Source organism: Streptomyces sp. NPDC051976, assembly GCF_040680795.1.
Lineage (GTDB): Bacteria > Actinomycetota > Actinomycetes > Streptomycetales > Streptomycetaceae > Actinacidiphila.
The window spans coordinates 114,499-229,841 of sequence record NZ_JBFAXL010000009.1 but is presented as its reverse complement, the minus strand read 5'-3'; the positions used below and the strand labels follow the sequence as shown (position 1 = coordinate 229,841).

Genomic DNA, 115,343 nt, shown 5'->3' with positions numbered 1-115,343 from the left:
AGGTGGTGCGCAGCAGTTCGGTGTACTGCACGACCGATACCAGCGACGAGGTCTTCAGCATGTTGATGAACTCGTTGCCGGTCGGCGGGATGATCACCCGCATGGCCTGCGGGAGCACGATCCGGCGCATCGTACGGGAGCTGGTCATACCCAGCGCGTGCGCCGCCTCGGTCTGGCCCTCGTCCACCGACTGGATGCCCGCGCGCACGATCTCCGCCATGTAGGCGCCCTCGTTGAGGCCGAGGCCCAGCAGGGCGACCACGAACGGGGTCATGACGTCGACGGTGTTGTTCTTGTAGATCGGCCCCAGGTTGATGATCGGGAAGATCAGCGAGAGGTTGAACCACATGAGGAGCTGCACGTACACCGGAGTGCCGCGGAAGAACCAGATGTAGAGCCAGGCGACGCCGCCCGTGACCGGGTTCTTCGACAGCCGCATCACCGCGAACAGCACACCGAGCACCAGGCCGAGGGCCATGGAGGTGATGCTGATCACGACGGTGTGGACCAGGCCGGTCTTCAGGACCGTGGGGTCGAAGAGCTTATCGCCCACGGTCTTCCAGATGATGTCGCCCTGGGAGAACGCGTAGCCGAGCCAGGCCAGCAGGACCACGACCACCACGGCGCTGACCCAGCGGCCGTAGTGGCGTACCGGGATGGCGCGAATGGCCTCGTACGGGGCCGGGGCCGCCGGGCCTGCGCCCGGGGCGGCCTTGGCTATCTCGTCAGTCACGGTGACTGCCCTTCCGTGCCGCAGTGTTCCGCACGGTCAGGCCCCGCCGTTGACGGCGGCCGAGGAGATGGCGCCGGTGGTCGCGTTCCACTTCTCCAGCACCTTGCCGTAGGTGCCGTCGGCGATGATCGCGTCCATGGCGGCCTTGAGGGCGTCACGCAGCTGGACGTTGCTCTTGTCGACCGCGATGCCGAACGGGCCGGAGTCGGCGGGGGAGCCCGCGACCTCGAAGTCGTTGCCGTTGCCGGACTTCTGGGCGATGTACGCGGCCACGGGGGTGTCATTGAGGTCGGCGACCGCGCCGCCGGCCTTGACGCGGGTCTGCGCCTCGGCGTCGGTGTCGAAGGCCTGGATGTTCAGGCCCTTGCTGCCGCACGCCGTCTTCTGCTTCTTGAAGGCGTCGTCGTAGATGGTGCCGCGCTGGACCGCCACGGTCTGACCGCACACGTCGGCGAGCGACTTGATGCCCTTGGGGTTGCCCTTCTTCACCAGAAGGGACGAACCGGAGGTGTAGTAGTCGACGAAGTCGACGCCCTTGCCGATCTTCTTGCCCTTGTCGTCAAGACCCTGCTGGCGGGCCTTGGTGTCGCTCATAGCGGACATCGCGATGTCCTCGCGACCGGTGTAGAGAGAGGTGATCAGACCGTCGAAGTTGCCGTTGGTGAACTGGAACTTCACGCCGAGCTGCTTGGACAGCGCGTCCGCGATGTCCGGGTCGATACCGACGATCTTGCCGTTCTCGGTCTGCTCCATCGGCGCGTAGGAGGCGTCGGTGCCGACCTTGATCGTCCCGGCGTCCTGGTACTTCTTGGGCAGCTTGCCGAAGAGCGGGGCGCCCGACTTGTTGGGCGCGGACGAGCCACCTGCGGTGTTGCCCGAGTTGTCGTCCTTCTTCGTCTGGTCGCCGCACCCGGTGAGCACCAGGGCGCCGGCGACCGCTACTGCGGCGACCGCGGTCAGACGGGTTATCGCGGCCGAAGGCCGGGTCGAGCGTGCGGTCATCGCTGTGTCCTCCTGCGAGGTGAGGGTCTTCGTGCAGTGGACATGGCACACGCCTTCGCGTACCGCCACCGTGTGTGATCTGTGCATCTTGCCATCCGGACAGCCCCAGTCAGGGGTCCGGTTGTGTCAAAATCGGATAACGGGCGATCCCCGGGCTCTCATCGGGCCGGTACACCAAGGCCGGACCACGATGGGGCCATGCCGATCAATTTGCACTCGTCAGCGGAAACAGTCTTCCGGTAGAACGGGTCCTTACCCCTCATCCGGGGCCCATGGCGTGCGTGCGGCACGTCTGGCGTCGGTCGCCACCATGCTCACTCGTATCCGGTGGCACTTTCGCCGAGCCCACCTCCTCCCACGCCCGGGCGGAGTACTCTCACTCACCATTCCGACAAAGGGGTCAAAAAGTGGCAGCGGAGATCGTTAATTCCCGGACCGACACGGACAGCGCCGACGGCGCCTTCCCGATCGATCCGGTCTTCGCCCTGCACCGCGGCGGCAAGATGGAGGTCACCTCCACCGTGCCGGTGCGCGACGCCGACGATCTGTCGCTCGCGTACACGCCCGGTGTCGCGGAGGTCTGCACGGCCATCGCGGAATCGCCCGAGCTGGTCCACGACTACACCTGGAAGTCCCAGGTCGTCGCGGTGGTCACCGACGGCACCGCGGTGCTGGGGCTCGGTGACATCGGTCCCGAGGCGTCACTGCCCGTGATGGAGGGGAAGGCGATCCTCTTCAAGCAGTTCGGCGGGGTCGACGCCGTGCCGATCGCACTCGCCTGCACCGACGTCGACGAGATCGTGGAGACCGTGGTCCGGCTCGCGCCGTCGTTCGGCGGCGTCAACCTGGAGGACATCTCCGCCCCCCGCTGCTTCGAGATCGAGCGCAAGCTCCAGGAGCGGCTGGACATCCCGGTCTTCCACGACGACCAGCACGGCACCGCGGTCGTCACCCTCGCCGCGCTGCGCAACGCCGCCAAGCTCACCGGGCGCAGCCTCGGCGAACTGCGCGCGGTGATCTCCGGCGCCGGGGCCGCCGGGGTCGCCATCGCCAAGATCCTCATCGAGGCGGGCATCGGCGACGTGGCGGTCACCGACCGCAAGGGCGTCGTGCACGGCAGCCGCGACGACCTCAACTCCGTCAAGCGCGAGCTGGCCTCGTATACGAACAAGGCCGGGCTGACCGGTTCGCTGGAGTCCGCCCTCGACGGCGCCGACGTCTTCATCGGCGTCTCCGGCGGTACGGTCGCGGAGTCCGCGGTGGCCACCATGGCCAAGGGCGCGCTGATCTTCGCGATGGCCAACCCGACCCCCGAGATCCACCCGGACGTCGCCCACAAGTACGCCGCGGTGGTGGCCACCGGGCGCAGCGACTTCCCCAACCAGATCAACAACGTCCTCGCGTTCCCCGGGATCTTCGCCGGCGCCCTCCAGGTCCGGGCCTCCCGGATCACCGAGGGCATGAAGATCGCCGCCGCGGAGGCGCTGGCCGCGGTGGTCGCCGACGAGCTGAGCGCCGACCGGGTCATCCCGTCGCCCTTCGACTCCCGGGTCGCCCCCGCGGTCACCGCCGCCGTCGCCGCGGCGGCGCGCGCCGAGGGCGTCGCCCGCCGCTGAGGCTCCCGCCCGCGGCGGACGGCGTGCGCGGTGTGTGTCACACCCGCGCGCTGTTCCGCCGCGTGCGGCACGGCCCCTAGGGTCGGCGTATGTATGCCGCATACGCAGCCAGCATCGATCCCGAAGCACCGCTCACCGGCCTCGAACTGGGGGAGCGCCCCGAGCCGCCCCGGCGGGAGGGGTGGACGACCGTCACCGTCAAGGCGGCCTCGCTCAACCACCACGACCTGTGGTCGCTGCGCGGGGTGGGCCTGGGCAAGGAGAAGCTGCCGATGATCCTCGGCTGTGACGCCGCCGGGATCGACGAGGACGGCAACGAGGTCGTCCTGCACTCCGTGATCGGTCAGAGCGGCCACGGCGTGGGCCCCGACGAGCGCCGCTCGATCCTCACCGAGCACTACCAGGGCACCTTCGCCGAGCGGGTGACCGTACCGACGTGGAACGTGCTGCCCAAGCCGAAGGAGCTGTCCTTCGAGGAGGCGGCCTGCCTGCCGACGGCCTGGCTGACCGCGTACCGCATGCTCTTCACCAACGCCGGGGTGCGCCCCGGGGACTCCGTCCTCGTCCAGGGCGCCGGCGGCGGCGTGGCCACCGCCGCGATCGTGCTGGCCCGCGCGGCGGGACTGCGGGTCTACGCCACCAGCCGTGACGAGGCCAAGCGGCAGCGGGCTCTGGAGGTCGGCGCGCACGCGGTGTTCGCGTCCGGCGAGCGGCTGCCCGAGCGGGTGGACGCGGTGATCGAGACGGTCGGCGCGGCGACCTGGTCGCACTCGGTGAAGTCGCTGCGGCCGGGCGGCACCCTGGTCATCTCGGGTGCCACCAGCGGCCAGAACCCGCCCGCCGCGGAGCTCAACCGGATCTTCTTCCTCGAACTGCGGGTCGTCGGCTCCACCATGGGCGACAAGGACGAGCTGCGGGACCTGCTCTCCTTCTGCGCCCTCACCGGTGTCCGCCCGGTCATCGACTCGGTCCTCCCGCTGGACCGCGCCCCCGAGGCGTTCGCCCGCCTCGCCTCGGGAGACCTCTTCGGCAAGCTCGTCCTCACCGTCTGAGGAACGGCCCGCCGGGGCGGTCCTAACCCGGGCGGTGGTGGAGGACCGCGGTGATGTGGGCCGCCGCCGCTGAGAGGTGGCGGCGGACCTCGCGGAGCTGGGCGTCGTCGACGCCGAGGTCACGGGCGGCGTCGCGGACGTCGTCGCGGAAGCGGTCGAGGAGGCGCTCCAGGTCGCGGGCGGGGTCGGCGGAGGGCGGCGCGGCGGTGTCGTCGCGGGTCCACTCCGGTGCGGGCGGCGGGGGCGTCTCCTTGCGCGCGCCGCCGCCGAACTGGCCCAGCTCGCGGGTGAGTTCGGCCAGCCCCTCGCGCAGCCCGGCCTGCCAGTCGCCGCCCCTGGCGTGCGACTGCACCTGCTCCTGCACCTGGCGGGCGATCCGCTCCATCTCGTCGCGCGCCGCGGTGGCCTGCCGCCGCGCGTCGCGGGCCTCCTCCTTGGCGCGCCTGCTCTCCTCCTTGGCCCGCTGCGCCTGCTCCTTCCACTCCTGCCGGGGCGAGGACGACGTCCGCGCCTCCTGCGCGGCGGCCGCCACCTCGCGGCGCAGGTCGCCCGCGGCGCCGCGGACGTCCTCGCGGATCTCGGCGGCCAGGGTGGAGACGGACTCGCGGATCTCGGCCTCCAGGCCGGCGATCTCGTCGGCGCGGTCGGCGAGTTCGCCGCGGCCGGCGTCGGTGAGGGAGTACACCTTGCGGCCCCCCTCGGTGGAGTGGGTGACCAGCCCCTCCTTCTCCAGCTTGGCCAGCCGCGGGTACACCGTGCCGGCGGAGGGCGCGTACAGCCCCTGGAAGCGCTCCTCCAGCAGCCGGATCACCTCGTAGCCGTGCCGCGGCGACTCGTCGAGCAGCTTGAGCAGATACAGCCGGAGCCGGCCGTGGGCGAAGACGGGCGCCATGTCAGATGTCCTTCCGGAACGAGGGCGCGTCCTCCAGCGGTGGCCTGCGCAGTACGGCGATCGCGCCGGAGACGGTGGTGGCCTTCAGGCGGGCGCCGCCGGTGCCGATCCGGCCGGTGATCCGCTTGGCCCCCCACTGGCCGGTGACGGTCAGCTCGTCGAAGGCACACGAGACCCGGCCGCTGGTGGTGTTGGCGTCGACCTCCGCGTCGCCCGGTTCGGGGATGCGGATGGCGATCTCGCCGGAGACGGTGGTGAGCTTGACGTCGGCGCCCGCGGACGGGTCGAGGTCCAGCACCATGTTGCCGCTGACCGAGTCGGCCTTCACCCGGGGGCCGCTGCCCTCGACGACGGTGAGGTCGCCGGAGACGGTGTTGACCCGCAGTTCGCCGGAGACCGACTGGGCCTCGACGTTGCCGCCGACGGTGTTGGCCTTCACCGGGCCGGTCAGTCCCACCAGCGTGGTGTCACCGGTGACGCCCTGGACGACGGTCTCCCCGGAGATGCCGGAGATCACCGCTCCGGCGCCGACCACGCCCACCTCGACCTTGGTGTGCGCCGGCACCGCGAGCGAGACCACCGCGTGCCGCTGCCAGCCCTTGCGGTCGTACCACTTGAGGAAGCCCTTCCAGGACATGTCCTCGTAGGTGACGGTGAGGGTGGAGCCGCGCTGGTAGATCTGCAGCGGTGGACCGTCGATCTCGGTGACCTCCACCCTGGCCGGACCCTCCTCGACCCCGACGACGTTCACCGCGCCGTTGACGATCCGTACGCTCAGGGTGTCCACCCGCTCGTCGAAGACGAACTTCTCCGGCTGTGTCACGGTCCGGTCCGACGTGCCGCTCATCGTGCCCCTCCTCCGGGTGCGCCGTAGACGCAACATATCGCGTCTTCCGAGAAACACGATATATCGCGTGGCGTGGAAGTCAAGCGGTATCGCGACCGGTCTTACGCGTTCTCACGCGATACACGTCACGCGTACCGCCCGGCTCACTCGTCGCTCACTCCTCGTCGTCGTCCTCGTCGTCGAGCCGGGCCAGCCAGGTGGCAAGACGCTCCACGGGGATCTCGAACTCGGGGTTGAGATCGACGAACTCCCGCAGCCGGTCGGAGAGCCAGTCGAAGCTGACCTCCTCCTCGCCGCGCCGGCTTGCCAGCTCCTCGATACCGCGGTCGGTGAAGTACAAGATCTGCTCCGGAACAGGGATGGGACGGGTGGGCGGAGGGGAAGAACGGGAGGGACGAGACGGGACGTATACCGCAAGGATAGGCAGTGGGTCCGAGGGGCCCGGCGGAGGACCTGACTGCCGGGCCCGCCTGGGCTAGCCTTCGGAGAAGATCAGGTCTTTGGGGGGTGGCATGGGGGCGGAGAGCGCTGCCGCCGGAGTGTCGGGCGGCTTAGGGAGTACGCCGTGAGCCCGCACGGCGGCGGGGGCGCGGATGACGACCCCGTCGACCCCGCCGAGACCCTGGTCCCCCTCGTGCGCGAGGCCACCGTACGCATCCACGGCAGCGAGCCCGGGTATCCCCTGCGTGGCAGTGGATTCTTCGTCGCCCCGAACTGGGTGCTCACCTGCGCCCACGTGGCGCTGGCCGGACAGGAGGGGGCCGTGGGGGAGGCGGCGCGGAAGGTGACGGTCGGCCACGGCGACCGGATGCTGACCGGCGTCGTCGAATGGGCCGAGCCCGCCGTGAGCCCCGGCCCCGGCCACCGCTGGCCCGCGCCCGACCTCGCGCTGATCCGGCTGCTCGACCACGCCGACCACCCCTGCGTCTGGCTCACCGAACGCACCGCCAAGGGCTACACCACCAACCAGGTCGCGTTCTTCGGCTATGTGCCGACCGACGGCGCCACCGGCGACTTCGCCGCGTCGGAGGAGGACAAGTACCAGGAGTACAACGGCCGTTGCACCATCAGCGGCCAGCTCGGCAACGGCGGCATCCTCAAGCTCGGCAACGAGGACGAGATGCCGCACGGCATCTCCGGCGGCCCGGTCGTCGACCTGGTGCGCGGCGAGGTGATAGGGGTGCTCAAGGCCCGGCGCACCGCACGCGACGGCGGACTCGCCGTCGGCATCCAGCAGTTGCGGCGGCTGCCGGTCGCCGCCGCGCCGGAGGACGACCTCTACCACCGGGTGATGAGCGCGCACGACCTGCACCACGCCGACCGCTACGCCAACACCCGCGGCCAGCAGGTCACCTGGACCGACGCGCACAGCGAGATCGGCGCCGTCGCGGGCCGCGCCCTGACCGCGGGGCAGCGCACCGCGCTGCTCGGCAGGCTCGCCCTGCTGCCGCCGCCCGCCAGTGCCAGGAACCTCCAGGACACCGTGGCCGGGGTGCGCGGCAGCCTGCCGCAGGGCCTGCCGCTCGCCCCCCGCGCCTGGCGCGACGGCCTCGGCCTGCTCTACGACCTGCGGCGCGGCAGCACCGAACTGGAGGCCGTGCTGCGCTACGCGGTGCACGCCGCCACCGCGGACCGGCTGCGCGCCGCCGACGACGGGGCCGAGCGCGCGCTGTGGCACTGGGCGCAGGAGGCGGCGGCCGACGCCGAAGGGCTCACCCGGCTGTTCCGCTCCACCCTGGTCACCGAGCGCAAGGCCCGGCTGCGGGCCCGCTCCACCCTGGCCGTCGTGGACCCGGCGCCGCCCGCGCCGGGCGCCGGACGCCCGCTGCACCCCGAGGCGCTGCTGGAGATCATCCCGCGCGGCTGGGAGCCGGGCCGCTTCGACTGGCGGGTCAGCGTGCTGCCGGTGAGCGGCGAGGCGGAGTGCATCGAGGAGGACTTCCACGGCACCGCCTTCCACCAGCTGCCCGACCGGCTGCGGGAGCCGCTGGACGAGGCGTTCCGCCGCTGCGACGAGCCGGGCAACGACGCGCTGCTCCAACTGGCCGTCCCCGGCTACCTGGTGGCCTTCGCCGCGGACACCTGGCCGATAGGGCCCGGCGGGGCGCCGCTGGGCGCGGTCCGGCCGGTCGTCGTGCGGCGCACCGACACGCCGCCGTGGGACGACCCGGTCCTGGCGGCCGAGCGGGTCGACCGCTGGCACACCCTGCACGACCGGCAGCTGGGCCCGGCGCCCCTCGACTGCGACGAGGGCGCCGCGAACGCGCTGCCCGGCGAGGACGTACTGCGCGGCCACCCCCGCGACACCCTGCCGGTGCTCTGCCGCTCGGGTGCCACCGGGCCCGACGCGCTGCACCGCCTCGTGCGCGGCGGCCACCCGGTCGCGCTGTGGCGCCGCGAGCCGGTGGAACCCGACGCGGTCTGCGACGACTTCCACCGCGGCATCGCCCGTACGGTACGCGTCGCGCGCTTCGCCGGACGGCTGCCCGGCGCGCTGGTGAGTCTGCGTGCGGCCGTGGCGGACGGGGTACCGGAGGCGTACTGGTCGCGGGGACTGGCACTGCTCTACGACGACCCGACCCGACCCCTACCCGGAACCGACGAGCTGCTGGAGACTCCATGAGGGACGAGGTATCGAGGTGAGTGACGTGACCGAAGCCAGTCCGGCCGGTGAGTGGCTCATCTACCGCGGCACCGGGGAACCGCACACCGGGATCGACGGACTGCCCGAACCGCCGCCCTGGCGGGACTTCGACGGCGGCCCGCTGGTCGCGCCCGGGCCGGACGCCGACAGCTCGTCCGCCCGCAGGCTCGGCGCGTACCGGCACATGGCCGAGATGCACCGTCCCAGCCCCGAGGAGCTGGAGATGGTCAACGCGGCGCTGTACCTGCGCCGCCCGCTGCTGGTCACCGGCAGCCCCGGCACCGGCAAGAGCACGCTGGCGCACGCGGTGGCGTTCGAGCTGGGCCTGGGCCGGGTGCTGCACTGGCCCATCGTCAGCCGCAGCGTGCTGCAGGACGGCCTCTACCGGTACGACGCCATCGCCCGCCTCCAGGACACCCAGATCGCGGCGAACTCCGGCACCGCCCCGCCCGGCGGCATCGGCAGCTACATCCGGCTCGGCCCGCTGGGCACCGCGCTGCTGCCCACCGCCAAGCCGCGCGTGCTGCTCATCGACGAGCTGGACAAGAGCGACATCGACCTGCCCAACGACCTGCTCAACGTGATGGAGGAGGGCGAGTTCGGGATACCGGAGCTGGAGCGGCTGGCCGAACGCGAGCCACAGGTCGACGTGTTGACCGACGACGGTGCCAAGGTCACGCTGCGCGAGGGCCGGATCCGCTGCCGCGCCTTCCCGTTCGTGATCCTCACCAGCAACGGCGAGCGGGACTTCCCGGCGCCGCTGCTGCGCCGCTGTATCCACCTGGAGCTGGGCAACCCCGATCACAAGCGGCTGTCCACGGTGGTCCGCGCACACCTCGGCGACGAGGCGGCCACCGTCGGCGACGACCTGGTCACGCGCTTCCTGGAGCGCTCGCGCAGCGAACTGCTCGCCACCGACCAGCTGCTGAACGCCATCTACCTCACCCACCATGCCGCCCCGCCCACCCGCACCCGGCTGGCCGACATGCTCATCCAGCGGCTCGACCGGCCCAGGTGAGGCGGCCATGGCCGATCCGAACCCCGACCCACGGCGTGCCATGTCGGCCCCACCGCCTGCCGAGGAGCGCGACCCGCTGGCCGAGGTCGTCGCCGCGCTGAGCCGTGCCGGTCTCGACCCGGGAGCGACCGAACTCGCCGACGCGCTGTGGCTGGCGCGGTGGTCGCGGCCCAGCGGCGCCCTGCCCGGCGCGGCGTCCGAACCCGGCCGCCCCGGCACCGACGGCACCGGCGGTTCCCCCTTCGGCCGCGGCGACGGGCAGCCCGGCGACCGCACACCCGCGCACGGCACCGTCCTGCCGCCCCTCCCGCCCGCCCCGGCCGACGACCGCCTCGTCACGCTCTACCCCGGCGCCGGCGCGCCCGGCCGGACCCGTACCGGCGCCGGCGCCGCCGCGCTCACCGTCGCCGTGCCCGAGGCGCCCGCGCTGCCGCGGCTGCTCGAACTCCAGTCGGCGCTGCGGCCGTTACAGCGCTACCACAGCCCCGCCCGCCCGCTGCGCGAGGTGCTCGACGAGTCGGCGACCGCCGAGCGCAGCGCCAGCGCCGCGGGACTCCTGCTACCGGTCTTCCGGCCGGTGCTGCGCGGCGACGCCTCCATGCAGCTCCTGATGGACGCGTCGTCGTCGATGTACGTCTGGGAGCGGATGCTCCGCGAGCTGGGCCAGGTCTTCGAACGGCTCGGCGCCTTCCACGAGGTGCAGGTCCGCTATCTGCACGCCACGCCCTACGGCGACCCGGCGGTCAGCGGCCGCTTCGACCCGGAGGCCGCCGCGCTGCGCTCCGCCGAGCAGCTGAGCGACCCCACCGGCCGACGGGTCACGCTGCTGGTGAGCGACTGCGCCGGGCCGCTGTGGCGGTCGGGCCACGCGCACCGGCTGCTGCACCGGCTCGCCCGGCACGGCCCCGTCGCCGTACTCCAGCCGCTCCCGGCCCGGTTGTGGGCCCGCACCATGCTGCCGGTCTCCTACGGGGTGCTGCACCGTACCGAGGGGACGGCGCTCTCCTCGCCGCCGCGCTTCTCCAACGGCCCCAGTGCTTACGGCGGTTCGGCCGTCCCGGGCAACGCGGGACCTGACGGGGACGCGCTGCCGGTGCCCGTACTGCCGCCCACCGCCGAGGCGTTGGGCGCCTGGGCGCGGCTGCTGGCCGGGATGGGCGCGGGCGAGGTGCCCGCCGCCGTGGGCTGGGTGCGCGCGGACCAGCCCGCCACCCATGTGCCCGCCCGCCGCGCCACGATGGCGCCCGCCGCGCTGGTCGGCAGGTTCCGCTCCGCCGCCTCGCCCGCCGCCGCCCAGCTCGCCGTCTACCTGGCCGCCGCCCCGCTGTTCCTGCCCGTCATGCAGCTCGTCCAGCGCACCATGCTGCCCGACTCCGGCCCCGCCGAACTCGCCGAGGTGCTGCTCAGCGGACTGCTCACCCGCGCCCCCGGCGAGGACGCGCGCGACCACCGCTGGTACGAGTTCGCCGACGGGGTACGGGAGGTGCTGCTCGGCCCGCTCGGCAGGGACGAGGCGCTGCTGGTGCTCAAGCACTGCTCCGAGTATGTGGAGCAGCGCTTCGGCAAGAGCGGCCCCAACTTCCCCGCGCTGGCCATCACCCAGCTCACCGAGGGCCCCACCGACCTGGTCGCCGACGCCGCCGTGGCCTCCGCGGCGCGGGCCGTGGCCCAGGAGGCGGTGCGCGCTGGGGAGGACGCGGTCGCCGCCGAGTCGCCGCAGCCGTTCGCCGAGGTCGCCGCCCGGGTGCTGGAGCGCTTCATGCCGCTGCCGGAGAACGGCGCCCCGGCGCACGGCCCGGTAGGCCTGCCGTCCACCGCGGTGCAGCGGGCCCGCGCCCTCGTCGCGCGCTTCACCGAGGAGGGGATGGTGCAGAACCTCCTGGACGCCGTGCAGTTGCTGCGCCGCGCGGCGTCCGAGGAGCGGGTCCGCGGCTCCGACCCCGATCTGTGGAGCGAGCTGGCGCAGAACCTGATCACGCTGTGGCGGCTGCGCGGCGGCGCCGCCCTGCTGCGCGAGGCGCAGGAGGCGGCCGAGACCGCCGCCGCGCACCCCGGGTCCGTACCGGCGCGCGCGGTGCGCGCCCGGGTGTTCCAGGCCGCCGCCGACGAACGCGCCGCGCTCGGCGACAACCGGGGCGCCCTGGAGCTGCTGCGGCGCGCCGACCGGGAGTTCAGCGCCGTCTGCGCGGCCCCGGGGCTCGACCCCGAGGAGGTGCTCGGCGTCACCCTGGAACGCGTCCAGGTGCTGGAGGACCAGTGGCAGCTCAGCGGCGACGCCGGGCTGCTGCAGGAGACCGTCGGCATGCTGGAGGCGTTCTCCGACGCGTGGCCGCTGGCCGACGCGCGCCCCAGCGGGCTGCCGCTGGCCCACGGCCGGGCGCTGCTGCGGCTGGCCGGGGCGGCCAGGGAGCGCGAACGCGAACAGGTCTACGCCCAGCAGGCCGCCCGCTCCTTCGCCTCGGGCCTGGACTCCCTGGAGCGCGAGGAGGCCGCGCCGGAGTCGCGGATCGCCGCGCTGCTGTCGCTGGTCGACGCCCATCTGCTGGCGGGCGGACGGCTGGCGCAGGCGCAGCGGCTGGTCGACCGCGCGCTCGGCGAGACCCGCGACCGGCTGCTGCGCGCGGCCATACTGATCCGCGCCGGACGGATAAGGGTCGCCCGGCACACCGCGGGCGGCCCGGCGGGCGAACTGGAGGCGGCGGCCGGGCGGTTCGCCGAGGCGTGCCGCCTCACCCCGCGGGACCGGCCCGAGTACAGCGACCTGGTCGCCGAGTGGGGCGCGGCGCTGCTGGGCCGGGCCGCCCTGCCCGGCGGTGAACCCTTCGTCAACCGCGCGGTCCTGGTGCTGCGCGACTGCCGGATGGAGACCCCGGAGAGCGACCCGCGGCTGCCCGAGCGGCTGCTGATGCTCGGCCGGGCGCTGGTGCTGCGCTACAAGGCGGAACAGGACCTGGTGGACCTGCGGGAGGCCGAGCACGTCCTGGGCCTGGCCGTGCAGCCCGCCGTGGAACCCGCCCAAATCGCCCGGATCTGGTACGAGTTGGGGGAGTCGCACCGGCTCGGCTATCTGCACGCGCGGCGCATCGAGCGCCTCGACCAGGCCGCGGACGCCTACCGCCGCGCCGCCGAGGCGGCAGGCAACGCCCGCGCGCGGTCCGCCGATCCGGAGCCGATGGTGCGGCTGTCGGCACTGGCGCACCACTGGCGCGGCGTGGTCTTCGAGTCCGCCCGCCGCCCGAGGGCCGCCGCCGACGCCTACCGCGCGGCCCTCGCCGAGTGGCGGCTGCTGCCCGACGGCGGCGCCGACGAGGCCCGGCAGACCGGCGAACGGCTGGCGGCACTCACCCGGGCGGGCTGACGCGGCCCGCCCGGTACGGCACGACCCCGGACGACGACCCGCACCACGACAGGAGGTTCGCGATGGAGACGGAACCGCACGACGGAACGACGGACGCGCCCGCGGCAGACGCGCCGGAGACCGACGCGCCCGCACTCGACCTGCTCGGCATGGATCTGGAGACGCTGCGCACCGTCGAGCACCCGGTGCTGGCCGCGCTGGTCGGCGATCTGCGCGAGCGGATCGCGGCGCCCGGCGGCGAGGCGCTGTGGGGGTTCGACAACTCGATGTGAGGGCCGGGGGACACCCCGCGGACAGGCATGGCGCGCCGCACGTCGCGGTCGGCCACCTTTAGGCCGCCCCCACGTGGGGATACGGCCAAATCCCTGCCCAGGCGTTTGCTCTGGGTGGCCGAGCGGGAACAACCGCTGAGGCCGGTGGGGCGACCCGGTACTGGGGGAGGACGTGTGGTGCAGCAGCCGACCGGGGGCGGCCCGCGGACGGCCGACAGGGCCGTACCGTCACCACCCCCAGGGCCGTTCCCCCTGCGGCAGTTCATCGTCAAGACGCACAGCCGGTGCAATCTCGCGTGCGACTACTGCTATCTCTACGCGGGGCCCGACCACGGCTGGCGCGGCCGCCCCCGCACCCCCGGGCCCGCCGTCACCCGCAGGACCGCCGAGCGGATCGCCGAACACGCCGCCGCCCACGGTCTGTCCGACATCGCGGTGGTGCTGCACGGCGGCGAGCCGCTGCTCGCGGGCGCCGACCGGCTGGCCGCCGACATCGATCTGATCCGGGCGCTGGTCCCGAACGGCTGCCGGGTGCACGCCAGTGTGCAGACCAACGGCACCCTGCTCACCCGCGACCGGATACGCCGGCTGCACGCGGCCGGGATCCGGATCGGGGTCAGCCTCGACGGCGGCCTGCCCGCCCACAACACCGCCCGCGTCGACCACGCGGGCCGCCCGGCGTGGCCCGCCGCCGCGGCCGGGCTGCGGCTGCTCGCCGACACCGCGCCCGAGGCGTACGCGGGAGTGCTGTGCGTCGTCGACGTGCGGCAGGACCCGGCAGCGGTGTACGGGTCACTGCTGGACCTGCGGCCGCCCGCGATCGACCTGCTGCTGCCGCACGGCAACTGGACGGCGCCGCCGCCGGGACTGCCCGCGCCCGCCGACGACCCGGCGCCGTACGGCCGTTGGCTCACCACGGTCTTCGACCTGTGGTGGCACGCGGACCGCCGCCGTACCCGGATCCGGCTGTTCGAGGAGTGCGTGGCGCTGCTGCTGGGCGTGCCCGCCGCCACCGAACGCCTCGGGCTGCAGCCCTTCACCGCCGTCGTGGTGGAGACCGACGGCACCATCGAGCAGGTCGACTCGCTCAAGTCCGCGTACGAAGGCGCCGCCGCCACCGGCATGGACGTCTTCCGCAACAGCTTCGACGACGCCCTCGCCCACCCCGGCGTCGCCGCCCGCCAGTCGGGCCTGGCCGCGCTCTCCGCCACCTGCCGTGCCTGCGAACTGGTCACGGTCTGCGGCGGCGGCCACTACGCCCACCGCTACCGCGCCCCCACCGGCTTCGGCCACCCGTCCGTCTACTGCGCCGACCTGGCGCACCTCGTCCGCCACACCGCCGCCCGCCTGACGGAGGCCGCGGCCTCCGGCCACGCTCGCACCACCTTCCGGGAGACCCTCCGGTGAACGTGCCCCGCCCCGTCGCCCCGCAGCCGCGTCCCGCCGCCTCGGTGGACGGTCGTGCGAGAGCGACGGAAGGGCCCGTGCCGGACGACCTGCTCCGGGAGATGGGACGGACGGGCAGCGGGCCGCGCGTGCTGGAGATGCTTGTCGCCGATCAGCGGCGGCGCCGGCTGCTCGTACTGCGCGCGCTGCTCGACGCGGTCAGAGCGGCGCCGGCCGGCACGCTGCCCGCGGGAACGGCGGAGGGGGTACTACGGGACTGGAAGCTGCTGGAAGAGGCCGAGCAGGCCGACCCCGCCGCCGCGCGCCGCATAGTGCACTACGCGCACACCGGCCCGTGGGCCGAACGCTGCCTGCGTGCGCTCACCGTGACCGGACAGGCGCACCGTGCGGCGGCCGGGCTGCCGTACCTGGCCGCCCTCGGCGCGGCGGCCGCCGCGCGCGCGGGGCTGCGGTTCAGCACCGATGTGCCGGTCCGGAACGGTGAGTTGACGCTGCCCACACTCGGCCACTACCGGCCGCCGGCCGGAATGGGCTACCCGGGCACCGTCTCGCGGGTCCAGGTGAAAGGCGACGGCAATCTGCTGTGGCTGCACCTGGACGGACGGGCCGTCGACCACGCCCGTGACCATGCGAGCCGCCGCCCGGACGTACCGCACGCCGTCGAGGTCCGCCGCGGCCCCGACGGGGTATGGCGGTCCGCGGCGCCTGGCTGGCGGCCGCTGCAGGCGCTACGGACCGAGGACGGACAGACGGTGCTGATCGACGACGCCGACCCGTACCGTGACGAGGAGCGCCATTCCAACCCGTACGGGCTTGTCGCCGCGGACACTGTGGACGCCGTCGCGCGCACCCAGTGGCACACCGCCTGGCGGGACGCGCAGCCCTGGCTGCGGCTCGGCGACGGCACCCGCGCCCAAGAGGCGGCCGCGCTGCTCGACTGCTTCGTGCCGCTGGCGGGTTTGCCGACGGCACACTGCAGCGCCACCCGGCGCGAGGCGTTCGGCGCACTGCTCAGCACCACACCGCACAGCGGCCTCGAACTCGCGGGGACCGTGGTCCACGAACTCCAGCACACCAAACTGCTCGCGCTGTCCGAGGCCACCGTGCTGCACACCGCCGACAACACCCCGGCCTACTGGGCACCCTGGCGCCCCGACCCGCGCCCCTTCGACGGCCTCTTCCAGGGCGCCTACGCCCATCTGGCCCTCGCCGACTTCTATCTGAAGGTGGCGCTCACCGACACCGTCCCCGCCCGGCGCGACACCGCCTGGGCCGACCACTGCCGCTGCCGCCAGCAGGTGGAGGCCGCGCTTCCGGCGCTGCTCGGCTCCAACCGTCTGACCCCCCAGGGGCGCACCCTGGTCAAGGAGATGGCGGCCCATCACACTCGGCTGAAGGAGAACTCACCGCCGGACGGCCATCTGGCCCGCGCCGCGGCCTACGTGGAGACCTCACGGGTCATCTGGCGGCGCCAACGCGCCTGAGGCGGCGGCGACCCGCACGAGAGATCATGACGGTACGTCAACGGGGGAGCAACCAGTGTAGTTTCTGGCCCAGGCCACCATCCTGTCGGTCCGTCAGGACACTACGCGCGCACAACGAGGGAGACGGTCGCATGGCCGGAGGGCGGAACACCGCGTCAGCAGCGGAGCGGGAACCCGTGACCATCAGCTACGCGGGCTACAACAGGGCCTGGGCCTCATGGATCGCCAGCCGCCTGGAGAGACACGGTCACCGGGTCGTGCTCCAGCGCTGGGACATCTACCCGGGTGCCACCGTCGAGCAGGGTCTGCGCGATCTCCTCCTCGGCGAGGGCCGCGTCCTGATCGTGCTGAGCGAGTGGTACTTCCGGCTCGGCCCGCGCAGCCACGACGAGTGGAACGCGGCGCTGCGCACCGTCGTACCCCCCAACAGCGACCGGTTCGCCGCCGTCTCCGTCACCCCCGCCGCCCTGCCCAGCGCCGTCACCGCGCTCGGCGCCGCCGACCTGTGGGGACTGGGCGCCGCAGAGGCCGAGCGCCGGCTACTGGCCCGGCTCGGCACCCAGCCCGCCCGCGGCTCCTCCGGCGACACCCTCGGCGGCTCGGGCGCGCCCCGCTTCCCGCTGGAGCAGCCCGAGGTCTGGGGCGGTGTCCCGCGCCGCAACACCCGCTTCACCGGCCGCGAGTCGCTGCTGGCCGAACTCCAGGAACAGCTCCAGCAGGCCGAGCCCGGCGCCGCCGTCGCCACCCTCTACGGCCTGTCCGGCGTCGGCAAGACCCATATCGCCACCGAGTACGTCTACCGCTTCGGACCCGAGTACGACGTGGTGTGGTGGGTACGGGCCAGCGAGCGCGGCACCCTGCGCGAGAAGCTGGCGGGCCTGGCCCCGGCACTCGGCCTGGTCACCGGCCGCGAGTACGGCGAGCGGCTGCGGGCGGTCCGCGGCGCGCTGCGGCGCGGTGATCCGTACCACCGCTGGCTGGTGGTGCTGGACGGCGCCGACCAGCCGGAGGAGATCCACGACCTGGTGCCCGACGGGCCCGGCCATGTCCTCATCACCTCGCAGAACCGCGGCTGGGGCGAGCACAACAGCGCCCTGATCGAGGTGCCCGTCTACGACCGCGAGGAGAGCGTGGCCTTCGTCCGCCGCCGCGCGCCCCGGCTCGACGACGCCGACGCCGACAAGCTGGCCGACGCCCTGGGCGACCTCGCGCTGGCCCTCGACCAGAACGCGGGCGCGCTCAACGACTCCACGATGACCGTCGACGACTACATCGAACTGCTGCGCCACGGCGCCGATGTGGAACCCGGCCTCAAGGTCGCCGCCGACTTCCAGATGACGTACTACACCGCCTTCTCGATACTGCTGAACCGGCTCCGCGAGGACAAGCCGGAGGCGGTCGACCTGCTGCGGCTGTGCGTGTTCTTCGCACCGGGACCGATCCCGGTCCGGCTGCTGCGCGACCTGCCGCTGCGGGACCTGCCCGAGCAGCTCACCGGGCTGATGGACGACCCGCTGCTGTGGAACGCGGCGATCAGCAAGCTGACGCAGTGGTCCGTCATCCAGTCCGACCCGCAGGAGACCGCCGCCGAGGAGTCCGTCGGCTCCACCGAGGTCGTCCAGATGCACCGGCTGGTCTACCAGGCCGTACGCGCCGACATGCCCGGGGACGAGCAGAGCACCTACTCCCGGGTGGTCCGCAAGATCCTGGCGGCGGCCGACCCGGCCCGGCCCACCGACACCCGGCTGTGGCCGCGCTACGCCGAGATCGTGCCGCACCTGGCCGCGTCCGGCGCGCTGGAGAGCACCAACCCCGAGATCCAGGTGATGGTGCTCAACTGCCTGCGCTATCTGTACCTCAGCGGTGAGTACCGGGTCGGCCTGCGGGTCGCGGAGCTGGCCGCGGCGAAGTGGCCGGACGTGCTGGAGCCCGGCCACCCCCGGCTGTGGGACCTCACCCACCACCGGGCCAACCTGCTGCGCGCCACCGGCGAGTACACCGCCACCGAGCGGATCGACCGCGAGGCCTTCGAACAGCTGCGCGCCGAACGCGGCGACGAGGACCTGAACGTCCTGCGGGCGGCCGGGAACCTCGCCGCCGACCTGCGCGCCCTCGGCAGGTACCAGGAGGCCCTGGAACTGGCCGAGTTCGTCCGCGACGGATACCGCGAGCTGGTCGGCGAGCAGGACTCCCGCACCCTGAGCGCGCAGAAGAACATCGCCGTCACCTACCGGCTCGTCGGCCGCTACGAGGACGCGCTGCGGCTCGACCGCTACACCATGGAGGCCCGCAGGGAACTGCTGCGCGACCGCCACAACTGGACGCTCTCCTCGGAGAACTCCTACGCCCACGACCTGCGGCTGCTCGGCCGCTACGACCAGGCCGTCTCCGTACAGGAGCGCAACTGCGAGGTGCAGCGGCTGGTGCTGGGCGCCGACAACCCGCAGACGCTCAGGGCCGAGCACAACCTGGCGCAGTGCTACTACCGTGGCGGCGACCGCCCCCGGGCGGCCAACCTGCTGGCCAGGCTGCTGGAGCGGTGCGAGCGGGTGCTCGGCGACAGCGAGCCGCTGACCGTACGGGTCTCGCTCACCTACTCCGCCTTCGAGCGGCAGCACGGCGACCTCGACCGGGCCCGCGAACTCGGCGAACGCGCGCTGAGCCACTACCGGGAGCAGTTCGGCGATCATCACCCGTACACCGCGGGCGCGCTGGGAAACCACGGGCTGGTGCTGCGGGCGGCGGGGGAGCGGCAGCAGTCCCAGGTGGCGATCGAGGAGTCGCTGATCGCCATGGAACGCGCGGTCGGCGCCGACCACCCCTGGACGCTGGGCTGCGCGCTCAACGCCACCGGCGCGCGCAACTTCGCGGGCGACCCGGAGAGCGCTGCCGAACTGAGCCGGGCCACCGGCGAGCGCGCGGCCCGCACCCTGGGCGCCCAGCACCCGCTGACGCTCTCCTGCCGGATCGCGCTCGCCACCGACCTGCGCAATCTGCGCAAGCGGCAGGAGGCCGACAAAATCGAGGAGGAGGCGCTCGCCGCGCTGTCGGCAACCCTCGGCCCGCAGCACCCGCACACCGTGGCGGCCCGCGCCCGTACCCGCCCCTACTGGGACTTCGAGCCGTTCAGCACCTGACGGCCCGCCGCGCGGCCGGACTGCCGGAATGACGGCGTCCGGCCGCGCCGTACCGGCACAATCCGGATCACGCACGGCTCGTGAGCAGGGGAGGGCACGGACAGATGACCATAGTGAGCGGTCCCGGTGGGGGCCTCGACGGGGCGGCGCCGATCTACGTCCAGATCGATGCGCCGGCTCCCGGCGGTCTCGGCACCGGGACTAGCGGTGGCGTCGCCGGCGTGTACGACGGGATCGACACCCGGGCCAATCCGGCCACCCGCGTCATCGAGATCGCCCGGGACGTCTACGCCGATGGACTCGACCTGGCCCGGCGCTGCGCCGAGCAGGCCGCGACCCGGTTCGACACCCTCGCCGACGGAGCCAGGCCCGACGAGATCGAGGTCCAGCTCGCCATCAAGATGGACGCATCCCTTGGCGCGGTGCTCGTGCAGACCGGCGCCGAGGCGCAGTTACAGGTGACCTTCCGCTGGACGCCCGGGGTCAGGGCGTGACGGACACCTCCGGCATCACCGTTCTGCCGTACAGCCGGGTGGTCGGCCAGGACGACGTCAAGCTCGCACTCGAACTCAACTACGTCGCACCCGACATCGGTGGTGTCCTCATCACCGGGCAGCCGGGCACCGCCAAGTCCACCGTGGTGCGCGCCTTCTCACTGATGATCAGGGATCGGCTGCCGGTCACGCTCCCCATCGACGCCACCGACGACCGGGTACTCGGCGGCTGGGACCTGGACGCGCTGATGCGCGGTCTGACCGAGGAGAAGCCGGGCCTGCTGGAAGCGGCCCATGACGACGGCCTCCTCTACATCGACGAGGTGAACCTGCTCAGCGACCACGTGGTCAACATCATTCTCGACGTGGCGTCCACCGGGCAGTTGTCCGTCCAGCGCGAGGGTATCGACAAGAAGAAGCGGCTGCGGTTCGCGCTTGTCGGCACGATGAACCCGGAGGAGGGCGGCCTGCGGCCCCAACTCCTCGACCGTTTCGGGCTGATAGCCGTCGCAGGGCCGCTGAGCGCGAACGACCGGCTCGCGATGCTCAGGGCGGTGCTCCGGTTCGACGAGGAGGGCTACGCTCAGGAGAGCGGGGCGGCACCTGACGCGGACGGCTGGATCGCCGAGGGCCAGGCCCTCGACCGCGCCTCGCGCGAGCGGCTGGAGCATGCCCGGGAGAGGCTGTTCGAAGTCGAGGTGCCAGAGGATGTGATGGCCCGCTGCATCCGGATCGCCGCCGAGCTGAAGGCGGTGGGCCACCGCGGCGACGTCGTCCTGGCCCGTGCCGCCCGCGCGATGGCCGCGCTGAGGGGCGCGGCCCGGGTGGAGCCGACGCACGTGCGGGAGATCGCCGCGATGGCCCTGCAGCACCGAAGGCCCGAGTCCGCGTTCGGGAGCTCCGCCGAATGGAGCGAGTCGGACCTGGCCGTTCTGGACGACGCCCTCTCATGACCGGCACGGACGAGGGAGGAGACCTCCACCGGCTGTTGCGTGCCTTCGCCTGCGTGGCGGCAGAGCCGCGGCTCGGGGCGGTGCTGCTCTTCGACGCCCCGCAGACGGCCGTCGGGCCGGTGGCCGACCTCTTCGCGCGGATCAGCGCGGACCCGGGCCGGGACGACCCGGGCGAGGACGGTCCGGAGAGCGTCCAGCTCGGCGCTGCCACAAGGGACGACGACATCTGGTCGCGCATCCAGCTGCAGGCGGCGGACGGCGCGATCAGTGTCCAGTCCCGGCCGGGCCCGCTGGTGGAGAGCGACCCGGCCACGCCGGCGCGCACCGTCGTCGTACCCGACCTGGCCCGGCTCGGCCTCCCCGGGCTGCGGGCCGCCGTGCAACTCGTGGGCGCAGACGTCGTGTCGGTGGAGAGGCACGGCGTGAGTGAGCGGTGGCGTCCCCGGGCCCGCTGGCTGGCCTTCTGCCGCGGAGACGAAGTGGGGCAGCTCTCCCCGCACCTCCTCGACCGGTTCGCGGTGCGGCTCAATGTGGCGGGCCTGCGGCTGCCGCCCGCGACGGAGACCGCCAGACTCGTGTCGGCAGTACGCGCCGAGGTGCGTGGTGTCCGCGCACTGCCGCCGCTCACGGACGAGGCACTCGACGAGGTTCTCGTGGTGGCGGATGGACTCGCGGCGCCGTACGCCGCCCCCGCCGAGCCCGGTCCCGGCAGCGCCGGTCAGCGCCGGGGGATCGCCCTGGCAAGGCTGGCCCGTGCGCTCGCCGCGCTGGGCGGCGCTGCCGCCACGGCGCCGACCCATGTGGAGGAGGCCGCCCGGCTCATCGGGCTGCGCGCCGCGGAACCCGGCCCAGCACCGGAGCCCACCGCGCCATGGACCGGGGATGCGGCGCACGGAGCGGACGATGCGCCTGCGCCGGTCACTCGTGCTGTCACGGACGGTCCGCGAGACCGGTCGGTGGCCGAGGACGGTCTCGGCACCGCGCGGCTGCCTGCCCCCGATCCCGCCGAGGTGCTCGACGCCTTCGCCGCGCAGAGCCCCGAGGGTTCCCGATCGCCGTACCCGGAGGACCAGGCAGAGCCGCTGCGGGAGTTCGCCTCACTGCGCCGCGCCGGCCGACAGGGCGCCCGGTCGCAGGCGGAACGCGGCCCGGTGATCGGGGTGCGGCGCGCCACCGACCTGCGGGACCTGGCACTGGTGCCCACCCTGGTGGAGGCCGCCAAGAACCGGCGGCTGCCCGGCCGCCGCCCGTCGGCCGACCGTCGGCACCCGCACGCGCTGGTCGTCACCGCCGCCGACCTGCGCAGCCACGCACGGGCGGCCGAGCCCGAGCGGATGCTCTTCCTGCTCATCGACCACACCTGCCCGCGGGGCGCCGACCGGCAGGACGCGCTCGCCCCCTACCTCCAGTGGGCGTACGCGGCGCGTGCTGCCGCCGCGGTCATCGAGGTCGGCCGCCGCGATGCGCCGAGCGAGCTGCGAGCGGAGACCTTCCAGGCCCGCAACGTGCTCGACCCGAGGATCATCGCCGCGCTGCAACGCCGCCCCGGCCGCAGCACCCCGCTGGCCCACGGTCTCCTGCTGGCCGGCCAGTTGGTACGGCGGGCCTTCCAGCAGCAGACCGCGCTGACCGAGGCGTGGCTGGTCGTCCTCACCGACGGTCGCGGCAACGTGCCGCTGCGGGCCAGCCTCACCGGGCGGTTCACCGGACCCGTAGGCCGCCGCGGAGTGGACGACGCGCTGGCGGCCGCCGCCCAGATGGGAGCGATGGGCAGGACCCGGCTGCATACCGTCGTCATCGACCCCGGCATCGGCGCGGGCGCCCGGCCGTACGGTGACCTGCCGTTCGCGCTGGCCGACGCGCTCGGTGGCATCGTGGCGGCCGGACCCGCGGTGGAGGACGCCGTCCATGGGTGAGGGCGGAGCGTCGGGGACCGCGCGCTGGCTGACCGGCGCGAGGCAAGGACCGGGCGCGGCGGCGCACACGCCCCGGCCGGTACCGCTGGCCGCGCCCCGGCAGGCCGTCGCGCCCGAGGCGGCGACGCCGAGCGCCGAAACCACCTTGGGAGCCCTCCCCGCCGACCCGGAGGAGCGGCTGCCTCCGGGCCTGGCCAAACTCCTGGTGCAGCGGGTGCGGGACGGCGAGGGGAATCAGGCGTTCCTGCTCAGCGGCGCGGTCGGCGGCGACGAACTGCCGTACAGCGACGGCCCTCAGCTGCGGCCCTTCACGATCAGTCTCGGCCGGGTGCGTCGCGACGGCGCCTTCCCCAGCCAGGTGTACCGGGCTGTTCAGGGCTGGTCCCGTCGCCAGCTTCCGCTCGTCCGGTGGCTCAACACGCTGCGGGCGCGCTATGGCGACGAACTGCATCTGGTCGTGTGGGACGACACGGACTACGACATTCCGTGGGAGATGCTGTGGCTGGGCCCGCCCGAATCACCGGGCCTGCCCGCGGGCTGGCTCGGGGCGCTCGTCCCCACGGCCCGCTGGACGACCATCAGGGAGGTCGAACGGCCTCTCCTGGAGGGGCCCGCGGAGTGCGCGGGCGAGGTGATCGGCTACTTCGACGGCACGATGCGCGAGGACGCCGATGCCTTCCGCGACTTCGTCCATCAGCGCCACGAGGAGACGAGCGCCTTCCTCGCCGCCCTGGACCGCGTGGACCGCCCGCCAGGCATGGTCTATATGGGCTGCCACGGCACCTATGGCGACGGCGTGGACGACCTCACCGTGGGACTGCTGACCTGGTACGAGATGGACGAGCCGATGATGTCCGCGCTCGCCGGGCAGAACACGCTGGTGCTGCTGAACGTGTGTGACTCCGGCCGGCTCGTGGACAACCGCGACGGCGGCGAGGATGCGCTGCGCGGCTTCCCCGAGCTCTTCCTGCGTAAGGGCGCGAGGGCATGCATCGCCACCGGTGGTCAGGTCGGGGAGACGGAAGCGCGGTCCCTGCTCGCTCACCTGGTGGAGCACGCCCGCAGCACGCCCGAGCGTCCACTCGCCCGCATGCTGCGCGACTTCCGGGCCCGCGCCGCCGCGGACCTGCCCGTCCCGGTGCCCCGCACGATGCGTGACGACGGGGCAGTCGACAACGAGGGACAGCGCCAAGTCCTGCGCTTCCTGCACCAGTTCATGTACGTGTACTACGGCCATCCGCTGACCACGCTCCGGCTGACCCGGCGCGTGCAGGAGGGTGCGCCATGACGCGGGAACACCCGCGACTTCGGGTGGAGCCGGTGGTGAGCTGGCCTCGCGAGGCCGAGACCGGGCACGCCTACCTGGTCACCGTCGACCTGCGGGGGCCAGTCGAGCCTCACGAATGGCCTTACGAGGCGGAGGAGTTCACCTTCGGCATCACCCTCGACGGCGCCTCGCACTTCGTCTGCGAGGCGCTCGACCACCCCGGTGTCGTCCTGCACCGGTTCGGCGGCACATATGGTGCCGCCCGGTTCGTCGTCACCGCGGGGCAGACCGCCGGACCCGCCGCGCTGCGGCTGACCGTCTCCAACCACTGGGGTGTACCGATCCGCAGGGCCGAACTGCGCTCCGTGGTGGTCCCAGCCCGGGCGGACTGGCCCGACGGCGACGGCGACGGCGTGACGATCGTCCCGGCCCGCACTCCCGCGACGTCGGCGCTTCCCCCGGCCCCCGCTCCGGTGCCCTGGCCCGATCCTGCCCCCGACGCACCCGTGACGATCAGCTTCGCGGGCTACCACCGGGCCTGGGCCGCGTGGATCGCGAGTCTGCTGGAGGGCCAAGGCCGCAGGGTCGTGCTCCAGCGCTGGGACCCGCCGGCCGACAGTACCGTCGAGCAGGGTCTGCGCGACCTCCTCCTCGGCGAGGGCCGGGTTCTGATCGTGCTGAGTGAGTGGTACCTCCGGCTCGGGCAGCGCAGCGAGGAGGAGTGGAACACGGCGCTGCGGTCGGTGCTGGGCGACCGCGGCGCATGGTTTGCCGCTGTCTCCGTCACCCCCGCCGCGCTACCCGCCGCCGTCGCCGCGCTGGGCCCGGCCGATTTGTGGGGCCTGGCCGAGGCCGAGGCCGAGCGGCGGCTGCTCGGCCGACTGGGAATCCGTGCCTCCCGGACCCGCAGAGGCCGGGCTCGAACGCCGCAAGGGCCACGCTTCCCGTTGGAGCAGCCCGCTGTCTGGGGCGGCGTGCCGCGCCGTAACACCCGCTTCACCGGCCGGGACGACCTGCTCCAGGCCGTGCACCGCGCGCTGGTCCGAGCAGAACCCGGCACGGCTGTCGCCACGTTGCACGGCCTGTCCGGAGTCGGCAAGACGCAGATCGCCACCGAGTACGTCTACCGGTACGGCCCCGAGTACGACGTGGTGTGGTGGGTGCGCGCCGGCGATCGCGGCACTCTGCGCGAGAAGCTGGCGGGCCTGGCCCCGGCCCTCGGCCTGGCCACTGGCCGTGAGTACGGCGAGCGGTTGCGCGCGGTGCGTGACGCGCTGCGGCGCGGGGAGCCGTACCACCGCTGGCTGGTGGTGCTCGACGGCGCCGACCAGCCGGAGGAGGTGCACGACCTGGTGCCCGAGGGGCCGGGCCACGTACTGATCACCTCGCAGACCCGTGAGTGGGTCGAGCACAACAGCGCCCTGATCGAGGTGCCTGTCTTCAGCCGGGCCGAGAGCGTTGCCTTTGTGCGGCGCCGCGCTCCCTGGCTCGACGACGCCGAGGCCGACAGGCTTGCGGACGCGCTCGGCGACCTCGCGCTCGCGCTGGCCCAGAACGCGGGCGCGCTCAACGACTCGACGATGACGGTCGACGACTACATCGCACTGCTGCGCCGCGGCGCCGACGCGGGGCCCGGTCTCAAGGTCGCTGCCGACTTCCAGCTGACGTACTACACGGCCTTCTCGATCCTGCTGAACAGGCTCCGCGAGGACCAGCCGGAAGCGGTCGACCTGCTGCGGCTGTGCGTCCTGTTCGCCCCGGGGCCGGTGCCGGCGCACTTGCTACGCCGCGATCCGGAGGTGGCGCGGTACCGGCAGGGCTGGGAACAGGTACTCGGCAGCCTTGCCCAGTGGTCGGTGGCCCAGACGGAGCCGGCCGGGGCGGGCTCGGCATCGGACGACGGGGAGCGCATCCACGTGCACCCACTGGTGTACCAAGCCGTACGCGCGGAGATACCGCACGACGCGTATCCCGCCTTGGTCGCGCGGGTGCACCAGGCCCTGGCCGCGGCCAATCCCGGGCGGCCCGCCGACACCGCCAACTGGCCGCTCTACTCCGAACTTGCCCGGCAGTGTTCCGCGTACGGCGTCCTCGACAGCGCCGAGCCCGCAGTCGAACAGCTCGTCCTCGACTGTCTGCGGTACCTCTACGTCGCAGCCGAGCACGCCTCGGGTCTCGCGTTGTCCCGGCGGGCTCTCGACGCCTGGCGGGCGCGCGGCGGCGACGATCACCCGCGGATCTGGGATCTGGTCCACGAGCACGCCAACCTCCTGCGGATCAGCGGTGATCACGCGAGCACCGAGACTCTGGATCGCGCCGCCCACACCCACCTGCGCGCGCGGCATGGGGCGCGCCATCCCGACACACTGCGCGCCGCCGCCGGCCTGGCCGCTGATCTGCGCGGGCTCGCGCGGTACGACGAGGCCGAGGAGGTCTCCGCGGCTGTCCTCGCCGATTCCAGCACGGCCTTCGGCGAGCGCGACCCCCGCACCCTGGTCGCGCAGAACAACCACGCGGTTTCGCTGCGCCTGCTCGGCCGGTACCGCCAGGCCCTGGACCTCGACCGTGCGACGCTGGCGGCACGGAGGGAACTGCTCGGTCCCGGACACCGCTGGACCCTGCTGTCCGAGCGAGTCTGCGGTGAGGGCCTGCGACTGCTGGGCAGCTACGAGGAGGCGGCCGCCGTCCACACACGGAACACCCGCGCGCATCGCTCCGCCCTGGGCAGCGACCACTCCCAGACACTCCGGGCCGAACTCGAGCTCGCCCTGTCCCTGTTACGTATGGGCGATCCCACCGCGGGAGCCCTGCTCGGCCGGCTACGGGAGCGGTGCGTGCGCATCCTGGACGACAGCCATCCGCTGATCGCCATGGTGACGGCAGGCTGCTCCGTCGCCGCACGGGAATACGACCTCGACGAGGCACGCCGTTTCGGCGTCCAGGTGCTCACCACCTACCGCGAGCGGCTCGGCGACCGGCACCCGTTCACCGCCGGCGCCCTCGGCAACCACGGGCTGGTGCTGCGCGCGTCGGGGGAGCGGGAGGAGTCACAGGCCGTCCTGGAGAACGCCCTCGCCGCGATGACCGTGGCAGTCGGCGCGGACCACCCGTGGGCCCTGGCCTGCGCCCTGAACGCGGCGGGTGCCTACCACCTGGCCGGGGAGGAATCCCGGGCCGCGGAGCTCGCCCGGCGCACCGCCGCCCGCGCGGTCGAACGCCTCGGTGCCGACCATCCGTTGACGACCGCCTGCCAGGACACACGGCAGGGGGCGCACTGGGACTTCGAGCCCACCAGTACCTGACACCAAGAGTGGGTGGCCCGTACCGGAAGGCACGGGCCACCCACTGGTGTGGTGTCGACGACAGGTCAGATGGAGAAGACCTCGTCGATCAGCTCCTGCTGCTGCTCCTGGTGCCGCTTGGCCGAGCCGACCGCGGGGGACGACGACGACGGGCGGGACACCCGGCGCAGGCGGTCCGCGTTGTCGGGGGCCGCGCCGAGCAGCAGGTCCAGGTGGTCGATCAGGTTGAGCGCGATGAACGGCCAGGCACCCTGGTTGGCGGGCTCGGCCTGGGCCCACACGAACTTCTGGGCCTTGCTGTACGGCGCGATCGCCGTCTGGATCTCCAGGCCGGGCAGCGGGTACAGCCGCTCGATGCGGATGAACGCCACGTCCTCGACGCCGCGCTGCTCGCGCTCCGCGATGAGGTCGTAGTAGACCTTGCCGGAGCAGAAGACCACCTTGCGGACCGCGTCCGGGTTCACCGTGGTGTCCCCGATCACGGGCTGGAACTGCCCGGTGGTGAAGTCCTCGGCCTTCGACGCCGCCGCCTTGAGCCGGAGCATCGACTTCGGGGTGAAGACGATCAGCGGCTTGTGGTGCGGGTTGTGCACCTGCCAGCGCAGCAGGTGGAAGTAGTTGGCCGGGGTGGTCGGGATGGCGACCGTCATGTTGTTCTGCGCGCACAGCTGCAGGAAGCGCTCGATCCGGGCCGAGGAGTGGTCCGGGCCCTGGCCCTCGTAGCCGTGCGGCAGCAGCAGGGTGACGCCGGAGGTCTGGCCCCACTTCTGCTCGGCGGAGCTGATGAACTCGTCGACGACGGTCTGCGCGCCGTTGACGAAGTCACCGAACTGCGCCTCCCACAGCACCAGCGCGTCGGGGCGGGCCAGCGAGTAGCCGTACTCGAAGCCCATCGCCGCGTACTCGCTGAGCAGCGAGTCGTAGACGTTGTAGCGCGCCTGGTCCTCGGAGAGGTAGAGCAGCGGGGTGTAGTCCTCGCCGGTCTCCCGGTCGATGAGCACCGCGTGCCGCTGGCCGAAGGTGCCGCGGCGCGAGTCCTGGCCCGCGAGCCGGACGGGGGTGCCGTCCAGCAGCAGCGAACCGATCGCCAGCGTCTCGCCCATGCCCCAGTCGATCGTGCCGTCCTCGACCATCGCCGCGCGGCGCTGGAGCTGCGGCAGCAGCCGCGGGTGGACGGTGACGTGGTCGGGGATGTTGACCTGCGACTCGGCGATCCGCTTGACGACCTCGGCGGTCACCGCGGTGGGCACCGCGACCGGGAACTCCTGCTGCGCCGTACCGGTCTCGTCGGTCGACGGCACCGCGGTGGACGCGGCCTCGCGGACCTCGGTGAAGACCTTCTCCAGCTGGCCCTGGTAGTCCTGCAGCGCCTGCTCGGCCTCTTCCAGGGTGATGTCGCCACGGCCGATCAGCGACTCGGTGTAGAGCTTGCGCACCGAGCGCTTCTTGTCGATCAGGTCGTACATCAGCGGCTGGGTGAACGCCGGGTTGTCCGACTCGTTGTGCCCGCGGCGGCGGTAGCAGATCAGGTCGATCACGACGTCCTTGTTGAACGCCTGCCGGAACTCGAAGGCCAGTCGCGCCACGCGGACCACGGCCTCCGGGTCGTCGCCGTTGACGTGGAAGATCGGCGCCTCGATCATCCGGGCCACGTCGGTGCAGTACATCGACGAGCGCGCGGACTCCGGGGCGGCGGTGAAGCCGACCTGGTTGTTGATCACCACGTGCAGGGTGCCGCCGGTGCGGTAGCCGCGCAGCTGCGACATGTTGAGCGTCTCGGCGACGACGCCCTGGCCCGCGAAGGCCGCGTCGCCGTGCAGCGCGATCGGCAGCACCGTGAAGTCGGTGCCCGCCTTGTTGATGATGTCCTGCTTGGCGCGGGCGATGCCCTCGACGACCGGGTCGACCGCCTCCAGGTGCGAGGGGTTGGCGGCCAGCGAGACCTTGATCTGCTCGCCGTCCAGACCGGTGAAGGTGCCCTCGGCGCCCAGGTGGTACTTCACGTCGCCGGAGCCGTGCATCGACTTCGGGTCGAGGTTGCCCTCGAACTCGCGGAAGATCTGGGCGTACGACTTGCCGACGATGTTCGCCAGCACGTTGAGCCGGCCGCGGTGGGCCATGCCGATGACGGCCTCGTCGAGACGCGACTCGGCGGCGGCGTCGATGACCGCGTCCAGCAGCGGGATGACGGACTCGCCGCCCTCCAGCGAGAAGCGCTTCTGGCCGACGTACTTCGTCTGCAGGAAGGTCTCGAACGCCTCGGCCGCGTTCAGCCGCCGCAGGATGCGCAGCTGCTCCTCGCGCTCCGGCTTGGCGTGCGGGCGCTCGATCCGGTCCTGGATCCAGCGGCGCTGCTTCGGGTCCTGGATGTGCATGAACTCGACGCCGACGGTGCGGCAGTACGAGTCGCGCAGCACACCGAGGATGTCGCGCAGCTTCATCAGGGACTTGCCCGCGAACCCGCCGACCGCGAACTCGCGCTCCAGGTCCCACAGGGTCAGCCCGTGCTCCAGCACGTCCAGGTCGGGGTGCTTGCGCTGGCGGTACTCCAGCGGGTCGGTGTCGGCCATGACGTGGCCGCGGACCCGGTAGGAGTGGATCAGCTCGAAGACCCGCGCGGCCTTGGTGACGTCGTCCTCGTGCGCGGTGTCGATGTCCGTGCGCCAGCGGACCGGCTCGTACGGGATGCGCAGCGCCGCGAAGATGTCGTCGAAGAAGTCGTTCTCGCCGAGCAGCAGCTGGTTCATGATCCGCAGGAACTCGCCGGAGGCGGCGCCCTGGATCACCCGGTGGTCGTAGGTGCTGGTCAGCGTCATGACCTTGGAGATGCCCAGCCGGTTCAGGGTGTCCTGCGAGGTGCCCTGGAACTCGGCGGGGTAGTCCATCGAGCCGACGCCGAGGATCATCGACTGGCCGGGCATCAGCCGCGGCACGGAGTGCACGGTGCCCAGGCCGCCGGGGTTGGTCAGCGAGGCGGTCACACCGGTGAAGTCGTCCATCGTCAGCTTGCCGTTGCGGGCGCGGCGGACGATGTCCTCGTAGGCCTGCCAGAACTCGAAGAAGTTCAGCGTCTCGGCCTTCTTGATGGCCGCGACGACGAGCTGGCGGTCGCCGTTGGGCTTCACCAGGTCGATGGCCAGGCCCAGGTTGACGTGGTCGGGCTTGACCAGCGTCGGCTTGCCGTCCTTCTCGGTGAAGGAGTGGTTCATCGCCGGCATCGCCTTGAGCGCCTGCACCATCGCGTACCCGATCAGGTGCGTGAAGGAGACCTTGCCGCCGCGGGCGCGCTTGAGGTGGTTGTTGATGACGATGCGGTTGTCGAACAGCAGCTTCACCGGGATCGCCCGGACCGACGTGGCGGTCGGCAGCTCCAGCGAGGCGTTCATGTTCTTCGCGACGGCGGCGGACGGGCCGCGCAGCGTCACGTACTCGGTCACGGGCTCGGCGGCCGGGGCGGCGGCGGGCTTCGCTGCCGGGGCGGTGTGCTCCACGGGCGCGACCGGCGGCGCGGGCGTGGCGGGAGCCGCGGGGGCGGCCGGCGCGGGCGCCGCGGCGGCGGGCGCGGCCGGTGCCGCGGGGGCGGCCGGCGCGGGAGTGGCGGCCGGCGGGGCGGCCACGGGGGGCTGCGGCGCCGGGATGGTGCCCGGCTGGCCGGAAATCGCCGGTGCGGCGGTGGCGCGGGCTGCGGCGCCTGACGCCCCGCCCTGGCCGGACGCGGCGGCCGGAGCGGCCGAGCCGTCCGGCTTGTAGTCGGCGAAGAAGTCCCACCAGGCTCGGTCTACCGAGTTCGGATCCTGGAGGTACTGCTGGTAGATCTCATCGACCAGCCACTCGTTCGGGCCGAAACCCGCTGCAGGGCCCTCGCCCTGCCCTTCGTGGTCGGTCGTGACACTAGAGCTATTGGGGGACTGTGGCGACACGGCGGCAACCGCCCTCTTCCGCTTCACAAGATGGTGGACAGCGGAAATAAAGGCTACGCCTACCGGACCTGTGGAGGGGGGCCCGGGGCCCTTACGTCGCGCATGTCACACCAGAAGACTGGTTTCGGTGGTGTTCCTGGCGGGAAAACGGTCCCTCTTGAGGGTTGCGCGGGCAGCCGCCCGTTCGGATGCGGTGGTCTGTACCACTGCGCCCTTCGTGCATCCCTTCGGACCACTCGCCACCTTAGGTCAAGGTTGCGCCGTCGGCACGCCCGGAAGGGTGACATGGATCCGGCAGCCCCGGGGAGATTCGGCCACTTCTATCCGTCCGCCGTGCAGGTCCACCGCCCAGCGGGCGATCGCCAGGCCCAGGCCCGTACCGCCGTCGCCGCCGGGCTGGGAGCCGCGGTGGAAGCGGTCGAAGACCCGGACCCGGTCGGCCTCGGGGATGCCCGGGCCCTCGTCGCGCACGTCGAGGTCGAGGCTGCCGGGGCCCGCGCCGCGGCGGGCCCGCACGGTGACCCGGCCGCCCGGCGGGCTGTGCTTGACCGCGTTGTCGACCAGGTTCGCCACCACCTGGTGCAGCCGCTCGCCGTCCGCGTAGGCCGTCAGTTCCGGGGGTGACACATCGAGGTGCAGGTGGACGTCGGCGCGCGGCCTGGACCGCGAGCCGGTCACCCGCGGGCTCTCCATGCCCAGGCTCGCCGTCTTCAGCACGGCCGACAGATAGGGCCACACCTCGAACCGCTTGGCGTCCAGCCGTACCGCGCCGCTGTCCAGCCGGGACAGGTCGAGCAGCTGGGTGACCAGCTTGCCCAGCCGCTCGGTCTGCTGGAGGGCCAGCCGCATGGTCTCCGGGTCGGCGGCGGAGACGCCGTCCACCACGTTCTCCAGCACCGCACGCAGCGCCGCGATGGGGGTCTTCAGCTCATGTGAGACATTCGCCACCAGCTCCTTGCGGTGCCGGTCGGAGGCGGCCAGGTCGGCGGCCATCCGGTTGAAGGTCTCGGCCAGCTCGCCGACCTCGTCCCTGCGCACCCGCGTCACCCGGCGGCTGTAGTCGCCGCCCGCCATCGCTCTCGCCACCGCGGTCATCTCGCGCAGCGGCGCGGTCAGCCCGTTGGCCACGATCTGGGTGATCAGCAGCGAGGCGATGATCGAGAAGATCGTGATCATCCGCAGCTCGGTGGCCGAGTGGATGGCCACGATCGCCAGCAGCGTGGTGATCAGCACCGAGACGATCACCAGCAGCTGCAGCGCCGCCTTGATGGAGCGGTACGGGTCCCACGGCCGCAGGGCGCGCCACAGCCGCAGCCACTGGCGCCGCCACCAGCGCCTCATGGCGCCGGGGTCTCCAGCGCGTAGCCGACGCCGTGCACGGTGCGGATCCGCTCCGCGCCGATCTTGCGGCGCAGCGCCTTGACGTGGCTGTCGACCGTACGGGTGCCGGAGGCGTCCGCCCAGTCCCAGACCTCGGCCAGCAGCTGCTCCCGGGAGAGCACCGCGCGCGGCTGCTGCGCCAGGCAGACCAGCAGCTCGAACTCGGTCGGCGTCAGGTGCACGTCGGCGCCCCGGACCCGGACCCGGCGCTGCGCGTGGTCGATCTCCAGGTCGCCGAGCTGCATGCTGGCGCCGCGCGGGTCGTGCGCGGCGATGCTGGCGCGCTCCACGCGGCGCAGCAGGACGTGCACCCGGGCCGCCAGCTCGCGCATGGAAAACGGCTTGGTCATGTAGTCGTCGGCGCCGACGCCGAGCCCGACGAGCATGTCCGTCTCGTCGTCGCGTGCCGTGAGCATCAGTACCGGCACCGGGCGGTCCGCCTGTACGCGGCGGCAGACCTCCAGGCCGTCGTACCCGGGCAGCATGATGTCGAGGACCAGCAGGTCCGGCTGCCAGGAGTGGGCCGCCTCCACCGCGGAGGGCCCGTCACCCGCCGTCCGCAACTGGAATCCCTCGGCCTGCAGCCGTGCCGAGATGGCCTCGGCTATCGTCTGGTCGTCCTCGACCACCAGCACCCGGCGCTGCGTGCCCGTCGTCTGCGTGCTGTCCAATTCCGCCCCACAAGGTCGTGATGGTTACGGGGAGCCTACGGGGCAGGTGGGGGCGCTGACTATGCGGCCCTGATTGCCAGGTGCACGACATCGGGAACCCCACGTGTCACACGGACCTCCAGAGTGCGTACCGAGGTGAACCCCGCGGCCCGCAGCGCGTCCTCGAAACCGGCCGACGGCCGGGCCGACCAGACCGCCAGCACCCCACCGGGAGCGAGGCGTTCACGGCACGCGGCGAGCCCGGCGGGACCGTACAGACCGCCGTTGTCCTCGGTGACCGTCCAGTCCGGGCCGTTGTCGATGTCCAGGCAGAGTGCGTCGTACGTCACGTCCGCCTCGTGGACGTGCGCGACCAGGTCACGGGGCACGATCGCGACCCGCGGGTCGTCCAGCGCGCCCTCGGAGAAGGGCGCCAGATGCCCGGCGCGGTGCCAGTCGATCACCGCCCGCTCCCGCTCGACCACGGCGATCCGCGCCCACCGCGGCTCGGCGGCGGCCCGCGCCAGCGAGAAGCCCACCCCGAGGCCGCCGATCAGCACCGAGAGCCCGGTCCGGTCCGCGGGCAGCGCCTCCAGCGCCGCGTCCACCAGCAGCCGCTCGGAGCGCCCGTCGGAGGTGTCCATCAGGAAGCAGCCGTTCGCGATGATCTCGAACCGCCGGCCGCGCCGCCGCAGCACCACCTCCCCGTACGGCCCCTCCCGCCGGTCGACCGTCACGGGCTCCATGTCGTCGTCGGCAGGGGTCCGGAAGGTCTCGTCCACGTGCTGCGCCATGGCGCCAGCGTAGCCGCGGAGGGTGATCGCTCAGAGCGAACGCATGGAGGGGAACACCGGGAGCATCAGATGCATTGAGTCGTGTGTACTCAACTTGCTTGCATAGGGAGAGATCATGGCGCTCGAGTCCTCATCTTCCAGCTCCGGCGGCGCGCTCACCCTGCCCGTGCTGCCCCTGGACGACGCGGTGGTGCTGCCGGGCATGGTCGTACCGCTGGACCTGACCGACACCGAAGTACGTGCGGCCGTGGAGGCCGCGCAGTCCGCCCACGCGGCGGGCGGCGCGAGCAAGCCGCGGGTGCTGCTGGTGCCGCGGGTGGACGGAAACTACGCGTCGGTGGGCACGCTCGGCACTGTCGAGCAGGTCGGCCGGCTGTCCGACGGCGATCCCGGGGCCGTGATCCGGGGCCGCCGCAGGGTGCGGATCGGTGCCGGTACCACCGGCCCCGGCGCCGCGCTGTGGGTGGAGGGAAGCCTCGTCGAGGAGCCGGCGCCCGCCGAGTCGCCCGGCACCGTCGCGGAGCTGATGAAGGAGTACAAGGCACTCGCCACGAGCTGGCTGCGCAAGCGCGGCGCCTGGCAGGTGGTGGACCGCGTCCAGCAGATCGACGACCTGTCGACGCTCGCGGACAACTCCGGCTACTCGCCGTACCTGACCACCGAGCAGCGCATCGAGCTGCTGGAGACCCCCGACCCGGTGGCCCGGCTCAAGCTCGCCACCCAGTGGCTGCGCGACCACCTCGCCGAGCAGGACGTGGCCGAGACGATCCGCAAGGACGTCCAGGAAGGCATGGAGAAGCAGCAGCGCGAGTTCCTGCTGCGCCAGCAGCTCGAAGCGGTCCGCAAGGAACTGGCGGAGCTGAACGGCGACCCGGAGAACGAGAGCGACGACTACCGCGCCCGCGTCGAGGCCGCCGACCTGCCGGAGACGGTCCGCGAGGCCGCCCTGAAGGAGGTCGAGAAGCTGGAGCGCTCCTCGGACGCCTCCCCGGAGGGGTCCTGGATCCGCACCTGGCTGGACACCGTCCTGGAGCTGCCGTGGAACGAGACGACGGAGGACACCTACGACGTCGCAGGCGCCCGCGCGGTGCTCGATGCCGACCACGCCGGCCTCGACGACGTGAAGGAGCGCATCACCGAGTACCTGGCGGTGCGCAAGCGCCGGGCCGAGCGCGGCCTGGGCGTGGTGGGCGGACGCAGGGGCGGCGCGGTGCTGGCCCTGGTCGGCCCGCCCGGAGTCGGCAAGACCTCGCTCGGGGAGAGCGTGGCCCGCGCGATGGGCCGCAAGTTCGTCCGCGTCGCGCTCGGCGGCGTCCGCGACGAGGCGGAGATCCGCGGCCACCGCAGGACGTACGTGGGCGCGCTGCCCGGCCGTGTGGTCCGGGCGATCAAGGAAGCCGGGTCGATGAACCCGGTGGTGCTGCTCGACGAGATCGACAAGGTCGGCTCGGACTACCGGGGCGACCCGGCGGCCGCGCTGCTCGAAGTCCTCGACCCGGCGCAGAACCACACCTTCCGCGACCACTACCTGGAGGTCGAACTCGACCTGTCCGACGTGGTGTTCCTGGCCACCGCCAACGTCCTGGAGGCCATCCCCGAGCCGCTGCTGGACCGTATGGAGCTGGTCAGGCTGGACGGCTACACCGAGGACGAGAAGGTCGTCATCGCCCGTGACCACCTGCTCCCGCGCCAGCTGGAGCGGGCGGGCCTGGACGCCGACGAGGTGGCCTTCGACGAGGACGCGCTGCGCAAGCTGGCGGGCGAGTACACCCGGGAGGCCGGGGTCCGCACCCTGGAGCGCTCGGTCGCCCGCATCCTGCGGAAGATCGCGGCACGGCACGAACTGGGCGACCAGAAGCTGCCGTTCACCGTCACCGCGGCCGACCTGCGGGCGCTGATCGGACGGCCGCACCACGTGCCGGAGTCCGCCCAGGACCCGGAGGAGCGGCGGACGGCGGTGCCGGGTGTGGCCACCGGGCTCGCGGTCACCGGCGCGGGCGGTGACGTCCTCTACATCGAGGCGTCGCTGGCCGACCCGGAGACCGGCGGCTCGGGGCTGCAGCTGACCGGACAGCTCGGCGACGTGATGAAGGAGTCGGCGCAGATCGCGCTGTCGTTCCTGCGGTCGCACGGCGCGGAGCTGGAACTGCCGGTCGGCGACCTCAAGGAGCGCGGTGTCCACCTGCACGTCCCGGCGGGCGCGGTGCCCAAGGACGGGCCGAGCGCCGGTGTCACCATGACGACCGCGCTGGCCTCGCTGCTCAGCGGGCGCAAGGTGCGCACCGACGTGGCGATGACCGGTGAGGTGTCACTGACCGGCCGGGTGCTGCCGATCGGCGGGGTGAAGCAGAAGCTGCTCGCCGCCCACCGGGCCGGGATCACCACCATCGTGATCCCCAAGCGCAACGAGCCCGATCTGGACGACGTCCCCGCCGAGATCCTCGACGCGCTCGACGTCCACCCGGTCAGTGACGTCCGCCAGGTGCTGCGGCTGGCCCTGGAGGACGCCGGCGCGCTGACCGGCCAGGTGCCGGTCGCCGCCTGACCCGGCGGCCCGGGACACCCGCACGGACGGCCCCTCCCCCCGCGGGTAGGGGCCGTCCGCGCGGTGCGGGTGCGGCGGTACGGGCGGTCAGTGGGTGAACGCCTGCAGGCCGGAGTAGGCGCCGTTGAAGTAGTCCTGGTCACCGGGGAACACACCGGAGTCGGCGTACTGCCAGATCGTCTGGTAGCCGTAGCCGTTGAGCAGGGTGCCGGGGGCGCTGGAGTAGCGGGCGATCCACAGCGGGTTGTCGGTGGCGAAGCCGCCCGCGTTGCCGGTGCACTGCGACCACCAGTTGTAGGTGGTGTAGATCACCGGGTAGCGGCTGGTGCGGGCGTGGTACTCGTTGGAGAAGGCCTTGACCCAGTTCGTCATCCCGGCCTGGCTGAGGCCGTAGCAGGTGGCGCCGTAGGGGTTGTACTCGATGTCGAGCGCGCCCGGCAGCGTCTTGCCGTCGTTGGACCAGCCGCCGCCGTGGTTGACGAAGTAGTCGGCCTGGGTGGCTCCGCCGGAGGTGTCGGGGGTGGCGAAGTGGTAGGCGCCGCGGATCATGCCGACGTTGTAGGAGCCGTTGTACTGCTGGGCGAAGTACGGGTTGGTGTAGCTGGTGGACTCGGTGGCCTTCACATACGCGAACTTGCCGCCATTGGACCAGGCCGCGGACCAGTTGACGTTGCCCTGGTAGCCGGAGACGTCCATGCCGGGGGTCTGGGCGACCATCGGGGTGAGCGTGCCCGGAGCGGTGGCCGAAGAGCCTTCGTGGGCCCGGATGGTGGAGCCCATCCAGTCCATCAGGGGGTGGGACACATGTCCCTTGCCGGCCGCCTGGGCGGAGCCGGGCATCGCGAACACCACGGCGAGCATGGTGACTAACAGACCGGCCAGCAGACCGAGCCTCGTCCGGACCGATCCGGTGCCGTGCACGACGGAGAGAGCTCCGTGGGACATGCGTGCCTCCATTGGAAGGGACTCGGCATGGCCTTGGAGTGGCCATGACATGCTGAAGGTACGGGGCAGCGCTACGCGCGTGGAAGAGGCGTCGGGAACCGCCGTTGGTCTACTCCTGCGAAATACTTGACGTGCTGCGGAAACCACCGTGAGTGAAGGAAACTTTCAGCCGTTGAAAGCGGGGACTCAGTGAACGACGCGCAACAGGCGCCGGATGTGGCGGAAGCGGACTGTGCGACGGACGCCCTGGAGCGTGAGCTCACGGTGCTGTTCCGGCGCGCCCGCGCCCAGTCGGGAGAGCTGGCACGCGCCGTCCACCCCGAACTGGAACCGGCCGCGTACGGACTGCTGGTCAGGCTCCAGGAGACCGAACCGGAACGCGCCACCGAACTCGCCGGGTACTTCGGCGTCGGCAAGGCCACCATGAGCCGCCAGTTGCGCGCGCTGGAGGACCTCGGCCTGGTCACCCGGGAGCCCGATCCGGCCGACGGCCGGGCGTTCCTGATGCGGCTGACGCAGGAGGGCCGCGAGCGCTTCTCGCGGGTACGCAGCGCCCGCCGCGAGCGCTATCTGCGCCAGCTCACCGCCTGGGACCGCGGCGAGATCGCCGAACTCGCCCGGCTGCTGGCGCAGCTCAACAAGGCACAGGGGGAGTAGCGCCCCTCCGGAGCCGCCCGCCGCGACCGGCCCGGCCCGGGCTACAGCTCGACCAGGACGGCCGTCGCGTCGTCGTACGCCTTGCCGCGCGGCACCGCGGTGCCCGCCGGGTCCGCGTCCTCCAGCGCCCGCACCCGGGCGATCAGCGCCTCGGGGCCCGCCTTGCGCAGCAGCCCGAACGCACCGGCCCAGTCGTCCTCCTGGAAGACCTCGACCGTACGGGCGGCGCCGTCGGTGAGCGCGGCCAGCGCGCGCACCTCCGCCCGTGGGGTGGAGCCGGTGACCGCCCGGACCGCCACCGCCGGATCGGCGGCGGCGGTGAAGAACCCGCCCTCCCGATTGCGCAGCGGCGCCACCCGCACCCCGGTCGCCCGCAGCCGGTCGATCCGGTCGTCGAGCACCGGGGTGACCACCCCGTCCGGGGACTCCAGCAGCAGCGCCGAGTCGGACAGCACCAGATGCCGCACCGTGTACTCGTCCCAGCGGACCAGCACCACCGTGGCCTGCGGCGTCAGCGGGTGAGAAAGATCACAAGTGTCGCGGTGTGCGGCGGCGACTCGGTCAATCGCGACCGACAGACAGTCAGTAAGTGTCATCTCAAGCCGCGAAACGGACAGTTCGAGCAGTGCGCCACCGAGCCGGGCACAGAACCACGGCACCGAGTGGACGCATCCGCCGTTCCCCGGCGGCGGGGTCACCCCGTCGAGCAGCACGAGGGAGCCGCCCTGCCCGGAGGCGGGCAGGGCCACCGAGACGAAGTCCTCGTTCTCGCGGTCGGGGGTGCCGGGCGCGGTGGCGGTCTCGATGCGCATGGGGCAAGTGTGCGTGATCGGCGTTCGAAACCGGTTGGTAGGGCCACGGGATTGGTCCGGACCGCAGCGGCACCCCGGTGCGCGCGGGCATCCTGCCAAAGCCCGCCGCGGCACGCCAGTGTCGTCCTTGTGGAGACGGAGTGAGGGCCTCCGCGCCGGACTTGTCCAGCAACTCTGCCGTGCGATTCACTCGTTCGGGTGTCCGGGGGAGCGACGCATGGCACCCCTCCGGGCGGGGCTGCAAGGGTCGAGAGGACTCCTGCATATTCCTGGGGGACACTCCCGGGCCCCCGGCCGGCGACATGTGATTGCGAGCACCGAAGTGCGTGAACGACGTCAAGCGCGCGAGCGGAGGGTCCGGCAGCGCCTCTTGGCGGCCGTACTCGTCTGCGCCGTCACCGTCCTCGCCGCCGCCGCCCCCGGCGTCGCCCTCGCCGTCCACGACCTCTCGCAGGCCCAGGACCGCGCCGACAGCACCGCGCTCACCACCCGCGCCATCGTGCTCGCCCACTCCCTCGCCGACGAACGCGACGGCCTCGCCGCGCAGATCGCCGCCGGGCACACCGGCTCCGGCGGCGCGTCGCTGCCCGCCGCCGACCGCACCCGCGTCGACCGCCAGGTCGAGGACGTCACCGCGGACGCGCCGGCCGGGCTGCGGACCGCGCTGGCCACCCTGCCCGCCGTGCGGCGGACCGCGCTGACCGCCCAGGGCGGCCCGCAGTCCGTCATCACCGCCTACCAGCCGCTGCTCACCTCCCTCGGCCAGGCCACCGGACCGGTCACCGCGCCGCTCAGCCGGGCCGTGGCGGCCGCCGCCGTCCAGCGCGGGCTGCTGGTCGGCGCGCTCACCGGGGACGGCCCGCAGTCCGCCCTGGTGGCCGCCGCGCAGGTCGCCCACGTCCAGGAGCAGGCCGCGCTCGCCGAGTTCCGGTCCACCGCGCCCGCCGACCAGGTCGAGAGCTACGACCAGACCGTCACCGGCGCCGACACCGCGGCCGCCGACCACGACCTGGGCGTCCTGCTGGACCAGCCGCAACTGACCGACGCCGACCGCGCGCTCGGCAGCGGCCCCGTGAACTCCGCGCTCACCGCCCGGATCGGCCTGATGCGCGGCGTCGAGGCGGCCGACGCCACCGACGAGGCGCACACGGCCGCCGCCGCCCGCGACCACGACGTCACCGTCCTCGAACTGCGGGCCGCCCTCGCGGCGCTCTGCCTGCTGCTGCTGGTCGGGGTGCTGGTCACCGTCTTCCGCGGCCTCACCCGGCCGCTGGCCGCGCTGCACCGCTGGTCGCGCGCCGACGCCGAGAGCGGCCAGGGGGTGGAGGTGATCGGCGCCGACGAGTTCGCCGCGGTCGCCCGCCGGGCCAACGCGCTCACCCATGAGGCGCACGCGCTGCGCGCCAGGACCGCGGAGCTGGGCGGCGAGCACACCCGCGCGCTCGCCGCCCGCGCCTCGCTGGCCGCCGAGCGCGACGCGCTGCTGCGCCGCCAGGAGGACCTGGTCCAGCGGCTCGCCGCCGCCTCCGCGCAGGGCGCCGCCCAGTCCACGTACATCAACCTTGGCCTGCGCACCCTCGGCCTGGTGGAGCGCCAGCTCACCCTGATCGAGGGCCTGGAGGAGCACGAGCAGGAGCCCGAGCGCCTGGAGACCCTCTTCAAGCTCGACCACCTCGCCACCCGGATGCGCCGCAACAGCGAGAACCTGCTGGTCCTCACCGGCACCGAGCACAGCCACGGCGCCGCCGCCCGCCCGGTGCCGGTGCTGGACGTGGCGCGCGCGGCGCTCTCCGAGATCGAGCGGTACGAACGGGTACGCATCCAGGTGCTGCCCGATGTGCGGATCGCGGGGCGCGCCGCCGACGACATCAGCCACCTGCTCGCCGAACTCCTCGACAACGCCACCGCGTTCTCCGCGCCCGCCGCCGAGGTCCACCTCTCCGGCTGGCTGCTGGAGAGCGGCGAGGTGATGTTCTCTGTCGAGGACTCCGGGATCGGCGTGCCGCCGGACCGCGCCGACGAGCTGAACGCGCTGCTCGCCGACACCGATCCCACGCCGCCGGGCAATGTCTCCGGGATGGGCCTGTACGTGGTCGCCCGGCTCGCCCACCGGCACGGCCTGCGCGTCCAGTTGCGCCCGCAGAAGATGGGCGGGACCACGGCCGTCGTCGTGGTCCCGCGCCTCCTCCTGACCACGCCCGGCCCGGACGACGAGCTGACCACCGCCGTGGAGGCGGCAATCGCGGGCGAGCCCCTGCCCACGCCGAGCAGCAGCCCGGCCGCGTCGGCCGCCCACCCGCACCCGGCCGGCCAGCAGGCCCTGGCCGACCTCGGCCTGATCGGCCAGGAGGACGGGGTCAGCCCGCTCAGCCCGCTGGACCCGGCGCTGGACGTGGACCCGTTCCCGGCGCCGAAGGACATGCCGCCCGTCGCCGTACCCGCGCAGCGCGAGCACGCCAGGCCCAGGCCGGTGGCGCCCGCCGACCCCGCCGGGTACGCGGCCCCTGCCGAAGGGCTGACCGCGAAGGGCCTGCCGCAGCGGATGCCGCGCAGCACCGGGCGGACCGGCGAGGCGGCGCCGCCCGCGGCCGGGCGGACCGGCCCGGTTGACGCCGACGCGCTCCGCCGCCAACTGGGCGGCCTGCAGCGGGGGCTGCACGCCGGCCGCCGGGACGCGGAGCGCGAGATCACCACCGGCACGGGACCGGTAGCCAGCGGACCGGCGAGCGCCCCGCCCGCCCAGCCCGCGCCGAGCCTGGCACGCCGCCGCATCCCGACGACGACCGCGAGCCCGACCTCGGCCGTGGACCCCGCACCAGCGGGCGCGCCCGCACGGGCCGCAGGCCCCGCACGGGCCGCGGCACCGGCACCGGCCTCGGCGGCGGACCCCGCACCGGCACCGGTCACAGACTGGGCGCCAGTCGCGGGCCCGGCGGCGATACCGGCGGCGGACCGGTCGCCAGTCGCGAGCCCGACGGCGGCCGCGGCACCGGCCGCGGGCACCGCGCCCGCGTCGGGGCTCGCGTCGCAGGCGATGGCGCAGGGGGATTCAGGCCCAGCAGAAACCGCCGAGGAGGCGACCCGTTGAACGCGGTCCGCACGCAGGAGAAGGACTTGAGTCATGAGGCACGCAACCTTCAGTGGCTGCTGCAGAACTTCGTCGAGGAGGTGCACGGCGTCCGCTCGGTCGCCGTGGTCTCCTCCGACGGCCTGCTGCTGCTGACCTCGCAGACCGACCAGGATCCGGCGCTGGCAAGGGCGCCGTCGGGCGACCGGGCCGATCTCGCCGCCGTCGTCTCGGGGCTCGCCTCCCTGACCGTCGGCGCGGCGAAGCTGATGGACGGCGGCCGGGTGCGGCAGACCACGGTCGCGATGGCTGACGGCGCGCTGTTCGTGATGTCCATCCGCGACGGCTCGCTGCTCGGCGTCCACGCCACCGCCGATTGCGACATGAGCGTGATCGCCTACCATATGGCGCTGTTCGTGGGCCGGGCCGGACACGTACTGACCCCCGCACTGCGCAGCGAGCTGCGCCAGGCAATGGAGAGTGCCCGCTGATGTCGTTGCCCCACCGCGGAGCCGACCGCCGCACCGCACGCGTACGCCCGTACGCTCTGACCGGCGGCCGGACGCGCTTCGGCCATGTGCTCATGGTCGAGACATTCGTGGCGACCGTCGACGGCCCGGTCGAACAACTCGCCCTCACCAGAGGAGACTGGGCCGAGCGCGTACTGCCCGAGCTGCGGGCGATCGTCGAACTGTGCCGCAGAATGCGGTCGGTGGCCGAGATCTCCGCACTCCTGCGGATGCCGCTCGGCGTCGTCCGGGTCCTCATCAGCGACCTGGCCGACCAGGGAAGGATTCGCGTGTACGGAACCGGGCACGGGCCCGGCAGCCCCGACCGCGCACTGCTCGAAAGGGTGCTCAGTGGACTACGCAGGCTCTGAACAGCAGGACGGCCTGCAGGAGTGGCAGAACGAACGGGGCCGCGCGCCCGTCTCCACCAAGATCGTGGTGGCGGGCGGGTTCGGCGTGGGCAAGACCACCTTCGTCGGCGCCGTCTCCGAGATCGCCCCGCTGACCACGGAAGCGGTGATGACGCAGGCCAGTGAGGGGTACGACGACCTCGCGGCCACCCCGGAGAAGACCACCACCACGGTGGCCATGGACTTCGGCCGGATCACCCTCGACCAGGACCTGGTGCTCTATGTCTTCGGTACGCCGGGGCAGCAGCGGTTCTGGTTCATGTGGGACGACCTGGTACGCGGCGCGATAGGCGCGGTCGTACTCGCCGACACCCGCCGGCTGGCCGACTGCTTCCCGGCCCTGGACTACTTCGAGGGCACCGGTCTGCCCTACACCGTCGCGGTCAACCAGTTCGAGGGCACGCCCGAGTACACACCGGACGACGTACGCGAGGCTCTCGCCGTACCCACGCACATCCCGGTGCTGGTCATCGACGCGCGCAAGCGGTATTCCGTCGTCGAGGCGCTGCTGGCACTGGTCGGGCACGCGCTGACCGAACAGCCGCTGTAGAAAAGGCCCGAGCCGCAGAAACGCTCCACTTCCACCCTCGAAGCGACCCGAAGCGAGCAGTCGTGCGCAAGATACTCATCGTGGGGGCCGGCCAGGCCGGTCTCCAGCTCGCCCTCGGCCTCCAGGCCCGGGGCTATGACGTCACCGTCATGTCCAACCGCACCGCCGACGAGATACGCGGCGGCCGGGTGATGTCCACCCAGTGCATGTTCGCCACCGCACTCCGGCACGAGCGCGACCTCGGGCTGAACTTCTGGGAGGACCAGGCACCGCGCATCGAGGGCCTCGGGGTCTCGGTGTCCGCCCCCGGCGCGGACGGCGGCGAGGTGGCCCGGCCGATCGACTGGGTCGGACGGCTGGACGGCTACGCGCAGTCCGTCGACCAGCGGGTGAAGATGGCGGGCTGGCTGGAGACCTTCGCCGAGCGCGGCGGCAAGGTGGTCATCCACGGTGTGGCCGTCTCCGACCTCGACTACTTCGCCCGCGCCTACGACCTGGTGCTGGTCGCCGCGGGCAAGGGCGAGATCGTCTCCATGTTCCGCCGGGACGCGGCCCGTTCGCCCTACGACGCCCCGCAGCGCGCGCTGGCCGTCTCGTATGTGCACGGCCTCGGCCCGCGCCCCGAGCACCCCGACTTCCACGCGGTGCGCACCAATCTGGTGCCGGGCGTCGGCGAGTTGTTCGTGATGCCGACCCTCACCACCTCCGGTCCCGCCGACATCCTCTTCTGGGAGGGCATACCCGGCGGCCCGCTCGACGTCTTCCAGGGCGTCAAGGACCCGGCCCAGCACCTGCGGCTGACCCTCGACCTGATGCGGCGGTACACGCCGTGGGAGTACGACAGGGCCGTCTCCGTCGAGTTGACCGACGCGGGCGGCACCCTCGCCGGGCGGTACGCGCCCACCGTGCGCGAGCCGGTCGGCGAACTCCCCTCCGGCGGGCTGGTGCTGGGCGTCGCCGACGTGGTGGTCGCCAACGACCCCATCACCGGCCAGGGTTCCAACAACGCCGCCAAGTGCGCGGCCTCGTACCTGGCGAGTGTGGTGGAGCGCGCGGACCGGCCCTTCGACCGGGAGTGGATGCAGGACGCCTTCGACCGCTACTGGCGGCACGCGGCGCCGGTCACCAAGTGGACCAACGCGATGCTGGCCCCGCCGCCGGAGCACGTCCTCGGCCTGATCGGCGCCGCGGGCGCCCTCCAGCCCGTCGCCGACCGGTTCGCCAACGGCTTCGACGACCCGGCCGACTACGAGCAGTGGTTCTTCGACCCGGAGCGTGCCGGGGCGTATCTGGCCGAGGTGCAGGCCGCGGCGGGCTGACCCGCTACGGTGTGGCCGACGGTGTGGCGGTCGGCTCGGTGGCGGCGTCCGGATCCGGTACGGACGCCGCGTGGCCGCCGGAGCCGGTGCCCGCGTCCGTTCCCGAGACGGTCGGCGGGGTGGTGATGCTGCCGTGGGACGTGGTCGCGGTCGCGTCGGCCCCTGTGGCCGACTCCGCGCCGATCGGGGTGGGCTGCTCGGCCGAGGGCGGGATGTCCGGCAGCGTGTAGTCGCCCAGCGGCGCCGTCCCGAGGTCGGGGCGGACCGCGCCGAGGATCGGGTTGGCGGCGATCGGCGAGACCTTCACGAAGGAGCCGGGGCGCGGCGCCTGGATGACCATGCCGTCGCCGATGTAGAGCGCGACATGCGAGGCCCCGGAGAAGTAGAGCACCAGGTCACCGGGGCGCAGCAGGGCCAGCGGGACATGCGGCAGCCGTGCCCACTGCTCCTGGCTGGTGCGCGGGATGGGCACCCCCGCGTGCAGCCACGCCTGCGAGGTCAGCCCCGAGCAGTCGAACGTGTCGGGCCCCTGGGCGCCCCACACGTACCGCTTGCCGAGCTGCAGGAAGGCGTACGCGATCGCCCGGTCCCCGGCCTTCGAGGGGGTGCGCTTGTCGGCGCCGTCGCCGAGGGCCTTGGAGTCCAGGAAGTCCTGCTGGGCCTTGTTGACGCCCTTCTGCTCCAGCGTCTGCAGCTCGTTGATCTGCACCCCGGTCAGCCCGGCGAGCAGCCCCTCGACCTGCTTCAGATGCGACTCCACCTGGGTCTTCTGGGTGGCCAGTACCGCTTGCGCGTGCTGCGCGGTGTCGAGCGCCTTCTGCGCCTGGGTGTTCAGCGCGTCCAGCCGCTGCTCGCCCGCGGTCAGGTCGCCGAGGACGTCCTTGGTGTGCCCGGCGGCCCGCTGCAGCACGTGCCGCTGGCCGAAGAAGTCCTGCGGGGTCTGGCCGGCCAGCAGCGACAGATACGGCGACACCCCGCCGTCCTGGTACATCTGGCGGGCCATCAGGCCGACCTGGTCGCGGCTGGCGGCGACCGCGACGCGCGCGTCGGCGAGCTGCGCGTCGATCCGCTCGGCCTTGGTCCGCTGCTGGTCGGCGGCTTCCTTGGCCTTGTTGAAGGCGTCGGTCGCGGTCTCCGTCTGCTGGTAGAGCGTCTGGAGCTGGGTGAGGAGCTGCGGCAGCGGCACCGGTGGGCCGGCCGGGGGATCGTACGGTTGCGCACTGGCCCGCGAGGCGGTCGGGAGAGTGAGGGCGGCCGCGGCGAGCAGTGCTCCGCACACCACCGCGGATCTGAGCCAACCCCTGGTCCTACGAGCCACTGTCATCCCCTTTGTCTCGCCGGTCTCGCGTGACGGTGCCTCAAGATCCTGTCACGGATAGTCGTATCTTCGACAGAGGCTTGGGCAATTCCGCGCAATGTGGTCACCCCGCTGGGTGACCGCGGTCCGCCACGCCCTGTCTTCCTCCGGGTCATCGGTTCACCGATGAGTTTCCGTGAGCGGGTGCGTTCTATGGAGTGAAAGGCGCGCACGAGGCGCGCACGGCACACTCGGAGGCAGTCATGAGCACCCACGGCACCAGCTCCAGCGGCACCGCAGGCACCGCAGGCACCGGCTTCACCGGCGGTCTGGAGGGCAAGACCGCGGTGATCTACGGCGCCGGGGGCGTCCTCGGCGGCGGGATCGCCAGGGAGTTCGCCCGCGAGGGCGCCCGGGTCTTCCTCGCCGGGCGCACCCCGGCCACCCTGGAGGCGGTGGCCGCCGACATCAGGGCCGCGGGCGGCCAGGCCGGGACCGACGTGGTCGACGCCCTCGACGAGGACGCCGTACAGAACCATCTGGACAAGGTCGTCGCCACCGCCGGCCGCGTCGACGTCTCGCTCAACCTGATCAAGCGCGGCGACGTCCAGGGTGTGCCCCTGGTCGACATGACCGCCGACGACCTGCTGCGCGCGGTGACCAACGGCCTGCGCTCCAACTTCCTGACCGCCCGCGCGGCCGCCCGCCAGATGGCCCGCCAGGGCTCCGGCGTGATCCTGCACCTGAACAGCGCCTCCGGCGACGGCGCCTTCCCCGGCATGGGCAGCACGGGCCCCGCGGACGCCGCCACCGAGTCCTTCATGCGCTACCTGGCCGCCGAGACCGGCCCGCAGGGCGTACGGGTCTGCGGCATCTGGACGGCGGGCGTCGCGGAGACCTTCGAGACGAACAAGCTCACCGAGGTCAACGCCAACGCCACCGACCCGCAGGCCGCGCTCGACATGATCGCCTCGATGTCGGCCATGCGCCGCACCCCGCGGCTGGCCGACGTGGCCGCGGTGGCCGCCTTCCTGGCCTCCGACCGGGCGTCGGGCATCACCGGCACCATGACGAACGTGACGGCGGGCCTCGTCCTGCGCTAGACCTCGCCCACCCCACCACCCGAACACCACATCAGGAGGCAGAACCATGGACTGGAAGCTGGAACTCGTACTGATCCCCGTCGCCGACGTGGACCGCGCCAAGACCTTCTACACCGAGCGGATGGGTTTCACCCTCGATGTCGACCACAGGTCGGGAGACGCCTTCCGGGTGGTGCAGCTGACGCCACCCGGCTCGGCGTGTTCGATCAGCTTCGGCACCGGCATCACCGACGCCGCGCCCGGTTCCGTACGCGGCCTGCACCTGGTCGTCAGCGACATCGAGGCCGCGCGGGAGGAGCTGCTGGGCCGGGGTGTGGAGGTCGGCCAGGTCCAGCACTTCGAGGACGGCAAAATGATGGACGGCGTGGACGCCGAGCGCCGCGACTTCGCCTCCTTCCTGCCCTTCAGCGACCCCGACGGCAATGTGTGGACGCTCCAGGAGGTACGCAGCGCCACCGAGGCCGAGCGGGACCGCTCGGGCCGCGAGGCGTCTGCGTCATGACACCCGTGGCATCCGAGGACGAGGCGGAGTTCGCGGCGAGCACCGAGCGGTACCGCCGCGAACTGCACATCCACTGCTACCGGATGCTCGCCTCCTTCGACGAGGCGGAGGACGCCGTCCAGGAGGCGCTGCTGCGCGCCTGGCGCTCCCGCGACTCCTTCGACGGCGCCCACCCGGGGGCCTGGCTCTACCGGATCGCCACCAACGTCTGCCTCGACCTGCTGCGCCGCGACGCCCGGCGGCTGCCGCGCGGCGGGACCGTCACCTCCTTCGCCGAGGTGCCCTGGCTCCAGCCGTACCCGGACGGCCTGCTGGACGAGGCCGCGCCGGTCGACGACGAACCCGACGCGGTGGTGGTGGACCGGGAGACCATCGAGCTGGCCTTCCTGGCCGCCATGCAGGTGCTGCCGCCGCGCCAGCGGGCCGCGTTCGTGGTCCGCGACGTCCTCGGCTGGCCCGCGGGGGAGACCGCGGAGCTCCTGGGCACCAGCGTGGCCGCCGCGAACAGCGCCCTGCAGCGGGCCCGGGCCACCATGCGCGAGCACGTCCCCGAGCGGCGCGCCGACTGGACGGCGGGCGAGCCCACCGCCCAGGAGCGGGCCCTGCTCGACCAGTTCATCGCCGCCCACGAGAGCGGCGACGCCAAGGCCGCCGTCGCCATCTCCGCCCAGGACCTGCGGATCACCATGCCGCCGTACCCCATGTGCTACGACGGCGTGAGCAACATCGCCCCGCTGCTGGAGCGCGCCTTCGGCCCCGAGCAGGGCGGCGACTGGAAGCTGGTGCCGACCATGGCGAACCGCATGCCCACCGCGGCCAGCTATCTGCGCCGCCACGGCGACACCGAGTTCCGCGCCTTCAAGTTCGACGTCCTGCGCGTCGAGGCCGGTCTCATCGCCGAGATCACCACCTTCGGCCCCGCCCTCTTCCCCGCCTTCGGCCTCCCCCTGCTCCTCCCGCACTGAGCCGCGCGCAAGCGTACGGCCCGGTCACCGCCCTCGGAGACCGGACCGTACGCGTATGGGGGGACTACTCCGGGGTCAGCCGAAGTAGCTGTGGAAGTTATTGCTGAACTTCACTGCTTCCGGGCCGATCTGGCGTTGACCAGCAGCTTCCGCCCTTCGCTGGCGGTGCTCACGCCTCCTGGGCCGTCTGTGGGCCGTGGCAGCGTAGGCATCTGCGGTTAGGGGAGGCACTCCAGCCCAAACGCCCGCGCACCGCGGATCCGTTCAATAGCCTGCACGGGTGACTACAGCGTCGCCTGAACCGCCAGCCCAACTCGGGTTACTCGACCTGACGGTTGACCTGTCCGTTCCTCAGGTCCACTCAGGCACGGACTTCACCGTGTACCTGCACGTCAAGAACCCTTTCGCGACTGCCGTCTGGATCGATGCGGTGGAACTGAGTCTGCCGACCCAACTGTTCTGGCGGCCACCGGAGCCGTCGGCGAAGCGCGCCTCGGGCGCCCTGCCAGCAGACGAGGCGGAGCCCATACGCGAGGAAGTCAGGCGGCGGAATGCCCGTTCGAGACAACTACAGCAGGACCTGGAGGGGCTCGACCCCGCCAACGGCCAAGAACGAGAGAGGATCAACGCGGAGCTTGAGCAATTACACCGGGACAATGAGATCGACCTAGGGCGGCTACACGGTGGCACCGGCAGCATCCGCCTCGATGCCTACGGTGATGCGACGGTCAACCTCCGCGGCACCGCCCGGCAAATGCGCATCGATGCCTACGGTAATTCGACGGTCAATATTGACGACCCTGCCACGAGCGACAGCGAGCGAGTCCCGCTCAAAGGATCGCTTCCACCAGGTACGGCACTGGAACCGGGCTGCACGGATGTTTGGACCATCCGCCTCGGCACCAGTCGCAGCCCATTCTTCATTCCTGCGAGCTATCGCCTCCAGATCACCGTCGTGTACGGCGTAACCCCGGCTAGGCGAGATTTGGAAGCGGACACCACCGGCTCTGGGCAGGCAAAACTCGCTTCTAGGCGTCGCGTCTTCTCCAACACCACCTCCCTTACGGTGCCACTGAAGGCAGCTATGTGGAACGTGATGTCAGGAGGTGCGCTCGGTGGGGCGGTGGGAAGCGCGGGCCGATCGCTCCAGGACGCCCAAAGCCTGAACACCTTGTTCGAACATCACCTTGGGACAACCATCGGTTCGCTCGTACTCGCCATCATCCTCAGCACCGCGGCGATTGTCTTCGCGGCGCGGAAGTCCGAGGCGCAGTCCTTCGTCACCGTCGAGGATTTCTGGGGTGGACTGCTGATCGGCTTCCTGATCGGCTACTCGGGAACGGCCGCATTCTCCGACCTCACCGGCGTTAGCAGCTAGATGTTCGGGACGGCCGGGAACACGTTGTCCACGGCCTTCCGGGCGCGGCCCTCGCTGCTGGGCAACAGGTGCGTGTACACCCTGAGCGTGAAGCCAGGCTCTGTGTGCCCAAGGTAGGTACTGAGCGCCTTGATGGTCTCGCCCGAGTCCAGCAGCACCGATCCCGTCAAGGTCTCTGGTGAACGCAGCCACGTTGCGGGTGGAGGGGGCGGCCGGGCCGTCTGTGGGCCGTGCGAGGGCGGCCGACAACGGCCAATGACGGCCGCAGTGAAGTGGGAGCGCGCAAGCGTACGGCCCGGTCACCGCCCTCGGAGACCGGACCGTACGCGTATGGGGGACTACTCCGGGGTCAGCCGAAGTAGCTGTGGAAGTTGTTGCTGAACTCCCAGTTGCTGAACTTGTCCCAGTTCACCGACCACGTCATCAGGCCGCGGAGGGCGGGCCAGGTGCCGTGGGTGGAGTAGCCGCCGCAGTTGGTCTTCTTCGTGAGGCAGTCGAGGGCCTGGTCGACGGCGGCGGGGGCGGTGTAGCCGTTGCCCGCGTTGGTGGAGGCGGGCAGGCCGATGCCGACCTGGGAGGGGGCCAGGGCCGGGAACATGTTGGCGGTGTTGCCCGCCACCGGGAAGCCGGTGAGGAGCATGTCGGTCATCGCGATGTGGAAGTCCGCGCCGCCCATCGAGTGGTACTGGTTGTCCAGGCCCATGATCGACCCCGAGTTGTAGTCCTGGACGTGCAGCAGGGTGAGGTCGTTGCGCAGGGCGTAGATCACCGGCAGGTAGGCGCCGCAGCGCGGGTCCTGGCCGCCGAACGGCCCGGAACCGTAGAACTGGTAGCCCATCTGCACGAAGAAGGTCTCCGGCGCCATGGTGAGCACGAAGCCGCTGCCGTAGCGGGCCTTGAGGGTCTTCAGCGCCGAGATCAGGTTGACGATCACCGGGGTGGTCGGGTTCTTGAAGTCGGTGTCGCCGGTGTTGAGGGAGAGCGAGTGGCCCTCGAAGTCGATGTCGATGCCGTCGAGGCCCCAGGTGTCGATGATGCCGCTCACCGAGGAGACGAACGCGTCGCGGGCCGCGGTGGTGGTGAGCTGGACCTCGCCGTTGGCGCCGCCGATGGAGAGCAGCACCTTCTTGCCCTTGGCCTGCTTCGCCTTGATCGCGGCCTTGAAGTCGGCGTCGGACTCCACCGACGGGCACTCGCTGACCGAGCAGCGGTTGAAGTGGATGCTGCCCGAGGTGGCCGAACTGGTCTCACCGAAGGCCAGGTCGATCACGTCCCAACTGTCCGGCACGTCCGCCAGCTTGATGTACCCGGAGCCGTTGGCGAACGTCTCGTGCAGATAGCCGACCAGCGCGTGCGTCGGCAGCCCACCGGACGGCGGCGGCGAGGTCGGGGGAGTGGTCGGCGGCGTCGTGGGCGGCGTGGTCGGAGGCGTGGTGGGCGGTGTGGTCGGGGGAGTCGTCGGCGGTGTGGTGGGGGGCGTCGTGGTGCCGCCGCCGGGGCCCTGCAGCGAGATGTCGTCGGCGTAGTACGTCGGCTGCCCGTACCAGCCGTGCACGTAGACCGCCGCGCTGGTCTGGCTCGCGCCGGTGGTGAAGGAGACGCTCAACTGCCCGTAACCGCCGCCCGTCCCGGGCGTCCAGGTGCTGGCGCCGCCGTCCACGCCGATGTACACGTACGCGCCCTTCACCTGGGCGGTGAGCGTGTACGTGGTGTTCGGCGCGACCGTGACGTTCTGCTTGCACTGCCCGGTGGCCGACGAGGACGGCACGCCCTGCAGGGCGTAACTGCCGCTGTGCGCCTGCCCGGTGACGACGCTGTCGCCCGCGTCGCAGGTCCAGCCCGACAGACTGCCGCTCTCGAAGCCGCCGTTGGTCAGGAACTCGCCCGCGCTGGCGGCCGGCGCGAGGGCGACCAGGCCGCCGATCGCGACGGCGCCCGCGACCGCGGCCGAGGCGGCGACGAAGGATCTCTTGCGCAGTGCGGAGGTGAGCATGGGGGGATGCTCCTTCGGTGAAGGGGGCATGTCACCGCGCAGCAAACAGGTCCAGACCAATCGTGTCAATGGTCTGAACCAAGAGAGGGTCAGTCGGTCCCGTTTGACCTGCGTTTGGACCATGGCCACTTCAGGCCGCCGTCGGGCTTGCGGCGGCCTTCCGGGTCGTAGACGAAGACGAAGCGGGTGCGGCGGGTGGCGCGGGGGGCCGGGTTGAGCTCGCGGTGGTAGACGTGCACCACTTCGGGGCCGCCCTCGGGGGCCGGGACGGGGACGGAGTAGACGCGCGGCGGCTGGCCGGTGGTACCGGTCAGCACCGCCAGCACCTTGCCGTCCAGCGGGCCCCCGACGAATTCCGTGTCCTCGTGTCTCACCCGGTCAGGATGGCACGGGACACCCGCGATCCGGGTACGGGCGCTACCCGGGCGGGTCCGGCAGCAGGTGTGCCGCGACCTCGGCGAGGGGGGCGATCCGGCGGACCAGCGAGCCCGCGGGACTGGCCGGGGACTCCTCGGCCAGGCAGCGGGCGGCGGCCTCCGCGGCCTGCGGGTCGGTGGTCGCCGTCACCAGCAGCAGCGCCACGAAGTGGTCGACCAGCCAGGCGCGCAGCTCGCCGACCGGCGGCTGCTTGCCCTCGTCCAGCCAGATCAGCGAGACCGCCTCGACGCAGGCGATCCATGACCTGACCATCATGGCCAGCCGTGGTCCCGGCGCGGTGACGCCCAGATGGTGCAGCACCTGCTCGGCCGCGCCGCGGCGCACCTCGTCCACGATCGCGTCGGTACGGCTGGTCTCGGCCACGCTGCCGCCGCGCAGCAGTGCCCCGTACGCGGCGTCGTGCTCGTCGACATAGGCGAGGTAGCGGTCCAGGGCGTCCGCCAGCCGCTCGGTGGGCGGGCCCTGCGACGGTACGGCGAACCGGCCGATCAGCTCCTGCGCCGCGCCGAGCACCGCGGCCTCGTACAACTGCTCCTTGCCGCCCGGGAAGTAGCGGTACACCAGCGGCCTGGACACCCCGGCCGCGACGGCGACGTCGTCTATCGAGACATCCTCGGGCCGCCGGTGCCCGAACAGGTCGACGGCGGCGGCCAGCAGCTGCGTACGACGCTGCTCGACGCTCATCCTGCGATATGCCGGCGCCGCACTGCTGCTCATGCCAGCAGCCTAGGGCCTGGCCCCGGGGGCCGCACATACGAGCGGACGGGGTGGGGGGTTCAGAGGAGTCCGGAGCTGCGCCAGAGTTTGCGGCTGGGGCCGCGGATCAGTCCGACCTCCTCGAAGAAGTCCATCAGCCGCTTCGCCGACTGCCGCATCACCTCGCGGCGGTGCGGGCTGGTGCGCGCCATCTCGGCGGCGTAGCGCGGGTCGAGGCCGATCGACTCGTAGACCTTCGGGCTGATCAGGGAGCGGGCGATCACCCGGGCCGCCTGCGCGGAGGACAGCCGGGTGAACTCGATCTCCCAGCGCGGCGCGGTCTCCATCTGGCGGCGCAGCTCCTCGCGGGCGTACCGGATGTGCCGGGCCTCCTCGACCACATGGATCCGGGTGATGCCCCGGGTCAGGGTCTGCACCCGCTCGTCCGGGAAGGTCAGCCGCTGCATCCAGTCGAGGATCTCCTCGGCGAGCAGCGTGCCGGTGAAGGAGCCGGGCGTGGTCGAGATGGTCTTGATCAGCCGGCCGAGCTGGTGGTCCAGCCGGCTGGGCCGGTACGCGGGGGTGCCCAGCTTCGTCACCGCGCGGGCGAACATCTTGGAGTGCCGGCACTCGTCGGCGATCTCGGTGAGCGCGTACCGCACATGACCGCTGGTCGGGTCGAGGTCGTAGGTGTGCCGCAGCAGGAGCTGCATCAGGATCGTCTCGAACCACACGCCGATCGAGCAGAGCGACGCCGCCTCGTGGCGGCTCAGCTCCATCCGCTGCTCCTCGGACATGTGCTTCCACAACGGGGTGTCGTAGAGGGAAAGCAGCTCGGGCGGCCAGAACCACTTGCCCTCCTCCAGCGGGGCGTCCCAGTCCAGGTCGGTGTCCGGGTCGAAGGAGTGCTTGGCCGAGGCCGCGAGCAGCCGCTCCGCCGTCCGCTCACGGGAGATCAGACCTGCGTCCATGTGAAGTGGCCTCCGGTGCACAAGGGTTACCTGCGGTACAGGTCTTATGAGACTCTGTGTCAACAAGGCAGTCAAGCCCTCGCGCACGACGTGAATGGAGTTCCCGATGCCGACGGAAGGTCTGTACACGCAACCGCCCGGCGAACAGATCTGGAAAGTGCCCGCTCACGGCGCCGCCCGCTTCTCCTGGGAGTACGGCGACGGCCGCGAGCGACTGCTCGCCCTGTACCAGAAGGGCAAGGACAAGCAGTGGGACGCCACCAAGCGGATCGACTGGACCCAGGAGGTCGACCCGTTCGACCCGCTCGGCACCCCGGACGAGGCCATGTCGATCTACGGCACCCGTTACTGGGACACCATGAGCGACCGCGACAAGGGACTGCTGCGACAGCACTACACCGCCTGGCAGTTCAGCCAGTTCCTGCACGGCGAGCAGGGCGCCATGATCTGCGCCGCCCGGATCGTGGAGTCGGTCCCCGACCTGGACGCGAAGTTCTACTCCGCCACCCAGACCATGGACGAGGCCCGGCACGCCGAGGTCTACGGGCGCTTCCTCCAGGACAAGGTCGGGATGCTCTACCCGATCAACGACAACCTCCAGTCGCTGCTGGGCGACACCCTGCGCGACTCCCGCTGGGACATGCCCTACCTCGGCATGCAGGTGCTCATCGAGGGCCTGGCGCTGGCCGCCTTCGGCATGATCCGCGACACCACGACCAAGCCGCTGCCCAAGCAGATCCTGGCGTACGTGATGCAGGACGAGGCCCGGCACGTCGCCTTCGGCCGGATGGCGCTGCGGGACTACTACAAGCAGCTCAGCGACGCGGAACTGCGCGAGCGCGAGGAGTTCGTGATCGAGGGCTGCTATCTGATGCGGGACCGGCTGCGCGGCCTGGAGGTGCTGGAGAACTTCGGCATCCCGACCGCCGAAGCCGCCGAAATGACCGAGAGGTCCGAATTCCTGCATCTGTTCCGCAAGCTGCTGTTCAGCCGGATCGTGCCTTGCGTGAAGGACATCGGCCTGTGGGGGCCGCGGCTGCAGAAGGCGTACGTCGACATGGGCGTCTTCGACCTCGGCGACTCCAACCTCGACCTGCTGATGACCGAGGACGAGGAGATCGCCGAGCGGCTGGACGCCGAGCGGTTCGCCGCCGAGGAGAGCGCTCGGGTCGCGGAGGTCGCGGAGGCCATCACCCTGGGCGCCACGGAGAGCTGACGGCTCAGCGCCCCCGCCATGAAGCCCCCGCCGTAAAGGGGGTATCGCGGACACGCGTGAGGGTAGATCGTACGCTTGTCCGATGATTGAAGGACCGAGATCGCGACGTGCCGAGCGGCACGCCAGGGCGCAGCGCAGACGCCGTAACACCGCAGTGGGCGGCTGCGCGCTGCTACTCGCCGTCGCGGGCTCGGTCTACGTGGCCTACGGCCGCGGTGGCGGCTCCGGTGCCACGGCCGCCGACCGGCTGCCCGGCGGCGGGCCCGCCACGACCGCGCAGGACGACGCGAAGGCGGGCGGGAAGCAGCCGGGGAAGCCGTCGCCGGGAGTCAAGAAGGCCGCGCGCCCGCCCGAGCCGGCCGGCACCCTCACCCTCGCCTTCGCGGGCGACGTCCACTTCACCGACCGCACCGCGCCCCGGCTCGGCGTCGACCCGGCGCTGGGCCCGATGTCGGCGGCGCTGTCGGCCGCCGACTTCTCCATGGTCAACCTGGAGACCGCGATCACCAGCCGCGGTGTGGCGCAGCCGAAGAAGTACCACTTCAGGACCACCCCGGCCGCCCTCGGCGCGCTCCAGCGCTCGGGCATCGACGCGGTCACCATGGCCAACAACCACGCCGTCGACTACGGCGCCCAGGGCCTGACCGACAGCCTGGCCGCCAAGCACAGCTCGCCGATACCCGTGGTCGGCATCGGCGCCGACGAGAGCGAGGCGTACCGCCCGTTCACCACCACCGTGAACGGGGTGCGGCTCGCCGTCGTCGCCGCCAGCCAGGTGATCGACATCACCAACCAGAACTGGCGGGCCACCGCCACCCACCCCGGGATCGCCTCGGCCCTGGACCGCCCCAAGCTGCTGAAGGCGGTCAGGGACGCCAAGGCGCACGCCGACGTCGTGGTGGTCTATCTGCACTGGGGCACCGAGGGCCAGAACTGCCCGGGACCCGAGCAGAAGTCGATCGCGGCCGACCTCTCCGCCGCCGGCGCCACCGCCGTGGTCGGCACCCACGCCCATGTGATGCTCGGCTCCGGGATGATGGGCCGGACCTACGTGGCCTACGGGTTCGGCAACTTCCTCTGGTACGGCCACTCGCCGTACCCGAACTCCGACGAGACCGGGGTGACCTCCCTCACCGTCACCCACGGCAAGGTCACCAAGGCCGCCTTCACCCCCGCCGTGGTCGACGGGAACGGCGTGCCGGAACCGCAGTCGGGCGCCGCGGCGACCCGCATCACCGACCGGTACGCCCAGCTGCGGCAGTGCACCGGGCTGGCCGATCCGCCCCGCGGCTGACACCTCGTCGGGTGGCGGCGGACGCGCGATCGCCGAACTCCCGCCCGAATCCCCGCCCGTACGTCCGGGTTCTGTAACGGGCCGCCTACCAGGGCACACCGGCGGAACCGTACTCTTGGCCGCCGCATCTATCCGATCGACCGAGGGGCGATTCGGGTCGGCGGCCAGGGGCCGGCGGACGAGCCGGAGCACGAGCAGGCGGGCGGGGTAGAGAGAACATGACGGGACGACGCATATCCCTTGCGGGGCTGACCCAGGCACAGCGCACGACGGCGATCACCGTGGCGGCGGTGCTGGCCCTGATAGCGACGGTCGTCGGGGCGACCCTGGTGTCGGGTTCGGGCAACCGGGACCTCGCGTCCGACACCCCGGGCAAGGGCGGCGGCACCCACAGCCCGTCGGCCGGTACGCACACCCCCAGCCGCCCCGCCACGGTGCCGGTGCCCGACTCGATACAGCACCAGCCGGAAGCCGCGGGCAAGGCCGTCAACATCACCATCGACGACGGACCCGATCCGGTCTGGACGCCCCAGGTGCTGTCCGTGCTCAAGCAGTACGGCGTGCACGCCACCTTCTGCATGATCGGCCCGCAGGCCGCCGCCCACCCCGACCTGGTCCGCCGGGTCGTGGCCGAGGGGCACCGGCTGTGCGACCACACCGTCCACCACAACGAGTCGATGGACCACAAGCCGCTCGCGTACCAGAAGTCGGAGATCCTGGACGCGCTCGACATGATCGAGGACGCCTCGGGCGGCGCGCACGTGCAGTACTACCGGGCGCCGGGCGGCGCCTTCACCCCGGCCAGCCGCGCGCTGGCCGCCCAGCACGGGATGCGGCCGCTGGGCTGGAACGTCGACACCAAGGACTTCTCGCGGCCCGGCGTCAACGCGATCATGCACACCCTCAAGTACGAGATCAGCAACGGCCCGACCATCCTCTTCCACGACGGCGGCGGCGACCGCTCGCAGACGGTGGAGGCACTGCGCCAGGCGCTGCCGTGGCTGCGCCAGCAGGGTTACGCGTTCAGCTTCCCCAAGGTGAAGTGACGCCGGCTCACCCGCGGGGGGCGCCCGATCGGCGCCCCCTCACTGCGTGGTGAGCACCGCCCGCATCACCGCACGGGCGATCGGCGCCGCGTTGCCGCCGCCGGAGATGTCGGCGCGGACCGCCTCGGCGTCCTCCACGACCACCGCCACCGCCACCGCGGCCTTCTCCGCGCCCGCCGGCTTGGCGTAGGAGATGAACCACGCGTACGGCGTGCCCTTGTTGTCCAGGCCGTGCTGCGCGGTGCCGGTCTTGCCGCCGACCACCGCCCCCGGGATCGCCGCGTTCTTGCCGGTGCCGTCGCTGACCACCGCCTCCATGAGCTGCTGCAACTTGCCGGCGGTCGCCGCGCTCACCGCCTGGTGCAGCTTGCGGGGCGCGGCGGACGAGACGGTGACGCCGCTGTGGTTGGTCACCCTGTCGACCAGATACGGCGTCATCAGGGTGCCGCCGTCGCCGACCGCACCGGCCACCATCGCCATCTGCAGCGGTGTGGCCGTCGTGTCGAACTGCCCGATCGAGGACAGCGCCACCTGGTCAGGGCTCATCCAGGTGTCGAAGGTGCTCTTCGCCACGCTCGGCGGAATCCTCAGCCGGGTGTCGTTGAAGCCGAACGCCTGCGCCTGGTCGGCCATCGCCTGGAGCCCCGTGTCGGCGCCGAGCTTGGCGAAGACGGTGTTGCAGGAGACCCGGAAGGCGTCGTAGAGACTGGCGTCCGCGCAGCCGCCGCCCTCGTTGCTGAGCCAGACCCGGGTCCCCGGCAGCCGGTACGGGTCCGGTGAGGCCGTCCGCGCCCGCAGGTCGGTCACCGCGCCGGTCTCCAGCGCGGTGGCGGCGGTGACGACCTTGAAGGTGGAGCCCGGGGGATAGGTCTGCCGGATCGCCCGGTCCAGCATCGGCTGGTCGGCGTCGGCGTTCAGCCCGGTCCAGGCGTCGGTCGCGGTGTGCCCGGTGCCCGCGAGCGCCGCCGGGTCGTACGACGGGGACGACACCAGCGCCAGGATCCGCCCGGTGGCCGGGTCGAGCGCGGCGACCGCGCCCTTGCGCCCGGCGAGCCCGTCGTACGCCGCCTTCTGGGCCGCCGCGTCGATGGTGGTGTACACATCGCCGCCGCGCTGCCGGGCCCGGGTGATCTCGTGCCACAGCGGCACCGCGTCGAGCCGGGTGGAGGTGCCCGACAGCAGGTCGTCCTCGGTGCCTTCGAGCAGCGTGGTGCCGTACGTCTGCGACGCGAAGCCGGTCACCGGGGCGTACAGCGGGCCGTTGGTGTAGGTGCGGGCGTAGGTGAACCGGTTGCCGGTGCGGCGCGAGCCGGTGACGACGGCGGTGCCGACCAGGATGTCGCCGCGCGGCTGGTGGTAGCGGGCGATGGCGATCCTGCGGTTGGCCGGGTTGGCGTCGTACGCATCCGCCCTGCCGACCTGCACCCGCGCCGCGTTGACCAGCAGCGCGACCAGCAGCAGCAGGCAGAAGGCGGCGGCCCGCCGTACACAGGCGTTCACGCGACGGCCTCCAGGACCTCGGCGGGGACCTCGGGCATCGGGCGGCGGGCGTTGTCGCTGACCCGCACCAGCAGCGCCACGATGATCCAGTTGGTGACCACCGAGGAACCGCCCTGGGCGAGGAAGGGCATCGCCATGCCCGTCAGCGGGATCAGGTCCATCACCCCGCCGGTGATCACGAAGACCTGCAGGGCCAGGATCGACGCCAGGCCGACCGCCAGCAGCCGCCCGAACGGGTCGCGCAGCGCCAGCCCGGCACGGAAGCCGCGGGACACCAGCAGGGCGTACAGCAGCAGCAGCGCGCACAGCCCGGCCAGGCCCAGCTCCTCGCCGACGGTGGCCAGGATGAAGTCGGACTTGGCGGCGAAGCCGATCAGGTACGAGTGCCCCTGGCCGAGACCGGTGCCGAGGACGGCGCCGTTGGCGAAGGCGAAGAGGGACTGGGCGATCTGGTTGGGGCCGATCCCGGCGTCGATGGTGGCGAACGGGTGCAGCCAGTCCACCACCCGGCTGTGCACATGCGGCTCCACCGAGCCGACCGCCAGCGCGCCCACCGCGGCGAGCAGCAGCCCCACCGCGGTCCAGCCGGTACGGCCGGTGGCCACGTACAGCATCACCACGAAGAGGCCGAAGAACAGCAGCGAGGTGCCCAGGTCCCGCTCCAGGATCAGCACCCCGACGCTGACCAGCCAGAAGGCCACCACCGGTCCCAGCACCCGGCCGGTGGGCAGTTGCAGCCGCCAGATCCGGCGGCCCGCGTACGCCAGCACCGCGCGGTTCGCCGACAGATAGGCGGCGAAGAAGACGGCGAGCAGCACCTTGGCGAACTCGCCAGGCTGGATGGAGAACCCGGCGACCCGGATCCAGATCTTCGCCCCGTTGATCGCGGGGAAGAAGATCGGCAGCACCATGAGGAGGAGCGCGGCGGTCACGCTGACGTACGCGTAGCGGGCCAGCACCCGGTGGTCGCGCAGCGCCAGCATCACCGCGATGAACAGCGCCACGCCGAGCGTCGACCACACCAGCTGGGCGGGCGCCGCCGACGCGCCCAGCGACGGCTCCAGGTCGAGCCGGTAGATCAGCACCAGGCCGAGGCCGTTGAGCAGCACCGCGATCGGCAGCAGCAGCGGATCGGCGTAGGGCGCGCGGGCCCTGACCGCCAGATGGGCCAGCAGCGCGAGCACGCCGAGCCCGGCGCCGTACCAGGCGGCGTCGCGCGGCACCGCGCCGGTCCTTGCCAGGCCCACCTCCGCGTAGCCGTAGACCGAGATCGCGACCGCGGCGACGATCAGGCAGAGTTCCACACCGCGGCGCCGGGGCGGCCGCGGGGTGGCCGGAGAGGCGGCCACCGCGTCCACGGACGTTGCACTCATGGCACCGCAACCTAGCAAGGGGCGGGGGATATGTCCGTTAGGCCCCGTCCGAGGTGCTGTCGGACCCGCCACGTACGCTTGGCCGTGTGACCGTGCCGGACGAACTCGCCGACCTGCCCTACGCGGACCTGCTGAGCCCCCACAGCGGCCCGCTGACCGTCGAAGGGGACTACGACAGCGCCCACTTCGACCGGCTCGTGTTCGAGGACGACGACGCCGCCGGAGCGCGCTTCCTCGAGTGCGCCGTCACCGACTGCACCTTCACCGGCGCGAATCTGCGCCGCGCCCGCGTCAACGAGCTGTGGGCCACCGGCAGCCGCCTCACCGGCGTCACGCTGGCCGAGAGCGACTGGCAGGACTCCTCGCTCACCGCGTGCTCGCTGGCCGGTGTGGAGGCGTTCGGCGCCGTGCTGCGCCGGGTGGTGCTGCGCCGCTGCAAGCTGGACTCGGTGAACCTGCGCTCGGCCCGGCTGTTCGACGTGGTCTTCGAGGACTGCGTGCTGCGGGACGTCGACTTCGGCGAGGCCAGGCTCGAAGGGGTCTCCTTCCCCGGCTCCCGGCTGGAGCGGGCCCGCCTCGGCCGCGCCACGCTCAAGAAGGCCGATCTGCGCGGCGCGCTCGCCATCGACCTCGCCGACGGCTACGAGTCGCTGCGCGGCGCCACCATCAGCACCGCCCAGCTCCTCGACCTCGCCCCGGCCCTCGCGCTTACCCTCGGCATCACGGTGAAGGACCGCTGAGCCGTTTCCCCGATTCCCCGTTTCCTCACGTTCCTCATTCCTCAGGAGATCTTGTGACCATCCCGAACCTCTACGACATCCCGCTGCACACCCTCGACGGCGACCCGACCACGCTCGGTGACCACCGCGGCAAGGCGGTGCTCGTGGTGAACGTGGCCTCCAAGTGCGGGCTCACCCCCCAGTACGAGGGCCTGGAGCGGCTGCAGAAGCGCTACGCCGACCGCGGCTTCACCGTGCTCGGTGTGCCCTGCAACCAGTTCGGCGGGCAGGAGCCCGGCACCGCCGAGGAGATCCAGACCTTCTGCTCCACGACCTATGGCGTGAGCTTCCCGCTGCTCGCCAAGGTCGATGTGAACGGGGAGGCGCGGCACCCGCTCTACGCCGCCCTCACCCAGGTGCCCGACGCGGCGGGCGAGGCCGGGGACATCACCTGGAACTTCGAGAAGTTCCTGGTCAGCGCCACGGGCGAGGCCGTGGCGCGATTCCGCCCGGGCACCGAGCCCGAGGCTGCGGAGGTCACTGTGGCGATTGAGGCGCAGCTCCCGGAGTGATCGTCCGGGCCCCGCGAGGGGGTGCCTAGATGCGCGATCGCGCCATGGCGGAATCCGGCCGGTCGGTGGACATTGTCCGGATCACCCCACTCCTGGTTCGCTCTTCTTACCGCCCCAGGCGAGGAAGGGACCGGCAGTGCAGGAGATCGAATTTCGTACTGGACACCTGTGTGTCGATACGGATCCTGCCCTGTGTGTCCCTTGCCAGGAGCGGCTGGATCGGCAACTCGCCTTGCTTCCCCGGGTATACGGCGAGTTGGAGGTTGCACTCGTGTCGGCGCCGGACTCCGGCGATCGAGTGACCGGCACTGCCCGGCCCGGCATCCCCCTGAACGGGCCGGCTGTCGAGGCGCGCGCCGACATTCGAGGCACTCTTGCCTCCTGGGCCGATCTGATCGTCGAGGGCCGCACCGTCCGTCTCCCCCTACGGACGGTGCCGGCCCTCGCCGCATTCCTCCGCCGTCACCTCGGCTGGCTGGCCGTACATCCAGCGGCCGAGGACGCGGCGACCGAGATCGACGCGCTCGTCCAGCGATCCCTGCGGATCGCGCGACCGCGCCACGACCGGCGGATCCCCGTCGGTCCCTGCATCGCGACCGGGTGCCGCGGCCGTCTCACCGCGGTCGCCCGCGACCCCGGCTCCGCGCTGCCCTCCGCCGTCGAGTGCGACGCCGACGCCACCCACACGTGGCCGCCGGAGCGCTGGCGGGCCCTCTACCGCAATCTCCCCGCGGTCCCCAGCGGACTCAGCGCCCGGCAGATCTCCTCCGCCTGGCGTATTCCCGCAGGGACCGTCCACTGGCTCGCCGACGAACACCGGTGGCGCCGACTGCGCGACGGCCGACAGGTCTTCTACGCGCAGGAGGACGTGCTGGACACCCTGGGCCGTGACCGGCTCGAGGAGTCCTGACACCCACCCGGCGGCGAGCCCCCTGAGTCCCCCCACAACGCAGGAAACGCCGTACGGCCCGTGAAGAACCACGGGCCGTACGGCGAGCGAAGCACAAGCCGTGTGTGTGCGTTCAGACGAGGCCGTGGGCGGCCGCCAGGACACCCGCCTGGAAGCGGCTCTCCGCCTGCAGATAGCGCATGTTCTCCGACACCAGCCTGCTCACCGTGCGCAACGACACACCGAGCCGCCGCGCGATGCGCTCGTCGGTGAGGCCGTTGGCCAGCAGCCGCATGATCGTCCGGTGCTGCTCGGTGAGGTCGTCATGACCGTCGGCGCTGTTGGCCAGCTCCGGCGAGAACGGCACGGAGCGCAGCCAGCAGTCCTCGAAGACCGCCACATAGGAGGCGACCAGCGCCGTGCCGTGCACCACGATCGCCGCGTACGACGGGTCGTTGGGGTCCGACGGCAGCAGTACGGTCGCCGAGTCGCCGATCATCATGTCGAAGGGCACCTGCGGCGCCAGCCGCACCTCGACCCCGACGGCCGCCAGGTCCGCGAGGTACTTGCGCTGCCGGGGGCCGGAGTTGACGCTCTGGCCGTAGATCGCCCGCACCTTGATGTCACGGCTGATCAGGTCGGCGTCGCTCTGCAGCGAACCCGCGAGCATGTCCGGCGGCGGCAGCGGGCCGGGGTGCATCGAGTCGGTGGTGACGGAGACCCGGGAGGCGAAGTCGCCCAGCATCTGCCGCTTCTGGCTGTCGCCGATGACGAGTTCCACATCGACCTGGAGCGTCTCGCGCAGCACCGCCGGGCGGTACTGGTTCATCAGTGTCTCGGCGGCCCGCATGGTGGCCGCCAGTTCCTCGCTCTGGACGCGCAGTGCCTCGCGCTGCCGTGACAGCAGACCGAGCAGAGCGGTGTCCGGTTCCACGGAATCGACCTCCTGCGGGAACCGTCCGTCACGTATGAGTCCGAGTGAGCGCAGTTCGTTCCACCCCGCCTCGGCCTCCTCCTCGGTCAGCCCGAGGGCGGCTTCGGCCTGCTCCGGCACCGCCGAACCATGGACGCGCAACGACTGGTAGAGAGCGAGTCCGACGTCACCCGAGTCCGTCGCACCGCCGGGACCGTACACGGGCACGGCCAGCCCCCTCTCATCACCGCGAGCACCGACTGCGAGATCGTGCGCAATATGCCGACAGCACCGGAAACGACTCTAGCAATCGTCGTCGTCCGTGCCAGCGGAGCAAGCCGTTCGGCTCACACACGCAGGTGAGGGGTTTGGGTTGCAGCGCGGCGCACACCGCGGACCGGCGGCCATGCGACGGCTTGTGTGACGGCACATGCTGCCAGCGTGGAAGCTATCCTCATGGCCGCAGGTCAGCGTGTCAACACCCGATCTCCGCGCCGCGGGCGGCGGCCCGACGGCCGCTCTCCGAGGTGAATCCGGCGTGGATCCAGCATGGATCCGGCGTGGATTCCCGGCGGCTCGGAAGCGGATTGCGTGACAGGAGGTGGGTGATGGCGGAGCCGGTCCCGGTGGTGCTGGTGGGTGCCGGAAAGGTGGCGCACGCCGCCCATCTGCGGGAGATCCGTGACATGCCGCGGGAGCTGCGGCTGGCCGCCGTGATCGACCCGGATCCGGCGCACACCGACCCCGTGCGGGCGCGCTTCCCGGAGACGCAGCTGTGCGCGACGTTGGACGAGGCGGTACGGGCCGGGGCCCGCGCGGCGCTCGTCTGCACCCCGTGGTGGACGCACCGCGACACCGTCCTCGCCTGTCTGGAACGCGGGCTTCCGGTGCTCTGCGAGAAGCCCGTCAGCCTCGATCTCGCCGAGATCGACGAGCTGGCCGCGGCGGAGCGGCGCGCCGGGGTGCCGGTCGCCGCGGGGTACATGAAGCGGCACGATCCCGTGGTGGCCCTTTTCGTCGACCACTGCCGCGAGCAGCTCGGCGCGGCCCGGCGCCTGGTGGTGGACATCCACGACCCCAACGCGCCGCACCTGGTCGACCACCTCATGCCGTACCCCGCACCGCCGGTCGGCCCGCAGCCGCCGCCCGCGGCGGCCGCGCTGGCCCGCGCGCTCGGCCCGGCCGCGACCGAGGCGCAACGCGAGGTGTACGCGCGGGGCCTGGGCGGCTCGCTCGTCCACGAGGTCAACATCGTGCACGCCGCCTTCGACGGCAGCGGCCGCCGGCTCCACGGCCGCCTCCTGCACGCCACCGGGTGGGCCGGGTCCAGCGCCGTCACCGCGCGCTGGCGCCCCGACGACGACCTCCTGGTCGACCTCACCCACACCCGCCTCCCGGCCCACCGCCGCTACCGCGAGACCGTCGAACTCACCGCCGCCGACTCGGTCGCCACCCTCCACCTGCCCTCCCCGTACGCCCGCGACGAGGCGGCCACCCTGCACATCGACACCTGGAACCCCGCCACCGGCCTCGCCACCCGCCGCACCCACACCGCCGAACCCGGCCACACCGGCTTCCGCCGCCAACTCCTCGCCTGGACCCGCACCTTGCGCGACACCCCTGCCGCCCCATTGCTGCCGGGCCTCCCGGAAGTCCGCGCGGACGCACTCGTCGTGAGGGAGGCGGCGCTGGGGGTTGCGGAGTGACCCTCGATTTGCGTCTCTTTGAATCCCACTTTTGGTGAGGGCGGGCCGGAGCTCACGCACCAGGTGTTTCACGCGCACCACGAGCGCTCAGCGGTATTCGTGTAACACCGACTGTTACTCCACTTCGGTTACGGAGAGCTGCCGTTGGCGCTAGTCTCGGCGGCCGAGCGTTCGAATTCCGACGCCGCTAAGAGAAGAGACGACATGAGCAACGACATGCCGCCGCCCGGGCCGCCGAACGAGCAGCCGGGCCAGTCGCCGTACGGGTCGGAGGGCCAGTCGCCCTACGGAGCGCCGGGTCAGCCGCCCAACGGCTCGCCCTACGGATCTCCTTACGGCCAGCCGCAGCAGCCCGCGGGCCGGCCGTCCGGGGGTACGGGTTTCGACCCGAGTTCGGTGAACAAGCTGGACTGGGCCATCCTCGGCGTCGGCGCCGTGGTGTTCGTCTTCTCCTTCTTCGACTACTACTCCTGGGACTTCGGCAGCCAATTGGGCATCGATCTCGGGAGCTACAGCTGGAGCGCCTGGCATTTCGACCACGGTCTCTTCATCGCCTGGTTCGCGATGGTCTTCTCGGTGCTCGGGGCCGCGGTACTCGCCGCCCAACTCTTCGCGCCGCAGGTGAACCTGCCCAAGCCCGGCCGCATGCTGACCTTCAGCGCCTTCGCGGTGAGCTTCGTGCTCTACCTTCTCGCGATCTTCGCCCACTCGGACTTCGGCTCGGCCGGCGGTCACGGGTTCAGCTTCTGGCTCAGCCTGGTGCTGGCCGGCGTCGGAGCGGTGACCTCCCTCGCCCGGGCGCAGCAGACGGGTACGGCGCTGCCCGGACCGTTCAACAACCTGCCGCGCATCGGCAACTGAGGCCGGCGGCCCGCTCGGCCGCGAAGCCACGCCGACGCCCGGGGAGTGCGTTCAGGACTCCCCGGGCACCGGGCGTACTCGTCAGATGTGCTCGGCCGCGTACGCGAGGAAAGCCGACCACTCGGCGGCGCTGAACGCGAACTGTGGACCTTCCGGGTCCTTGGAGTCCCGGACGTGGACGGTGCCGGGGGAGGTGGCCACCTCGACGCAGTCCGGCCCCTCGTTGCTGCTGTAGCTGCTCTTGAACCACTCCAGCGGGCTGGTGCTGTGGGCAGAGGGCTCAGTCGTCATGTCTCTCCCAGGACCTTCTCGATGAACGCGAGTGACTCCCTCGGGGTGAGAGCCTGCGCGCGGATAATCCCATACTGGGCCTCAAGCGTCCTGACCTCGTTGCGATCGGTGATCACCCGACTGAAGTTCTGCGCCTCGATGTGTCCGACGGTCGGTCCGTTCTTCGGCCCGAGCAGACGCAGTTGGCCCCCCATGCCCGCGTGGTCCTCGCGGTCGGTGGGCATGACCTGGATCTCGACATTCCGCAACTGGCCCACCTCCAGCAGGTGTTGAAGCTGCCCGCGCAGCACCGCCCGCCCGCCGATCGGCCGCAGCAGAGTCACCTCCTCCTGGACGAAGCTGAGGATGGGGGCGGGCCAGCGGGTGAAGATCTCCTGCCGGGCCATCCGCGCACGGACGTACCGCTCGATGGTCTCCTCATTCAGCAGCGGGCGGCGGATCTGGTACAGCGCCCGGGTGTACTCCTCGGTCTGGAGGAGCCCTTGGATGTTGTGGTTGCTGTACGCGCCCATCTCCACGGCGTTCGCTTCTAACTTCGCCAGGTCCCGCACGCCCTTCGGATACCGCGCCCGCTCCACGTCGTCCTTGAACGCCGCCAGAATCCCGCCCGCGCCCAGCACCTCGTCGGCGGCGTCCAGGAACTCCGGCTTCGGGGCGCGGCGGCCGCGCTCTACCGACGAGACCTGCTCCTCGCTGTAGCCGATGGCCTGGCCGAGTTCGGCCTGTTTGAGCCCGGCGCGCTCGCGCCAGAGCTTCACCTGCCTGCCGACGGTCTTGAGGATCTCGTCGGCGCCCTCCTCCCAGTCCTGCTCGTCCGTGCCGCCGCCGCTGCCCGACTGCCCTGCTCCGGTCGTCATCGACCCCTCCCACCGTCCGCGCGCGTGCTGGTCGCCCGGCGAACCGGACATGGCGTTCCCGACGCCGCACAGGTGACTCCCTGTACTGGCGTCGCTACTTTTCAGCCTAGGGTCGGACGACCACGCTCGGTTACATGAACAGCGAAATCGTCACCCCCGTCCCAGAGTTCACGCGGCGCCTCTCCGCGACCCGGTGCGGCGCCCGGCTCGCCCGGCATGTGGCGCTCCGTCAGCTCGCCGCGTGGGGTGTGCCCCTCGGCACCGACCTGGCCGAGGCCGTCGCCACGGTCGTCGCCGAGCTCGCCGCCAACGCCGTCACCCACGGCCGCGTCCCCGGCCGCGACTTCGAGCTGCGGCTCGCGCTCGACGCGCGGGTGGTCCGTATCGAGGTGAGCGACGCCCGCGCCGAACGCCGCCCGCCCGCCCCGGCCGACATCGCGCCCCCGGCGGACGTGGCCGAGACGGGCCGCGGACTGCTGCTTGTCCAAGCCCTCACCCAGGCATGGGGAGTTACGCCGCGCGACGTCGGCAAGACCGTCTGGGCGGAGATCGCCGTGCCCACGGACGGCCGCTGACCGTGCCCGTGCCGGCGCGGCGACTACCGTCGTAGACGGCGTGTGCGTTGCTTCACCGGCGCAACCAGGTCAGATCCGCGCCCCGGGCCCCGCGGAGTCGCCACCCGCGCTGGTGTTCCGGTTCGGCCCTCATGGCAGGCATTGATCAGCTGGTGCAGCCCGACGCGCGCAGTTCCCGTTGTAACGGAATGGCCCATTCGAATCCGCGCGTGGGTCGCGTCGGAACAATGGCCGTCGCTGCGCGTCTGGGAGGCGGAATTCGAGCCAGGAGACCTCCTGGGCGGAGAAACGAGGGAGGGTAATGCGTCCGCGCTCGCGGTCACCGTCCTCGTGCTCATTCAGGAATACCTGGCAATGGGTCCGGTCCCCGGCATCCGGGAGATCCTGCCGTCGTGACTGTCCTTACCCGTGCGGGGACTGCGCCGTGGGGTCCATGACGACGCGGGCGAGGTCGACGCGGGAGCGGACGCCGAGTTTGCGGTAGGCGCGGGTGAGGGCGGCTTCTACGGTCTTGACGCTGACGACGAGGGTGGCGGCGGTCTGGCGGTTGCTGGCGCCCTGGGCGACGAGGGTCGCGACGCGGCGTTCGATGGTGGTCAGCGGGGTGGACCAGGGGCCGGGGGACGGGAGGGTGGGGGCGGCCGTGGCGGTGAGGCGGTCGAGCTCCGCGGAGGCGAGGGCGAGCCAGGGGCGGGCGCCGGTGCGGGTGAAGAGGCGTACGGCCGCGGTGAGGGCGTCGCGGGCCGCGCGGGGGTCGCCACGGCGGGCGTGCACCTGGCCGAGCGCGAGATGCGTACGGCCCTCCTCCAGTGGATAGGGGAGGGCGGCCAACCGGCGCAGGGCGTCGTGGAGTTGAGCCGCTGCCGTATCCGGGTCGCCGCGGTCCTCGGTGATGAGCGCCGCCGCCCGGTCGAGTACGGCCAGGATGCCGCGGCGGCCGAGCCGGGTGGCCTGCTGGCGGGTCTCGGCGACGAGTTGGGCCGCCTCGTCCGTGGAGCCGACCCGGACCAGCGCCTCCGCGAGATCGGCCTGCCAGCGGCGTACCGCGGGATCGCCCTGGCCCTGGCCGAGTTCGAGCAGCCGCACCCGCTGCAGGGCGTCGACGGCCGCCGCCGCCTCGCCGCGCAGCAGCCGTACATGGCCCTCGGCGTGCAGGGCGCGGGGCAGGAAGAGCTGGTCGTCGTCGTCCTCGCTGTGCCGCCGGGCCCGCTCCGCGGCGGACAGGGCGCGGTCGGGGCAGCCGCCCGCGGCCTCCGCGAGCGCGACCGCGTACCAGGCGGGCCCCTGGCTCAGCCCGCCCTGCTCGGTGACGCGCAGGCTCTGGTGGGCGAGGTCGAGGGCGCGTTCGCAGCGGCCGCGGTGGATCTCGACCTGGGCGAGCCCGGACAGGCACTGGCACAGGCTCTCCGCGGAGCCGCGGTGCCGCACCGTGTAGACCAGCGCGCGCAGTTCGGTCCTGGCGTCGTCGAGCCGGTCGTGCAGCAGATGGCGGCGGTGCTTGAGGAAGACCGGGCCGTTGTGGTCGAAGAGCACGCGCGGGTCCTGCGGTCCGGCCAGCGCCTGCGCGAGGGTGGCCTCGGCGGCGGGGCGGCCGAGGTAGAACTCCAGCGCGGCCTGCTGGGTGAGGGCGAACAGCTCGGTGCGCCGGTCGCCCGCCTCCCGGGAGAGCACGGCGGAGCGCGCCGAGTGCGCGTGGGCCTGCGCCGCCGAGCCCTCCACGATCCAGGCCCGCCAGCTCAGCCGGTAGTGGAGCTGGGCGAGCAGCCCGGGGTCGTCCCTGGCGTCCTCCAGGGCCTGCGGGAACACGTCGGCGACCTCGGCCATCGCCTGGCCGCAGGAGTCGAGGACGACGATCCAGGCGCGGACGCGGTCGGCGGGGCGGCTGGACTCGCCCAGTACGTCGTGCGCGATACGGCGGGCCAGCGGGTAGTCGCCCGCGGCCACCGCGTCCTCGGCGGCGGTCAGCCGCAGCTCGGCGTCGGCCGCCGGGTCGCCGAGCGGGGTGCGGTCGGCGGCGAGCTGGCCGAGGCGGGCGGCGGTCGCGGGGGCGCCGCGGCGGCGTGCCGCGTCCGCCGCGTCGGCCAGCGCGGCGGCGGTCTCCGCGTCCCACCCGGGCGTCAACGACGCCAGGTGGTGGGCGCGTTCGACCGGATCGTCGGCCGCGGCCTCGGCGAGCGCGGCGTGCGCGCGGCGCCGGGCCGCGGCGGCGGCCTCCTCGTACAGCACCACGGGCAGCAGGGGTTGGGTGAAGCGGACGGCTCCGCCGTGCGGTATGGGGGCGACGACGCCGTGCCGTACCGCTTCGTGGAGGTCGGCGAGGGCGTTGTCCTGGCCTGCCCGGCGCAGGAGTTGGACGGTGGGGCGGGCGGCGGCGCTCGCGGCGAGCAGGGTGTGGCGGGCTTCGGGGGAGAGGGGGGTCAGCCGGGCGAGCAGTTGGTCGCGCAGGCCGCGCGGCACCGGCAGTGGCCCCGAGGGGTCGGGCCGGCCGCCCAGGGCGCGGGCGAGTTCCAGGGTGACGTACGGGTTGCCGGCCGCGGCCGTGTGCAGCCGCGACACCAGCGGGCGGGGCCAGGCCGGGCCCTCGACGTGCGCGGCGAGCAGTTCCGCGGTCTCCCGCTCGGTCATCGGCGGTACGGCGAGGGTGAGGACGGGGCCGAAGCCGAACGGGCTGCCGTCCGTGTGCGGGGTCCGTAGCGTCGCCATGGTCGTCAGCGGCAGCCGCCGGGCGCGCCGCGCCACGAACGCCAGGACCTCGGCGGTCGGCCGGTCCAGCCACTGCACGTCGTCCACCGCGACGACCACCGGGCCGCGGGCGCACAACGCGGTGAACACCTTCAACACCGCGACCCGCAGCGACAGTTCGTCCCCACCCCGGACCGCCCGGCACCCCTCCCCGAACCCCCCGTCGTGATACCCCCGCCCCCCACCCCGCGCCTGCCCACCCCCCACCCGATGCAACGCCCCCCGCAACGCCTCCCGCTCGCCCCCGTCCAGCCCGTCGAAAGCGGAGTCGTCCACCTCGGAGAAGAGATCCATCAACCCCAAGTACGGCAAGTGCGCTTCCCCTTCAACGGGAGCACACCGCAGCACGAGGCCCGCGGCCACGCGGCCACCGCCCGCCGCGTCAGCGGTGCCGTTCGCGGTGCCCGGCAGGGTGGCGTCCAGGAGCTCCGCGAGAAGCGTGCTGCGGCCGATGCCCGGTTCGCCAGTGAGCATGACGCTGTCGCCGGCGGCGAGGGCGGCCCTGGCGGTGGTGAGGAGGGCGCCGCGGCCGGTGAGGCGGACTGGTTCCGGGGAAGGGCTGGTTCTCATGGACCCCATGGCCGAATCAGATCGTCGTGCACCTGCCAATGCAGTGGTGAACCAAGTGTCGGAAGTGGCGGGCGTGCGGTCAATGGCGTGTGCGCGCAGGTGCGTGTGGAAGCGCCCCGCCCGGGAGCCGTCAGGGCTCGGTACCGGGCGGGGCGCCGTGGGGGTGGATCAGCGGCTCGTCAGCCGTCGATCCGGTGCGTCGTCCAGAACGAGGTGAGATCAGTGCTGGTCGCGGCCTGGGCCGCGGCCTTGAACTCGGCCGTCGTGGAGACGCCGTACCAGTGCGACTGCGCGTAGCCGCGCAGCAGCGTCGTCATCGCGCTGTCGCCGATCAGCCGCTGCAGGTCGTGCAGGGCGCACTTCCCGTAGCCGTAGACGACCGTCCCGTAGCGCGACGAGTGGGCGTCCCAGTACGCCATCGAGTTGGTGATCTTCTCGCTCGACGACGCCCAGGAAACGCTGTTCCAGCAGCCGGAACCGGTGCTGCCCTCGGCGATGTCGGTCGAGTAGTCCGCGAACGACTCGTCCAGCCACGGGTTGTTGTACTCGTCGTCACCGACGATGCCGTACCACCACTGGTGGGCCAGCTCGTGGGTGAGCGCGTTGCTGTCGACCAGGTCGAGCACGAAGCCCGGGTACTCCATGCCGCCGAACCAGAAGTTGTTGTCGAGGACGGCGTCGACCTCGCTGTACGGGTAGGCACCGAAGCGGGCGGCGTGCGAGTCGACCGCGTTCATCGAGGTGGTCAGCATCGACTGGGAGCTGGAGGAGCTGATGCCGCTCACCGCGTAGACGTTCACCTTCACCCCGGCGGGGGAGGTGCCGGAGATCTTGCTGAAGGCGCCCGCGGCCCAGGCGAAGTCCCGCACCTTGCTGGCGGTCGCCTTGGTGACGGTACGGCCGGAGGTTCCGGGGGTGTCCACCGAGGTGCCGGTGGCCGGGACCAGCAGGCTGGTCGGGTGGTCGAGGGTCACCGAGAAGTCGGCGGCCAGCGAGTAGAACGACTCACCGTTGTTGGTGTACGGGTCGAGGTGCCAGCCGGAGCCGTCCCTGATCGCCAGCACCGGCAGCGCGTTGCCGATGAAGTTGTACGCCCCGTCGTGCCCGAACCGGTCGGCGCCGCTCGGCACCGAGATGCCCAGGTCGAAGCCGATCGTGCCGCTCTGGCCCTGGTTCAGCGGGGCGGGCAGCGTGATCTTGAGCGCGGTGCAGTTCACCGAGAGCGGCGACGCGGTGCCGCCGGTCACGTTGGTGACGGTGATCGGGGTGGTCGGGCAGGAGCCGTGGTAGTTGTCCCACAGCCGCAGGTACACCTCGTTGAGCGGCGAGGCCGACGCGTTGGTGAAGCTCGCGCTCTCGTGGCCGTTCCAGACGCTGCCGGAGGAGTCGCTCGTCAGGTTGACGGTGTAGGCGGGCGCCGCGGGGGTGCGGGTCGTGTCGGTCGGGGGCGGTGTGCCGTCGCCGGAGGTGTTGAGCGCCACGTCGTCGATGACGAAGCTGGTCTGCAGGCTGTAGTCCTCGACCCCGGTGAAGGTGAGCGTCACCGTCTGCCCGGAGTACGAGGAGACGTCGAACGTCTTCTGCGCGTAGCCGGTGTTCTTGTCGAGGTTGGAGTACGTCGCGAGCGTGGCCGAGCCGATCTTGGCGGTCAGCTTGTCGTAGGCGGTGGAGGAGGTAGTCTCCGCGGTGTCGATGTGCAGCCAGAAGGTCAGCGAGGCGGCGCTGCACCCGGCCGGGATCGTGAGGCTCTGCGAGAGCGTGTCGGTGTGCGTCGTGCCGCGGCCGTCCAGCCGGGCGAACTGCGTACCCGAGTGCGCGCTCTCGCCGCCGCCGGTGGTGATCACCCCGCTGGAGCTGGTCCACGGCGAACTACCGGACTCGAAACCGCCGTTGGCGACCACCTGGGTGGGGGTGCAGGCGGCGGGGGCGGCGGTCGCGGTGTGGGGTGCGGCGGCGTGCGCGGGCGCCGCACCGGCGACCGCGCCGCCCGCGACCATCAGGCCGGCGCCGGCGAGCAGGGAGAGAAGTCTTTTTCGCATCGGATCCTCTCGGTTGCCTAGAAAGCTTCGGTGCATGGGGGGACAACGGGACCTTCGGCACTCTGGGGCGGAGTCTGCGCACTGCGACCGGCGGCGATAAGAGGACGCGGGAACACATAGGGATATCCCTACGCACCACACCGTGACCGCACGTGCGGAGCGCGCGCGACACGGCCGGGACGGGACGCGACCGGACCCCGCCGCACACGACGGAACCCCGCCGCCGGCCGGTGAGCCGACGACGGGGTCCCGCATCCGTACCCCCTCGTCCCCGCGGGACGCGCGTCAGGCGGGAAGCGTCCACTTCTGGTTGGCGCCGCCCGAGCACGACCAGATCTGCAGCCTGGTGCCGTCCGCCGAACTCGGACCCGTGGCGTCCAGGCACTTGCCGGAACCGGCGTTCACCAGCGTGCTGCCGCTGCGCGTCCACTTCTGCGCGTTGCTGCCGTTGCAGTCGTAGAGCTGCACCTTGGTGCCGTTGGCGGTGCCCGCCCCCGACACGTCCATGCACTTGCCCAGCGCCCGCAGGGTGCTGTCACCGCCGACCGTCCACTGCTGTGCCGAGGTGCCGTTGCACCCGAAGAGCTGGACGGCGCTGCCATTGGCGCTGCTGGCCCCGGCGATGTCGACGCACTTGGAGCCGTACCCGACGATCTGGCCGGTGTGGGTGCCGCCGGGCGGTGTCGTGGGCGGTGTGCTCGGGGGAGCGGTGGTCGGGCCGCCGCTGCCGACCCAACTGGTGGCCGCCGAGGAGCCGACCGCGTCGATCGCGGCGTTGTCCTCCACCGGGTTCGGCACGTTGTTGGGGAACACGATGAAGGTGACGGGGCCCTCGGTGCCGCCGGTGGCCGGGTTCGGGTCGATGCCCAGCGCCTGGGCGGTGGCGTACGACGCCTCGCCGATGATGTCGTCGGGGCCCTCGTCGGCGAACACGGCGTAGACGACCTTGCCGTTGTAGACGACCGCCGCCACGCTGCCGGGGCCGATGCCCGCGGCCTGGTAGTCGAAGCGCGAACTCGGCAGCGGGATCACGTAGTAGTGCGTGACGTCGGCGGTGAAGAACTGGCCCGTCGAGGTCTGGAACGACGTCTCGTCGAAGTACGCCGGGTCGGTGGAGCCGTTGCAGCGGGAGGTGGTGATCCCGTCGCAGTCGACGTCCATGTCCGAGGTCCAGAAGTAGGCCGACCCGCTCCTGCAGATCGACACGGTCGGCGAACCGCCTTCGTCGGTGGCGTACTTGCCGTTGGACGCGGGGTCGCACGTCTGGGTCTTGGCGAGGAGCTGGCCGGCCGTCGGGCCGGCGGCCGCGGCGGCGGAGGAGTTGGGCGCGGCGAACGTGACCGCGGCCGTCACCGTCGCCGTCGCGACGCCGAACGCAGCCAGAGCGAGGCGTAACCGTTTCACAGGCTTACCTTCCTGAGCGGAGAGCCGCGATGCTGGTTGGATAGGTAACCTTACTGACAGATACGTGTCAACAAGTCGAGCAGACGCCTCCGGACTGGCCGTATGCACCCGAGGGCGGGTCCGTACGGCCGCGGGGGCCGCCGACCGTGAGGCCGCGTGAGGGCTCAACGGGGAGAGAAACCGGTTCCATTGGGGTCCCGACCTGCGGCGGCGTGCCGAACTGGTAGCGTCCCGCGGGCAATCGGTGTCTTTCGGGGAGAGCGTGATGACGGAACGGCGTACTGCGGGTTCGTGGCGCACGCGGCTGGCGGCGGGGGCGGTGGTGACCGGGCTCGCGGCGGCGCTGGCCGGGTGCGGCTCGGGAGGCTCCGGCGGCTCGGGCGGCCACGCGCTGGACGTCTCGGGGCTGATGAAGCTGGCCGACGGTGTCCACGCCAAGCCGACGGCGAAGTGCCCCGTCCCCTACGACATCGCCGCGGCAGCCAAGTCCGCGGGCGTCAGCGGGACGGCCGCCCCGGCGACGGGCACCGACGCGGTCGAGGCCGACACCCAGACGGGCGCGGACCGCGACTCGGTGCTGGTGACCTTCAACGGGGCGATCCTCACCTGCGCGTACCAGGTCGGCGGGGAGACGGTGACGGTGGCGACCACCGCCACGCACAAGAAGGACGCCGCGCTGCCGATGATGATGCCGCTGATCCAGCGCGACGCGACGATGGCCAGCGCGGACGCCCGCACATTTGTCGACCGGAGCACAAAGGCCGACACGGGCACCGCGACGGTGACGCCGAGCGGCAATGTCGCCGTCGTGCGGCTGAAGTCCACCGACTCGGGTGCACTCGAACTGATCCTGACCGCGGGCAAGGACGGCCATTCGTCACTCAGCTCGGCCAAGGTCGGTCACCTCGCGGAACAACTCGCGGGACAGGCCGACTGGTAGTCGGCGGGCCTGAATTCGGAAGGCCGCATTCCGGCTGTCGCCACGAAGACGTACGGCCTTGTGCGCGTTTCGCGATAGGAATTCCGCTTTCCGCTCACGGGGGCGCTCGCGTCGTGTCCGCGGGTGCTCAGCGCTGTGTCACCGGGCGTCCAGGACGTAGGTGAGGAAGCCCGAGGGCGTGCCGTGCCGGTCGTACGCGGCGCGGGCACGGTAGTTGTTCTCGGCCGTGCGCCAGCGGATCGACGACCAGCCGTGCTCGCGACCGACCCGCCGCAACTCGTCGAAGAGCGCGTCGACCGCGCCGCCGCCGCGGTGTGCCGGGTCCACGAACAGGTCGTCGAGAAACCCCCGGGGACCGTGCAGGGCGGAGTCCTCGGCGCGGTAGTGCGCCAGCCCGACCGGGGTGCCGTCGGAGGTGCGGGCGATCAGGCAACGCAGCGTGTGGCCGGGGTCGTTGAGCCAGACCCAGGCCCGGTCGTAGGCGTCGTCCGTGAGCGGAACACCGTAGAACTCGGCGTAACCGGCGAAGAGTTCACGCCAGCGCGCGTGGTCGTCGGGGCGCAGGGGAGAGACAGTGACAGTCATGGGGTGAGCCTATTGCACTAGTGGTAAATCATTCTGCACTAATGCAATAGCCCCGGCGCCGTCCCCGCTCTTAGCGCGCGGCGGCGGTCTCGGCGAGTGCCTGGGCGGCGGCCATGATGCTGAGCTGCGGGTTGACCTCGGGGCAGCCGGGCAGCACCGAGGCGTCGGCGATCAGCACGCCGTGGACGCCGCGCAGGCGGCCGTCCGGGTCGGCGGGGAAGCGCTCCGGGTCGGCGCCCGCGGCGGCGGTGCCGGTGGGGTGATAGGCCGAGACATGGAGCTGACGGGCGGTCACCGCGGCCAGTACGGAGTCGAGTTCCGCCAGGGAGCGGACCCGGGGGGCGGTGGGGATGCCGGTCAGCACCTCCTGGGCGCCCGCGGCGAACAGCAGTCGCCCCATCGCGCGGACGGCGGCCGTCAGGCGGTCCGCGTCCCGCCGGGCCAGGTCGTAGCGGACCAGCACCCGGTCCCGGCCCAGCACCCGGCCCGACGGCAGGTCGGCGATCATCGCGCCCAGGGTGGCGAGCCGGTGGGCGTCGTCGAGTTCGGCGCGCAACTCCCGGCCCAGACCGGGCAGGACGAAGGAGCCCATGCCGGGCGGGGTGGCGGTCGCCTCGATGAGGACGCCGTCGCCGTGCAGTTCCTCGACGCCGACGCTCTGCAGGACGCCCTCCCAGGCGGTGACGGGTTCGGCGAAGCGGCCCGCGACGCTGGTCGCCGGGTGGACGCTGAGGTTGCGGCCGAGCCGCGGGTGGCCGCCCAGGCCCGAGCGGCGCAGCAGCGGCGGTGTCTGCAGGGCGCCCGCGGCGACCACGACCAGCGGCGCGAGGATCTCCAGCTCGCCGCCGCCCTCGCGGCGCACCCGTACACCCGCGGCCCGCGCACCGCCCGGCCGGTCCGGCTCGACCAGGATCCGCAGCACCCGGGCGCCGGTGACGATCCGCGCCCCGGCGGCGCAGGCGGCGGGCAGCACCGAGAGCTGGACGCTCTGCTTGGCGCCGGTCGGGCAGCCGACCACGCACTGGCAGGAGCCCTTGCAGCCGGGCGCGTTGCGGCGCAGCGGCGCGGCCCGCCAGCCGAGGCGCTCGGCGCCCGCGAGGGCGATCCGGCCGTTGCCGCCGAGGACGTCCATGGGCTGGGTGGCCACCTGGAGGGTGCGCTCGGCCTCGTCGAGGTACGGTCCGAGGCGGTCGGCGGGCGCGAAGCCGTACTCGCCCGCCCAGCGGGCCAGTACGTGGTCCGGAGTGCGGTAGCAGGTACCGGAGTTGACGACGGTCGTGCCGCCCACGGCGCGGCCGGTGGGCAGCAGCAGCGGCGGCCTGCCGAGCGCGACGGTGGCGCCGCCGTCCCGGTACAGCTCGGTGAACCGGTCCAGCGGGGCGCGCCGCCCGAACGACGCGGTGCTGTGGTGCTGCCCCTCCTCCAGTACGACCACGCGCAGCCCGGCGCGGGCCAGTGTGCGCGCCGCCACGGCGCCGCCCGCGCCCGAGCCGATCACGACCGCGTCGGCGGTCGACCGCGCGGGCCACTCGCCGGACGGCGTGCAGTCCAGCGGCGGGTCCTCCCGCGTCAACGCCGCCACCGGCAGCCCCTGTTGGAGCATCCGCTCGGTCCCGGCGGCCAGCAGCACCGGCACCTTCAGCACATCGAGCACCGGCAGCAGCGCCGCCCGCCCTCCCAACTCCCCGACCACCCGCTCCCGTTCCGCCGCACTCAGCGTCCCCAGCCGCCGCCCGGCCCGCACCGCCGCATACCCGTCAACCGCCGCGACCCCCACCCGCACCCCGGCCCTGGCATGCCACGGCATGGCCGCGAGCACCCCGTCGACCCGCCCAGGCACCCGCCCGAGCCAGCCGCTTCCGGCGGGGCCCGAGGAAGCGGTGCCGCGGGTCCCCGCCCCCGCGCCCCGGGGCGCCTCGCCCGCATCGCCGTGGGCGTCCCCGACAGCGCCGGTCGCGCCCGCCTCGGCCTGCCCGCCCGCCGGGCCGCCCGGCGTGTGCACGCCGGGGGTGTCCTCCGCGGTGGCGGGGAGGAGGGCGGCCACCAGGCCCGTGAGGGCGCGGGAGGGGCGGGAGCCCCGCGGGGTCGGGCGGCCTGTCATCGGGTGGGCTCCAGAGGTGCGGGGGCGCAGGGGTGGTTGAGGGCCCGCGGCCAGGCAGGGTTCGTCGGATGGCCTTCGGTCGCGCTGCCGGCGGGAGGCGGTGGGAGAGTCGGGGAACCGCCGGGAGGGCCGGTCGCGGTGCCGCGGGAGGCGGCGGGAGGGGTGGGAGCCCGCCGGGAGGGGTGCTTCATCGGGTGCCGACTTCTGCGTGGGCGGTGGCGGTCAGGGTCCATTGGTGGGTGGGGCGCCAGGTGCCGTGCCAGTGGTCGAGGACGATGAGGGCGTCGGCGCGTTCGGAGTTGTGGCAGGTGGCGTGGGCGCCGTCGGGGTCGGTGTAGCCCAGGGGGAGGGTGCGGTCCTCGGGCTGGGTGACGACGACGCGGATACGGCGCAGACCGGCACGGCCGCTGACCGTCCAGGTGGGCAGGCCGATGGTGCAGCGGAAGCGGCCGAGGCCCGCCCAGCCCACGGCGGCCCGCTCGGCGCGGCGCGGCCAGGTGGTGCCGTCGGCGCGGCGCAGCCGGAGGAAGACCAGCGGGGGCAGCCGTCGCAGCAGCGGCCGGGTGGAGACGGCGGCGACCACTTCGAGCACCTCGCCGCCGCCCAGGTCCGCGTGCAGCCAGGCCCAGCGGTGGGCGTTGCCGTGGCCGTAGATCCGCGCGCTGGCACCGGGCGCGGCGTCGAGCGCAAGCGTCGTCGTACCGTACGAGAAGGTCCCGCTGTACGCGGCGCGTGCGGCGGGCAGCATCTGCGCGGCGGGCAGCAGCGGACGCCGCCAGGCCCAGCGGGGGAAGGTGAACAGCGGCTCGCCGGTGGGCTGTTCGGCGAGATCCCAGCGCAGGTCACCGGCGGCGCCGGTGAGCCTGCCGAGCCGTGCGGTGACCCCGTCCGCCGCGAAGCCGTCGCGCGGCCCGTCCCAGGGCGCGGGCCCGAACCGGGCGTGGGTGACCGGACCGTCCGCCGGGAAGGCCGCGGCCCAGCCGTGCGCGTACGGCGCGGAGCCGTCCGCGGGCGCGACGAGTTCGTGGTGCAGCCACAGGCCGGTACCGGTGGACGGGTCGGTCGCCGTGGTGTACCAGACCTCGGTACGGCCCGGCTCGCCGTTCCAGCGCGGCGCCGCGAAGGCGTCGGCCCCGGCCCCCTTACCCTCCGCCGCCCGCGCGTCGCGCCGCTTCGGGAAGCGGAAGCTCGTCAGGAAGGGGGCGAGCCCGGTCGCGAGCGGGAAGCGCAGCGCGCCCTCACCGATCCTCGTCCCGTCCTCCTCGTACAAGCTGAACGGCAGGCGCGTCATCGAGGCGACCGGCCGCCGCGGGGTGACGGACTTCCATCCGTCGAGGGTGAGGCGGCGGCCGCCCGCGGTGAAGGCGATGCGGTAGCGGATGCGGCGCCGGGCGAGCGGCGATATCTCCAACTGGCCGTCCGCACCGGCGTCGTCGGCCCAGCCGCTGATCGCGACCCGCCCGTCGGCGCGCGCCTCGGTGGTGCCCAGCGGACGCAGCACGCGGTCGGCCGCCGCCCGCAGGTCGAGGCGGACCCGGCGGGGTTCCTCCTCGCCGACGAGCAGCACGGTGCCGAGCATGGTCTCCCGGAAAACGGTCCCCCGGCCGCCGCGACCCCCGCGGCGACCAGCGCCGCCAGGCGCCGTCACGCGAGCCCGTCCAGCATGATCCGCTCGGTGGCGGTGAGATACGCCTCGGCCGCCTGCCGCGCCGCGCGCTCGTCCGCCGCCAGCACGGCCGCGACCACCGGTTCCAGCCGCGCGTGCGCGACCTCGGGATCGGTGAACGGCCCCACCAGCGCGGCCCGTACGGGCAGATACGCGTTGAAGAGGGTGTTGGTGAGCAGGACGTAGACGCGGTTGCCGGTGGCGCGCGCCAGCGCCCGGTGCACCTCGATGTCGGCGAGCTGCACCTCGTCGCCGCCCTCGGCGGTCCGCACCAGCTCCAGCAGCGTGCCCAGCTCGTCCCGGTGCGCGGCGGTGGCGCGCGCGGCGGCCCGCTCGGCGATCAACGCGCCCACCCCGCGCCGCACTTCGAAGACCTCGCCGAACCAGTCCGGGCTGTGCCGTACCAGCATCGGCAGCAGATCCGCGCCGCCGAGCCGGGTGAAGTCCCGTACCCGCGTGCCCACTCCGTGCCGCGTCTCCAGCAACCCGGCCTGCACCAGGCGGCCGAAGGCGTGCTTGAGGGTGGTGCGGGTGACCCCGTAACCGTCGGCGAGCCGTCGCTCGGGCGGCAGATAACTGCCCGCCGGGTGGCGCCCGGCCAGGATGTCGTCGCGGAGCTTCCCCTCCAGGACATCGACGATGGTCTCGCGCGGCAGCGCCTCCACGGCGTTCCTCCCCAGGTACCAGGTACGGTCCGGCAGTTCACCGGGACGGACACATTCTCGCACCCAGTGGATGAGCCACTCAACCAGTGTGAGAGGGTGCCGTCAATGCGCCCATCTGAGAGGCAGAAGCCGTGACGACTCCGCGAAGACACCGCTCTCCCGCATCCGCGCGCACCTGGGCGGGCCGCCGGCCCTGGCTGGCCGCCCTCGCCGTCTGCCTACCGGTGGCGGCGGCGGGTGTGTACATGGCGCTGCCCCGCCACCACGGGGCGGAACGGTCCGCCGTCGCCCCCGTGTCGGCCACCACCGCCACGATGACGGCCACCGCGACCGGCACCCCGTCCGCGACGGCGAGCGCGTCGCCCTCGCCGTCCAGGAAGCCGGCCTCCACCCCGACCCCGGACCCCCGGCCCGCCCGCCACGACGGCGGCGCCTGCCAGGTCGCCCCGGCCGACAGCGTCTGGCGCACCCGCGTCGACACCCTGCCGGTCGCCGCCCGCTCCGCCGCCTATGTCGCGGCCATCGGCGCCAGCTCCCACGTGCACGCCGACTTCGGCTCCGGCACCTGGGACGGCGAGCCCTTCGGCATACCCGTCACCGCCGTCACCGCCGCGACCCCGAAGGTCCGGGTGAGCTTCGACTACGCCTCCGAGAGCGACAAGGGCCCGTACGCGATCCCCGCGGACGCCCGCGTCGAGGGCGGCCCGTCCGCGACCGGCGACCGGCACGTCATCGCCTACGACCGGGCGGGCTGCCGGGTCTACGAGCTCTACGCGGCGCAGCGGCGGTCGGACGGCACATGGCACGCGGGATCGGGCGCCGTGTACGACCTGCGCTCCGACCACCTGCGCCCCGCCGGATGGACCTCGGCCGACGCCGCGGGCCTGCCGATCTTCCCGGGCCTGGCCCGCTACGAGGAGGCGGCCACCGGCACCATCGACCACGCCCTGCGGATCACCGTGCCCCGCAGCCAGGCCGCGTATCTGTGGCCCGCCCGCCACCAGGCGTCCTCCAGCGCCGACCCCGGACTGCCGCCGATGGGCCTGCGGCTGCGGCTCAAGGCACACACCGACATCTCCGGACTGCCCCCGCAGGCGCGTGCCATCGCCCAGGCGCTCAAGACCTACGGCGCCGTCGTGGCCGACAACGGCTCGCCCTGGTACATCAGCGGCACGCAGGACGACCGCTGGAACAACGACGTCCTGCACGCCCTGGACGTCCTGAAGGGCAGCGACTTCGAGGCCGTCGACGTCTCCGCCCTCCGGCTGAACCCCGACTCCGGCGCCGCCCGCCAACCCTGACGACCCGGCACCGCGCGCGAAACACGGACAGCCGGCCGGGGCACCCTTATGACGGGGCCCCGGCCGGCGAACTGAACCCGGCCGGAGTTCCCTCCAGGGCACCCCGGTCCGGTACTTCCGCGATCGCGCCGATCACCTGCCGGTAATCACGCCGCCTCTCATTCCGTTTCGGTGTCCGCCTCGATGTCCGCTTCGGGTTCGCTTCGGGTCCGCTTCCGGAATCCATGACGCTGTCCGACACGCGCCGAGCGCAATCAGTTGATCAAAAAGAAAGGTACTTATCAGTGGGGAAAGACCCTACTCGCCGGAGACCCAGAGCTCGCTGGCGCTGTTGATGATGAAGGACTGCACCGGGCAACCCGAGGGGCGGGACATCCGCAGCTTCGGGAAGTGCTGGAAGAGGATGTCCAGCGCGATCTCGCCCTCCAGACGGGCCAGTCCGGCGCCGATGCAGAAGTGCGGGCCGTTGCCGAAGGAGAGCTGGCGCGCGTTGGAGCGGGCGACGTCGAAGACGTCGGCGTCGGTGAACTGCGTGTCGTCCCGGCCCGCCGCGGCGTAGGAGGCGAGCAGCGCCTCGCCGCGCTTGATCACCACGTCGCCGACCGGGATGTCCTCGATGGCGTAGCGCAGCGGGAAGTGCCCGACCGGGCAGTCGTACCGCACGACCTCCTCGATGACGGAGCCCCAGGAGACCTCGCCCGCCTGCACCCGGTCCAGCTGCTCCTGGTTGGACAGCAGCGCGCGGACCGCGTTGGTGATCAGGTTGACCGTGGTCTCGTGGCCGCCCACCAGGACGGTGAGCATGACCACCACGACCTCCTCGGCGGAGAGCTTGTCGCCCTCCTCGGAGGCGGCGATCAACGCGCTGGTCAGGTCGTCGCCGGGGTTCTTGCGCTTGGTCTCGGCCGCCTCGGCGAGCAGCTCCAGCAGCTGGTCCTGGGCGACCTGCGTCTGGTTGCTCTTGGCGGCGGGGTGACTGGTGAGCACCGCGTCGGACAGCACGCGCAGCCGCTCGCCGTCCATCGGCGGCAGGCCGAGCAGTTCGGCGATCACCTTGACCGGCAGCGGGAGGGCGTAGTCCTCGCGCAGGTCGAACTCGCCGCCGCGGGCGGCCGCGTCGTCCAGCAGCTGGTGGGCCAGCTGCTCGATCCGCGGGCGGAACTCGGCGGTGCGCCGGGGCGTCATCGCCTGCCCGGCGAGGGCGCGCAGCCGCCGGTGCTCGGCGCCGTCGCGGGTGAGGATGCCGGGCAGGCTGACGAAGTTCATCAGCGGCCAGTCCTCGGGGAGTTGGCCGTCGGTGTTACGGGGCCACTGGCGCGGGTCCTTGGACACCCGGGGGTCGACGAGCAGCTGGCGCAGCGTCTCGTGATGGGTGACGGCCCAGGCGGGCACACCGCCGGGCAGTTCCACCAGCGCCACCGGGCCGAGTGCGCGCAGGCGGACGTTCTCCTCGTGCTGGTTCTGGCCGAAGTGATCGAGCAGTAACGGTGTCAGCGTTTCGGAGGTCTTCATGCCCGGCACCATAACAACTACGATCACCATATGAACAGAGGTCCGAATAGGACACTGTCCGAACTCCGCGTCCGCATAAAGGAATTGTGAGCCTATTCGCGGGCGGGGGTCCGCCTTGTGTGGACATCTCGGTGCCGGAGAAAGGCCGGACGGTGTTCTTCCGAATGTCACGGAACCGCGGGAGCGGGCATTTCTTTAGTCCTCGCCGTCGGCGGCGGCGCTGGCGGTGGCCGTGGCCGTGGCCGCCACCGGGACGGCCGACGGGTCGGGGAGGTGGGGGAGGATGTCGGTGAGGTAGCTGGCGACGGTCGCCTCCAGGCCCACGTCGTGCTGTGCCTGCTCGGAGAGGTACCAGCGGTGCTCCAGCAGCTCGTGGTAGAGCTGGGCCGCGTCCATCGTGCGGCGCAGCTCCAGCGGCACCATCCGTACCGCGGGGCGGAACACATCGCGTACCCAGCGGTGGGCCAGCACCTCGGGCCGGGCGCCGAGCTGGTCGCCCGGGGCGTAGTCGTCCTGGGTGGCCATCCAGCTCTCCAGGTCGTTGAGCAGGCTGCGGGCCTGGTTCTCCTCGGTGTCCAGGCCGGTCAGCCGCAGCAGTTGGCGCTGGTGGTGGCCGGCGTCCACGACCTTCGGCAGGAAGGTCACCTGGTCCCCGGCGGGGGAGCGCTGGATCTGCATCTCGGCCACGTCGAAGCCGAGGTCGTTGAGCCGGCGTATGCGGCGGTCGATGTAGTGCCGCTTGCTCAGCGGATAGACCGACTCGCGGGTCAGCTCGTGCCACAGGGCGCAGTAGCGCTGCACGATCTCCTCACTGAAGGTGACGGGGTCGACCGACGGGTGGAGCGAGCCGCCCGCCTCCAGGTCCATCAGCTCGCCCGCGATGTTCACCCGGGCCAGCTCGATGTCGTAGTCCCGCTGGCCGCTGCTGAGATTCGGCTGGATCTGTCCGGTCTCGGCGTCCACCAGATAGGCGGCGTACGCGCCCGCGTCCCGGCGGAAGAGGGTGTTGGACAGCGAGCAGTCGCCCCAGGCGAACCCGACGAGGTGCAGTCGCACCAGCAGTACGGCCAGGGCGTCCAGCAGCCGGTTGACGGTGCCGGGCCGCATCGTCGTCTCGAACATCGAGCGGTACGGCAGCGAGCCGTTGAGGTGCCGGGTGATCAGCGCCGGTTCCAGCGGCTCGCCGTCGGCGTCCACCCGGCCGGTCACCACCGCCATCGGGTCCACCGCCGGTATCCCCAGCCGGTCCAGGTCCCTCAGCAGCCCGTACTCACGCTCGGCGGCCCACTCGCTGACCTCCTTGATGGCCACCACCTCGTCGCCCGCCCGCGCGAAGCGCACCACATGGCGGGAGATACCGCGGGGCAGCGCGACCAGCGACTCGTCCGGCCACTGCTCCAGCGGCAGCCCCCACGCCAGGTCGAGAAGGTCCGAGGGGTGCTCGGCGTCGGTGGCCCTGATCCGCAGTGGCATGGCTCGCCCCAGTTCGCTCGTCCGCTCCGCGGCCCTCCGCCGCCCCAACCTCCCCCGATGCTGCCACGCCCACCCCACCCCCCGGCAGCCACGACCGGGGTATGAGACCGCCGGCCACCCCGGCGCCCGCAACCACCCTGCCGCCGTGCGCGTGTGGGTCAGGAGGGGACATCTGTCCGAGGGGCGGAATGGGGCGGCGCGGCTGGCCCTGCGCGGGCCGGGATCCCGCGGCCCCGGCGCGGAATATGCCCGTGCGCTTTGCCCGTCGCGGGGGATTGGTGCGGGGGCGTCCCGGGGGGGCCCGGCGAGGGTGAACAGATGGTAATCCTTGGCCGAATGTCGGCGGTCATGCTGTCCGGAAGAGCTCCGTTGTTGGTTAGCTGGCAAGCACGGTCATGCCGATCACTCGCACAGCGCAAAAGAGTTGGCCAAAGCTTCTCTTTCTGTCATTAGCGTATCCACGGCACAGCAAGGGCACAGCGCGGGCGCGACGGCTACGTCGCAGGTGAGGCGCTCTCGACAGCGTCGCGTTCAGGACGGCATTGTCGGAAACGCCACGGGGCAACATCTGTACGAGCTACGCTACGCCGATCTATGGAGCACCACGCGGGTAGTTGAGCCGGATGCCCTTGCCCAGTTCGTATGCCAAGCAAACCTTCTACACTATGGAGACCGTATGACCACGACGCTCAGCCCTCCGCCCGCCTTGCGGTGGTGGACCCTGGCGGTGGTATCCATCGGCACATTCATGCTCATGCTCGATCTGAGCGTGGTATCGATCGCACTGCCGGGCATACACAATTCCCTGCACGCGAGTTTCAGCCAGATGCAGTGGGTCTTCGACGCCTACGCCCTGACGCTCGCGGCCTTTCTCGTCACCGCCGGATCCGTCGCTGACCGCAGTGGACGCAAGCGCATATTCCTCTCCGGCCTGATCATCTTCACCGCGGCGTCGCTCGCCTGCGGATTGGCCGGAAATATCGGTGTGCTCAATGTCAGCCGTGCCGTACAGGGCCTCGGCGGCGCCATCATGTTCGCGGTCGGTCCCGCGCTTCTCGGCCACGAGTTCCACGGGAAGGAGCGGGCGAAGGCGTTCAGCGCGTTCGGTGGCGCGATCGGTCTCGCCGTCGCCACCGGCCCGCTGATCGGCGGCGCGCTGGTCGCCGGACCCGGCTGGCGCTGGATCTTCTTCCTGAACGTGCCGGTCGGCGTCGTCACGGTGCTGATCGCCTTACGTCAGCTGCGTGAATCCAAGCTGAAGAAGGCCGAAGAGCCCGACTTCCTCGGCATGGTCACCTTCACGGTGTCCCTCGCCGCGCTCGTGCTGGCGATCATCCGCGGCAACACCGACGGCTGGTTCGCGGGCACCAGCATCGCCCTCTACATCGTCTCCGCGGTGTGCCTGGCGGTCTTCCTGCGGGTGGCCAAGGCGCGCGGCTCGCGGGCCATGATCGACCTGAGCATGTTCCGCACGCCCACCTTCATCGGCCTGTCCCTGCTGACGCTGCTGGCGAACGCCGCGGGCCTGCCGCCCATCTTCATCCTGACCTCGTATCTGCAGAGCGTGCTGCACAGTTCGCCCTGGCACGCGGGTCTGCAGTTCCTCCCGCTGACGCTCGGCATGTTCTTCTTCGGCGCGGTCACCGGCGGTCTCACCGGCAAGGTCCCGTTCCGGGTCCTGATGGCGACCTCCCAGATCACCCTGGGCGTCGGCCTGTTGCTCACCCACCTCAGCCACGCCGACTCGAGCTGGACCGCGCTGATCCCCAGCCTGGTCGCCACCGGTGCCGCGTTCGGCATGTTCAACCCGACGCGCGCCGCGCTGGCCATCGGTGTCGCCGAGCCGTCCCGCGCCGGTGTGGCCTCGGGTATCAACGAGACGTTCCAGCAGGTCGGTGTGGCTCTGGGCATCGCGATCGCCGGCGCGTTCTTCGAGAACCGCGTCATCCACTCGTTCCAGAACTCCGCTTCCGCGGCCCACCTCGGAAGCCACAGCCACGACGTGGCGGCCGCGGTCAGCGCCGGCAGCATCGACGCCGCCGCGAAGTCCGGCGGGCCCGGCCTGGCCGGTCAGATCGCCGAGGACGGGCGTGCCGCCTTCACCAACGGCTACCACTCCACGATGACGATGTGTGCCATCTTCGCCTTCGTGGCGGCCGTGATCGCGGCCTTCACCCTGCGCAACAAGGACCTGCACGCGACGGCCCTCGACGGCATCCCGCCGGAGGTGCCCGAGGACGACGAGGCGGCCCAGCCGCCCCACGCCCCCGCGCCCACCCCCGCGTCCTGAGAGCCCGTCACCGCGCCACCGCATCACCGCATCACCGCGCCACCGCGTCACCGCAACACCGCGCCCCGGGGCCACGCCCCGGCGCCACCCAGCGCGCGCAGGACACGCCTGGGAGCACGTCCCACGCCGGTCCCACGGGCCGGCCGCACCACCGCCCCGGTGGCGCCCCCGCGGCATCCGCGGAGCGCCACCGGAGGCCGGGCCGCCTCCCGGCCCGCGGCCACCGCGATGTCAGCGGAACGTCATATTCCGCACCCCATTTTGTCGGGTTTCCCGCGGTGATCCGCGTCACGCCTTCACATGGTCTACATCGCGAATTCAATGTCGGTAAAGTGTTCTTGTGCGGTGATCGAGAACTGCCTCGATCATGGGATTCTGCCTGGTCACCGGGGCGGTTCCGGATCGGCATTGCCAGACCCCGATCCAGGCGCTAGGCTCGGGCACAATTACAGTGCTGATACGGGGGTATTAGGAGTGCTGGCACGGGGATATATGAGGACTGCCACAGGATCGGCCGTTCGCGCACGATCGGCTGATCCCGTCGCCGCACCTGACCGTCAGGTCGGCGGAGCCTTCGGGGCCTGCCGACCGGTCCGTACCGGGCTTGATCCGTAGGGTTCTGACCTGCGGCTAAACGCCGGGTGTCCTCTTCACTGCCGCCGCTTTCGTGGCGTGCCCATCTCGCTGAACTTCCTGAAACTCCTGATCATCCTGATCTCGCGATCTTGGACGGGGCATGTGCTGCCAAGTCGCGCAGTAACAGAGCAAAAAGAGCACCACGGGTGTGCCACGGGACAATATTGACGCTCCTCGAACTGTGAGCGTCCTCACTCAGGAGAGCAATTCCGGCTGAGTGGAGCCAAGCTCGACGGCTTCTGTGTCACGTTGGTGTGCAACCCGCACGAGATCGCCAGTCCGGACGGACGCGCGCAGGTCCGTTCGTGTGCCACTGCACTTCTCTGCAACCACGCTCTTAAGGGGACGCAAGGGATGAAGCAATTCGGGTTACTCGACCGTGTCGACCTCCCGGTTGATAAGATTCCGACTCGCTGGTACAACGTCATACCCGATCTGCCAAGGCTGCCCGAGGAATACATCGACAACTCCACGGGCAAGAAGGTCACCCGAGAGTGGCTGGAGCGCCTGTTCGTCAAGTCGATGGCCGCTCAGGAGACCTCGCTGGAGCGGTGGATCACGATCCCCGAGCCCGTGCGCGAGGCGTACAAGATCTGGCGTCCGACCCCGCTGGTCCGGGCGATCGCGCTGGAGCGGGAGCTGGGTACCCCGGCGCAGATCTGGTTCAAGTACGAGGCCACCTCCCCCAGCGGGAGCCACAAGCTCAACTCCGCCCTCGCCCAGGCGTACTACGCCAAGCGCGACGGCCACACCCGTCTGGTGACGGACACCGGCGCCGGCCAGTGGGGCAGCGCCCTCGCGATCGCCTGCAAGCTCTTCGGCCTGGACCTGACGGTCTTCATGGTGCGGGCGAGCTACCACACCAAGCCGTACCGCAGGAACCTGATGGAGACCTACGGCGCCGAGGTGCGGCCCAGCCCGGGCGACACCACGGAGTACGGCCGCAAGCTCCTCGCGGAGTACCCCGACCACCCCGGCAGCGAGGCCACGGCCGTCAGCGAGGCCCTGGAGTGCGTCGACGCCGACGAGGGCACCCGCTTCGCGGTCGGCGCGTTCTCCAACCACTGCCTGCTGCACCACTCGGTGATCGGTCTCGAGCTCAAGGAGCAGCTCCGCGAGATCGGCCGCACCCCCGACTACCTGATCGCGTCGGTCGGCTGCGGCTCCAACCTCAGCGGCTTCGCGTCCCCGTTCGTCGAGGACAAGCTCAACGGCGCGGACATCACGATCCTCGCCGCCGAGCCCGAGGCGTGCGCCCCGCTGACGTACGGCGAGTACCGGCTGGACTTCGCCGACTCCAACGGCCGCGGCCCCGGTGTCCACACCTATACCCTCGGCCACGAGTTCGTGCCGCCGCCCATCCACGCCGGTGGCCTGCGCTACCACGGCTGCGCGCCGATCGTCGGCCTCATGAGGCACGAGGGTCTGCTCGACGCCGAGGCGTACGGCCAGGTGTCGGTGTTCGACGCCGGCACCACCTTCGCGAAGCTGCAGGGCATCCTGCCGGCTCCCGAGACCTCGCACGCCATCCGCGCCGTCATCGACAAGGCGCTGGAGTGCAAGCGGACCGGGCGCGAAGCCACCATCGTGTTCAACTACAGCGGCCACGGCCTGCTGGACCTGGGCGCCTACGGCCGCTACAACGACGGCCTGCTGCGCGACGTCGAGAAGGAAGACTTCGTCGCCCCCAGCATGGAGGGCCTCCAGGCATGAGGTCCTACCCTCAGTACATCGACGGCAAGGACGTCGAGGGGGGTCGCTGGACGTATGTCCTGCGCGCCTCGGCGTACTTGAAGGAGAACCGGCCCGCGTTCAATCTCAAGCGGGCCCTCGAACTCGGCCGACCGGTGGAGTCGACCGAGAACGTCGTGGCCCGCTGCTCGGTGGGTACCCCTGAGGACAACGACCGTGCGCTGGAAGCGGCTCACCGGGCGAGCCGGACCTTCCGGCTCCTCCCGCAGGAGACCCGCAGCCAGATCATCCTCGAGTTCAACGCGACTCTGGCCGAGCGGGCAGAGGAACTCATCGACATCCTGATCGCCGAGGGCCACCCCCGCCGGCTCGCGCAGTGGGAAGTCAGCGGCATGCTGCGCTGCTGCGACGAGCCGACGGTCCGGTGGTACGAGAGCCAGCTCCGCCAGGAGTTCGCTCCGGGCGGGAACAAGCTCGAGCTGATCCGCAAGCCGGACGGCGTGGTGTGCGTCAACCCCCCGCAGAACGCGGCGGGTTCCAACTCCACGCTGGGCGTACTGGCCCTCCTGGCGGGCAACGCGCTCGTCGTGAAGGCCCCGCGGACCACGCCGCTGAGCGTGTTCTTCGTCTACCGCGAGGTCCTCGCGCCGATCCTGGAGAAGCACGGCGCCCCTCCCGGGACGCTCAACGTGATCTGCGGCCACACCGAGCAGGTGCTGCGCAAGTGGCTCGCCAGCCCGCTGGTCGACGACATCATGTTCTTCGGTGACAGCGCCGCCGGGCTCAAGCTCGGCGAGGACTGCCTGCGCGCCGGGAAGAAGTCGATCCTCGAACTCGCGGGCAACGACGGCTTCGTGGTCTGGAAGGACGCGGACCTGGAAGCCGCCGCGCGGGCGCTGGAGGAGTCGTTCTACGGCTCCAGCCAGATCTGCATGGTGCCGAAGTACGCGATCGTGCACCCGGAGGTCGCCGACCGCTTCCTGGAGTTCTTCCTGAAGCGGGTGGAGAAGATCCAGCCCGGCTACCCGGAGAACCCGGAGATCCTGCTCAGCCCCGTGCTGAAGGTCGACGGCTTCTTCGACTTCCTGTCGGAGGCGGAGACCAAGGGCGCCCAGGTCCTGTGCGGCGGCAAGCGCGTGGACGTCGACGGCGAGACATCGAGCACCGGGATGTTCTGCCTGCCGACGGTGGTCAGGGTGGACGGCCTCACCGATTCGCGGGACCTGTCCTGCGTCCGCGAGGAGACCTTCTTCCCGCTGCTGCCGGTCGTGGTGCCGGAGGCGACCACGGACGACGACGCGCTGCTCGAGGAGATCATCGACTTCCTCAACGCCAACAAGTACGGCCTGCGGAACTCGATGTGGACCGGTGACGAGGAGACCGCCCACCGGTTCACCGACGGTGTGTCGAACGGCGGCCAGCTCAAGGTCAACGACTCGCACATCGGGTTCAACTCGATCCTCTCCACCCACGGTGGCAACGGTCTGACCGGTGGCCCGTACGGAGAGCTCAACTACGCGGGACTGCGCACCACACACATCCAGGGCGTCTCGTGGGGTGACGGGGATCCGCGTCCGCTGGACTCCCAGATCACCTCGGCCGGCGAAAGGGTGCGGAGCTAGACCATGACGACCAAGGGCCTGGCCGGGAGCGAATTCCGGCGTAATGGTACGGACGCCGAAGAGCACTTCGACGTCATCATCGTGGGCGCCCGCTGTGCCGGGTCGCCGCTCGCCACGCTGCTCGCACGCGCAGGCCTGAAGGTCGTCGTGGTCGAACAGGCGACGTTCCCGCGTGAGGTGCTCTCCTCGCACCTGATGGAAGCGGACGGACTCCTGTTCCTGAAACGGCTCGGTGTTCTCGACGCCGTCGAGAAGACCGGTGTGCGTTTCATGCGGCGCGCCGACACCAAGCTCAACGACTTCCATGTCGTCTCGCAGTTCCCGCTGCGTTTCGACGACGTGGGCGGCGCGACCTTCCTGCGTCGGCACCTCCTCGACCAGATCCTCTCCGAGGCCGCGGTCGAGGCGGGTGCCGACGTCAGGTTCGCGACCAAGGTCGTCGAGATGGTCTGGGAGCGCGGCCGCGTGGCCGGCGTACGCGCCCAGCACGGCGGCCGGGAGACGGTCCTGCGCGCACCCCTCGTGGTGGGCGCGGACGGCCGCAACTCGACCGTCGCGTACATGTGCGGGGCCCGCAAGTACAACGTGGTGCCCAACGAACGCTCCTACTACTTCACCTTCTTCGAGGGCGCTCACCCGTCCTCGGACGACACCTTCGTCTTCCACCGCTGGGGCGACCGGATGGTGTGGGCGGGACCGGCCGACAACGGCCTCTACCTCGTCGGCGTCTCCCCGGAGGGCCACGAGCGCGAGTACTTCCGCCGCAACACCGAGGAAGGGCTGCTCTCCCACATGCGGGCCTGCGAGCCCACCGCGAACGCCCTGGCGGACGCGAAGATCGCCACCAAGATCTCCGGCATCGTCAAGTTCGAGGGCTACTTCCGGCAGTCCTCGGGACCCGGCTGGGTGCTGGTCGGCGACGCGGGGCACTTCAAGGACCCCTCCGCCGGCCGCGGCATCGGCGACGCCTTCCGCCAGGTCGAGCGGCTCGCCCCCGCGATCATCGCCGCCCTGGGCCGCTCGGGCCCGGGAGTGTCGTCGCTGGGCCAGGACGAGACGCTGCGCCAGTGGACCCAGTGGCGCGACCGCCGTTTCGAGGGCCACTACTGGCTGGCGAACATCCTCGGTGAGGCCGGGGCGCTGCCCGCCGCCGTGCCCGAGGCGCTGCGCGGCATGGTGGACCGCGGCGAGATCGGCCGCTTCCTCGACCTCTACCACCACCGCTCCAAGTACTACGAGGTCTTCCCGCTGCTCGACATGGGCCGGATCACCGCGAAGATGCTGCTGTCGGGCAAGCACAAGCGGATGCCGCTGGTGCGGGAGACGGTCAAGCTCCTGGCCCGCGAGCCGCGCCGCCGGTGGATCAACCGCCACCCGCAACTGGGCTCCTCCGACGTCACCGCGGCCCCGCCGCTCCGCGGCGCCCGGACGACCAGGTCCTCCGCGGCCGCCCAGCAGACCCCGCCGCTCCCGCCGGCCGAGCCCCTCCCGACGACGAACGGGAACGGCACGCAGAACGGGACGAGCGCGCACAACGGAACGAGCGATCAGAAGAACGCGGAGGTCTGAACGTGCAGCATGTGACAGATGAGCCCAGCGCCGAAGCCGATGTCATCGTCGTCGGCGCGGGCCTGGCCGGTCTGACGGCGACCCGGGAGCTCAAAGAGGCCGGGTGGACGGTCAAGACGCTGGAGGCGCGCGAGCGCGTCGGCGGCCGGCTCAAGGGCCTCGACCTGGGCAACGGCAAGGCCGTCGACCTGGGCGGCGAGTACTTCGGCGACAAGAGCACGATGATCGCCGAGACCGCCAAGTCGGTCGGCATCACCGGCTTCCGCAGCTACGACGAGGGCGAGCGGCTCACCTTCGTCAACGGCCGCCGGCACGCGTACTCCGGGCTCTTCCCCTGGCGGATGGGACCGGCCGCGATCGCCGACCTCGGCCAGGCCATCCTGAAGATCGAGCGGCTGGCCAAGCAGGTCCCGCCCGACGGCCCGTGGAACGCGCCGAACGCCGAGAAGCTGGACAGCCAGACGCTCTGGTCGTGGATGCAGCGCAATGTCACCACCGCCACCGCGCGGGCCTTCATCACCATGATGATCGAGGCCGCCTTCTGCACCCGGCCGTCCGACGTGTCGCTGATGCACGTGCTGTACTACGCCAACGCCTCCGGCGGCTTCCGCTACCTGCTGGAGGTCAGCGGCGGCATCCAGCGCTACCGCTTCGACGGCGGCGCGCACAGCATCCCCAAGCGGCTCGCCGCGAAGCTCCCCGACGAGGTGCGGGTCGGCGCCCCGGTGCGCCGGATCGAGCAGCGCTCGGACTCCGTCGTGGTCTCGGGCCCCGGCTTCGAGTACCGGGGCCGGTGGGTCGTCGTCGCCATCCCGGTCACCCTGGCCGGCCGGATCGACTACGCGCCCGCGCTGCCCGGCTACCGCGACCAGTTCACCCAGCGGCTGCCCGCCGGCTCCGCCATGAAGTGCCTGGCCGTCTACGACGAGCCGTTCTGGCGCGCCGACGGGCTCAGTGGTCAGATCACCAGCAGCGACGGGCCGTTCCGGGTCGCCTTCGACACCTCGCCCGCCGACGGCAGCCCCGGTGTGATGTCGGCCTTCGTCACCGGCTCCGCCGCCCGCAAGCTGACCCGGCTGACGCCGTCCGAGCGCCGTACCGCCGTCCTCGACGGCCTGGTGGCGGGCCTCGGCCCGAAGGCGGGCAAGCCCCGCGAGTTCGTCGAACAGAACTGGCTGGACGAGGAGTTCACCCGCGGCTGCTACCACGGCTGGGGCCCTCCCGGGCTGTACACCGCCTTCGGCCCCGCGCTGCGCGAGCCGATCGGCCGGATCCACTGGGCGGGCACCGAGAGCGGTGTGCACCAGATGGGCTCGATGGGCGGCGCCGTCGACTCCGGCCGCCGGGTGGCCCGCGAACTGTTCGCGCGGGCGGCGGAGGAGCGCGGCGAGGAGCGCAAGCCCGACACCACGATCACCGGCGCGGTGAGCCATGGCCAGTAGAGCCAAGCGTGCCGCCGCACCCGCGCCGCTGCTCATCGTCGGCGGCTACGGCGTGGTCGGCGAGCACGCGGCGCGGCTGATCCGCCAGCGTCACCCCGACCTGCCGATCGTGCTCGCGGGCCGCAACCCCGAGCAGGGCAAGGCGCTCGCGGCCGAGATCGGCGCGACGACCGCGGTCGTCGACGTCCGCGCCGAGCGGCCGCTGGGCGCCCTGGACGAGCAGCCCGGCGCGGTGCTCGCGGTGGTCAGCGACCCCGGTGACCACCTCATCGTGGACGCGATGCGCCGCGGCATCCCGATCGCGGACATCAACCGGGCGGGCCACGCGGGCATCCTCGACGTGACCGTCGGCGTCTCCCGTGAACGGCCCACCACGCCGGTGCTGTTGTCGGGCGCCTTCTACGCCGGTCTCAACGCGCTGATGGCCGCCGCGGCGGTCCGCGAGCTCGGCCAGGCCGAGCATGTCGAGATCGCCGTGCTGTCCTCGTCGGACGACAAGGTCGGCCCGGACTCCTGGGGCTTCGCCGAGCGGCTGGCCTGGCCGTACTACGGCATGCGGGAGGGCAAGCGGCAGCCCACCCACCCGCTGACCGGCCGCCGCCTGGTGCGCTGCGCCGACGGCAACGAGCGGCCCGCCGCGCTGATCAGCACGCTGGAGCAGACCACCGTGCCGCTCACCCTCGGCGTACCGACCGTGGAGACCCGGATCGCGCTGCAGAGCGTGCCCTCGCTCTACGCGATGATCGGGCTGAAGCGGTCCGGCGCGCTGCGCGCCCTGACCCGCCCCGCGTTGCACGGTGTGCGGGCCGCGCTCTTCCAGAGCTCGGGCACCGGTGACTTCTGCGGGCTGACCGTCACCGCGCACAACGCCAACCGGTCGGTCTCCATCGACCTGCTGGACACCCGCGGCCAGGGCCACCTCAGCGCGATGGGCGCCGTACGCGCCGCCGAGCGGGTGCTCGCCCGGGACCTTCCGGCGGGGATCTCCTTCCCCGAGCAGTCCGCGGAACCCGAGACGGACATCGAGATGCTGCGACAGGCCGGCGTCGTCGTCCGGCTCACCGGCTTTGCCAAGGAATTCCCCCCAACACCGGCTCCGAGTGCCACGGCGTGACGCCGATGGCCCAGGCGCGAGAGGAACTCGCATCACTATGAAGAAAAGCGACACGCCGGCTGTTCTGCTCAGCACGCTGCGTACCGTCGGCGCGGCGGCGTTCCTGGCGCCGGCGATCGGGGCGAAGAAGCTGCACATCAACGAGGACGCCGACGGGGAGTACCTGGTACGGCTGTTCGCGGCCCGCAACATCGCGCTGATCGTGGGCGTCCTCGCCAGCAAGGGCGAGACCCGCAGGCTGCTGCTGAAGGCGGGCATCCTGTGCGACGGACTCGACGTCGCGGCCGGGCTGCTGGGCCACCGCAAGGGCCGGCTGAAGAAGTCCACCGTGGTCGACACCAGCGCGGCGGCCACCGCCACGCTGCTCGGCCTGCTGGCGCTCGCGGCCACCGAGGCGGGGGAGTCCTGATGACCACAGCCGACGAACCGGCGACCGACAGCCCGTCGGCGCCGGTGGACCGCAGGGACAAGGTCTGCGTCATCGGTGCTGGGTCGGCCGGTATCGCGATGTGCCGCTCCCTCAAGGTCCGCGGGATTGCCTTCGACGCCTACGAGCGCCGCTCCGAGCTGGGCGGCCTGTGGCGCTACCCGGCGCAGGGCGGCCAGAGCTGCGCGTACCCCGCGCTGTTCGCCAACACCTCCAAGACCGTGATGTCGTTCCCGAGCTACCCGATGCCGGACGACTACCCGGACTACCCCCACCACTCCCAGGTGGCCGCGTACTTCGACGACTACGTCGACCACTACGGGCTGGCCGAGCACATCCAGTTCGACACCGAGGTGTCCCGGGTCGAGCAGGCGGCCGGCGGCGGCTGGTCGGTGACCTTCGGCGACGGCACCACGCATCTGTACCGCGCGGTGATGGTGGCCTCCGGCGGCCGGCACGGGCTGCCGCTGTACGGCAGTTACGAGGGCAAGTTCACCGGCACCGAGCTGCACTCCTTCGACTACGACGGCCCGGCCGACTTCGCCGGCAAGAAGGTCGTCATCATCGGCCTCGGCGCCACCTCGGCGGACATCGCCACCGAGGTGTCCCGGGTGGCGGAGGCCACGTACCTGTCGGTGCGCACCGGCCACTACGTCGTGCCGAAGATCCTCGAGGGCGGCCCGATCGACAAGCTCTCGCCGATGATGAAGAAGCTCTCGGTCGAACAGCGCCGCCCGCTGGTGTCGTTGATGATCAAGCTGGTGCACGGCCACATGTCGGCGTACGGGCTGCCCGACCCTCCGTACAAGGTCGGCCAGGGCCCGCTGGTGGCCAGCAGCGAGCTGCTGCCCGCCATCGCGCACGGCAGGCTCACCGCCAAGCCGGTCATCGAGAGCGTCGATGGCCGTACCGTGCGCTTCGCCGACGGCAAGGGCGAGGTCGAGGCCGATGTGATCATCCACTGCACCGGCTACAAGATCTCGTACCCCTTCCTCGACGACACCCTCGTCGGCGACGGCGACGACGCCCCGCCGCTCTACCACCAGGTCGTGCCCCCGGAGACCGAGGGCCTCTACTTCATCGGGCTGCTCCACTCGATGATGTCGCTGATGCCGCTGGCCGAGCACCAGGCCGAGTGGGTCGGTGACCTGCTGACCGAGACGGTCGCCCTCCCGTCGCGCGCGCAGATGTGGTCGGAGCTCAGGAACGCCAGGCGGCGCCAGGACAAGCGGTTCCACGACTCGTCGGGCCATCTGCTGGTGGACCCCAACGAGTACGAGCGCCTCATCGCCGAGGAGCGCCGCAAGTACGCAACCACCGATCGCACCGGTGTCTCCCCGGCAGCTCGAAGGAAGGGATGAGTCGATGTCGTTAACAGGCGACCGCACGAGGACCTCGGTCCCGCTGTCCACCCGGCGGCTGGACGCGATGAAGATGCTCAAGGCCCAGTTCCGGCCGCAGCGCGTGGCGTTGGCCAAGCCGGTCAACGTCGGCCTGGTGGCCGAGCGCGCGGCGGCCAAGTTCGGCCGTGTCCCGGTCTACCTGGACCAGCCGTTCGCCTGGGACCCCGACCAGCGCGTCGAGCTCGACTATGTCGAGTTCGCCGAACTGGTCGACCAGTTCGCGGCGGTGATGAAGGCGGCCGGCGTGAAGCGCTGGGACCGCGTCGTGATCGTCAAGACCCCCAACTACGACATCCAGGCGCTCGCCTGGGCCGCCGCCCGGATCGGCGCCATCCCGGCGCTGCTCTCGGCCCGGCTGGACCCGGACATCATCAACATCCTGCTGGAGCGCCTGCAGGCGAAGTTCATCGTCACCGACCCGGCCGTCGCCGAGTACGCCAGGCTCGACGCGGCCCGCCTGAAGTACCTCAACCTCACCGCCATCGCCTCGATCGACGGCGGCATACCGGTCGAGGACCTGTGGAACAGCCCCATCCCGGCGCCGAGTCCGCTCAAGGACGACGAGCCGATGATGATCACCCACACCTCCAGCACCACCGGGGTGTCCAAGCTCGCCGACTGCTGTGCCAAGGGCGTGTCCTTCAACGCCTTCATGGAGTCGATCTTCCCGGGCTTCCACACTCCCGACGAGCTGTTCGCCAGCGCCATCTCGCACGTGCACGTGCGCGCCGCGATCACGCAGATGGCGTCGTTCTCCCGCGGCACCCCGCTGCTCGGCATCGGCAAGCCCGACGACGAGACGATCATGCGGCTGTTCCCGCGCTACCGGCCGACGATCCTGGAGTCCCACCCCAACAACTTCATGGGCTGGGAACGCCTGATCGACGACCCGTCGGAGCCGTTCTCCAGCTTCCGGCTGTACTTCAACTCCTTCGACGCGATGCACCCGCGCACCATCCAGGCCCTGCTGGACGCCTCGAAGCGCGACCACCCGATCTGGCTGCAGTGCTACGGCATGACCGAGACCCAGGTGGTGTCGGTACGCCCGTACACCCGCGGCTCGTTCGGCCGGCTCAAGGGCCGTGACTCGCGCAGCGTCGGCTGGGAGGTGCCCGGCATCCGCGCCAGGATCGCCGACCCGGAGACCGGGGAGCGCCAGGCCGACCAGTCCAAGCCGGGCATGATCCAGGTCAAGACCCCGGCCCGCGCGCTGTCCTTCATAGGTACGCCGGAGAAGTTCGCCGAGCGCCGCCACGGCAAGTGGTTCGACACCGGCGACTGGGGCCGGCGCGGCCGCTTCCAGCAGATCGAGATCCTGGACCGCATCGCCGACCGTATCGAGGGCGTCGAGAGCTGCCTGTGGATCGAGGACGTGCTCCTGGAGCGGATCACCAATGCCGAGGAGATCGTGGTGGTGCCCGACGCCAAGGGCAGGCCGGTCCCGGTGATCTGCATGCGCGACGGCAAGGCACTGGATCCCGAGGTGTGGCGGAAGGCGTCCGCCGGGATCACCGGCCTCGGCGAGCCGCTGGAGGTCACGCCGGACGACCTGCAGCGCACCGCGACGGTCAAGGCGCGGCGCTATCTGCTCACCGAGATGATCAAGAACCGTGACGAGGGCCGCGAGGCGGCCGTCGCCCCGGACGTCGTGCTGCGGGACGGAGCGTAGGACTGGAGGGGAGGCCACGCGGCCTCCCCTCCACCAGGACCTGAGTGCGGACCGCAACCCCGGAAGTAGGAGAGGGCATTGCACGACATCAACGACCACCCGTCGATCGAGGCCGATGTCATCATCGTCGGTGCCGGCTTCGCCGGGATCACGGCCGCGCGTGAACTGAAGGCGGCCGGTAAGACCGTGGCGCTGCTGGAGGCCCGCTCCCGTCTCGGCGGCCGGTCCTTCAGCAAGCCCATCGGCGACGGCAAGTTCGTCGAGCTGGGCTGCGAGTTCTACGGGCAGCCGGGCACGATCAGCCACCGGGCCGCCCAGTCGGTGGGCATCGGCTCCGCGAAGGTCTACGACACCGGCTACCGGCTGGTCGACGACGGCGGCAAGATCAACCGCTGGAAGGGCATGGCCCCCAAGGTCAGCCCGGCCTCGCTGGTCGACTTCGGCCAGGCGGCGCTGCGCATCGAGCGGATGCGCCGCGAGGTGCCGCAGGACGCCCCCTGGGAGGCGCCGCACGCCAAGCAGTGGGACAGCGAGACCATGTGGTCCTGGACGCAGCGCAATGTGCGGACCAAGGGCGGCCGGGCGCTGATGCGGCTGATGATCGAGGCGGGCATGGCCGCGGCCCCCGCCGACGTCTCCCTGCTGCACGTCCTCAACTACTCCAACGGCACCGGTGGTTTCCGGGCGATGACCACCATCACCGGCGGCACCCTGGAGAACCGCTTCGTCGGCGGCTCGCAGAACCTCGCGCTCAAGCTCGCGGAGACCGTCGACGACGACACGTATATCGGCGCCGAGGTGACCCATGTGCGGCACTCCGCCGACAGCGTGCGGGTCAGCGGCTCCGGCTTCGAGGCCGTCGGCCGCTACCTGGTGATGGCCGTGCCGATCCCGCTGGCCTCGCGGATCGACTACGACCCGCCGCTGCCCGAGCACCGCGACCACGTCAGCCAGCGCCTGACGATGGGTGCGGCCATCAAGTACATGGCGCTGTACGACGAGCCGTTCTGGCGCGCCGAGGGGCTGACCGGCCATGTGATCAGCCCCAACAGCCCGGTCCGCGCCACCGTCGACAGCTGCCCGCCCGACGGCACGCCCGGTGTGCTGACCTCCTTCGTCACCGGCCCGGCGGCCCGCCAGGTCGCCAAGCTGCCCGCGGGTGAGCGACGCGCCCTGATCCTGCGGGAGTTGGAGCGCTTCTTCGGCCCGAAGGCCGCGAAGCCGTACGACCTCATCGAGCAGAACTGGATGGCGGAGCCGTTCACCCGCGGCTGCTACCACGCCTACGCGCCTCCCGGCCTGTACACCGAGTACGGCCCGGCGCTGAAGCAGCCGGTGGGCCGGATCCACTGGGCGGGCGCGGAGTCGGTGCCGCACGAGTTCGGCTCGATGTCGGGGGCGATCTACTCCGGACGCCGCGTCACGACCGAGATCATCGGCCGCGAGACCGGCGAGCCGCAGAAGGTCTCCGCCGCCTCGGACGACCCGACCCGATGAAGGCGCGGCGGGCGCCGCACGGTCGGCGCCCGCTCCCGCCGCTCCCGCCGCTCCCCAAGACTTCACCGACGTCCCGATGAAAGGCGATTACGCGCATGCCTGAGATCCTCGAGCAGCCCCGCATCACCTCGGGCATGATCATGTCCGTGCACATCGCCGAGGTCGGCGGCCGCAAGGCGATCAGCGCCATGCGCGCCGCGCCCAAGCCGGGTGAGATCAGCGGCCTCAAGTGGGCCGAGACCTTCACGATGAGCCCGCTGCGCACCGGCATGATGATGGAGCTGATCCCCAGCGGCGTCTGCCTGATCGCCGCCTGGGAGGACGACTCCGCGCTCGACCGCTTCCTGTCCCACCCGCTGGCCAAGGTGTACGAGGGCGGCTGGCGGGCGCGGTTCGAGCCGGTGCGCGCCGTCGGCGCGTGGCCGGGCCTGCCCGACCTGCCGCGCCGTGAGGTGCCCACCGACGACCAGCCCGTCGGCGTTTTCACCCTCGCCCGGGTGCGGCTCAACCGGGCCGGCGCCTTCGTGGCCGCCGCCGCGCCGGTGGAGCGGGACGCGGTCTACCACCCCGCGTACCTCGAAGGCACCTCGCTGATGCACCCGCCGACCAAGGTGGCCACCTTCACTCTCTGGCAGAACGCCAAGGAGATGCGCCAGTTCACGGTGGGTTCCTACCCGGGCGGCCATGTACGCGCGATGAAGCAGCAGGAGGAGCACGAGTTCCACCACGAGACGCTGTTCGTGCGGCTGCGCCCGTACGCGGTTGACGGCCAGTGGAATGGACGCAATCCGCTCGATATGATCAAGCCGCTCACGACAGATCTCACAACGGATTAAGGCCAACACAGGACGTGCGAGCCGGGGAATGGATCCGGAGAGTTCCCCGACGCGGCGAGCCGGGAAATGGGTTTGACGTATGACCATGGAAAAGATCGAGCTCTCGGCCGGGACGATCGAATACCAGGACACCGGCGGTGACGGGCCCGTCGTCGTCCTGCTGCACGGTCTCCTCATGGACCAGACCCTGTGGGAGGGCGTGGTCGCCGAACTCAGCGTCGACCACCGGTGCGTGGTGCCGGTGCTGCCGATGGGCGCCCACCTCCACCCGATGCGCGAGGACGCCGACCTGTCCCCGCAGGGAATCACCCGGCTCGTGGCGGAATTCCTCGACCGGCTCGATCTGACCAATGTCACGGTGGTCGGCAATGACACCGGTGGCGCGATCGTGCAGTTGCTGGTCGGCGAGGACGCGTCGCGGGTCGGGCGCATTGTGCTCGCCTCCTGCGACGCGTTCGACAACTTCCCGCCGGGACTCACCGGAAAGACCGTGGTCATGACGGGTAAGCTCTCGCCCGCCATGTTCGGAATGTTCATGCAGCAAATGCGGCTCAAGCCGGTACGGCGGCTGCCGATCGCGTTCGGCTGGCTCACCAAGCGCGGTGACAAGGTCAGCGCGGGCTGGATCAAGCCACTTCTCCAGCAGGCCGGAATTCGCCGTGACGCGGTGAAGATGCTGCGCGGAATCGGCGCCAACCGCAGCCTGCTGACGCAGGCCGCCGAGACGCTGCCGAGCTTCGACCGCCCGGCGCTCGTCGTCTGGGCCGAGAAGGACCGCGTCATGCCGCCGGACCACGGCCGCCGACTCGCCGAGTTGCTCCCGCAGGGGAAGCTCGTCGAGGTGCCGGACAGCTACACACTCATCCCCCTCGACCAGCCCGCGAGCCTCGCCCGAGCGATCAGGGACATGGCGTGAGGGTGCGCCCCCCGGCATAGGGAGCGCCACCCCTCATCCGTGGGTTTGTTCCTTGTCGTGACAGGGCTCGCCCTGGCGTTCCCCGGCCCCCGCACGCCACAAGCGCGCGGGGGCCGCGGAACCACTGCCAACGGATGGAGAGAACCCATGAGCACTACGGCGGACTTCGCCGTCTGCCTGGTCGGCGCCGGACCGCGCGGCCTGTCCGTTCTTGAGCGCCTGTGCGCCCATGAACGCAAGTCGCCCTCGTGCGCCGCCCTGACGGTCCATGTCGTCGACCCGTCGGAACCGGGCGCCGGCAGCGTCTGGCGGACCGACCAGTCGCGGCACCTGCTGATGAACACCGTCTCCTCGCAGATCACCGTCTTCACCGACGACGGCGTGAGCATCGACGGCCCGATAGAACCGGGCCCGAGCCTGTACGAGTGGGCCTCCGGGCTGGTGGCGGACCCCGGTAGCGAGGACGGGGTGACCCCCGAGGACCTCGCGGAGGCCGCCGCGCTCACCCCGGACTCCTATCCCACCCGGGCCTTCTACGGCCGCTATCTGCGCTCCTGCTTCCGCCGGGTGGTGGACAACGCGCCCTCGCACCTCACCGTCGTGGACCACCGCTCGCGCGCCGTCCTGATCACCGACGCCACCGGCCGCCCCGACGGCCCGCAGAGCCTCCAACTGGCCAACGGCACCTGGCTGCACGGCGTGGACGCCGTCGTCCTGGCCCAGGGCCATGTCAACCGCCGCCCCACCGCGCGCGAGCAGCGCACCGCGACGCTGGCCCGTATCCACGGGCTGACCTACCTCACGCCCGCCAACCCGGCCGACATCGACCTGTCGGTCATCGCACCCGGCGAGACGGTGCTGTTGCGCGGCCTGGGCCTGAACTTCTTCGACCACATGACGCTGCTCACCGCGGGCCGCGGCGGCGCCTTCCACCGCGAGGACGACGGCCGGCTGGTCTACGTGCCGTCCGGGCGCGAGCCGATGATGTACGCCACCTCCCGGCGCGGAGTGCCGTTCCACGCGCGCGGCGAGAACCAGAAGGGCCCGTACGGCCGTTACTCGCCCCGCTTACTGACGCCCGATCACATCGCCCTGCTGCGGGAGGGGTCCGGCAACGAGCGCGGTATGAAGTTCAAGGCGCAGCTGTGGCCGCTCATCTCCAAGGAGGTGCAGAGCGTCTACTACCAGACGCTGCTGCAGTCCGAGGGCCGCGCGGCGGAGGGCGCGGCCCTCGGCGGACGCTTCCTCGGCGCCGACGGGGAGCGCGAGGAGCGCGAACTGCTGGACTCCTACGGCGTCGACCCGGCCGACCGCTGGGACTGGGAGACGCTGCAGAAGCCGTACGACGGACGGAACTTCTCCGACGGCGAGGAGTTCAGGAGCTGGCTGCTCGGCTATCTGGCCCGCGATGTCGCCGAGGCCAGGGCGGGCAATGTCAGCGGCCCGCTGAAGGCCGCCCTCGACGTGCTGCGCGACCTGCGCAACGAGATACGGCTCGCGGTGGACCACGGCGGTCTCGACGGTGCCTCGTACCGCGACGACCTGGAGGGCTGGTACACCGCGATGAACGCCTTCCTGTCGATCGGCCCGCCCGCCTCCCGGATCGAGGAGATGATCGCGCTCATCGAGGCCCGGATGCTGGTCGTCACCGGCCCCGGCACCGAGGTGCGCCTCGACCCCTCGATCCCCGCCTTCGTCGCCTCCTCCGACGTCGTACCGGGCCCCGCGGTACGGGCGTCGGCGCTGATCGAGGCGCGGCTGCCCGAGCCGGACATGCGGCGCACCGCCGAGCCGCTGCTGCGCTACCTGATCGACACCGAGCAGGCGTCGACGTATCTGATCCCCAGCACCCAGGGCCCCGGGTACGAGACCGGCGGACTGGCCGTCACCGAGCGGCCGTACCGGATCGTCGACCCGCAGGGCCAGGTGCACCCGCGGAGGTTCGCCTACGGGGTGCCGACCGAGTCCGTGCACTGGGTGACGGCGGCCGGCATCAGGCCCGGCGTGGACTCGGTGACCCTCGGCGACTCCGAGGCGATCGCCTGCGCGCTGCTGGACCTGGCCTCGGGCAGGACCGTCCCCGCGACCGAAGCCGACGGGACCACCGGATCCCCCACCATAGGAGTGCTCGTATGACCGTGGAACCGCGTGGCGGGGACGACGTGCTGACCGACGCCGGGCTGCTCTCGCCGGTGCGCGCGGGCACGCCCGTCGAGGCGGCGGTCTCCGATCTCGCCTGGCTGCAGGCCATGCTGGACGCCGAGTCCGCGCTGGCCCGTGCCCAGGCGCGGCTCGGCACCCTGCCGAAGTCGGCGGCCACGGCCATCGCGGCCGCCGCGTACACCGACCGGATGGACCTGCGGGCACTGGCCCTCGCCGCCCGCGAGACGGCCAACCCGGTGGTGGGCCTCGTCCAGGCGCTCACCCGGGTCGTGGCCGAACACGACCCGGCGGCGGCGGAGTACGTGCACCGCGGCTCGACCAGCCAGGACGTCTTCGACACCGGCATGATGCTGGTCAGCGCGCGGGCGCTGCGGATCGTACGGGCGGACCTGGCGCGGGTGGAGCGGGCGCTGGCCGCGCTGGCGGCTGAGCACCGCGACACCCCGATGCCCGGCCGCACCCTGGCGCTGCACGCCGTGCCCACCACCTTCGGGCTGAAGGCCGCGGGCTGGCGGCAGTTGGTGCGCGACGCCGACGCGCGGCTCGCGGCGCTGCTGGAGGACGGCCTGCCGGTCTCCCTCGGCGGGGCCGCCGGGACGCTCGCCGGATACCTGGAGTACGCCCGGCTCGACGGCGCGCCGCCGCACGGCGACCCGGGGGAGTACCTCGACGAACTGGTCGCGGCGTTCGCCGAGGAGACCGGGCTGGCCCGGCCGGTACTGCCCTGGCACGCCCTGCGCACCCCCGTCGCGGACCTCGCGGCGGCGCTGGCGTTCACCGCGGGCGCGCTGGGCAAGATGGCCGTCGACGTGCAGTCGCTGGCCAGGACCGAGGTCGCCGAAGTGGCCGAGCCCGGTCCCGCGGGGCGCGGCGCGTCCTCCGCGATGCCGCACAAACGCAATCCGGTGCTCTCGACGCTGATTCGCAGCGCCGCGCTCCAGGTCCCCGTGCTCGCCGCCGGGCTGACGCAGTGTCTGGTCGCCGAGGACGAGCGCTCGGCCGGCGTCTGGCACGCGGAGTGGCAACTCCTGCGCGAGTGCCTCCGCCTGGTGGGCGGCGCCGCCCACACCGCGGTCGAACTCGCCGAGGGCCTCGACGTCCACCCCGCGCGCATGCGCGCCAACCTCGACCTCACCGGCAGCCAGATCGTCTCCGAGCGCCTCGCCGCCGTCCTCACCCCCCGCCTCGGCAAACCCGCCGCCCGCCGCCTCCTCACCGAAGCGGCCGCCTCGGGCCGCGACCTGTCCCTTTCCCCGGAACTCGCCGCCCACTTCACCCCCGCCGAACTCACCGCCCTCTGCGACCCCACCACCTACCCGGGCGCCGCCGCCCCCCTCGTCAACCGCGCCCTGGACGGCGCCCCGTAGCGGCGCTGCGCTCGCGGAGGACGTGCCCCGTCAGGGGCGCGGGGAAGCGCGCTGCGCTGGCGGAAGAGGTCGAGCCCCGAAGGGGCGCGGGGAACTGCGCGCTCAGCCCCCACCGGGCCGGTGGTCCGAAGACCACGCGTCTGCCCCATTGGGGCCGGTGGTGACGTGCAGGTCGTCGACGGCTGGTCGCGCAGTTCCCCGCGCCCCTAACGGGGCACGTCCGGTGCCTGGTCCACCGCAAGCGCGCCGCGCTTCAGGCTTTGCCGCGCGCAGCGCGCTTGCGGCGGCGGGTGCCCGTGGCGGCGGCGGGGGCGAGGCCGAAGGTGACGGCGATGCGGACGCCGCCCAGGGGGCTGGTGGTGATGTCGACGGTGCCGCGGGTGGTCGCCGCCGCGCGGTGGGCGATGTCCAGGCCGAGCCCGGTGGAGGCGGCACTGGCCCCGCGGGCCATCGCGGCGGCGGGGTCCGGGATGCCGGGCCCGGCGTCGTCCACGACGAGAGTGACCGTCTGCGCCCCCCGCTCCAGCCGCACGGCGAACGGCGTCCCGGCGGGCGTGTGCCGGAAGACGTTGCCGACCAGCGCGTCCACCACGGCGGTGAGATCCTCCGCCGACAGCGCGAGCGGCGCGTCCTCGGCGGTGACGTACACCCGGCAGGCACGATCCTGCTGCTCGGCCAGGATCGACCAGAAGCCCGCCCGCGCGCCGACCACCTCGGCGGCGGAACAGCCCGGCGTCCGCGGCGCCGGCCTGCTGCCGGGGAAGCCGCGCCGCGGCGCCGTGGGCGCCCGCAGTGCCTGCCCCATCGGCCCGACCGCCAGCGGCGTCCGCGCGGCCGTGATGATGGCCTGCAGCTCCGTCTCCAGCTGCTGCACGGCCGCCGCCACCCGCGCCGCGTCCGGCGTCGGCCCCATCCGCTCGGCGGCGAGGTGCAGCGCGGTGAGCGGGGTCCGCAGCCGGTGCGAGAGATCGGCGACCAGCTCCCGCTCGATCGCGAGCAGCTCCAGCATCCGCTCGGCCATCGCGTTGAACGCCAGCCCGGCCTCGTACAGCTCCGGCGGCCCCATCGGCGTCACCCGGGTCTCCAGATCGCCCGCGCCCAGCGCGTGCGAGGCGCGCGACAGCCCGACCGACGACCGCACCACACGCGCCGCGAGCCGGTCGGCGACCAGCACCGAACCCACCACCAGGCCGAGCGCCAGCCCCGCCATCACCCACAGCGAGACGGCGATACCGCGGTCGAGCTCGGCCTTCGGCACGAACTCCTCGACCACCGCCACCCGCTTCGGGCCCAGCACCACCGGTTGCAGGTACACCCAGCCGCCGGGCCGGTTCTCGGCGAGGGAGGCGCCCTCCCGTTGCGCCCGCAGCAGCAGGGCTGCGGGGGCGTGGGTGGCGCCGATCACCCGCCCGTCGGGCAGATGGACGCTGAGCCGTCCTGACGGATCGAGCCCGGAGACCGTCTGGCGCAGCTCCGCGGTGTCGCTGGTGAGCGCGAGCGCCGGGGCGAGCGCGGCGGCCCGCTGCTCGGCCGCCGTGATGGCCTGCGTCCTGGCCTCGGAGCGGACCAGCAGCGCCAGCGGGATGAGGAAGGACAGGGCCACCATCGACGTGACCGCCAGGGCGACCCACGCCAGGGTCCGTCTCACCGCGGGGTCACCAGTTTGATGCCCACCCCGCGCACCGTCTGCAGATACCGCGGACTGGACGCGGCCTCGCCGAGCTTGCGCCGCAGGGTGGAGACGTGCACGTCGATCGTCTGCTCCTCCACGTACTGCTCGCGCCAGACCTCGGTGAGCAGCGTCCGCTTGGAGATCACCAGGTCGGCGTGCGCGGCCAGATACGCCAGCAGGTCGAACTCGCGCCGGGTCAGCCGCAGCTCCCGTCCGTCCAGGTACGCGGTCCGCGCACCGGGGTCGATGTGCAGGGAGCCGACGGTGACCGGGCCGGGCGCGGGCAGGCCCGAGTCGCCGTACGCCGTCGGGAGGACCCCCGCGCGGGCGGTACGGCGCAGCACCGCGGCCAGCCGCGCCAGCAGCTGGCCGCCGGAGAACGGCTTCACCAGGTAGTCGTCGGCGCCGGCGTTGAGGAGCTGGATGATCTCCGCCTCGTCGTCGCGCGCCGTCACGATGAGGACCGGCACCTGGGATATCCCGCGGATCATGCAGAGCGCGTCGCTGCCGTCGAGGTCGGGCAGCCCGAGATCGAGGATCACCGCGTCCAGCGCGGTCCGCGTCACCTCGCGCAGCGCGCCGAACCCGTCGGCGGCGCTGAGCACGGTGTGTCCGTCGCCGGTCAGGATGTCGATCAGCGAGGCGCGGATTCCCGGGTCGTCTTCCACGACAAGGACGCTGGGCATGCGGCACACCGTAACGGATCGGCCATGATGGTGACGTGCCCCGGTCACTGCGCTTCTTCCTCATATGGCTGTGCTGCACCACCCTCACGGTGACCGCGGTCTTCGTGACGGTGAACTTCGTCGTGGGCTCGACCTCGCCGATGCCGCCGACCGCGCGGGCCATGCCGACGCTCTTCCCAGTGGACTCCTCGGCTCCCGCCGCCTCGCCCAGCCCCAAGCCGACGCCCCGGCCGACCGGTACGTCCTCCTCCACCCGGCGGCCGTCGCCCAGCGCCTCGCCCTCGCCGCGCCGGACCACCAGCCGCCCGCAGCCGCCCCCACCGTCCCCTTCGCCCACCGGCCACCAGAGTCCGAGCTGCAGCGGCGGCGCCGGGACGCACACCATCCAGTCCACCGGCGGCCAGGCCACCATCGACTTCGGCTCCGACGCGGTGTGCCTGGTCTCGGCGGTGCCGTCGCCCGGGTTCACCGTCTCGACGCAGCAGAACGCGCAGGACACGCTCACGATCGTCTTCACCTCCAGCAGCCACCGCTCGCAGATCGTCGGCACGATCAATCCGCAGCCGCGTGCGGAGACGACGGAAACGGGCTGAGAAAGCGGCTGCCGCCGGGATGACGCTAATGCGCATTAGTGTGCAGGTGGGATACGCCTGCTCAAGCGCCTTACCCGCAGGTCGGCGGGTGCGTTGCGGTACGATCCGCGCCATGAGCGCCATGGATTCGCCGGAGCCGGGTCGCCGGAAACCGGCCCGCCGTCCCACGATGAAGGACATCGCCCGGCGGGCGGGCGTCTCCGAGAGCGCGGTCTCCTTCGCGCTCAACGACCGCCCCGGGGTCTCGGAAGCCACCCGCGACCGGGTGCGGCGGGTGGCCGAGCAGCTCGGCTGGCGGGCCAGCACCGCGGCCCGCGCGCTCTCCGGTGAGGGGGCGGCCACCGTCGGCCTGGTGCTGGCGCGCCCGGCGCGGACGCTCGAGGTGGAGTCCTTCTTCCTGCAGCTCGTCTCCGGCATCCAGGAGTCGCTGGCGCAGCGCCATCTCGGGCTGCTCTTCCAGGTCGTGGAGGGCGTCGAGGAGGAGTGCGCGATATACCGCCGCTGGTGGGCGGAGCGGCGGGTGGACGGTCTGCTGGTCGTCGACCCGCGGCACGACGACCCGCGGCCGGGGCTGCTCGACGAGCTCGGCCTGCCGGCCGTGGTGATCGGGATGCCCGCCGCGGACTCGCCCTCGTACCCCGGGATCTCCACGGTGTGGGCCGACGACGCGGCCGCGATGGCGTCGATCGTCGGCTATCTGCACGGCCTCGGCCACCGCCGGATCACGCACATCTCGGGCCTGCCCGGGCTCGCCCACACCCGGCGGCGGGTGGCGTCGCTCCAGGCGGAGGCGGCCAGGTTGGGCCTCACCGAGGTCACCTCGGTGGCCACCGACTACTCCGAGGCGGAGGGCGCGGAGGCCACCCGCAAGGTGCTCGGCGGGCCGCGGCCGCCCACCGCGATCGTCTACGACAACGACATCCTGGCCATGGCGGGGCTCGCGGTGGCCGTCGAGAGCGGGCTCGCCGTGCCGCGCGACCTCTCCCTCGTCGCCTGGGACGACTCCGTCCTGTGCCGCACCGCCCACCCCCCGCTCACCGCCCTCGTCCGCGACACCGCCGCCTACGGCCGCCGCGCCGCCGACACCCTCCTCCACCTCCTCGACGGCGCCCCCGCCACCCACGTCGAGGACACCCTCCCCACCCTCACCCCCCGCCCCAGCACGTCCCCACCAAGGCCGTAACCCGTCGACCTCGGGGGCCCGCCCCAGCACGGCCCCCCGAGGCCCTAGCCCGACCCCGGGGGCCCTCAACCCCGCGCGCGCCGCGCCCGAGCTGGCCCTACGGCCCTGACCACCCCGCCGCGGCGCACCGTCGCGTGGAAGTACGCCTTGCGGCGGGATCCCCGCCGCAAGGCGCGTTGCCGAATGGCGCCGCCGATCCGCTCCGCGCGCCTTGGGGGCCTTGGCCCCGCGCGCCGCGCCCGAGCCGGGCCTGTGGCCCTGACCCCCCGTTGCAGCGCGCCGTCGCGCGGAAGTACGCCTTGCGGCGGGATCCCCGCCGCGCACGGGCGGGTTGCTGAGCGGCACCGCCGATCCGCTACGCGCGCGGCAGCGCGCCCGCGCACTCAAGCGCATTACCCCCCGGAGGGGACCTTTCCCGCGTTCGCGATTTCGGCTGTCCGATGCCTTGACAGGGTTTCTGCGGGCGGTCCATAGTCTCGTCCGTCGACTATAGCGCTTTAGTTCAGCCTTTCGGACCGACGAGAAAGTTGGCGTCCATGCACTCAAGACTGAAGTTCGCGGGAGCGCTCGCCGCGGTCGCCGTGCTGCTGCCCCTCACCGGGTGCGGTGTCGGCGGCGGAAGCGACAAGCCGGCCGACCAGAAGAAGGTGGCGACGGACAGCCCGCTGAAGGGCACCATCACCTTCCAGACCTGGTCGCTGAAGAACGACAAGTTCACGCCGTACTTCACCGCGCTCATCGCGGACTTCCAGAAGAAGCACCCGGGCACCACGATCAACTGGATCGACCAGCCGGGCGACGGCTACCCGACGAAGGTCAGCAGCCAGGTGACCAGCGGCAGCCTGCCGGACGTCATCAACCTGCCGCCGGACATCGCGCACTCCATCGTCAAGGTGGGCGCTCTGCTGGACCTGACCAAGAACGTGCCGACCCTGACCGCCGACTACGTCAAGAGCGGGCTCAACGCGTACACGTACGCCGACTTCGGCTCGGCCGCCTACGCCTTCCCCTGGTACCTCGGCACCGACGTCAGCTACTGGAACAAGGCCATGCTGACCCGCGACGGCCTCGACCCGGCGAAGCTGCCGAAGACCTTCGACGACCTGGTCGCGCAGGCCAAGGTCATGCACGACAAATCGGGCGGCAAGGACTTCCTGATGAGCCGCGCCCCCAGCCTGCCCGACATCGTCAACTCCGGCACGAGGCTGATGACCGCGGACGGCAAGAGCTTCGCCTTCAGCACCCCGGCGGCCCAGGCGATGCTGGACCAGTACACGAAGGCGTTCAAGGCCGGCTACCTGCCGTCGAACGTGCTGACCAACACCTACGAGGGCAACTCGACGCTGTTCAGCAAGCAGCAGGTGGCGTGGACCACGGGCGCCGGCAACTACATCACCAGCCTCGCGCAGACCACCCCGACGCTGGCCGCCCAGGTCGTCCCGTCACCCGCCCTGGACACCCCGCCGCTGTACGTGCAGGGCATCTCGGTGGCCGCCAAGAGCAAGAACCTCCCGCTGGCGCTCGCCTTCGCCGAGTTCGCCACCGACAACGCCAACCAGACCGCCTTCATCAAGCTGGCCCAGGGCTTCCTCCCCGGCACCACCGCGGCCGCCGCCGACCCGGCGTACAGCAAGAGCGACGGCACCGCGCAGGGTGACGCCTCCGCGCTGGCGTACAAGGACATGCAGCAGGCGCTGAACTTCACGCCGCCGGTGTGGACCGACGCGATGAACACCTACCTCAACCAGCAGATCGCGCTGGCGATGACCGGCAAGGAGTCGTCGAAGCAGGCCCTGGACAAGGCCGTCGCCAAGGCCAACTCGCTGCTGAACGACTGACCGCCGCCCCGTACCGCCGTCGGCGGGCGACCCGTGCCGCCCGCCGACGGCCCTCACTTCGCAGAGGAGGCCCCGTGAGATACCACCGCTGGTATACGCCCTGGCTGCTGATCCTCCCCGCGTTCGCGTTCCTGGCCCTCTTCAGCCTGTGGCCGGCGGTCAACACCGGGGTCCTGTCCTTCACCAACGTGCACACCCTGACCGGCGGCCACTTCGTCGGCCTGCGCAACTACCATCGGATGGTCGACGACCCGCAGTTGCGCGACGCGCTCGTCAACTGCCTGGTCTACATCGCGGTCTGCGTCCCGCTGCTCACCGTGCTGCCGCTGCTGCTGGCCCTGCTGGTCGAGCGCAACCTGCCGTTCATGGGCTTCTTCAGGACCGTGCTCTACTTCCCGGTGATCGCCTCGGCCGTGGTCGTCGCGCTCATCTGGCAGTGGATCCTGGACGACAGGGGAGTGGCCAACGGGCTGGCGCAGCAGGCGCATCTCATCCACTCCGCGATCCCGTTCCTGACCGGACGGTGGCTGCTGCTCTTCAGCGCCATCGCCCTGACCATCTGGAAGGGCCTCGGCTACTACATGGTGCTCTACCTGTCGGCGCTGGGGAACGTACGCCGTGAGCTGCACGAGGCCGCGGCGGTCGACGGCGCCGGGCCGGTCCGCCGGTTCCGGTCGGTCACCGTCCCCGGGGTGCGCGGCACCATGCTGCTGGTGTCGATGCTCATCGCGGTCAGCGCCATGCGGGTCTTCACCGAGCTGTACATCCTGGGCGGCGCCACCGGCGGTGTCGGCGGCCAGGACGTGTCGGTGGTGATGCTCATCCAGCAGTCCGTCTCGGGCAGCGACGGCCAGCTCGGTTACGCCTCCGCGCTCAGCGTCCTGCTGTTCCTGATCACCATCGGGCCGATGGCACTGCTGGCCCTGCTCAACCGGAGGGCCGAGGCATGACGGACCGCACCCGGCGCCGTCGCTCGCGCCCCTTCGGCCGCAGCACACCCGCGGGTCTGGTGGCCCGCTACACCACGCTGCTGTTCGCCGCGGCCGTCACCATCGGCCCGCTGCTGTGGGAGCTGTCGACCTCGCTGAAGAGCAAGAGCGAGGACGTCTACACCGCCTCCCCGCAGTTCGTGCCGCACCACCCGACGCTCGGCAACTACGGGGAGGTGGCCCGGACGATCCCGGTGTGGCACTTCGCGTCCAACTCGCTGGTGGTGGCGGGGCTGTGCGTGGCGGGGAACCTGATCGGCGCCACCATCGCCGGATTCGCCCTGGCCCGGCTGCAGTTCCGCGGCCGCGGGCTGATGTTCGGGCTGTTCCTGTCCACCCTGCTGCTGCCGGGAGAGGTCACGATCATCTCCCAGTTCCAGACCGTCACCAAGCTGGGCCTGGGCGACACCCTGCTCGGAGTGGCCCTGCCGGGCATGATCGGGGCGCTCAACGTGCTGCTGATGCGCAACGCCTTCTCCTCGATCCCCCGGGACGTCGACGAGGCCGCGGTGATCGACGGCGCGACCGTACTGCAGCGCGTCCGCTTCATCGGGCTGCCCAACGTCAAGGGCACCCTCGCCGTCGTGGCGATCCTGGCCTTCATCGGCGCCTGGGACGACTTCCTGTGGCCGCTGCTGGTGCTGCAGAGCCCGGACAAGCTGACGCTCACCGTCGGACTGTCCTATCTGAAGGGCACCTTCTCCGCCGACCCGCGGACCATCGCCGCGGGGGCGATGATCGCGCTGATACCCATCCTGGCCCTGTTCGTCTCCCTCCAGCGGCTCTTCTTCAAGGGCGTCGGGGAGGGCGCGGTGAAGGGCTGAACGCCTCCCGTCACCTGCCCGCGGGTACGCCGCGGGCTCGTACTGCCACCCCCCGGCGGCCGCGCCCGCCCCAGGACACGAGGAAGCCTCCGCACGTATGCCCGAGCCCCGGAACGCCCCGGTAGCCCCCGCCGTCCCCGTGTCTCCCGCCACCCCGCGGGCGCCACGGTTCGGCGTCAACTACACCCCCAGCGTCGGCTGGTTCCACCACTGGCTGGACTTCGACCTGGACACCGTACGAGCGGACCTGGACTCGATCGCCGGCCTCGGCCTCGACCATGTGCGGGTCTTCCCGCTGTGGCCCGTCTTCCAGCCCAACCGCACCCTGATCAGGCCGCGCGCCGTCGAGCAGCTCGTCCAGCTGGTGGACGCCGCGGCCGAACGCGGCCTGGACGTCAACGTGGACGGGCTGCAGGGCCATCTGTCCAGCTTCGACTTCCAGCCCGCCTGGACCAGGACCTGGCACCGCCGCAACATGTTCACCGACCCCGACGTCGTGGACGGCGAGGCGGCGCTGCTGCGCACCCTGGCCGCCGCGCTCGCCGACCGCCCCAACTTCCTCGGCATGACCGTCGGCAACGAGATCAACCAGTTCTCGGGACCCCCGCACCCCGACCCCGACCCGATCACCCCCGGCGAGGCGGAACGCTGGCTGCGCCGGATGCTGGACGCCTGCGAGGAGGGCGCACCCGGCCGGTTCCATCTGCACGCCGAGTACGACGCCGCCTGGTACCTCGACGAGCACCCCTTCACCCCCGCGCACGCGGCGCGGCTGGGCGCGGCCACCGCCGTGCACTCCTGGGTCTTCAACGGCACCGCGCAGCGGCACGGCCGTACCGGCACGGCCACCGAGCACCACGCCGCGTACATGATCGAGCTGTCCAAGGCGTGGGCGGACACCCCGCACCGCCCGGTGTGGCTCCAGGAGGTCGGCGCGCCCGCCCCGCACATCCCCGCCGAGCACGCGGCGCAGTTCACCGAGGCGACCGTCGCCCACGCGCTGGACTGCGCCGACGTGTGGGGGGTGACCTGGTGGTGCTCGCACGACGTCGACCGCTCGCTGGCCGACTTCCCCGAGCTGGAGTACGGCCTCGGGCTGCTCACCACCGAGCGGAAGGTGAAACCGGCCGGGCGCGCCCTGGCCGCGCTGGTGGAGGAGTGGCGCGGGCGGGCGTACCAACCGCAGGTCAGGACCACCGCGCTGGCCGTCGACGTCGGGCCCGGCGAGACGGCACCCGGCCGGTCGGTCTGCGCGCCGGGCGGTACGTACTTCGAGGCGTTCATGCGGCTGACCGCGCTGGGGGTGCGGCCGACCGCGGTGCTCGCCGCGCGCGCGGGTGACGCGGCACATCTGGCGTCGCGGGGTATCACCGATGTGGTGAGGCCGGAGGACGTGTACTGACCGAAGCGCCTCGCACCACCCGTCCGGCCACCCGACCGACCGTCCGCCAGCACTCCCGCCCGTACCCTCGCACCCCGTAACGGAGTTCCCGCCATGCATGACGACCGCAGCCTCGTGGAGTCCCGCCTCAAGCGCGTCCTCGACGAGCGGATCCGCCCCGCCGTCCACGGTGCCTCGGTGCCGCTGACCGTGGAGGTGTGGCACGCCCCCGGTGAACCGGTCCCGGTCGCGGAGGGGCTGGCCGCCCCGCACACGCCCGTCGCCGTCGGCACGATGTGGGGCGCGCCCTGGGGCACCAGCTGGTTCCGCGTCACCGGCGTCGTACCGGAGGCGTGGGCGGGCCGTACGGTCGAGGCCGTACTGGACCTCGGATTCGACGAGAACATGCCCGGCTTCCAGTGCGAGGGC

89 protein-coding genes and 1 pseudogene (2 of these 90 only partly in view) are annotated in these 115,343 nt (G+C 72.0%); 57 read left to right on the top strand and 33 right to left on the bottom strand.

The window, feature by feature from the left end:
- Window positions 1-733, bottom strand: the 5' portion of a protein-coding gene (locus tag AB0M29_RS13355; RefSeq protein ID WP_365382352.1) for an amino acid ABC transporter permease. Its footprint begins 206 nt before the window's first position; 733 of the gene's 939 nt are visible here — the first part of the coding sequence; it begins with the start codon at window positions 731-733; its stop codon lies beyond the left edge, outside the window.
- A 36-nt stretch (window positions 734-769) separates the two neighbouring features.
- Entirely contained in the window at window positions 770-1,735 is a 966-nt protein-coding gene (locus AB0M29_RS13350; RefSeq protein ID WP_365382375.1) for an ABC transporter substrate-binding protein, read from the bottom strand.
- Between the two features lie 407 nt (window positions 1,736-2,142).
- Between AB0M29_RS13350 and AB0M29_RS13345 the strand changes: the two genes are divergently transcribed.
- Window positions 2,143-3,351: an NADP-dependent malic enzyme gene (locus AB0M29_RS13345; RefSeq protein ID WP_365382351.1), complete on the top strand. Its 1,209-nt coding sequence runs from the start codon at window positions 2,143-2,145 to the stop codon at window positions 3,349-3,351.
- 89 nt (window positions 3,352-3,440) lie between these two features.
- Window positions 3,441-4,403 (top strand): zinc-binding dehydrogenase, encoded by a 963-nt coding sequence (locus tag AB0M29_RS13340; RefSeq protein WP_365382350.1) that lies wholly within the window; start codon window positions 3,441-3,443, stop codon window positions 4,401-4,403.
- 22 nt (window positions 4,404-4,425) lie between these two features.
- Here AB0M29_RS13340 and AB0M29_RS13335 read toward each other — a convergent pair whose 3' ends face one another.
- From AB0M29_RS13335 to AB0M29_RS13325, 3 genes are all read right to left on the bottom strand, one after another.
- Window positions 4,426-5,295: a helix-turn-helix transcriptional regulator gene (locus tag AB0M29_RS13335; RefSeq protein ID WP_365382349.1), complete on the bottom strand. Its 870-nt coding sequence runs from the start codon at window positions 5,293-5,295 to the stop codon at window positions 4,426-4,428.
- Window position 5,296: 1 nt separating this feature from the next.
- Window positions 5,297-6,142: a DUF4097 family beta strand repeat-containing protein gene (locus AB0M29_RS13330; protein ID WP_365382348.1), complete on the bottom strand. Its 846-nt coding sequence runs from the start codon at window positions 6,140-6,142 to the stop codon at window positions 5,297-5,299.
- Window positions 6,143-6,296: 154 nt separating this feature from the next.
- Window positions 6,297-6,482, bottom strand: coding sequence for a DUF6104 family protein (locus AB0M29_RS13325; protein WP_365382347.1), 186 nt, complete (start codon window positions 6,480-6,482; stop codon window positions 6,297-6,299).
- A gap of 225 nt (window positions 6,483-6,707) precedes the next feature.
- Between AB0M29_RS13325 and AB0M29_RS13320 the strand changes: the two genes are divergently transcribed.
- From AB0M29_RS13320 to fxsT (AB0M29_RS13265), 12 genes are all read left to right on the top strand, one after another.
- Window positions 6,708-8,765 (top strand): trypsin-like peptidase domain-containing protein, encoded by a 2,058-nt coding sequence (locus AB0M29_RS13320; protein WP_365382346.1) that lies wholly within the window; start codon window positions 6,708-6,710, stop codon window positions 8,763-8,765.
- Between the two features lie 25 nt (window positions 8,766-8,790).
- A complete protein-coding gene (locus tag AB0M29_RS13315) occupies window positions 8,791-9,804 on the top strand; it encodes a MoxR family ATPase (protein ID WP_365382345.1) in 1,014 nt (337 codons plus the stop codon).
- 7 nt (window positions 9,805-9,811) lie between these two features.
- On the top strand, window positions 9,812-13,162 hold the full coding sequence (locus AB0M29_RS13310; RefSeq protein WP_365382344.1) for an SAV_2336 N-terminal domain-related protein: 3,351 nt from the start codon (window positions 9,812-9,814) through the stop codon (window positions 13,160-13,162).
- 62 nt (window positions 13,163-13,224) lie between these two features.
- Window positions 13,225-13,434, top strand: coding sequence for an FxSxx-COOH cyclophane-containing RiPP peptide (fxsA, locus tag AB0M29_RS13305; RefSeq protein WP_365382343.1), 210 nt, complete (start codon window positions 13,225-13,227; stop codon window positions 13,432-13,434).
- Window positions 13,435-13,686: 252 nt separating this feature from the next.
- Window positions 13,687-14,841, top strand: coding sequence for an FxsB family cyclophane-forming radical SAM/SPASM peptide maturase (locus AB0M29_RS13300; RefSeq protein ID WP_365382374.1), 1,155 nt, complete (start codon window positions 13,687-13,689; stop codon window positions 14,839-14,841).
- 77 nt (window positions 14,842-14,918) lie between these two features.
- Entirely contained in the window at window positions 14,919-16,325 is a 1,407-nt protein-coding gene (locus tag AB0M29_RS13295; RefSeq protein WP_365382342.1) for an HEXXH motif-containing putative peptide modification protein, read from the top strand.
- A gap of 131 nt (window positions 16,326-16,456) precedes the next feature.
- Window positions 16,457-19,462, top strand: coding sequence for an FxSxx-COOH system tetratricopeptide repeat protein (gene fxsT, locus AB0M29_RS13290; RefSeq protein WP_365382341.1), 3,006 nt, complete (start codon window positions 16,457-16,459; stop codon window positions 19,460-19,462).
- 104 nt (window positions 19,463-19,566) lie between these two features.
- Window positions 19,567-19,956, top strand: a complete 390-nt coding sequence (locus tag AB0M29_RS13285; protein WP_365382340.1) for a CU044_2847 family protein — start codon at window positions 19,567-19,569, stop codon at window positions 19,954-19,956.
- Window positions 19,953-20,909 carry an AAA family ATPase gene (locus AB0M29_RS13280; RefSeq protein ID WP_365382339.1) on the top strand — a complete coding sequence of 319 codons (957 nt, stop codon included), beginning with the start codon at window positions 19,953-19,955 and terminating at the stop codon, window positions 20,907-20,909. Before AB0M29_RS13285 ends, AB0M29_RS13280 begins: the two co-directional genes overlap by 4 nt.
- The gene (locus tag AB0M29_RS13275; protein WP_365382338.1) at window positions 20,906-22,825 is read left to right on the top strand and encodes a magnesium chelatase; all 1,920 of its coding nucleotides are present in this window, start codon (window positions 20,906-20,908) and stop codon (window positions 22,823-22,825) included. The genes AB0M29_RS13280 and AB0M29_RS13275 overlap by 4 nt, the downstream gene beginning before the upstream one ends.
- Entirely contained in the window at window positions 22,818-24,113 is a 1,296-nt protein-coding gene (locus AB0M29_RS13270) for a CHAT domain-containing protein (protein ID WP_365382337.1), read from the top strand. The genes AB0M29_RS13275 and AB0M29_RS13270 overlap by 8 nt, the downstream gene beginning before the upstream one ends.
- Window positions 24,110-27,394, top strand: a complete 3,285-nt coding sequence (gene fxsT, locus AB0M29_RS13265) for an FxSxx-COOH system tetratricopeptide repeat protein (RefSeq protein WP_365382336.1) — start codon at window positions 24,110-24,112, stop codon at window positions 27,392-27,394. Before AB0M29_RS13270 ends, fxsT (AB0M29_RS13265) begins: the two co-directional genes overlap by 4 nt.
- A 65-nt stretch (window positions 27,395-27,459) precedes the next feature.
- On the opposite strand, the gene AB0M29_RS13260 is transcribed toward fxsT (AB0M29_RS13265), so the two are convergent.
- The 4 genes from AB0M29_RS13260 to AB0M29_RS13245 all read right to left on the bottom strand — a co-directional run bounded on the left by AB0M29_RS13260 (window position 27,460) and on the right by AB0M29_RS13245 (window position 34,138).
- Window positions 27,460-31,314, bottom strand: coding sequence for a multifunctional oxoglutarate decarboxylase/oxoglutarate dehydrogenase thiamine pyrophosphate-binding subunit/dihydrolipoyllysine-residue succinyltransferase subunit (locus AB0M29_RS13260; RefSeq protein WP_365382335.1), 3,855 nt, complete (start codon window positions 31,312-31,314; stop codon window positions 27,460-27,462).
- Window positions 31,315-31,563: 249 nt separating this feature from the next.
- Window positions 31,564-32,655 (bottom strand): ATP-binding protein, encoded by a 1,092-nt coding sequence (locus AB0M29_RS13255; RefSeq protein ID WP_365382334.1) that lies wholly within the window; start codon window positions 32,653-32,655, stop codon window positions 31,564-31,566.
- The gene (locus tag AB0M29_RS13250) at window positions 32,652-33,365 is read right to left on the bottom strand and encodes a response regulator transcription factor (RefSeq protein ID WP_365382333.1); all 714 of its coding nucleotides are present in this window, start codon (window positions 33,363-33,365) and stop codon (window positions 32,652-32,654) included. Before AB0M29_RS13250 ends, AB0M29_RS13255 begins: the two co-directional genes overlap by 4 nt.
- 59 nt (window positions 33,366-33,424) lie before the next feature.
- Window positions 33,425-34,138, bottom strand: coding sequence for a spermidine synthase (locus AB0M29_RS13245; protein WP_365382332.1), 714 nt, complete (start codon window positions 34,136-34,138; stop codon window positions 33,425-33,427).
- A gap of 115 nt (window positions 34,139-34,253) precedes the next feature.
- On the opposite strand from AB0M29_RS13245, the gene lon reads away from it, so the two are divergent.
- The gene (gene lon / locus AB0M29_RS13240; protein WP_365382331.1) at window positions 34,254-36,683 is read left to right on the top strand and encodes an endopeptidase La; all 2,430 of its coding nucleotides are present in this window, start codon (window positions 34,254-34,256) and stop codon (window positions 36,681-36,683) included.
- Between the two features lie 87 nt (window positions 36,684-36,770).
- On the opposite strand, the gene AB0M29_RS13235 is transcribed toward lon, so the two are convergent.
- Window positions 36,771-37,628 (bottom strand): lysozyme, encoded by an 858-nt coding sequence (locus AB0M29_RS13235; RefSeq protein WP_365382330.1) that lies wholly within the window; start codon window positions 37,626-37,628, stop codon window positions 36,771-36,773.
- Window positions 37,629-37,817: 189 nt separating this feature from the next.
- On the opposite strand from AB0M29_RS13235, the gene AB0M29_RS13230 reads away from it, so the two are divergent.
- The gene (locus AB0M29_RS13230) at window positions 37,818-38,285 is read left to right on the top strand and encodes a MarR family transcriptional regulator (RefSeq protein WP_365382329.1); all 468 of its coding nucleotides are present in this window, start codon (window positions 37,818-37,820) and stop codon (window positions 38,283-38,285) included.
- A gap of 41 nt (window positions 38,286-38,326) precedes the next feature.
- On the opposite strand, the gene AB0M29_RS13225 is transcribed toward AB0M29_RS13230, so the two are convergent.
- On the bottom strand, window positions 38,327-39,097 hold the full coding sequence (locus tag AB0M29_RS13225; protein WP_365382328.1) for a hypothetical protein: 771 nt from the start codon (window positions 39,095-39,097) through the stop codon (window positions 38,327-38,329).
- Window positions 39,098-39,467: 370 nt separating this feature from the next.
- On the opposite strand from AB0M29_RS13225, the gene AB0M29_RS13220 reads away from it, so the two are divergent.
- The 5 genes from AB0M29_RS13220 to AB0M29_RS13200 all read left to right on the top strand — a co-directional run bounded on the left by AB0M29_RS13220 (window position 39,468) and on the right by AB0M29_RS13200 (window position 44,952).
- Entirely contained in the window at window positions 39,468-42,185 is a 2,718-nt protein-coding gene (locus AB0M29_RS13220; protein WP_365382327.1) for a nitrate- and nitrite sensing domain-containing protein, read from the top strand.
- Between the two features lie 26 nt (window positions 42,186-42,211).
- Window positions 42,212-42,655: a roadblock/LC7 domain-containing protein gene (locus tag AB0M29_RS13215; protein ID WP_365382326.1), complete on the top strand. Its 444-nt coding sequence runs from the start codon at window positions 42,212-42,214 to the stop codon at window positions 42,653-42,655.
- On the top strand, window positions 42,655-43,044 hold the full coding sequence (locus AB0M29_RS13210) for a DUF742 domain-containing protein (RefSeq protein ID WP_365382325.1): 390 nt from the start codon (window positions 42,655-42,657) through the stop codon (window positions 43,042-43,044). The genes AB0M29_RS13215 and AB0M29_RS13210 overlap by 1 nt, the downstream gene beginning before the upstream one ends.
- Window positions 43,025-43,633 (top strand): ATP/GTP-binding protein, encoded by a 609-nt coding sequence (locus tag AB0M29_RS13205; protein ID WP_365382324.1) that lies wholly within the window; start codon window positions 43,025-43,027, stop codon window positions 43,631-43,633. The genes AB0M29_RS13210 and AB0M29_RS13205 overlap by 20 nt, the downstream gene beginning before the upstream one ends.
- 62 nt (window positions 43,634-43,695) lie before the next feature.
- Window positions 43,696-44,952: a styrene monooxygenase/indole monooxygenase family protein gene (locus AB0M29_RS13200; RefSeq protein ID WP_365382323.1), complete on the top strand. Its 1,257-nt coding sequence runs from the start codon at window positions 43,696-43,698 to the stop codon at window positions 44,950-44,952.
- Window positions 44,953-44,956: 4 nt separating this feature from the next.
- Here the strand turns inward: AB0M29_RS13200 and AB0M29_RS13195 are convergent, their stop codons facing one another.
- A complete protein-coding gene (locus AB0M29_RS13195; RefSeq protein WP_365382322.1) occupies window positions 44,957-46,231 on the bottom strand; it encodes an NlpC/P60 family protein in 1,275 nt (424 codons plus the stop codon).
- Window positions 46,232-46,512: 281 nt separating this feature from the next.
- Between AB0M29_RS13195 and AB0M29_RS13190 the strand changes: the two genes are divergently transcribed.
- The 4 genes from AB0M29_RS13190 (at window position 46,513) to AB0M29_RS13175 (ending at window position 50,197) form a co-directional block, all read left to right on the top strand.
- Window positions 46,513-47,352: an SDR family oxidoreductase gene (locus AB0M29_RS13190; protein WP_365382321.1), complete on the top strand. Its 840-nt coding sequence runs from the start codon at window positions 46,513-46,515 to the stop codon at window positions 47,350-47,352.
- A 46-nt stretch (window positions 47,353-47,398) separates the two neighbouring features.
- Window positions 47,399-47,854 carry a glyoxalase superfamily protein gene (locus AB0M29_RS13185; RefSeq protein WP_365382320.1) on the top strand — a complete coding sequence of 152 codons (456 nt, stop codon included), beginning with the start codon at window positions 47,399-47,401 and terminating at the stop codon, window positions 47,852-47,854.
- The gene (locus AB0M29_RS13180; protein ID WP_365382319.1) at window positions 47,851-48,819 is read left to right on the top strand and encodes an RNA polymerase subunit sigma-70; all 969 of its coding nucleotides are present in this window, start codon (window positions 47,851-47,853) and stop codon (window positions 48,817-48,819) included. The genes AB0M29_RS13185 and AB0M29_RS13180 overlap by 4 nt, the downstream gene beginning before the upstream one ends.
- Window positions 48,820-49,099: 280 nt before the next feature.
- Complete coding sequence (locus tag AB0M29_RS13175) at window positions 49,100-50,197, top strand: hypothetical protein (RefSeq protein WP_365382318.1); 1,098 nt, start codon at window positions 49,100-49,102, stop codon at window positions 50,195-50,197.
- Here AB0M29_RS13175 and AB0M29_RS13170 read toward each other — a convergent pair.
- The 5 genes and pseudogenes from AB0M29_RS13170 to AB0M29_RS13150 form a co-directional block, all read right to left on the bottom strand.
- Window positions 50,194-50,358: pseudogene (locus AB0M29_RS13170) on the bottom strand (integrase); the annotation flags it as partial. The gene AB0M29_RS13175 and the pseudogene AB0M29_RS13170 sit on opposite strands and share 4 nt — an antisense overlap.
- 188 nt (window positions 50,359-50,546) lie before the next feature.
- Complete coding sequence (locus tag AB0M29_RS13165; RefSeq protein WP_365382317.1) at window positions 50,547-52,190, bottom strand: glycosyl hydrolase family 18 protein; 1,644 nt, start codon at window positions 52,188-52,190, stop codon at window positions 50,547-50,549.
- 89 nt (window positions 52,191-52,279) lie between these two features.
- Window positions 52,280-52,564 carry a hypothetical protein gene (locus tag AB0M29_RS13160; protein ID WP_365382316.1) on the bottom strand — a complete coding sequence of 95 codons (285 nt, stop codon included), beginning with the start codon at window positions 52,562-52,564 and terminating at the stop codon, window positions 52,280-52,282.
- Between the two features lie 43 nt (window positions 52,565-52,607).
- Window positions 52,608-53,345, bottom strand: a complete 738-nt coding sequence (locus AB0M29_RS13155; protein ID WP_365382315.1) for a TetR/AcrR family transcriptional regulator — start codon at window positions 53,343-53,345, stop codon at window positions 52,608-52,610.
- Between the two features lie 59 nt (window positions 53,346-53,404).
- Window positions 53,405-54,295: a diiron oxygenase gene (locus tag AB0M29_RS13150; protein WP_365382314.1), complete on the bottom strand. Its 891-nt coding sequence runs from the start codon at window positions 54,293-54,295 to the stop codon at window positions 53,405-53,407.
- Between the two features lie 106 nt (window positions 54,296-54,401).
- On the opposite strand from AB0M29_RS13150, the gene AB0M29_RS13145 reads away from it, so the two are divergent.
- The 3 genes from AB0M29_RS13145 to AB0M29_RS13135 all read left to right on the top strand — a co-directional run bounded on the left by AB0M29_RS13145 (window position 54,402) and on the right by AB0M29_RS13135 (window position 57,851).
- Window positions 54,402-55,511 (top strand): ferritin-like domain-containing protein, encoded by a 1,110-nt coding sequence (locus tag AB0M29_RS13145; protein ID WP_365382313.1) that lies wholly within the window; start codon window positions 54,402-54,404, stop codon window positions 55,509-55,511.
- 82 nt (window positions 55,512-55,593) lie between these two features.
- Window positions 55,594-56,805, top strand: coding sequence for a CapA family protein (locus AB0M29_RS13140; protein WP_365382312.1), 1,212 nt, complete (start codon window positions 55,594-55,596; stop codon window positions 56,803-56,805).
- Between the two features lie 218 nt (window positions 56,806-57,023).
- The gene (locus AB0M29_RS13135; protein ID WP_365382311.1) at window positions 57,024-57,851 is read left to right on the top strand and encodes a polysaccharide deacetylase family protein; all 828 of its coding nucleotides are present in this window, start codon (window positions 57,024-57,026) and stop codon (window positions 57,849-57,851) included.
- A gap of 39 nt (window positions 57,852-57,890) precedes the next feature.
- Here AB0M29_RS13135 and AB0M29_RS13130 read toward each other — a convergent pair whose 3' ends face one another.
- Entirely contained in the window at window positions 57,891-59,351 is a 1,461-nt protein-coding gene (locus AB0M29_RS13130) for a penicillin-binding transpeptidase domain-containing protein (RefSeq protein WP_365382310.1), read from the bottom strand.
- Complete coding sequence (locus tag AB0M29_RS13125) at window positions 59,348-60,724, bottom strand: FtsW/RodA/SpoVE family cell cycle protein (protein WP_365382309.1); 1,377 nt, start codon at window positions 60,722-60,724, stop codon at window positions 59,348-59,350. Before AB0M29_RS13125 ends, AB0M29_RS13130 begins: the two co-directional genes overlap by 4 nt.
- A gap of 86 nt (window positions 60,725-60,810) precedes the next feature.
- On the opposite strand from AB0M29_RS13125, the gene AB0M29_RS13120 reads away from it, so the two are divergent.
- The 3 genes from AB0M29_RS13120 to AB0M29_RS13110 all read left to right on the top strand — a co-directional run bounded on the left by AB0M29_RS13120 (window position 60,811) and on the right by AB0M29_RS13110 (window position 62,925).
- Window positions 60,811-61,464, top strand: a complete 654-nt coding sequence (locus AB0M29_RS13120) for a pentapeptide repeat-containing protein (RefSeq protein ID WP_365382308.1) — start codon at window positions 60,811-60,813, stop codon at window positions 61,462-61,464.
- Between the two features lie 53 nt (window positions 61,465-61,517).
- Window positions 61,518-62,015: a glutathione peroxidase gene (locus AB0M29_RS13115; RefSeq protein ID WP_365382307.1), complete on the top strand. Its 498-nt coding sequence runs from the start codon at window positions 61,518-61,520 to the stop codon at window positions 62,013-62,015.
- Between the two features lie 298 nt (window positions 62,016-62,313).
- Window positions 62,314-62,925, top strand: coding sequence for a hypothetical protein (locus tag AB0M29_RS13110; protein WP_365382306.1), 612 nt, complete (start codon window positions 62,314-62,316; stop codon window positions 62,923-62,925).
- Window positions 62,926-63,037: 112 nt separating this feature from the next.
- Here AB0M29_RS13110 and AB0M29_RS13105 read toward each other — a convergent pair whose 3' ends face one another.
- The gene (locus AB0M29_RS13105; RefSeq protein WP_365382305.1) at window positions 63,038-64,045 is read right to left on the bottom strand and encodes a LuxR C-terminal-related transcriptional regulator; all 1,008 of its coding nucleotides are present in this window, start codon (window positions 64,043-64,045) and stop codon (window positions 63,038-63,040) included.
- A gap of 380 nt (window positions 64,046-64,425) precedes the next feature.
- On the opposite strand from AB0M29_RS13105, the gene AB0M29_RS13100 reads away from it, so the two are divergent.
- Complete coding sequence (locus AB0M29_RS13100) at window positions 64,426-65,523, top strand: Gfo/Idh/MocA family oxidoreductase (RefSeq protein WP_365382304.1); 1,098 nt, start codon at window positions 64,426-64,428, stop codon at window positions 65,521-65,523.
- A gap of 204 nt (window positions 65,524-65,727) precedes the next feature.
- Window positions 65,728-66,384, top strand: coding sequence for a hypothetical protein (locus AB0M29_RS13095; protein ID WP_365382303.1), 657 nt, complete (start codon window positions 65,728-65,730; stop codon window positions 66,382-66,384).
- An 81-nt stretch (window positions 66,385-66,465) separates the two neighbouring features.
- Here AB0M29_RS13095 and AB0M29_RS13090 read toward each other — a convergent pair whose 3' ends face one another.
- Entirely contained in the window at window positions 66,466-66,675 is a 210-nt protein-coding gene (locus AB0M29_RS13090; RefSeq protein ID WP_365382302.1) for a DUF397 domain-containing protein, read from the bottom strand.
- Entirely contained in the window at window positions 66,672-67,532 is an 861-nt protein-coding gene (locus tag AB0M29_RS13085) for a helix-turn-helix transcriptional regulator (RefSeq protein WP_365382301.1), read from the bottom strand. Before AB0M29_RS13085 ends, AB0M29_RS13090 begins: the two co-directional genes overlap by 4 nt.
- Before the next feature lie 134 nt (window positions 67,533-67,666).
- On the opposite strand from AB0M29_RS13085, the gene AB0M29_RS13080 reads away from it, so the two are divergent.
- Window positions 67,667-68,107 carry an ATP-binding protein gene (locus tag AB0M29_RS13080; RefSeq protein ID WP_365382300.1) on the top strand — a complete coding sequence of 147 codons (441 nt, stop codon included), beginning with the start codon at window positions 67,667-67,669 and terminating at the stop codon, window positions 68,105-68,107.
- Window positions 68,108-68,509: 402 nt separating this feature from the next.
- On the opposite strand, the gene AB0M29_RS13075 is transcribed toward AB0M29_RS13080, so the two are convergent.
- The 3 genes from AB0M29_RS13075 to AB0M29_RS13065 form a co-directional block, all read right to left on the bottom strand.
- Window positions 68,510-71,419: an AAA family ATPase gene (locus tag AB0M29_RS13075; RefSeq protein ID WP_365382299.1), complete on the bottom strand. Its 2,910-nt coding sequence runs from the start codon at window positions 71,417-71,419 to the stop codon at window positions 68,510-68,512.
- A 179-nt stretch (window positions 71,420-71,598) separates the two neighbouring features.
- A complete protein-coding gene (locus AB0M29_RS13070; protein WP_365382373.1) occupies window positions 71,599-73,416 on the bottom strand; it encodes a M1 family aminopeptidase in 1,818 nt (605 codons plus the stop codon).
- A 327-nt stretch (window positions 73,417-73,743) separates the two neighbouring features.
- A complete protein-coding gene (locus AB0M29_RS13065) occupies window positions 73,744-74,862 on the bottom strand; it encodes a ricin-type beta-trefoil lectin domain protein (RefSeq protein WP_365382298.1) in 1,119 nt (372 codons plus the stop codon).
- 265 nt (window positions 74,863-75,127) lie between these two features.
- Here AB0M29_RS13065 and AB0M29_RS13060 point away from each other — a divergent pair, with 265 nt between their 5' ends.
- Window positions 75,128-75,802 carry a hypothetical protein gene (locus tag AB0M29_RS13060; RefSeq protein WP_365382297.1) on the top strand — a complete coding sequence of 225 codons (675 nt, stop codon included), beginning with the start codon at window positions 75,128-75,130 and terminating at the stop codon, window positions 75,800-75,802.
- A 138-nt stretch (window positions 75,803-75,940) separates the two neighbouring features.
- Here the strand turns inward: AB0M29_RS13060 and AB0M29_RS13055 are convergent, their stop codons facing one another.
- The 4 genes from AB0M29_RS13055 to AB0M29_RS13040 all read right to left on the bottom strand — a co-directional run bounded on the left by AB0M29_RS13055 (window position 75,941) and on the right by AB0M29_RS13040 (window position 80,819).
- Window positions 75,941-76,387, bottom strand: coding sequence for a GNAT family N-acetyltransferase (locus tag AB0M29_RS13055; RefSeq protein WP_365382296.1), 447 nt, complete (start codon window positions 76,385-76,387; stop codon window positions 75,941-75,943).
- A 70-nt stretch (window positions 76,388-76,457) separates the two neighbouring features.
- Window positions 76,458-78,488, bottom strand: a complete 2,031-nt coding sequence (locus AB0M29_RS13050) for a GMC family oxidoreductase (protein WP_365382295.1) — start codon at window positions 78,486-78,488, stop codon at window positions 76,458-76,460.
- A 187-nt stretch (window positions 78,489-78,675) separates the two neighbouring features.
- The gene (locus AB0M29_RS13045; RefSeq protein ID WP_365382294.1) at window positions 78,676-80,067 is read right to left on the bottom strand and encodes a hypothetical protein; all 1,392 of its coding nucleotides are present in this window, start codon (window positions 80,065-80,067) and stop codon (window positions 78,676-78,678) included.
- A gap of 65 nt (window positions 80,068-80,132) precedes the next feature.
- The gene (locus tag AB0M29_RS13040) at window positions 80,133-80,819 is read right to left on the bottom strand and encodes a GntR family transcriptional regulator (RefSeq protein ID WP_365382293.1); all 687 of its coding nucleotides are present in this window, start codon (window positions 80,817-80,819) and stop codon (window positions 80,133-80,135) included.
- Window positions 80,820-80,950: 131 nt separating this feature from the next.
- On the opposite strand from AB0M29_RS13040, the gene AB0M29_RS13035 reads away from it, so the two are divergent.
- Complete coding sequence (locus AB0M29_RS13035) at window positions 80,951-82,120, top strand: hypothetical protein (protein ID WP_365382292.1); 1,170 nt, start codon at window positions 80,951-80,953, stop codon at window positions 82,118-82,120.
- A gap of 297 nt (window positions 82,121-82,417) precedes the next feature.
- On the opposite strand, the gene AB0M29_RS13030 is transcribed toward AB0M29_RS13035, so the two are convergent.
- The gene (locus AB0M29_RS13030) at window positions 82,418-83,632 is read right to left on the bottom strand and encodes a cytochrome P450 (protein ID WP_365382291.1); all 1,215 of its coding nucleotides are present in this window, start codon (window positions 83,630-83,632) and stop codon (window positions 82,418-82,420) included.
- A gap of 195 nt (window positions 83,633-83,827) precedes the next feature.
- Window positions 83,828-85,105, bottom strand: coding sequence for a DUF4032 domain-containing protein (locus AB0M29_RS13025; RefSeq protein ID WP_365382290.1), 1,278 nt, complete (start codon window positions 85,103-85,105; stop codon window positions 83,828-83,830).
- 676 nt (window positions 85,106-85,781) lie between these two features.
- Here AB0M29_RS13025 and AB0M29_RS13020 point away from each other — a divergent pair.
- The 14 genes from AB0M29_RS13020 (at window position 85,782) to pcaB (ending at window position 105,748) form a co-directional block, all read left to right on the top strand.
- A complete protein-coding gene (locus AB0M29_RS13020; RefSeq protein ID WP_365382289.1) occupies window positions 85,782-87,395 on the top strand; it encodes a DHA2 family efflux MFS transporter permease subunit in 1,614 nt (537 codons plus the stop codon).
- A gap of 990 nt (window positions 87,396-88,385) precedes the next feature.
- On the top strand, window positions 88,386-89,744 hold the full coding sequence (locus AB0M29_RS13015; protein WP_365382288.1) for a TrpB-like pyridoxal phosphate-dependent enzyme: 1,359 nt from the start codon (window positions 88,386-88,388) through the stop codon (window positions 89,742-89,744).
- Window positions 89,741-91,345 (top strand): aldehyde dehydrogenase family protein, encoded by a 1,605-nt coding sequence (locus AB0M29_RS13010; RefSeq protein ID WP_365382287.1) that lies wholly within the window; start codon window positions 89,741-89,743, stop codon window positions 91,343-91,345. Before AB0M29_RS13015 ends, AB0M29_RS13010 begins: the two co-directional genes overlap by 4 nt.
- Before the next feature lie 3 nt (window positions 91,346-91,348).
- On the top strand, window positions 91,349-92,914 hold the full coding sequence (locus AB0M29_RS13005; RefSeq protein WP_365382286.1) for an NAD(P)/FAD-dependent oxidoreductase: 1,566 nt from the start codon (window positions 91,349-91,351) through the stop codon (window positions 92,912-92,914).
- Between the two features lie 11 nt (window positions 92,915-92,925).
- Complete coding sequence (locus AB0M29_RS13000; protein WP_365382285.1) at window positions 92,926-94,356, top strand: FAD-dependent oxidoreductase; 1,431 nt, start codon at window positions 92,926-92,928, stop codon at window positions 94,354-94,356.
- Window positions 94,346-95,470, top strand: coding sequence for a hypothetical protein (locus AB0M29_RS12995; RefSeq protein WP_365382284.1), 1,125 nt, complete (start codon window positions 94,346-94,348; stop codon window positions 95,468-95,470). The genes AB0M29_RS13000 and AB0M29_RS12995 overlap by 11 nt, the downstream gene beginning before the upstream one ends.
- Before the next feature lie 37 nt (window positions 95,471-95,507).
- Window positions 95,508-95,879, top strand: coding sequence for a hypothetical protein (locus tag AB0M29_RS12990; RefSeq protein ID WP_365382283.1), 372 nt, complete (start codon window positions 95,508-95,510; stop codon window positions 95,877-95,879).
- A complete protein-coding gene (locus AB0M29_RS12985; protein ID WP_365382282.1) occupies window positions 95,879-97,258 on the top strand; it encodes an NAD(P)-binding domain-containing protein in 1,380 nt (459 codons plus the stop codon). The genes AB0M29_RS12990 and AB0M29_RS12985 overlap by 1 nt, the downstream gene beginning before the upstream one ends.
- 4 nt (window positions 97,259-97,262) lie before the next feature.
- Window positions 97,263-98,969: a class I adenylate-forming enzyme family protein gene (locus tag AB0M29_RS12980; protein WP_365382281.1), complete on the top strand. Its 1,707-nt coding sequence runs from the start codon at window positions 97,263-97,265 to the stop codon at window positions 98,967-98,969.
- 78 nt (window positions 98,970-99,047) lie between these two features.
- Complete coding sequence (locus AB0M29_RS12975; RefSeq protein ID WP_365382280.1) at window positions 99,048-100,466, top strand: FAD-dependent oxidoreductase; 1,419 nt, start codon at window positions 99,048-99,050, stop codon at window positions 100,464-100,466.
- A 95-nt stretch (window positions 100,467-100,561) separates the two neighbouring features.
- Window positions 100,562-101,302: a hypothetical protein gene (locus AB0M29_RS12970; RefSeq protein WP_365382279.1), complete on the top strand. Its 741-nt coding sequence runs from the start codon at window positions 100,562-100,564 to the stop codon at window positions 101,300-101,302.
- A gap of 85 nt (window positions 101,303-101,387) precedes the next feature.
- Complete coding sequence (locus tag AB0M29_RS12965) at window positions 101,388-102,218, top strand: alpha/beta hydrolase (RefSeq protein WP_365382278.1); 831 nt, start codon at window positions 101,388-101,390, stop codon at window positions 102,216-102,218.
- 147 nt (window positions 102,219-102,365) lie between these two features.
- Window positions 102,366-104,354: an FAD/NAD(P)-binding protein gene (locus AB0M29_RS12960; RefSeq protein WP_365382277.1), complete on the top strand. Its 1,989-nt coding sequence runs from the start codon at window positions 102,366-102,368 to the stop codon at window positions 104,352-104,354.
- Window positions 104,351-105,748, top strand: a complete 1,398-nt coding sequence (gene pcaB, locus AB0M29_RS12955; protein WP_365382276.1) for a 3-carboxy-cis,cis-muconate cycloisomerase — start codon at window positions 104,351-104,353, stop codon at window positions 105,746-105,748. The genes AB0M29_RS12960 and pcaB overlap by 4 nt, the downstream gene beginning before the upstream one ends.
- 253 nt (window positions 105,749-106,001) lie before the next feature.
- Here pcaB and AB0M29_RS12950 read toward each other — a convergent pair whose 3' ends face one another.
- Both AB0M29_RS12950 and AB0M29_RS12945 read right to left on the bottom strand, forming a co-directional pair.
- Window positions 106,002-107,396, bottom strand: coding sequence for a HAMP domain-containing sensor histidine kinase (locus AB0M29_RS12950; RefSeq protein WP_365382275.1), 1,395 nt, complete (start codon window positions 107,394-107,396; stop codon window positions 106,002-106,004).
- A complete protein-coding gene (locus AB0M29_RS12945) occupies window positions 107,393-108,106 on the bottom strand; it encodes a response regulator transcription factor (protein ID WP_365382274.1) in 714 nt (237 codons plus the stop codon). Before AB0M29_RS12945 ends, AB0M29_RS12950 begins: the two co-directional genes overlap by 4 nt.
- A gap of 35 nt (window positions 108,107-108,141) precedes the next feature.
- On the opposite strand from AB0M29_RS12945, the gene AB0M29_RS12940 reads away from it, so the two are divergent.
- The 7 genes from AB0M29_RS12940 to AB0M29_RS12910 form a co-directional block, all read left to right on the top strand.
- Complete coding sequence (locus AB0M29_RS12940; protein WP_365382273.1) at window positions 108,142-108,699, top strand: hypothetical protein; 558 nt, start codon at window positions 108,142-108,144, stop codon at window positions 108,697-108,699.
- A gap of 112 nt (window positions 108,700-108,811) precedes the next feature.
- A complete protein-coding gene (locus AB0M29_RS12935; protein WP_365382272.1) occupies window positions 108,812-109,882 on the top strand; it encodes a LacI family DNA-binding transcriptional regulator in 1,071 nt (356 codons plus the stop codon).
- A 536-nt stretch (window positions 109,883-110,418) separates the two neighbouring features.
- Window positions 110,419-111,720 carry an extracellular solute-binding protein gene (locus tag AB0M29_RS12930; protein WP_365382271.1) on the top strand — a complete coding sequence of 434 codons (1,302 nt, stop codon included), beginning with the start codon at window positions 110,419-110,421 and terminating at the stop codon, window positions 111,718-111,720.
- A gap of 74 nt (window positions 111,721-111,794) precedes the next feature.
- The gene (locus AB0M29_RS12925; RefSeq protein ID WP_365382270.1) at window positions 111,795-112,670 is read left to right on the top strand and encodes a sugar ABC transporter permease; all 876 of its coding nucleotides are present in this window, start codon (window positions 111,795-111,797) and stop codon (window positions 112,668-112,670) included.
- Entirely contained in the window at window positions 112,667-113,533 is an 867-nt protein-coding gene (locus tag AB0M29_RS12920) for a carbohydrate ABC transporter permease (RefSeq protein WP_365382269.1), read from the top strand. The genes AB0M29_RS12925 and AB0M29_RS12920 overlap by 4 nt, the downstream gene beginning before the upstream one ends.
- A gap of 97 nt (window positions 113,534-113,630) precedes the next feature.
- Window positions 113,631-114,935 (top strand): glycosyl hydrolase, encoded by a 1,305-nt coding sequence (locus AB0M29_RS12915; RefSeq protein WP_365382268.1) that lies wholly within the window; start codon window positions 113,631-113,633, stop codon window positions 114,933-114,935.
- A gap of 93 nt (window positions 114,936-115,028) precedes the next feature.
- Window positions 115,029-115,343: the start of a glycoside hydrolase family 38 C-terminal domain-containing protein gene (locus tag AB0M29_RS12910; protein ID WP_365382267.1), read on the top strand. Its footprint extends 2,727 nt past the window's final position; only the first 315 of its 3,042 coding nucleotides appear in the window; the start codon lies at window positions 115,029-115,031; its stop codon lies beyond the right edge, outside the window.

Bases quoted from the DNA above. Each gene is read 5' to 3' on its own strand.
- AB0M29_RS13255 (WP_365382334.1), bottom strand. From the start codon at position 32,655: ATGAGGCGCTGGTGGCGGCGCCAGTGGCTGCGGCTGTGGCGCGCCCTG.
- AB0M29_RS13185 (WP_365382320.1), top strand. From the start codon at position 47,399: ATGGACTGGAAGCTGGAACTCGTACTGATCCCCGTCGCCGACGTGGAC.
- pcaB (WP_365382276.1), top strand. From the start codon at position 104,351: ATGACCGTGGAACCGCGTGGCGGGGACGACGTGCTGACCGACGCCGGG.
- AB0M29_RS12920 (WP_365382269.1), top strand. From the start codon at position 112,667: ATGACGGACCGCACCCGGCGCCGTCGCTCGCGCCCCTTCGGCCGCAGC.
- AB0M29_RS13155 (WP_365382315.1), bottom strand. From the start codon at position 53,345: ATGAGCAGCAGTGCGGCGCCGGCATATCGCAGGATGAGCGTCGAGCAG.
- AB0M29_RS12935 (WP_365382272.1), top strand. From the start codon at position 108,812: ATGAGCGCCATGGATTCGCCGGAGCCGGGTCGCCGGAAACCGGCCCGC.
- AB0M29_RS13030 (WP_365382291.1), bottom strand. From the start codon at position 83,632: ATGAAGACCTCCGAAACGCTGACACCGTTACTGCTCGATCACTTCGGC.
- fxsA (WP_365382343.1), top strand. From the start codon at position 13,225: ATGGAGACGGAACCGCACGACGGAACGACGGACGCGCCCGCGGCAGAC.
- AB0M29_RS13165 (WP_365382317.1), bottom strand. From the start codon at position 52,190: ATGCTCACCTCCGCACTGCGCAAGAGATCCTTCGTCGCCGCCTCGGCC.
- AB0M29_RS13070 (WP_365382373.1), bottom strand. From the start codon at position 73,416: ATGGTCGCGGGCGGCGCGGTCGCCGGTGCGGCGCCCGCGCACGCCGCC.
- AB0M29_RS13020 (WP_365382289.1), top strand. From the start codon at position 85,782: ATGACCACGACGCTCAGCCCTCCGCCCGCCTTGCGGTGGTGGACCCTG.
- AB0M29_RS13330 (WP_365382348.1), bottom strand. From the start codon at position 6,142: ATGAGCGGCACGTCGGACCGGACCGTGACACAGCCGGAGAAGTTCGTC.
- AB0M29_RS13025 (WP_365382290.1), bottom strand. From the start codon at position 85,105: ATGCCACTGCGGATCAGGGCCACCGACGCCGAGCACCCCTCGGACCTT.
- AB0M29_RS13335 (WP_365382349.1), bottom strand. From the start codon at position 5,295: ATGGCGCCCGTCTTCGCCCACGGCCGGCTCCGGCTGTATCTGCTCAAG.
- AB0M29_RS13085 (WP_365382301.1), bottom strand. From the start codon at position 67,532: ATGACGACCGGAGCAGGGCAGTCGGGCAGCGGCGGCGGCACGGACGAG.
- lon (WP_365382331.1), top strand. From the start codon at position 34,254: ATGGCGCTCGAGTCCTCATCTTCCAGCTCCGGCGGCGCGCTCACCCTG.
- AB0M29_RS13210 (WP_365382325.1), top strand. From the start codon at position 42,655: ATGTCGTTGCCCCACCGCGGAGCCGACCGCCGCACCGCACGCGTACGC.
- AB0M29_RS13015 (WP_365382288.1), top strand. From the start codon at position 88,386: ATGAAGCAATTCGGGTTACTCGACCGTGTCGACCTCCCGGTTGATAAG.
- AB0M29_RS13285 (WP_365382340.1), top strand. From the start codon at position 19,567: ATGACCATAGTGAGCGGTCCCGGTGGGGGCCTCGACGGGGCGGCGCCG.
- AB0M29_RS12960 (WP_365382277.1), top strand. From the start codon at position 102,366: ATGAGCACTACGGCGGACTTCGCCGTCTGCCTGGTCGGCGCCGGACCG.
- AB0M29_RS13060 (WP_365382297.1), top strand. From the start codon at position 75,128: ATGACGGAACGGCGTACTGCGGGTTCGTGGCGCACGCGGCTGGCGGCG.
- AB0M29_RS13050 (WP_365382295.1), bottom strand. From the start codon at position 78,488: ATGACAGGCCGCCCGACCCCGCGGGGCTCCCGCCCCTCCCGCGCCCTC.
- AB0M29_RS13005 (WP_365382286.1), top strand. From the start codon at position 91,349: ATGACGACCAAGGGCCTGGCCGGGAGCGAATTCCGGCGTAATGGTACG.
- AB0M29_RS12915 (WP_365382268.1), top strand. From the start codon at position 113,631: ATGCCCGAGCCCCGGAACGCCCCGGTAGCCCCCGCCGTCCCCGTGTCT.
- AB0M29_RS12990 (WP_365382283.1), top strand. From the start codon at position 95,508: ATGAAGAAAAGCGACACGCCGGCTGTTCTGCTCAGCACGCTGCGTACC.
- AB0M29_RS13145 (WP_365382313.1), top strand. From the start codon at position 54,402: ATGCCGACGGAAGGTCTGTACACGCAACCGCCCGGCGAACAGATCTGG.
- AB0M29_RS13140 (WP_365382312.1), top strand. From the start codon at position 55,594: ATGATTGAAGGACCGAGATCGCGACGTGCCGAGCGGCACGCCAGGGCG.
- AB0M29_RS12985 (WP_365382282.1), top strand. From the start codon at position 95,879: ATGACCACAGCCGACGAACCGGCGACCGACAGCCCGTCGGCGCCGGTG.
- AB0M29_RS13010 (WP_365382287.1), top strand. From the start codon at position 89,741: ATGAGGTCCTACCCTCAGTACATCGACGGCAAGGACGTCGAGGGGGGT.
- AB0M29_RS13340 (WP_365382350.1), top strand. From the start codon at position 3,441: ATGTATGCCGCATACGCAGCCAGCATCGATCCCGAAGCACCGCTCACC.
- AB0M29_RS13350 (WP_365382375.1), bottom strand. From the start codon at position 1,735: ATGACCGCACGCTCGACCCGGCCTTCGGCCGCGATAACCCGTCTGACC.
- AB0M29_RS13080 (WP_365382300.1), top strand. From the start codon at position 67,667: ATGAACAGCGAAATCGTCACCCCCGTCCCAGAGTTCACGCGGCGCCTC.
- AB0M29_RS12945 (WP_365382274.1), bottom strand. From the start codon at position 108,106: ATGCCCAGCGTCCTTGTCGTGGAAGACGACCCGGGAATCCGCGCCTCG.
- AB0M29_RS12995 (WP_365382284.1), top strand. From the start codon at position 94,346: ATGGCCAGTAGAGCCAAGCGTGCCGCCGCACCCGCGCCGCTGCTCATC.
- AB0M29_RS13275 (WP_365382338.1), top strand. From the start codon at position 20,906: ATGACCGGCACGGACGAGGGAGGAGACCTCCACCGGCTGTTGCGTGCC.
- fxsT (WP_365382341.1), top strand. From the start codon at position 16,457: ATGGCCGGAGGGCGGAACACCGCGTCAGCAGCGGAGCGGGAACCCGTG.
- AB0M29_RS12970 (WP_365382279.1), top strand. From the start codon at position 100,562: ATGCCTGAGATCCTCGAGCAGCCCCGCATCACCTCGGGCATGATCATG.
- AB0M29_RS13135 (WP_365382311.1), top strand. From the start codon at position 57,024: ATGACGGGACGACGCATATCCCTTGCGGGGCTGACCCAGGCACAGCGC.
- AB0M29_RS13225 (WP_365382328.1), bottom strand. From the start codon at position 39,097: ATGCGCATCGAGACCGCCACCGCGCCCGGCACCCCCGACCGCGAGAAC.
- AB0M29_RS13235 (WP_365382330.1), bottom strand. From the start codon at position 37,628: ATGTCCCACGGAGCTCTCTCCGTCGTGCACGGCACCGGATCGGTCCGG.
- AB0M29_RS12930 (WP_365382271.1), top strand. From the start codon at position 110,419: ATGCACTCAAGACTGAAGTTCGCGGGAGCGCTCGCCGCGGTCGCCGTG.
- AB0M29_RS13245 (WP_365382332.1), bottom strand. From the start codon at position 34,138: ATGGCGCAGCACGTGGACGAGACCTTCCGGACCCCTGCCGACGACGAC.
- AB0M29_RS13180 (WP_365382319.1), top strand. From the start codon at position 47,851: ATGACACCCGTGGCATCCGAGGACGAGGCGGAGTTCGCGGCGAGCACC.
- AB0M29_RS13125 (WP_365382309.1), bottom strand. From the start codon at position 60,724: ATGAGTGCAACGTCCGTGGACGCGGTGGCCGCCTCTCCGGCCACCCCG.
- AB0M29_RS13100 (WP_365382304.1), top strand. From the start codon at position 64,426: ATGGCGGAGCCGGTCCCGGTGGTGCTGGTGGGTGCCGGAAAGGTGGCG.
- AB0M29_RS13055 (WP_365382296.1), bottom strand. From the start codon at position 76,387: ATGACTGTCACTGTCTCTCCCCTGCGCCCCGACGACCACGCGCGCTGG.
- fxsT (WP_365382336.1), top strand. From the start codon at position 24,110: ATGACGCGGGAACACCCGCGACTTCGGGTGGAGCCGGTGGTGAGCTGG.
- AB0M29_RS13190 (WP_365382321.1), top strand. From the start codon at position 46,513: ATGAGCACCCACGGCACCAGCTCCAGCGGCACCGCAGGCACCGCAGGC.
- AB0M29_RS13095 (WP_365382303.1), top strand. From the start codon at position 65,728: ATGAGCAACGACATGCCGCCGCCCGGGCCGCCGAACGAGCAGCCGGGC.
- AB0M29_RS13150 (WP_365382314.1), bottom strand. From the start codon at position 54,295: ATGGACGCAGGTCTGATCTCCCGTGAGCGGACGGCGGAGCGGCTGCTC.
- AB0M29_RS13045 (WP_365382294.1), bottom strand. From the start codon at position 80,067: ATGCTCGGCACCGTGCTGCTCGTCGGCGAGGAGGAACCCCGCCGGGTC.
- AB0M29_RS13075 (WP_365382299.1), bottom strand. From the start codon at position 71,419: ATGAGAACCAGCCCTTCCCCGGAACCAGTCCGCCTCACCGGCCGCGGC.
- AB0M29_RS12980 (WP_365382281.1), top strand. From the start codon at position 97,263: ATGTCGTTAACAGGCGACCGCACGAGGACCTCGGTCCCGCTGTCCACC.
- AB0M29_RS13310 (WP_365382344.1), top strand. From the start codon at position 9,812: ATGGCCGATCCGAACCCCGACCCACGGCGTGCCATGTCGGCCCCACCG.
- AB0M29_RS13270 (WP_365382337.1), top strand. From the start codon at position 22,818: ATGGGTGAGGGCGGAGCGTCGGGGACCGCGCGCTGGCTGACCGGCGCG.
- AB0M29_RS13090 (WP_365382302.1), bottom strand. From the start codon at position 66,675: ATGACGACTGAGCCCTCTGCCCACAGCACCAGCCCGCTGGAGTGGTTC.
- AB0M29_RS12965 (WP_365382278.1), top strand. From the start codon at position 101,388: ATGGAAAAGATCGAGCTCTCGGCCGGGACGATCGAATACCAGGACACC.